This window comes from Trinickia dinghuensis (genome assembly GCF_003367175.1).
GTDB classification, from domain to species: domain Bacteria; phylum Pseudomonadota; class Gammaproteobacteria; order Burkholderiales; family Burkholderiaceae; genus Trinickia; species Trinickia dinghuensis.
In genome coordinates this window covers 1-115343 of the sequence record NZ_QRGA01000021.1, presented here as the reverse complement: position 1 = coordinate 115343, position 115343 = coordinate 1, and the positions used below count along the sequence as shown (strand labels likewise).

Annotated in this window: 103 protein-coding genes and 2 pseudogenes; 33 read left to right on the top strand and 72 right to left on the bottom strand. The window is 62.0% G+C overall.

The window, feature by feature from the left end; translation table 11 throughout:
• Positions 1-33: 33 nt before the first annotated feature.
• From DWV00_RS30120 to DWV00_RS30110, 3 genes are all read right to left on the bottom strand, one after another.
• Positions 34-1092 carry a hypothetical protein gene (locus tag DWV00_RS30120; protein WP_147298006.1) on the bottom strand — a complete coding sequence of 353 codons (1059 nt, stop codon included), beginning with the start codon at positions 1090-1092 and terminating at the stop codon, positions 34-36.
• 141 nt (positions 1093-1233) lie between these two features.
• Positions 1234-1785 (bottom strand): hypothetical protein, encoded by a 552-nt coding sequence (locus DWV00_RS30115; protein ID WP_147298005.1) that lies wholly within the window; start codon positions 1783-1785, stop codon positions 1234-1236.
• A gap of 33 nt (positions 1786-1818) precedes the next feature.
• Positions 1819-2046, bottom strand: a complete 228-nt coding sequence (locus tag DWV00_RS30110; protein ID WP_220274748.1) for a hypothetical protein — start codon at positions 2044-2046, stop codon at positions 1819-1821.
• Positions 2047-2225: 179 nt separating this feature from the next.
• On the opposite strand from DWV00_RS30110, the gene DWV00_RS30105 reads away from it, so the two are divergent.
• On the top strand, positions 2226-2570 hold the full coding sequence (locus DWV00_RS30105) for a hypothetical protein (protein WP_147298004.1): 345 nt from the start codon (positions 2226-2228) through the stop codon (positions 2568-2570).
• A 116-nt stretch (positions 2571-2686) separates the two neighbouring features.
• Here the strand turns inward: DWV00_RS30105 and DWV00_RS30100 are convergent, their stop codons facing one another.
• The 19 genes and pseudogenes from DWV00_RS30100 to speB all read right to left on the bottom strand — a co-directional run bounded on the left by DWV00_RS30100 (position 2687) and on the right by speB (position 19206).
• Positions 2687-3019: a hypothetical protein gene (locus DWV00_RS30100; protein ID WP_115537260.1), complete on the bottom strand. Its 333-nt coding sequence runs from the start codon at positions 3017-3019 to the stop codon at positions 2687-2689.
• A 21-nt stretch (positions 3020-3040) separates the two neighbouring features.
• Complete coding sequence (locus tag DWV00_RS30095) at positions 3041-3247, bottom strand: hypothetical protein (protein WP_115537259.1); 207 nt, start codon at positions 3245-3247, stop codon at positions 3041-3043.
• A 320-nt stretch (positions 3248-3567) separates the two neighbouring features.
• The gene (locus DWV00_RS30090; protein ID WP_181885635.1) at positions 3568-3978 is read right to left on the bottom strand and encodes a septation protein IspZ; all 411 of its coding nucleotides are present in this window, start codon (positions 3976-3978) and stop codon (positions 3568-3570) included.
• 76 nt (positions 3979-4054) lie between these two features.
• A complete protein-coding gene (locus tag DWV00_RS30085; protein WP_115537257.1) occupies positions 4055-4318 on the bottom strand; it encodes a hypothetical protein in 264 nt (87 codons plus the stop codon).
• Between the two features lie 17 nt (positions 4319-4335).
• Complete coding sequence (locus tag DWV00_RS30080; RefSeq protein ID WP_115537256.1) at positions 4336-4659, bottom strand: hypothetical protein; 324 nt, start codon at positions 4657-4659, stop codon at positions 4336-4338.
• A 160-nt stretch (positions 4660-4819) separates the two neighbouring features.
• On the bottom strand, positions 4820-5500 hold the full coding sequence (locus DWV00_RS30075; RefSeq protein ID WP_115537255.1) for a tyrosine-type recombinase/integrase: 681 nt from the start codon (positions 5498-5500) through the stop codon (positions 4820-4822).
• 158 nt (positions 5501-5658) lie between these two features.
• A pseudogene (locus DWV00_RS30070) lies at positions 5659-5826 on the bottom strand (tyrosine-type recombinase/integrase); the annotation flags it as partial.
• Positions 5827-6034: 208 nt separating this feature from the next.
• Positions 6035-7456 carry an eCIS core domain-containing protein gene (locus tag DWV00_RS34775; RefSeq protein ID WP_245965091.1) on the bottom strand — a complete coding sequence of 474 codons (1422 nt, stop codon included), beginning with the start codon at positions 7454-7456 and terminating at the stop codon, positions 6035-6037.
• A gap of 174 nt (positions 7457-7630) precedes the next feature.
• Complete coding sequence (locus DWV00_RS30060) at positions 7631-8356, bottom strand: amino acid ABC transporter ATP-binding protein (RefSeq protein WP_115537254.1); 726 nt, start codon at positions 8354-8356, stop codon at positions 7631-7633.
• Positions 8357-8401: 45 nt separating this feature from the next.
• Positions 8402-9058, bottom strand: a complete 657-nt coding sequence (locus DWV00_RS30055; protein WP_115537253.1) for an amino acid ABC transporter permease — start codon at positions 9056-9058, stop codon at positions 8402-8404.
• On the bottom strand, positions 9058-9804 hold the full coding sequence (locus DWV00_RS30050) for an amino acid ABC transporter permease (RefSeq protein ID WP_115537252.1): 747 nt from the start codon (positions 9802-9804) through the stop codon (positions 9058-9060). Before DWV00_RS30050 ends, DWV00_RS30055 begins: the two co-directional genes overlap by 1 nt.
• Before the next feature lie 43 nt (positions 9805-9847).
• The gene (locus tag DWV00_RS30045; protein WP_425452861.1) at positions 9848-10672 is read right to left on the bottom strand and encodes a transporter substrate-binding domain-containing protein; all 825 of its coding nucleotides are present in this window, start codon (positions 10670-10672) and stop codon (positions 9848-9850) included.
• Positions 10673-10732: 60 nt separating this feature from the next.
• The gene (locus DWV00_RS30040) at positions 10733-11803 is read right to left on the bottom strand and encodes an ABC transporter ATP-binding protein (RefSeq protein WP_115537251.1); all 1071 of its coding nucleotides are present in this window, start codon (positions 11801-11803) and stop codon (positions 10733-10735) included.
• A 52-nt stretch (positions 11804-11855) separates the two neighbouring features.
• On the bottom strand, positions 11856-12698 hold the full coding sequence (locus DWV00_RS30035) for an ABC transporter permease (protein ID WP_115537250.1): 843 nt from the start codon (positions 12696-12698) through the stop codon (positions 11856-11858).
• Entirely contained in the window at positions 12695-13573 is an 879-nt protein-coding gene (locus DWV00_RS30030) for an ABC transporter permease (protein WP_245965095.1), read from the bottom strand. Before DWV00_RS30030 ends, DWV00_RS30035 begins: the two co-directional genes overlap by 4 nt.
• A gap of 47 nt (positions 13574-13620) precedes the next feature.
• Positions 13621-14718, bottom strand: a complete 1098-nt coding sequence (locus DWV00_RS30025) for an ABC transporter substrate-binding protein (protein WP_115537249.1) — start codon at positions 14716-14718, stop codon at positions 13621-13623.
• Between the two features lie 135 nt (positions 14719-14853).
• The gene (locus DWV00_RS30020) at positions 14854-16332 is read right to left on the bottom strand and encodes an aldehyde dehydrogenase family protein (protein ID WP_115537248.1); all 1479 of its coding nucleotides are present in this window, start codon (positions 16330-16332) and stop codon (positions 14854-14856) included.
• A complete protein-coding gene (locus DWV00_RS30015) occupies positions 16329-18023 on the bottom strand; it encodes a 5-guanidino-2-oxopentanoate decarboxylase (RefSeq protein ID WP_115537247.1) in 1695 nt (564 codons plus the stop codon). The genes DWV00_RS30020 and DWV00_RS30015 overlap by 4 nt, the downstream gene beginning before the upstream one ends.
• Positions 18024-18252: 229 nt before the next feature.
• A complete protein-coding gene (gene speB / locus DWV00_RS30010) occupies positions 18253-19206 on the bottom strand; it encodes an agmatinase (protein WP_115537289.1) in 954 nt (317 codons plus the stop codon).
• A gap of 147 nt (positions 19207-19353) precedes the next feature.
• Between speB and DWV00_RS30005 the strand changes: the two genes are divergently transcribed.
• Positions 19354-20262, top strand: coding sequence for a LysR family transcriptional regulator (locus tag DWV00_RS30005; protein WP_115537246.1), 909 nt, complete (start codon positions 19354-19356; stop codon positions 20260-20262).
• Positions 20263-20301: 39 nt separating this feature from the next.
• On the opposite strand, the gene DWV00_RS30000 is transcribed toward DWV00_RS30005, so the two are convergent.
• From DWV00_RS30000 to DWV00_RS29970, 6 genes are all read right to left on the bottom strand, one after another.
• A complete protein-coding gene (locus tag DWV00_RS30000) occupies positions 20302-21177 on the bottom strand; it encodes a LysR substrate-binding domain-containing protein (RefSeq protein ID WP_115537245.1) in 876 nt (291 codons plus the stop codon).
• A gap of 247 nt (positions 21178-21424) precedes the next feature.
• The gene (locus DWV00_RS29995) at positions 21425-22216 is read right to left on the bottom strand and encodes an ABC transporter substrate-binding protein (protein WP_115537244.1); all 792 of its coding nucleotides are present in this window, start codon (positions 22214-22216) and stop codon (positions 21425-21427) included.
• 110 nt (positions 22217-22326) lie between these two features.
• Complete coding sequence (locus tag DWV00_RS29990; protein ID WP_115537243.1) at positions 22327-23481, bottom strand: pyridoxal phosphate-dependent aminotransferase; 1155 nt, start codon at positions 23479-23481, stop codon at positions 22327-22329.
• Positions 23482-23722: 241 nt separating this feature from the next.
• Complete coding sequence (locus DWV00_RS29980; RefSeq protein ID WP_115537241.1) at positions 23723-25105, bottom strand: MFS transporter; 1383 nt, start codon at positions 25103-25105, stop codon at positions 23723-23725.
• Between the two features lie 224 nt (positions 25106-25329).
• On the bottom strand, positions 25330-26541 hold the full coding sequence (locus DWV00_RS29975; protein ID WP_115537240.1) for an aminopeptidase P family protein: 1212 nt from the start codon (positions 26539-26541) through the stop codon (positions 25330-25332).
• Positions 26542-26673: 132 nt separating this feature from the next.
• On the bottom strand, positions 26674-27693 hold the full coding sequence (locus DWV00_RS29970) for a GlxA family transcriptional regulator (RefSeq protein WP_115537239.1): 1020 nt from the start codon (positions 27691-27693) through the stop codon (positions 26674-26676).
• Between the two features lie 276 nt (positions 27694-27969).
• Here DWV00_RS29970 and DWV00_RS29965 point away from each other — a divergent pair, with 276 nt between their 5' ends.
• Positions 27970-29400: an alkaline phosphatase family protein gene (locus tag DWV00_RS29965; RefSeq protein ID WP_115537238.1), complete on the top strand. Its 1431-nt coding sequence runs from the start codon at positions 27970-27972 to the stop codon at positions 29398-29400.
• A gap of 102 nt (positions 29401-29502) precedes the next feature.
• Here the strand turns inward: DWV00_RS29965 and DWV00_RS29960 are convergent, their stop codons facing one another.
• Positions 29503-30456, bottom strand: a complete 954-nt coding sequence (locus DWV00_RS29960) for an aldo/keto reductase (RefSeq protein WP_115537237.1) — start codon at positions 30454-30456, stop codon at positions 29503-29505.
• A gap of 180 nt (positions 30457-30636) precedes the next feature.
• Between DWV00_RS29960 and DWV00_RS29955 the strand changes: the two genes are divergently transcribed.
• The 7 genes from DWV00_RS29955 (at position 30637) to DWV00_RS29925 (ending at position 39935) form a co-directional block, all read left to right on the top strand.
• The gene (locus tag DWV00_RS29955) at positions 30637-31536 is read left to right on the top strand and encodes an AraC family transcriptional regulator (RefSeq protein WP_115537236.1); all 900 of its coding nucleotides are present in this window, start codon (positions 30637-30639) and stop codon (positions 31534-31536) included.
• A 357-nt stretch (positions 31537-31893) separates the two neighbouring features.
• Positions 31894-35379, top strand: a complete 3486-nt coding sequence (locus tag DWV00_RS29950; RefSeq protein WP_181885634.1) for a two-partner secretion domain-containing protein — start codon at positions 31894-31896, stop codon at positions 35377-35379.
• 189 nt (positions 35380-35568) lie between these two features.
• Positions 35569-36474: a substrate-binding domain-containing protein gene (locus DWV00_RS29945; RefSeq protein WP_181885633.1), complete on the top strand. Its 906-nt coding sequence runs from the start codon at positions 35569-35571 to the stop codon at positions 36472-36474.
• Positions 36475-36570: 96 nt separating this feature from the next.
• Complete coding sequence (locus DWV00_RS29940; protein ID WP_115537233.1) at positions 36571-38262, top strand: ShlB/FhaC/HecB family hemolysin secretion/activation protein; 1692 nt, start codon at positions 36571-36573, stop codon at positions 38260-38262.
• A gap of 41 nt (positions 38263-38303) precedes the next feature.
• Complete coding sequence (exbB, locus tag DWV00_RS29935) at positions 38304-38720, top strand: TonB-system energizer ExbB (protein WP_245965090.1); 417 nt, start codon at positions 38304-38306, stop codon at positions 38718-38720.
• A complete protein-coding gene (locus tag DWV00_RS29930; RefSeq protein WP_115537231.1) occupies positions 38710-39093 on the top strand; it encodes a biopolymer transporter ExbD in 384 nt (127 codons plus the stop codon). The genes exbB and DWV00_RS29930 overlap by 11 nt, the downstream gene beginning before the upstream one ends.
• The gene (locus DWV00_RS29925; protein ID WP_115537230.1) at positions 39090-39935 is read left to right on the top strand and encodes a TonB family protein; all 846 of its coding nucleotides are present in this window, start codon (positions 39090-39092) and stop codon (positions 39933-39935) included. The genes DWV00_RS29930 and DWV00_RS29925 overlap by 4 nt, the downstream gene beginning before the upstream one ends.
• A gap of 426 nt (positions 39936-40361) precedes the next feature.
• Here the strand turns inward: DWV00_RS29925 and DWV00_RS29920 are convergent, their stop codons facing one another.
• From DWV00_RS29920 to tssF, 5 genes are all read right to left on the bottom strand, one after another.
• A complete protein-coding gene (locus tag DWV00_RS29920; RefSeq protein ID WP_115537229.1) occupies positions 40362-40835 on the bottom strand; it encodes an SMI1/KNR4 family protein in 474 nt (157 codons plus the stop codon).
• Positions 40836-40845: 10 nt separating this feature from the next.
• Positions 40846-45108, bottom strand: coding sequence for an RHS repeat-associated core domain-containing protein (locus DWV00_RS29915; protein WP_115537228.1), 4263 nt, complete (start codon positions 45106-45108; stop codon positions 40846-40848).
• A gap of 15 nt (positions 45109-45123) precedes the next feature.
• Positions 45124-45597: a DUF1795 domain-containing protein gene (locus DWV00_RS29910; RefSeq protein WP_115537227.1), complete on the bottom strand. Its 474-nt coding sequence runs from the start codon at positions 45595-45597 to the stop codon at positions 45124-45126.
• A gap of 37 nt (positions 45598-45634) precedes the next feature.
• Complete coding sequence (locus DWV00_RS29905) at positions 45635-47752, bottom strand: type VI secretion system Vgr family protein (RefSeq protein ID WP_115537226.1); 2118 nt, start codon at positions 47750-47752, stop codon at positions 45635-45637.
• A gap of 234 nt (positions 47753-47986) precedes the next feature.
• Positions 47987-49840: a type VI secretion system baseplate subunit TssF gene (gene tssF / locus DWV00_RS29900; RefSeq protein WP_115537225.1), complete on the bottom strand. Its 1854-nt coding sequence runs from the start codon at positions 49838-49840 to the stop codon at positions 47987-47989.
• Positions 49841-50233: 393 nt separating this feature from the next.
• Here tssF and DWV00_RS29895 point away from each other — a divergent pair, with 393 nt between their 5' ends.
• The 3 genes from DWV00_RS29895 (at position 50234) to DWV00_RS29885 (ending at position 54819) form a co-directional block, all read left to right on the top strand.
• Positions 50234-51481, top strand: a complete 1248-nt coding sequence (locus tag DWV00_RS29895) for an MFS transporter (protein WP_115537224.1) — start codon at positions 50234-50236, stop codon at positions 51479-51481.
• 116 nt (positions 51482-51597) lie between these two features.
• Complete coding sequence (locus tag DWV00_RS29890; RefSeq protein WP_115537223.1) at positions 51598-54021, top strand: penicillin acylase family protein; 2424 nt, start codon at positions 51598-51600, stop codon at positions 54019-54021.
• Between the two features lie 204 nt (positions 54022-54225).
• Positions 54226-54819, top strand: a complete 594-nt coding sequence (locus DWV00_RS29885) for a P-loop nucleotide/nucleoside kinase family protein (protein WP_115537288.1) — start codon at positions 54226-54228, stop codon at positions 54817-54819.
• A 293-nt stretch (positions 54820-55112) separates the two neighbouring features.
• Here the strand turns inward: DWV00_RS29885 and DWV00_RS29880 are convergent, their stop codons facing one another.
• The 3 genes from DWV00_RS29880 to panE form a co-directional block, all read right to left on the bottom strand.
• Positions 55113-56210, bottom strand: a complete 1098-nt coding sequence (locus DWV00_RS29880; protein WP_115537287.1) for a saccharopine dehydrogenase family protein — start codon at positions 56208-56210, stop codon at positions 55113-55115.
• Between the two features lie 243 nt (positions 56211-56453).
• Positions 56454-56918, bottom strand: a complete 465-nt coding sequence (locus DWV00_RS29875) for an Lrp/AsnC family transcriptional regulator (protein WP_115537222.1) — start codon at positions 56916-56918, stop codon at positions 56454-56456.
• A gap of 46 nt (positions 56919-56964) precedes the next feature.
• Positions 56965-57897 (bottom strand): 2-dehydropantoate 2-reductase, encoded by a 933-nt coding sequence (gene panE / locus DWV00_RS29870; RefSeq protein WP_115537286.1) that lies wholly within the window; start codon positions 57895-57897, stop codon positions 56965-56967.
• Between the two features lie 265 nt (positions 57898-58162).
• On the opposite strand from panE, the gene DWV00_RS29865 reads away from it, so the two are divergent.
• On the top strand, positions 58163-58660 hold the full coding sequence (locus tag DWV00_RS29865; RefSeq protein ID WP_115537221.1) for a Spy/CpxP family protein refolding chaperone: 498 nt from the start codon (positions 58163-58165) through the stop codon (positions 58658-58660).
• A gap of 193 nt (positions 58661-58853) precedes the next feature.
• Positions 58854-59294: a PGDYG domain-containing protein gene (locus tag DWV00_RS29860; RefSeq protein ID WP_115537285.1), complete on the top strand. Its 441-nt coding sequence runs from the start codon at positions 58854-58856 to the stop codon at positions 59292-59294.
• Between the two features lie 103 nt (positions 59295-59397).
• On the opposite strand, the gene DWV00_RS29855 is transcribed toward DWV00_RS29860, so the two are convergent.
• The 7 genes from DWV00_RS29855 to DWV00_RS29825 form a co-directional block, all read right to left on the bottom strand.
• A complete protein-coding gene (locus tag DWV00_RS29855) occupies positions 59398-59763 on the bottom strand; it encodes a DUF3022 domain-containing protein (protein ID WP_115537220.1) in 366 nt (121 codons plus the stop codon).
• A 114-nt stretch (positions 59764-59877) separates the two neighbouring features.
• A complete protein-coding gene (locus tag DWV00_RS29850; protein ID WP_115537219.1) occupies positions 59878-60960 on the bottom strand; it encodes a LacI family DNA-binding transcriptional regulator in 1083 nt (360 codons plus the stop codon).
• 220 nt (positions 60961-61180) lie between these two features.
• Positions 61181-62170, bottom strand: a complete 990-nt coding sequence (locus DWV00_RS29845; RefSeq protein WP_115537218.1) for a 2-hydroxyacid dehydrogenase — start codon at positions 62168-62170, stop codon at positions 61181-61183.
• A 6-nt stretch (positions 62171-62176) separates the two neighbouring features.
• On the bottom strand, positions 62177-63463 hold the full coding sequence (locus tag DWV00_RS29840; protein WP_115537217.1) for an MFS transporter: 1287 nt from the start codon (positions 63461-63463) through the stop codon (positions 62177-62179).
• A 190-nt stretch (positions 63464-63653) separates the two neighbouring features.
• The gene (locus DWV00_RS29835; protein ID WP_115537216.1) at positions 63654-64613 is read right to left on the bottom strand and encodes a sugar kinase; all 960 of its coding nucleotides are present in this window, start codon (positions 64611-64613) and stop codon (positions 63654-63656) included.
• Between the two features lie 138 nt (positions 64614-64751).
• A complete protein-coding gene (locus DWV00_RS29830) occupies positions 64752-65543 on the bottom strand; it encodes a TIM barrel protein (protein ID WP_115537284.1) in 792 nt (263 codons plus the stop codon).
• Positions 65544-65644: 101 nt separating this feature from the next.
• Positions 65645-66547: a LysR substrate-binding domain-containing protein gene (locus DWV00_RS29825; RefSeq protein ID WP_115537215.1), complete on the bottom strand. Its 903-nt coding sequence runs from the start codon at positions 66545-66547 to the stop codon at positions 65645-65647.
• A 114-nt stretch (positions 66548-66661) separates the two neighbouring features.
• On the opposite strand from DWV00_RS29825, the gene DWV00_RS29820 reads away from it, so the two are divergent.
• The 6 genes from DWV00_RS29820 to DWV00_RS29795 all read left to right on the top strand — a co-directional run bounded on the left by DWV00_RS29820 (position 66662) and on the right by DWV00_RS29795 (position 72678).
• A complete protein-coding gene (locus DWV00_RS29820) occupies positions 66662-67750 on the top strand; it encodes a YeiH family protein (RefSeq protein ID WP_115537214.1) in 1089 nt (362 codons plus the stop codon).
• A 123-nt stretch (positions 67751-67873) separates the two neighbouring features.
• Positions 67874-68608 (top strand): glutathione S-transferase, encoded by a 735-nt coding sequence (locus DWV00_RS29815; protein WP_115537213.1) that lies wholly within the window; start codon positions 67874-67876, stop codon positions 68606-68608.
• A 127-nt stretch (positions 68609-68735) separates the two neighbouring features.
• Positions 68736-70469 carry a ClcB-like voltage-gated chloride channel protein gene (locus DWV00_RS29810; RefSeq protein ID WP_115537212.1) on the top strand — a complete coding sequence of 578 codons (1734 nt, stop codon included), beginning with the start codon at positions 68736-68738 and terminating at the stop codon, positions 70467-70469.
• Between the two features lie 160 nt (positions 70470-70629).
• Complete coding sequence (locus DWV00_RS29805; RefSeq protein ID WP_115537211.1) at positions 70630-71967, top strand: C45 family autoproteolytic acyltransferase/hydrolase; 1338 nt, start codon at positions 70630-70632, stop codon at positions 71965-71967.
• 124 nt (positions 71968-72091) lie between these two features.
• Positions 72092-72355, top strand: coding sequence for a hypothetical protein (locus DWV00_RS29800; protein WP_115537283.1), 264 nt, complete (start codon positions 72092-72094; stop codon positions 72353-72355).
• Between the two features lie 98 nt (positions 72356-72453).
• A complete protein-coding gene (locus DWV00_RS29795) occupies positions 72454-72678 on the top strand; it encodes a DUF2795 domain-containing protein (RefSeq protein ID WP_115537282.1) in 225 nt (74 codons plus the stop codon).
• A gap of 40 nt (positions 72679-72718) precedes the next feature.
• On the opposite strand, the gene DWV00_RS29790 is transcribed toward DWV00_RS29795, so the two are convergent.
• Both DWV00_RS29790 and DWV00_RS34230 read right to left on the bottom strand, forming a co-directional pair.
• A complete protein-coding gene (locus DWV00_RS29790) occupies positions 72719-73330 on the bottom strand; it encodes a TetR/AcrR family transcriptional regulator (protein ID WP_115537210.1) in 612 nt (203 codons plus the stop codon).
• Between the two features lie 62 nt (positions 73331-73392).
• A complete protein-coding gene (locus DWV00_RS34230; RefSeq protein ID WP_181885639.1) occupies positions 73393-73662 on the bottom strand; it encodes a hypothetical protein in 270 nt (89 codons plus the stop codon).
• On the opposite strand from DWV00_RS34230, the gene DWV00_RS29785 reads away from it, so the two are divergent.
• From DWV00_RS29785 to DWV00_RS29775, 3 genes are all read left to right on the top strand, one after another.
• Positions 73585-74700 carry an efflux RND transporter periplasmic adaptor subunit gene (locus DWV00_RS29785; RefSeq protein ID WP_115537281.1) on the top strand — a complete coding sequence of 372 codons (1116 nt, stop codon included), beginning with the start codon at positions 73585-73587 and terminating at the stop codon, positions 74698-74700. The genes DWV00_RS34230 and DWV00_RS29785 overlap by 78 nt on opposite strands.
• 86 nt (positions 74701-74786) lie before the next feature.
• Positions 74787-77906 (top strand): efflux RND transporter permease subunit, encoded by a 3120-nt coding sequence (locus tag DWV00_RS29780; protein WP_115537280.1) that lies wholly within the window; start codon positions 74787-74789, stop codon positions 77904-77906.
• A 2-nt stretch (positions 77907-77908) separates the two neighbouring features.
• Positions 77909-79378 carry an efflux transporter outer membrane subunit gene (locus tag DWV00_RS29775; RefSeq protein ID WP_115537209.1) on the top strand — a complete coding sequence of 490 codons (1470 nt, stop codon included), beginning with the start codon at positions 77909-77911 and terminating at the stop codon, positions 79376-79378.
• A gap of 50 nt (positions 79379-79428) precedes the next feature.
• On the opposite strand, the gene DWV00_RS29770 is transcribed toward DWV00_RS29775, so the two are convergent.
• The 4 genes from DWV00_RS29770 to DWV00_RS29755 form a co-directional block, all read right to left on the bottom strand.
• Entirely contained in the window at positions 79429-80247 is an 819-nt protein-coding gene (locus tag DWV00_RS29770; RefSeq protein ID WP_115537279.1) for an ABC transporter permease subunit, read from the bottom strand.
• Positions 80247-81173, bottom strand: a complete 927-nt coding sequence (locus tag DWV00_RS29765; RefSeq protein WP_115537208.1) for an ABC transporter permease subunit — start codon at positions 81171-81173, stop codon at positions 80247-80249. Before DWV00_RS29765 ends, DWV00_RS29770 begins: the two co-directional genes overlap by 1 nt.
• On the bottom strand, positions 81170-82333 hold the full coding sequence (locus tag DWV00_RS29760) for an ABC transporter ATP-binding protein (RefSeq protein ID WP_115537207.1): 1164 nt from the start codon (positions 82331-82333) through the stop codon (positions 81170-81172). Before DWV00_RS29760 ends, DWV00_RS29765 begins: the two co-directional genes overlap by 4 nt.
• A gap of 96 nt (positions 82334-82429) precedes the next feature.
• The gene (locus tag DWV00_RS29755) at positions 82430-83527 is read right to left on the bottom strand and encodes a polyamine ABC transporter substrate-binding protein (protein ID WP_115537206.1); all 1098 of its coding nucleotides are present in this window, start codon (positions 83525-83527) and stop codon (positions 82430-82432) included.
• A 401-nt stretch (positions 83528-83928) separates the two neighbouring features.
• Here DWV00_RS29755 and DWV00_RS29750 point away from each other — a divergent pair, with 401 nt between their 5' ends.
• Entirely contained in the window at positions 83929-84132 is a 204-nt protein-coding gene (locus DWV00_RS29750; protein WP_115537205.1) for a DUF1289 domain-containing protein, read from the top strand.
• Between the two features lie 128 nt (positions 84133-84260).
• Here the strand turns inward: DWV00_RS29750 and DWV00_RS29745 are convergent, their stop codons facing one another.
• The 5 genes from DWV00_RS29745 to DWV00_RS29725 form a co-directional block, all read right to left on the bottom strand.
• A complete protein-coding gene (locus DWV00_RS29745) occupies positions 84261-84674 on the bottom strand; it encodes a lysozyme inhibitor LprI family protein (protein WP_245965089.1) in 414 nt (137 codons plus the stop codon).
• Positions 84675-84697: 23 nt separating this feature from the next.
• A complete protein-coding gene (locus DWV00_RS29740) occupies positions 84698-85351 on the bottom strand; it encodes a LysM peptidoglycan-binding domain-containing protein (RefSeq protein ID WP_220274747.1) in 654 nt (217 codons plus the stop codon).
• A gap of 227 nt (positions 85352-85578) precedes the next feature.
• Positions 85579-87003: an aldehyde dehydrogenase family protein gene (locus DWV00_RS29735; RefSeq protein ID WP_115537202.1), complete on the bottom strand. Its 1425-nt coding sequence runs from the start codon at positions 87001-87003 to the stop codon at positions 85579-85581.
• A gap of 148 nt (positions 87004-87151) precedes the next feature.
• Positions 87152-88744, bottom strand: coding sequence for an ABC-F family ATPase (locus DWV00_RS29730; protein ID WP_115537201.1), 1593 nt, complete (start codon positions 88742-88744; stop codon positions 87152-87154).
• A 125-nt stretch (positions 88745-88869) separates the two neighbouring features.
• Positions 88870-91185, bottom strand: coding sequence for an AsmA family protein (locus tag DWV00_RS29725; RefSeq protein ID WP_115537200.1), 2316 nt, complete (start codon positions 91183-91185; stop codon positions 88870-88872).
• Positions 91186-91456: 271 nt separating this feature from the next.
• Here DWV00_RS29725 and DWV00_RS29715 point away from each other — a divergent pair, with 271 nt between their 5' ends.
• On the top strand, positions 91457-92149 hold the full coding sequence (locus DWV00_RS29715; RefSeq protein ID WP_115537198.1) for an ATP-binding cassette domain-containing protein: 693 nt from the start codon (positions 91457-91459) through the stop codon (positions 92147-92149).
• Positions 92146-92955, top strand: coding sequence for an ABC transporter permease (locus tag DWV00_RS29710; protein ID WP_115537197.1), 810 nt, complete (start codon positions 92146-92148; stop codon positions 92953-92955). The genes DWV00_RS29715 and DWV00_RS29710 overlap by 4 nt, the downstream gene beginning before the upstream one ends.
• 33 nt (positions 92956-92988) lie before the next feature.
• Here the strand turns inward: DWV00_RS29710 and DWV00_RS29705 are convergent, their stop codons facing one another.
• A complete protein-coding gene (locus tag DWV00_RS29705; RefSeq protein ID WP_115537278.1) occupies positions 92989-93549 on the bottom strand; it encodes a DUF6013 family protein in 561 nt (186 codons plus the stop codon).
• Positions 93550-93791: 242 nt separating this feature from the next.
• On the opposite strand from DWV00_RS29705, the gene serB reads away from it, so the two are divergent.
• Positions 93792-94631, top strand: a complete 840-nt coding sequence (serB, locus tag DWV00_RS29700) for a phosphoserine phosphatase SerB (RefSeq protein ID WP_115537196.1) — start codon at positions 93792-93794, stop codon at positions 94629-94631.
• Positions 94632-94634: 3 nt separating this feature from the next.
• Here serB and DWV00_RS29695 read toward each other — a convergent pair whose 3' ends face one another.
• From DWV00_RS29695 to rimO, 3 genes and pseudogenes are all read right to left on the bottom strand, one after another.
• Entirely contained in the window at positions 94635-95822 is a 1188-nt protein-coding gene (locus tag DWV00_RS29695) for a cystathionine beta-lyase (protein WP_115537195.1), read from the bottom strand.
• A 20-nt stretch (positions 95823-95842) separates the two neighbouring features.
• Positions 95843-96166, bottom strand: a pseudogene (locus DWV00_RS35150) (hypothetical protein); the annotation flags it as partial.
• Positions 96167-96513: 347 nt separating this feature from the next.
• A complete protein-coding gene (rimO, locus tag DWV00_RS29685) occupies positions 96514-97899 on the bottom strand; it encodes a 30S ribosomal protein S12 methylthiotransferase RimO (protein ID WP_115537194.1) in 1386 nt (461 codons plus the stop codon).
• Positions 97900-97914: 15 nt separating this feature from the next.
• On the opposite strand from rimO, the gene DWV00_RS29680 reads away from it, so the two are divergent.
• Positions 97915-99564 carry a recombinase family protein gene (locus tag DWV00_RS29680; protein ID WP_115537193.1) on the top strand — a complete coding sequence of 550 codons (1650 nt, stop codon included), beginning with the start codon at positions 97915-97917 and terminating at the stop codon, positions 99562-99564.
• A 146-nt stretch (positions 99565-99710) separates the two neighbouring features.
• Here the strand turns inward: DWV00_RS29680 and DWV00_RS29675 are convergent, their stop codons facing one another.
• On the bottom strand, positions 99711-101183 hold the full coding sequence (locus DWV00_RS29675; RefSeq protein WP_115537192.1) for a caspase family protein: 1473 nt from the start codon (positions 101181-101183) through the stop codon (positions 99711-99713).
• A 358-nt stretch (positions 101184-101541) separates the two neighbouring features.
• Between DWV00_RS29675 and DWV00_RS29670 the strand changes: the two genes are divergently transcribed.
• Entirely contained in the window at positions 101542-102081 is a 540-nt protein-coding gene (locus tag DWV00_RS29670; protein ID WP_115537191.1) for a KilA-N domain-containing protein, read from the top strand.
• Between the two features lie 449 nt (positions 102082-102530).
• Here the strand turns inward: DWV00_RS29670 and DWV00_RS29665 are convergent, their stop codons facing one another.
• The 6 genes from DWV00_RS29665 to DWV00_RS29640 form a co-directional block, all read right to left on the bottom strand.
• Positions 102531-103439, bottom strand: coding sequence for a hypothetical protein (locus DWV00_RS29665; RefSeq protein ID WP_147298003.1), 909 nt, complete (start codon positions 103437-103439; stop codon positions 102531-102533).
• 541 nt (positions 103440-103980) lie between these two features.
• Positions 103981-104289 carry a hypothetical protein gene (locus DWV00_RS29660; protein ID WP_115537189.1) on the bottom strand — a complete coding sequence of 103 codons (309 nt, stop codon included), beginning with the start codon at positions 104287-104289 and terminating at the stop codon, positions 103981-103983.
• Between the two features lie 2 nt (positions 104290-104291).
• Positions 104292-104810, bottom strand: coding sequence for a hypothetical protein (locus tag DWV00_RS29655; protein WP_245965087.1), 519 nt, complete (start codon positions 104808-104810; stop codon positions 104292-104294).
• A 548-nt stretch (positions 104811-105358) separates the two neighbouring features.
• Complete coding sequence (locus tag DWV00_RS29650) at positions 105359-106117, bottom strand: hypothetical protein (protein WP_115537187.1); 759 nt, start codon at positions 106115-106117, stop codon at positions 105359-105361.
• A gap of 220 nt (positions 106118-106337) precedes the next feature.
• Complete coding sequence (locus DWV00_RS29645; protein ID WP_115537186.1) at positions 106338-106946, bottom strand: hypothetical protein; 609 nt, start codon at positions 106944-106946, stop codon at positions 106338-106340.
• 91 nt (positions 106947-107037) lie between these two features.
• Positions 107038-108054 carry a Rha family transcriptional regulator gene (locus DWV00_RS29640; protein WP_245965092.1) on the bottom strand — a complete coding sequence of 339 codons (1017 nt, stop codon included), beginning with the start codon at positions 108052-108054 and terminating at the stop codon, positions 107038-107040.
• A gap of 926 nt (positions 108055-108980) precedes the next feature.
• On the opposite strand from DWV00_RS29640, the gene DWV00_RS29630 reads away from it, so the two are divergent.
• Complete coding sequence (locus DWV00_RS29630) at positions 108981-109259, top strand: hypothetical protein (RefSeq protein ID WP_115537183.1); 279 nt, start codon at positions 108981-108983, stop codon at positions 109257-109259.
• Positions 109260-109311: 52 nt separating this feature from the next.
• Here DWV00_RS29630 and DWV00_RS29625 read toward each other — a convergent pair whose 3' ends face one another.
• Both DWV00_RS29625 and DWV00_RS29620 read right to left on the bottom strand, forming a co-directional pair.
• On the bottom strand, positions 109312-109788 hold the full coding sequence (locus DWV00_RS29625; RefSeq protein WP_147298002.1) for a hypothetical protein: 477 nt from the start codon (positions 109786-109788) through the stop codon (positions 109312-109314).
• An 89-nt stretch (positions 109789-109877) separates the two neighbouring features.
• Positions 109878-110276, bottom strand: a complete 399-nt coding sequence (locus tag DWV00_RS29620) for an SOS response-associated peptidase family protein (protein WP_115537181.1) — start codon at positions 110274-110276, stop codon at positions 109878-109880.
• A gap of 2265 nt (positions 110277-112541) precedes the next feature.
• Here DWV00_RS29620 and DWV00_RS34225 point away from each other — a divergent pair.
• Both DWV00_RS34225 and DWV00_RS29615 read left to right on the top strand, forming a co-directional pair.
• A complete protein-coding gene (locus tag DWV00_RS34225; RefSeq protein ID WP_181885631.1) occupies positions 112542-112712 on the top strand; it encodes a hypothetical protein in 171 nt (56 codons plus the stop codon).
• Between the two features lie 105 nt (positions 112713-112817).
• Positions 112818-113426 carry a DUF6988 family protein gene (locus DWV00_RS29615; RefSeq protein WP_115537180.1) on the top strand — a complete coding sequence of 203 codons (609 nt, stop codon included), beginning with the start codon at positions 112818-112820 and terminating at the stop codon, positions 113424-113426.
• A gap of 82 nt (positions 113427-113508) precedes the next feature.
• Here DWV00_RS29615 and DWV00_RS29610 read toward each other — a convergent pair whose 3' ends face one another.
• From DWV00_RS29610 to DWV00_RS29595, 4 genes are all read right to left on the bottom strand, one after another.
• Positions 113509-113922 (bottom strand): PH domain-containing protein, encoded by a 414-nt coding sequence (locus DWV00_RS29610; protein WP_115537179.1) that lies wholly within the window; start codon positions 113920-113922, stop codon positions 113509-113511.
• 192 nt (positions 113923-114114) lie between these two features.
• Positions 114115-114357, bottom strand: coding sequence for a hypothetical protein (locus DWV00_RS29605; RefSeq protein WP_147298001.1), 243 nt, complete (start codon positions 114355-114357; stop codon positions 114115-114117).
• A gap of 57 nt (positions 114358-114414) precedes the next feature.
• Positions 114415-114771, bottom strand: coding sequence for a hypothetical protein (locus tag DWV00_RS29600; RefSeq protein ID WP_115537177.1), 357 nt, complete (start codon positions 114769-114771; stop codon positions 114415-114417).
• A gap of 289 nt (positions 114772-115060) precedes the next feature.
• Positions 115061-115343 (bottom strand): ATP-binding protein (locus DWV00_RS29595; RefSeq protein ID WP_181885630.1); only part of this gene is annotated, 283 nt, incomplete at its 5' end.

The following is a 115343-nucleotide window of genomic DNA, read 5'->3' as shown; positions in this document are numbered from 1 at the left end:
TCCTCGCGGCATGAAAATGGGAACAACTCCTTCTCAGGGGCCGACGCCTTCCACGCCTAGCCTGAATCGGACCTTTTGCCAACCGCCGTCGCGCTCACCGGGCAGGACCTGCACCTCTTCGACGTACCGCACGCTAGGAACCAGCGAGTACACCTTGTCGAAGATCCGATCGTGGTATGGAACGCAGGTCAACCGAATGACATCGAGCTTGAACCAGCGTTCTAACCAAGGAGAATCACCAAAATCGTCGAGATACTCTTTGATGCGAGACCCGGCTTTTGGATTCGAGGGAGACTCACCTTGGAGAAGGGACAGCATCTGCTTGATCCGCTGTGGAAGGGAGTTGACACCGGAGACCGTCGCGATGTCGCCGCCTTCAATGAGGAAATCGTTCGTGGGACCTGTCGCAGCCGTGGCCTCAAGATCGCGGGCATCCTCTCGCGGAAAGCTATCCTTCACGGCACAGGTCAGTTCCATCGATTTACCGACTCGACGCCAGGCCGGTTCGGAGGCCAACTGGCGCCCATCGCCAAGCGCATTGACTATCAAATAGCTGTCGAACGGATCACGCTTCTGAAAGCCCTCGATGAAGTCAATGAGCGTCCGAATGTCACCTTGCACAAAATGGTCAATCCGAATAGACCACTCCCGACCGGAAGTTCCCAATAGCTCGCCGAACACGACGATATCTGGACCGATCGCCACGAGGTCGGAGCCGCGGAGAAAGCCGCGTCCAGAATTCAGTTCATCAGCGATCTGGCGCTCGTGATCCGACTTCATCCCTCTTAGGGCGTCCGGGGTGTAACGAGCCTCGTCGCGATCAATTTCAACACTGTGCGAGGCGCACAACCAGATCCCATTCCGGATGTCCCTTCGAGCGCCGGCGGTCATGTCCTGGTCATAGCGGCGCCCGCCCGGCGCTGCAGCATGAATGTGGGAAGCGACACCAATGCTGTTAACTGACTCGGCGGATTCGTCGCTGGGCCCAATGGTTAAAACGCCGCACCCGCGCATCGAACAACGAAAACCCGCCCGCATCGCAAGATGCATCCGCGTCGAATCCAAAAAGTCATCTCGGTTTCTCTTTGCCACTCTCGCCACTTCCTTCGATGTGATTGGGATCCTATGATCGTCACTCCGGCAAACCGGGATTCTGCCGAGCGGGGCGACAGTTTTTCGTCGCCTCGCAGCTGTCACAGGACCACTGAATCCAAGTTTCGAGCATCGCCGTTTTCAGATCTTTGGCTTCACCCGGTGACACTGCGCCACAAATCGGCTTGAAACGACGTAGGGCGTGTTCGTCGTGCGCTTTCCCTTAATGTCCATCCGATTGTCATTTGAATCGTAGCTCTCAACCAGATCCAGGCTAACGCGGTCTATGCGAATCACATCGAGGTCAAACTTGCTGTTCGGGTAGCGTTTAAAGAACCGACTGGCTTGCGTGTCGAAGTCGGTTTCACGCAACCATTCCGAAATCCACGTCCTCGGGTTCGCGGTGCAATCACTGGAAAAGAGATAGCTATCGCTCGTGCTGCCGCACTGCTCGAGCTTTCGGGCCGGATAGTCGCCGATGCTGTCCGGTTGCAGCGTGTTGCCACTCAACGCGAAGCGACCAGCGACCTGTCTTGATGCAGGAATGGCGACATCCTTCGGCGCGTTGTGTCCCGCCCATGTCATGGTTCCGGCGCATTGAAGCAACGTCGTTTGTCGTTCAGCCTGAGCGTACCCAACCCCGCTGTTCGCCGTTGTCAATAGAGCCAAGATAATTGAGAGCGTTCGGCGCATGATGTGGTGCCAGACGAGATCCGTTTTCCGTTGTCAGCGAAGCCAACCGAAATGACGCATGGCTTCCTCGATCGCCAGGCGCCACTGAGGCGGGCAAGGCTTCACACGCTCGGCCGTCCGCGTACTTCGAAGCGGGAGCCCATTCAACTCCTTGACGTGCGCGATCCAGCAGGTCTGTGCGACGATGCCGTGCCGCTGCTTCATGAACGTCTGTATGTCCTTGTAGTTCGCCATGTCGCGCTCGCGTTGCTCGGTTTTCATTGTTCTCGCTTTCCGACTCATCACGACGGTCCGTTACTCTAGTGATCCACGCGTCTCAGGACGAAACCCGACGAAGTCGTGGGCGCCCAGTTGATCAGCGCCATGAGTCCGGTATCGGAATAGAGAGGCCGATTGACAAGCGCCGAAATGAGTCCCCCGTCCGGATGAAAAACGAGCCTATGCCCGTCAAGACTTCGGATCAGGAAGAGCGTCGGGCGGCTTCGTCCTCTGCTAACGCAACGGACTACCTCCGAGGCGTGAGGCGCATCACTGTTAGCGAAGTCGTGCGCAATGCGATCGCCCGGATAGCCACAGTCGTCCAAAACGTATTCTTGCTCTTTCTCGCCATCATGGATTACGAGAACCGCTGGAGTCTTGCCCTGCTCGTCGGCGGTCAGGAAGCGGACGTCGATGCGGGTCGCGTGCGTGAACTTGTACGAAAACTGGTCAACGACGTCGTACGATCCTTGCAAATCCGCAAGCGTATTGGGATCGGACGGGACATTGGCGCACCCCGTTATTGAACATACGGCGCCTGCCAAGACGGATAGACAGAGTACAAAGCCTTTCTTCAACGAGTTCTCCTTTAATCGCGTGACCGCGGGGCTTGACTGTCGCAGCCGCCTCGGCCGTTTCCCGGTCAGCCCATATTCGTCATGACATCAACAACAAGAGCATTGATGCGGCCTGCGGCACGCTTCAGCGCGTTCGTCATGTCAATCAGGTTCTGATCATCCGCCGCTTCACGTGCGATTGCGAGCTCTGCGATTGCTTCGGCCAATACCTGTCGGCGGTTCTCAGGGAGCGCATCGCAGGACGCGAACTCACGCTCAGCCCGCTCAGCGATCTCCCGAAGTGCTTTATCGAGCGATTGCAACTCCTCAATCCTCGTGTCGCCGTAGACTTCCTTAAAGACCTCAATGAGGTCACTGGCTACGGTTACGGCGGCAAACTGTGCAGCAGCGTTGTACATTTCGAATCCTCGTTTTCCGTCCTACTTCGTCATCGCTGCGTCAATCGCCAACCTAGCCGCAGCGGCAGATTGATCTTCGGGCGTGAGGCCCGGTATCAGCTCACCGACAGGAACAACCGTGTCACAGTCGAGCATCACCAAGCGCCGAGCTGCGCGACCTTGCGCAGTCACCACGTCCCGCAATTGTTCTTCAGCACTGGCATACATACCCTTACGCCACTTTTTCATAGTCGCGTCGTTTTCCTACGCATTCCGTATCGATTCGCCGATGCGCCTTATCTCGTCGTGCGATCTCAGACGTAAGTGTTTCTCGGTCACGACCGCTCCGTCGAACGCAAGACGACCAACTTCGTCAGTAGCGACCTTCCCGTGCGCGACTATCCATCGTGGTCTAATGTGTTCAACCAGAAAACCGAGATGGCTAGATCGAGTTTCGTCTTGACTCAGAACCTTCGCACACGAACGGCCTGTCACCCACCGTGCCCCTCATGACAGCGCGTAGCGAGGATTCGAACCGGTCGACGGGGAGCGTGTCGTTTTCCGCAGTATCAAGGAGTCGTTTCTGCACGCCGAGCGTTGGTAACGTTGCGGCTTGCCCAAACCGAAAAACCGATCAAAGCAAAGAGCGGCCCGAATGTCTTCAGCTGCAACCAAGTCCGGAATGGCACTGCATGCGCTAAGACGATATTCGTGATCGCGAGAACGACGTAGAGACCTCCGGCCCAACCGTGAAGTCTTCTCCAAAACGATTCCGGACGTCCGAGCAGACGTCCCCATGCAAGATAAAGCAAACCATTGCCACCTCGCAGCAAGCTGCCAAGCAAAAGCAGCGCGAACCAACCAAACGCGATGGTTGGATGCCAAAGTACCCACTCGCTGCCGTACAGCACCGGCCTTAGCGGCGTCACTAAGCAAATCGCCATCAACGCCGCGGACGCGCAAAGCTCACTGAGCAACACGCGCCAAAATATGCTCCATGCCATTTTTTATCCCCGAACTGTAGTGACGGTTCGCCGATTTTTGTTTTCCGTTCGATTACGAGTTCGGCTCGTTGTCCGCGTCCGCAGGTGGCTTGAGCGCGTCGGGTCCAAATTTGTCAAGGAGGATCTTATCGACGTGGCCCAACCTGACAGGAGCCGGGTTGATTGCCTTTGCCTCAGCCAAGACCCTTTCTATCTCATCGAGCGCAATCCGGATCACTGTATCCTTCTGCGCCACGCTCAGGTCAGCACGGGCTTGCTGAATCCTGAGACACTCCAGCCAGTGGCTTGCTGTGTATACCGCTTGTATCGCGTCCATGTCGCTTTCCTGGTGATTCAAGACAGCAGCAGTGTTTTGGCCAGATTCAGCACGCCGAGCACGATCATCACATAGCTCACTGCCGTCCATATCCCACGTTCGACGTTTGGCGCGCACAGCCATGCCATACGCACCCATGCAAAATAGACAACGATATAGAAGATCAACGCGGGTATATAGGCTGCCGAACGCGGGGTCTTGTGTAAAACGTTGAGGTAGAGAAGCGCAAGCACAGCGCTTTGTGGAATGCCTATCAACCACCACACTATCCACAGCCGCTCTTCGCCTCGCCACGCCTTCCTGAAAATCCTCGACACCGCCGCCAAGTGCTGACTAGCCATTGTTTTGCAGCTCCCCGTTTGCTTCAATGTACATTGGTTGTTTTCATTGCAAATGTCCCCCCGCTTCCTCGCCATCTAATCCATCTATATTGGCATCTCACCAGATATATATCTCTTTGGAGAGCCCTCGTCAAGGAAACGATATCGGCATCCAGCGTTGTCAAATTATTTTAATAAGCGCTTCTCGCAGTCGAGAATCGTCGACGTCGATGTACCGCATCGTATCGTCAATCGATTCGTGACCGAGCAACAATTGCACCTGCTCGACTGCTCCGCCGCACCCAAGCAATCGCGTCGCGAACGTACGCCTGCCACTATGGCTTGACGCCTTGAGCCCAGCCGCCTGATACAAGCCTGTCACGTACGCCTGAAGTGAATCCGCTGTCCAGTAGTCCACCGGCTGACCATCAGCCGCAATCCGAAATTTTCGGTTTAGCGCATACGGGTATCCCTTGCGGCTCAAGATCAACGGCAGGTCGGGAATAAGACCACGAAACCGGCCCTCCTCGAGCGCGGTGCCCAATCCGCGCTTGATCCGGTACGCAAGGTAGCACTCGATCGCCGCGATAACCTTACGGCCGGTGAAATACACACACCGCGGCCGACAGCCCTTTGTAATCGCCGCGCGCAATGAGACCTCTGTGTGGAGCTTCCCGGGCGGATACATCACATCGGCCACAGTGATTTGAGCAATCTCGCTGATTCGCATCCCTGCGCTTAAACCGAGTAGCAGAATCACCGCGTCTCGCTCCGGGTACCGACTTGCTACTCCCGTGACGCGGAGAAGGTGGCGGGTCTGGCCTGGCGATAGCGTCGCCGCGCGCTTGATGGTCCTGAGCATGCTGCCTCTCTGAACGGTATTGAAATCGGACTTGTTCAGAGAGAAAACCGCTAAGGTTCTTTTTTTAGCGTATCACACCGCAAAACAGGCGAACCTAGGAAAATTCCTAGTCCAAAAAGTTTCCTGTCGGCGCATGCGCACGATTCTTGTCCAAGCATTCATTTGCCTGCGCCAAAAGCGCCCGCCATCTGCTGCGCGCGCCTCACCTCGTCGCTGTGCAAGTAAATCGACGTGGTCGAGATCGATGAGTGCCGCAAGTTGTCGCGAACCGTTGTCAGTTCTGCTCCGCGCGCGAGCGCATGTGTGGCGTGAGTGTGCCGCATCCATGCCGAACACTGAGCCGCTTCCGTGGTCGGCCAACTGGTAATCCCCCGGCGGCACGGTATCGGTTCTATTTGTCGGTATCTACGCGTGTGCCACCACATGAAAACGCGCTTGCTTTAGAGGGGCGGCCGGGACGCAGATTGCCTGGCGTAGAGCGAGCTCCGACCACAAGCCCTTGCTTGTGCGTCGTCGTGATAGACAGTGAAATTCTTAACCAAGCCGCATGCTGATGGAACTTGATCCAATCTGGACCCCACCTCCCAGACCGATCGCCGTGCGTAGCACGGCTGCAGCTTCCTCTGCCTCTCGTTGCGAACCTGATGACTTACCGTCATCCCGCGCAACCGCGGCTCTGCCAATGTAGAAGCCGGCCTCCAAGTCCTCTCTTTTATACCCGTCTGCCAAGCGCTTTATCTCATCCACAAAACCGACCCCAGCATCAGTCAGCTTTCCAGCACCCTCGTTGTACATAGTGGGGTAATTGAAGTGACCGCCAATCGCTGCGATGGTCGCAAAACCCGGGGGCGGGCCTATGACTTTTATGATCACCCCGACACACATTATTAGCCCTTTTATTTCCAGCACGCCTTCGGTTACCAAAATCGGCTGGTCGCCCGCTTCCGTCACGGACGTGGAAGCACCACTGGACGCTGCGGCAGTCGCTACGGCCGCGCCTCCGCTGCGCGCCTCTACGATCGATGCATCTTCATTTGCGAGCGGGTCGGAACCATAGAGTTTCACCCACTCCTCTCTCGACTTTTTCTGCGACGTTTCACCATTTCGTACATACCACATCTTTCGGTTGACTCTGTTGTACATCCATTGCGCCCCGGACACCAACTCGTCCCACCGATATGTCAATCCGCCGCCATCTATCCATTTCGGCTGCACAGTTGTGGGCTCAGCAGGCATTTGCGACTTAATTTGCGACTTATTTGGCAATGCGGCGACCGAGCCGGCGATTTTGCGCTGCATGGCCCGCTTTCCCATGTGATCGGCCTCGCGCTCCAGCGCTTCGTCATCGTTCACCGGCACCTCGCCATGCATCTGCAATGTCGGGCGAACCCGCCCCTGCGCTTGCTGCACGACATGCCAAGCCTCGTGCGGCAAATGCCGCTCCTGTCCCGGCGCGAGGTGGATGTCGCTGCCTTGGGCATAGGCGTGCGCATTGAGTTGCGCCGGCCGCGAAGAGTTGTAGTGCACCTTCACGTGGTCCATCGACATGCCGGATAGCGATTCGATGCCGCTCTTGAGGTTGTCGGGAAGGCCCGTCCTGCCGCTCTTCGTGCTCACCGCAGCCAATTGGGCCGGCTCTGAGTCGGCTGCCATCTCGGTTACCGCCCTTTGGGCAGCTTGTGCTCTCGGTAGGCCGCCGTTAGAACCGAACGAATCCTGAATACGCCGGCGTTGGGCATTGACGCGCGGATTGTCGCGCATCATCGCCTGCATGGTCGTCAATCGTTGCCCGCGCGGGCTGCTGTCGGCCATGGCTTGCAGCGTGCCTTGGTGCGTCGCCTCGGGCCTGTTATCCGCCAGTTGCAACGCCGCGCCTAGACTTCGCGCAGTATCTACCCCGGCACCTAGATCACGCTCTCGCGCAAGCTGCTTATCCGGATATGCGTTCACGGTCATTCCCTCACGTTTCCTATCCTGGCCAAGTCATCACGCGGAACAGCCTCGCCGTAGTTCATCGGGCGACGCTTTCGATCGTACCACGCACGCCTCCCTTTTCCTGACGTACCGCGAACCGCGGTCCAGGGCCAGACGACGGGGCAGGCGTGGGAAACCGAGACCGTCGCGTCCCCTTCAATGCAAGATCTTCGCGAGAAAATCTCTCGCGCGCGCGGAGCGAGGGTTGTGAAAGAAGGCGTCCTTGCTATCGTCCTCGACGATGCGCCCGTGATCCATGAAGATGACCCGATGCGCCACCTTCTTGGCGAAGCCCATCTCATGCGTGACGCACATCATCGTCATGCCTTCCTGAGCCAGTTCGACCATGACGTCGAGCACTTCGTTGATCATCTCCGGATCGAGCGCCGAAGTCGGCTCGTCGAAGAGCATGGCGACCGGATCCATCGACAGCGCCCGGGCAATCGCCACACGCTGCTGCTGGCCGCCCGAAAGCTGTCCGGGGTACTTCCCCGCATGCGCTTGCAAACCAACGCGATGAAGCAGGCTCAGCGCCTTCTCCGTCGCCGCGTCCTTCGCTCTGCCCAGCACTTTGATTTGCGCCAACGTCAGGTTTTCGGTGATCGACATGTGCGGAAACAACTCGAAGTGTTGAAACACCATGCCGACCTTCGAGCGCAGTTTCGACAAGTTCGTATGCTTATCGCCCACCGACTCGCGGTTAATGGTGATCTCACCCTTCTGAAACGGCTCCAGCCCGTTGACGGTCTTGATCAGCGTCGACTTCCCCGACCCCGAAGGGCCGCAGACGACCACGACCTCGCCTTTCTCGACGTGGGTCGTGCAGTCGGCCAAGACCTGAAACTGGCCGTACCACTTCGAAACATTGCGGATTGAAATCATATGCAAACCTACTAGTGAAAGCGCCGGCCGGCGGCCCGGCGCCGGTCAGCGATGCCGGCCCAGCCGATGCCTGCGTTCGAGCACACGGGCATACCAGGTCAGCGGAAAACACATCGCGAAGTAAATGAGCGCGACCATCGCGAAGATCGGAAATGGGCGAAACACGGCATTCGTGATCACGGTCCCCGCCTTCGTCAACTCCGTAAAGCCGATGATCGAGGCCAGCGCCGTACTTTTTACGACCTGCACGAGAAAGCCGACCGTCGGCGGCACCGCGATCTTGAACGCCTGCGGCCAAATCACGTAGCGCAACTGCTGCGCGTAATTCATCCCCAAGCTCGCGGCAGCGCCCCACTGCCCTCGCGGCACGGCTTCGACGCATCCGCGCCAGATATCGACGAGATACGCGCTCGTGTACAGCGTCAGCGTGACGGTCGCAGCCGCCCACGGCGAGATCTCCACGCCCAGCAGCGGCAATCCGAAGAACGCGAGAAACAGCTGCATCAGCAGCGGCGTACCTTGGAACAATTCGACGTACAGCACGACGAGCCGCCGAGGCCACGCGAGCGGCGCCACGCGCATCGCCAGCAGCACGACGCCGACACCGCCCCCGCACACGAAGGCGATCGCCGAGAGCAACACCGTCCAGCGCGACGCGAGCAGCAGGTTGCGCGCAATGTCCCACATCGAAAAATCGCCCATCACCGCTGCTCCGTGGAAAGTTCGCCCTGCGCGCGTGAACGAATGCGCGCCAGCAACGACCGCGGACGGGAAGCCGAACGCGCGGCCCGACCGGTGAAGAGCCTCCTCGCGAACCGGCTCAATAGGATTCGCAGCGCGATCGCCAAAATCAGGTAGATCGCCGTGACCACGAGATAGCACTCGAACGACCGAAAATTCCTCGACTGAATGAAGTTGGCCGCGTACGTGAGATCGGGAACGGAGATCTGCGAGACGACGGCCGAACCGAGCATGACGATCAGCACCTGACTCAGCAGCGCCGGGAACACATTGGCGACCGCCTGCGGCAGCACGACGTAGCGAAAGGCCACGCGCCCAGGCAAGCCGAGCGCAAGTGCCGCCTGCACCTGCCCATGCGGAATCGATTCGATCCCGGCACGCACGATCTCGATCGCGTACGCGCCGAGATTGACCGTCATCGCCAGCACCGCGGCCTGCATTTCGTCGATGTGCACGCCGAAGCTCGGCAACCCGAAGAACACGAAAAAGAGCTGCACGAGAAACGGCGTGTTCCGTATCAGCTCGACATAGGCTGCGATGATCGAGCGCGCCCACTTCGGCCCCGCGCAGGCGACACTCGCGCCGGCCACGCCCACGATGCCGCCCAGCACCGTGGACACCGCGGTCAGCCCGAGGGTGACTTCGACGCCGTGCGCGAGCATTCCGCCGTAAAGGCCGAAACCGGTGAAATCGAAGGAGTAGCTCATCGCGACGTCATCCGTGATTCAGGTGATGGGAGATGCGCCATCGTCAAAGATCGGCCGGCAAAGGCGCGCGCAGCCATTTCTGCGAGATCGCATTCATCGAGCCGTCCTTTTTCGCTTTCGCGACGGCCTCGTCGATCTTCATTTTCAGGCGCGGCTCGTTCTTGTTCAGGCCGACGTGGTCCGGCGAACTGAAAAGTTCGAACTTCTGCTCCGGATCGTTCGCTGGATGGCGCGCGAGGATCGTCGCACCCACGTCGTTGCCGACGACCATCAGTTGCGCCTGTCCCGACAGGAACGCGGAGATCGCCCCGTTTGGGTCGTCGAATCGCTTGATGACGGCCGACGGCGGCGCCACTTTGGTGATCGACAAATCCTCGAGCGTGCCACGCGCAACCGACACCGTCTTGCCGGCCAGATCGCCCGCGTTCTTCACGCGGAGCGTCTTAGGCCCGAACACGGCCAAGTAATAAGGCGCGTACGGTTGCGAGAAATCGATGACCTTCGCGCGCTCGGGCGTCTCGCCGACCGACAGCAGCATGTCCACCTTATGGTCCGCGAGGTACGCCATCCTGTTGTCGCCCGTGACCTGCACCAACTGCACTTTGGCGCCGAGCGCCTTGCCGATCAGGCCCGCAACGTCGATGTCGTAGCCGTGCGGCGACATATCCGGCCCGATCGAGCCGAACGGCGGGTAATCCTCGAACACCCCGATCCGCACCACACCCGACTTCGCGATCGTATCGATCGCATCGGCATGCGCGGCCGGCGCAAAGGACGTCAAGCCGATCATGCCCACGGCGACGAGTGCGACGGCGGTACGTGCGAACAGGCTATGCATGGCGCGGGGGGCGCGCGTCGAATCTTTCATGGTGGTGTCTCCTCTTCCTCTATCTGCGAATGGCAGTTGAAAATGCAGTGGGTCGAATCGCTACGCCGTGCGCGCGGCAATCAGCTTGCAGGAATAGGCCGGCAGCTCCGCGGATACGACCATGCCGACGCTCAGATCCGGTGTTTCGCGCGGGGTCGTCGCGGCCGTCAATACGAACCCGTCGCAGTCGATCGTCGCTTCGATCGATGCGCCGACGTCACGGATGAAGGTCACCTTCCCCGCTATCCGGTTCGCTACCGCTCCCGCATCGGCGCGCTTGATGCAGACGTCCTCAGGGCGAATCAGCAGGCGGATGTCGCCGGCCGTTTCGGGCGCACGCGTGGAGGCAGTCACGCCGATCTGCTGTCCGCCCGGCAGAACGATCTGCCCGCCCTTTGCCACGGTCACCGGCAAAATGTTTCCAAGCCCGATGAAGTCGGCCACGAATTCATTGACCGGCTCCCGGTAAATATTCAACGGCGTCCCAACCTGAGCAATGCGCCCTCTTTCCATCACGACGATTTCATCGGCCATCGTCATGGCTTCGCGCTGATCATGCGTCACCATGATCGTCGTGATCCCGAGCCGCTGTTGCAGCAGGCGAATTTCGACTTGCATGGCTTCGCGCAGCTTCGCGTCGAGCGCGGAAAGCGGTTCGTCGAGCAGCAGCAATTTCGGCGACGATGCAATCGCGCGCGCTATCGCGACACGTTGACGTTGCCCGCCGGAAAGCTGCGTGACGGGGCGGTTCGCCATATGCGGCAATTGGATCAAATCGAGCAGTTCCGCGATGCGACGCGCTTGTGCGGTCTTATCGATCTTGCGAAGCCGCAGCGGGTAGGCGATGTTCTGCGCCACCGTCATGTGCGGAAAGAGCGCCAACGACTGAAACACCATGCCGAAGTCGCGACGGTTAGCCGGCAAGTGCGTGATATCGCGGCCGGCGAACATCACGCGGCCCGAGGTCGGCGTCTCCAACCCTGCGATCATCCGCAGCAATGTCGTCTTGCCGCAGCCCGACGGGCCGAGGAAACAGACCAATTTTCCGTCGGGCACGCGCAGGTCGACGTGATCGACTGCGTATGACGCATTGAATTGCTTCGTGACGGCCTGCAAGGTCAGATGGGTCATGATGGGTTCCTGCCGATGCGGTATAGCGCGAATGATTCGGAGCGCGAATGCGTCAGAGCGCGACGCCTTCGTCGCCGACCAGCTTTTCGAGAAGCCAAATCAGTGCGAAGTCGATCAGCACGATGAACACCGCGAACGAAAATACGGTCGGGTCGAGGGACGATACGGTGCGGCTGTACAGCCAGATCGGAAGCGTCATCGAATTGATGCCGTAGAGGAAGAACGTCACCGTGAACTCGTTGAACGAGATGATGAACGCGAACAGCATGCCGGCCAGAATGCCCGGTTTCATCAGCGGCAAGATCACATCCACCAGCGCCCTCAGTGGGCCTGCACCCATGAGACACGCGGCTTCCTCGTACTCCGGGCCGATCGACGCGACCGACGCCGCGCAGTTCTTCACCGTGAAAGGCAACGCCAAAATCACATGTGCGACGACGAGGCGCGGAACGCCGAGGTCCAGGGGCAAGACGTTGAACACGAGCAGCAGCGACAGCCCCAGCATGACGAGCGGGTAGACGAGCGGCAGCGCGACGAGCTGCTCGACGATCGCCTTGCCGCGAAAGCGGTAGCGCGACAACGCATATGCCGCTGGGACGGACACGGCCGTCGCGATCAACATCGTCGAAACCGCTACGATGAGACTCGTGCTGAACGCGCTGCCCATCGACATGACGTCGGCCGCATCGGGCGAAACGAACGTGTGCCACGCGGCGCGATACCAATGCAGTCCAAAGCTTCGAGGCGGGAACTCGAGTGTGTCCGAATTGCCGAACGACATGACGATCATCGTCAGGATCGGCATCGCGGCGAGCAGCAAAACGAATCCCGCCAGCATGCTCGTCATCCGTCCGAGGCGGCCGGGCATCGCCGCCCGAAGGCTCAGGGTGCTCATGAGCGAGGCTCCTCAGTACGTTGCAACGCTCGCACGAGACGTTGCGAAACCGCCATCACCACGAGCGTCGCCGCCATCAGCACCACGCCTGACGCGGATGCGGCGGGCCAGTTCAGCAGCGGCGCAACCTGATCGTGAACCAGCACGGCCAACATCGGCACCCTGCGTCCACCGAGCAAAAGCGGCACGGCGAACGCGCTCGCGTTGTAGGCGAAGACGAGCAGCGCCCCGGAAACGAGTCCCGGCATCGCGAGCGGCAGCATCACATGACGCAGCGTCTGCCAGCGCGTCGCGCCGAGCGTCGCGGCGGCCTCCTCGTACGAGTGCGATACCGCACGCATGGCGCTCGAGAGCGGCAGCACCGCGAGCGGAAATGCAGTCTGGATCAACCCGAGCAGCACACCGTGTTCGCGATACAGCAACATCACCGGCCGCGAGACCAGATGGGTTGCAAGCAGCAGGTGATTGAGCAAGCCGGCGGGCCCGAGTATCACCAGCCACCCATAGCCCTGCAGCAGCAAATTGACGAGCAAGGGCAGCAGCACGCCGGCCAGCAGCAGGCGCCGGGCGAGGCGCGACCGCGTGCGCGCCATCGCCAGCGCAACCGGTATCGCCAGCACCACGGCGCAGACCATGCTTTGAAATGCGAGCGAGAGCGTGAGCCAAAGCGACTTGAGGAAATAGCTGTCGAGCAGATCCGCGTAGTTCTGAAGCGTCCACGCCCGCCATTCGTTGCCTGAAATGCCGAAGCTCATGCGGATCACGGCGAGCGTCGCCGCCACGAGCACCGCGAGAAACACGAGAATCGGGGCGAGCAAGAGCCAGGGAGGAACACTCGGGAGCGCGGGAGCGGCCGGCAAGCCGCCCTCCTGCATGGCCCGAACGGTTCCGGAACGTCGAGGCGAAAGCGCGGACATGGCCATCACGCCGAGAAGATCTCGGTGTACCGCTTGATCCAGGCAGCTTGAACCGCGGCAAGCGCCTTGTCGTCGTGCAAGACGGCGTTGTGAGCGATTTGCTCCGCCGACGGCACGAAGGCGCGACTGGCGGCGGGGATCACGGCCTTGGCGTTTACGGGGCCGTTCAGCACATCGGCGGCCATGCGGCCTTGCACGCCGGCATCGAGTGAATGATTGATGAAGGCGTGAATCAGGTCGGCGTCGCCGGGGTGCGCTTTCGGAATGACCGAGAACATCAGTTGCGTCGCAAACCCTTCCTTCATTCCATAGGTGACGCCCATGTTGTATTCGGGCTTGCGAATCTGGTCCGGGAAAAATGCCGGAGAATAAATGCCGCCGAGATCGAGCGAGCCGGTACGGAACAGATCGGCGATTTGGTTAGGATTCTCGCCGAGCGTCATCACGCGATCCTTCAATTGCGCGAGCTTCTTGAAGCCCGGTTCGATGCTCTGCTGCGAGCCGCCGGCCATTTTGGCGGCGATGATCGCGAGATCGACGGCCTCCGCCCACTCCGGGGGCGGCAAGAAAATACGGCCCGCGTATTTCTGATCCCAAAGCGCCTCGTAGCTCGAAGGCGGTGTTTTCACCGTGGACGTGTTGTAGATGAGGCCGTCCGACCACAGCAGATAGCCGATGCCGAAGCCGTTCGCACCCGTTCGATACTGCTCGGGCACATCCTTCAGATTGGGCAGTTTGTCGAGATCGGGCTTCGTCAACAGGCCCGCATCCGCGAGGCCCGAAGCACCGACGCCGGCCAACGTGATGACATCATAGGTGGGCCGCTCGCCCGCCGCCTTCACTTTGGCGACCATCCCCGAGGTGCCGTCCGCGCGATCCGCAATGACCTTGGCGCCCGTCTTCGCGCTGAACGTCTGCGCGATATTGCGCAGCGCTGCCGTCCCCGTGTCGTCGGACCATGTGAGCAAACGCAGCGTCTTGCCCGCGAAGCTGCGTTCCTGCGCGCGTACGCCGCCGATAAACGGCATCGGCAAAGCAGTGGCCGCCAGTGCCGCGCCGATCGTCTTGATGGCGTTTCTCCTGCCGCGCTTGATGTCTTCCATGATCGTCTCCGGTGTCGCTTTGTGCGTGTGGGTCGATGTCGATCCGTCGATCGACGATGCTGTGCGTGAAGAAACTCTAGATGCGTCAAATACCGGCAACAATCGAAATCTCTGCATGAGCGCTATGACATAAGCTCATGCGCGCGAGATCGTCGTGAGTACCTGTTTGATTTCCTGAAATGCGGCCAACCCGAACGGGCCGAGTTCGCGCCCGACGCTGCTTTGCTTGAATCCGCCCCATGACGTCTGCGGGAATATCAATTGCGGCGCATTGATCCACACCACCCCGGCGGCTAGTCGATCCGCCACCCGCTTACCGCGTTTCGCGTCGCCCGTCACGATCGATCCGACAAGCCCGTAGTCGGTGTCGTTCGCCATGTCGATCGCCTCCTCTTCCGTGTCGAAACCGCGCACGCACAGCACCGGGCCGAAGATCTCTTCTTGCCACAGCGCGCTCGTGATGGGCGTATCCGCGAATACCGTCGGCCCGACGAAATAGCCCGGTCCTTCGGGCACGTCCCCGCTAGCCACTAGACGCGCGCCGTCCGCTTTGCCCCTTTCGATGAATCGCCGCACGCGCTCGTGTTGGGCGCGATTCGTCAGCGGCCCCATCTGCACGTCAGGGGCGAACGGATCGCCTACGACGATGCGCGTTACTCGCTCGGCAAGTCGCTCGGTCAGGGCTTTCGCGATAGGACGCTCGACGAGCACCCGCGACGTAGCCGAGCACATTTGCCCCGCGTTGAAGAAACCGCCGCCCGTGACGAGGTCGACCGCCAGATCGAGATCCGCATCCGCGAATACGACGATCGACGACTTTCCGCCAAGCTCGAGGCTCACGCCTTTGACGGAGTCGGCCGCGGTCTTCATTACCTGCTTTCCGACCGCCGTGCTGCCGGTAAACGACACCTTCGCCACCCGGGGATGCTCCGCCAGCGCCGAGCCGACCTCCGCTCCCGTTCCGGTCACGACGTTGAGCACGCCTCGCGGCAGCCCAGATTCGGCAACGATGGCGGTCAATTCGAGTTCGGGCAGCGGCGTCACCTCCGACGGCTTCAGGACGACCGTGCAGCCCGCCGCGAGCGCGGGTGCCAGCTTCCAAGCCGTGGTCACCATCGGAAAATTCCACGGAACGATCAGCGCCACGACGCCGGCGGGCTCTCGGCGTATAACGGCACGGTGATCGGCGCTCGGCAGCGCAACCTCCACTTCGCCGGTGTCGTCCAGTTGTTCGGCGAGCCCCGCGTAATACTCGAACGTCGCCGCCACATCGGCGATATCGACTTGCGCTTCCGCCAACGGTTTGCCGTTGTTCAGCGATTGGAGTGCGGCCAAGTGGTCGCGCCGCGCCTGCACGCCACGTGCGATCGCTCGAAGATAGGCGGCACGCTCGGCGCCCGAGGTGTGCCTCCAACCCTCGAATGCTCGGGTCGCGGCTTGCACGGCGCAATCCACATCGGCCGCGCTGCCTGCTTGAACGTCGGCAATCGTCTCTTCGGTCGACGGATTGACGACCGACAACCGGTCGCCCCTTTCGCCGCTGCACCAAAAACCGTCGATATAGAGCTGCGTACGCGGCGGCAGAGCAAGAACGTGTGGGTCGCGCGTATTCATGAACTCACCTTCGCGAACCAGTCCGCTTCACGAACCTCGATCACAGTGGGGGCCTGTCGCGACACCGCGTGCTGTAACGCGGCGGCCAGCGCCTTGGGATTGTCGACGCTAGTGGCGTCGCACCCGAAGCCGCGCGCCAGCGCAATGAAATCCGGCGTGAAGATGTCCACCCCGACGGGCACGATATCGCGCGCCGCCATGTATTTCCGAATCTCGCCGTAGCCGAAGTTGTTCCAGACCACCACGACGACCGGCGCCCTAGCCTCCACCGCGCTGGCCAATTCCGGCAGCGTGAACTGCAAGCCGCCATCGCCGATCAGGCACACCACCGGCCGCCGAGGGGCCGCGAGTTGCGCGCCGATGGCGGCGGGCAAGCCGTAACCCAAGGTGCCATAGCCCGTCGAGGAATTGAACCAGGAACGCGGTGCGCTCGCGTCGTGCATGAAATTGCCGACGTACACGGGGCTCGTCGAATCTCCGACGATGATCACGTTCCGCAGCGCGCCGACGATCGTGTCGATGAGCCGCTTCTGCGCATGCGCCGGCCCGTCGTAGTTCACGCAAACCGCACTGCGCACCGCCGCGACGCGCGCCGCGCCCCAAGTCGGCTCGATCACGACGGACTCGAATTTATCCAGTATGTCCGAAATGCCGCCGAGCGCCTGCTCCGCATCGCCCAAGATGCCGACGTCGGGGCGGAAATTGCGCATCAGTTGCTGCGCGTCGATATCGATGCGAACGAGGCTTCCCTCGATCGAAAAGCCCCCATCGAACACGACGTCGTAGTCAGTTTCGCCAAGCTCCGTCCCGACCGCCAAGACGACATCGGCCTCTCGGATCATCGCCCGCGTCTCGGGCAATGATTGCGTCGATCCGATCAAGAGCGGATGAGCGCACGGCAAGAGCCCCTTGGCATTGATCGTCAGCGCAACAGGGGCTTGCAGACGCTCCGCCAGCTCGCGCAATTGCGCCGCGGCGCTCAGCGCGCCGCCGCCCGCAAGAATCAGCGGGCGCCGCGCAGAGGAGAGCAGGAACGCCGCCTCGGCCAGCGCGGCGGCGCTAGCGTGCGGCTTTGCCGGAAGGGGCGCCGGACTCAACGCAATGCCGTTCGCCGACGCCACGATCACATCGAGCGGGATTTCGATATGCACGGGGCGCGGACGCGCGCTCTTGAACACGGCAAAGGCACGCGCCAGGACCTGCGGCAATTCGGCCGGGTCGTAGAGGGTATGCGAAAACGCCGTGAGTCCTGCAAACACATTGCGCTGCGAAGGCAGCTCATGCAGCCGGCCATCGCCGCTCCCGAGCTCCCGGCGCGCGTTGACGCTCGAGACGACCAACATGGGAATCGAGTCCGCGTAGGCCTGCGCCATCGCCGTCGCGATATTGGTCATCCCCGGGCCGGTGATGATGAAGCAGACACCCGGGTTTCCCGTCACCCGCGCGTACCCGTCGGCCATGAAACCCGCGCCCTGCTCGTGCCGCGGCGTGACGTGACGAATCGAAGACGCCGCGATCCCTCGATAGAGCTCGACAGTATGGACACCCGGGATGCCGAACACGTACTCGACGCCATACCCCTCGAGCAACCTCACCAGCGCCTCGCCGCAGGTTCGATGCGAGACCGGCGACGGCGCAGCCGTCGCTAAGGCCGCTTCATCGAAACAGATTGGATTCTCGGGAAAATTCATAGGTCGTGACACTCTTGATTTGGGTTCTAACCTTGAAGGCGGTCGATCCGGTGCACGCGATTCGATCGTCGATCAGCAGGCGCCGCGATGCATAAGGGCGCCTTCCTTTCGATGCATTCTCGATATCGGCACCCTAGCCGGCAATCGATTACTTCTCATGGCGCGCATGACATTCCTGCATACCCTGCGCCGTGGTCGCGCGCGATCGATCGGGGCGGCGGACGTCCGCTCAATCGCGGCGTACGACGCCCGGGAACACGCACAACATTTCATACGCGAGGTTCGCGCCCAACAGCGCAGTGGTGCCGAACGGGTCGTAGGGCGGCGCGACCTCGACCAAATCCGCGCCCACCAGGTCCAAGCCCCAGCAGCCGCGCACGATTTCGAGCGCCTGCGGCACGGTCAGCCCCGCAATCTCGGGCGTACCCGTGCCGGGCGCGTAGGCGGGATCGATGCCGTCGATGTCGAAAGTCAGATAGACGGGGCCCGCGCCGAGCTGTTCGCGCACCTCGCGCATCAACGGTTCGAGCGAGCGGTTCCAGCAAGACTCGGCCTGCACGACGCGAAAACCTTGTTCGCGGCACCAGTCGAAATCTTCGGCGGCGTAGCCCGTGCCGCGCAGCCCGATCTGCACGACGCGCTCCCCATCGATCAACCCCTCCTCCGCCGCGCGTCGAAACGGCGTACCGTGGGCGATCTTTTCGCCCATCATCGTGTCGTTGACGTCCGCGTGCGCATCGACATGGATCAAACCGACTTTGCCGTGCTTCGCGTGGATCGCACGTAGGATCGGCAACGTGATCGTGTGGTCGCCGCCGAGCGTGATCGGCTTCGCGCCGTGCGCGAGAATCGCGCCATAGGCCGCTTCGATGCGCGCAATCGAGTCATGCAAGTTGTACGGGTTGATCGCGACATCGCCGATATCGGCCACGCGCAGCGAATCGAACGGCGCAGCCCGCGTCGCCATGTTGTACGGACGCAGCAGGACCGACTCCGTGCGCACCTGACGCGGCCCAAAGCGCGCACCGGTGCGGTTGGACGTGCCCAGATCGAACGGCACGCCGACGAAGCAAACGTCGAGCCCCTTTGCGTTCGGCAGATGCGGCAGGCGCATCATCGTCGCGATGCCGCCGCTGCGCGGCATTTCGTTGCCGCCTAGGGGTTGAAAATACTCTGTCGCCATCGATTCCTCCATTTGCATTCGTTCCGCCGTATGATTAGATCGTGCCTGCAGATACGTTTATAAAGCGCCGCAAAGGAAAGTTGAATCACGAATAGTCGATGCTCACATAGGCTTTTGGCTATGTAATCCGAGGCAAAGGAGACCAACGTGCTGACAGGACTCACCGATCTCGACCTGAGGCTCATCCGTATCTTTCTCGCGGTGGCCGACGCGGGCGGCATCACCGTCGCGCAAACCACGCTGAACATCAGCCAACCAACGATCAGCGCGCAATTGGCCGCGCTCGAGACCCGGCTGGGCTATCGGCTCTGCGATCGCGGACGCAGCGGGTTCAAGCTGACCGAGAAGGGAGAACGATTCCTCGCATTGGCGAAGCGCTTGCTGGCGGCCGTCGAAGAATTCGGCGACGAAGCGCGCAACCTGGACAAGAAGCTTGTCGGCACGCTGAGGATCGGCCTGATCGGGCACACCCCGATCAGTCAGAACGCACGCATCAGCGACGCGATCGCGCAGTTCCGGCGGCGCGACGAAGCGGTGCGTTTTTCAATATCGGTTTGGTCGCCCGGCGAGTTGGAAGAACATCTGCTGAAAGGCGACATTCAGATCGCCGTCGGCTACTTTTGGCATCGCGTGCCGACGCTCGAGTACACCCCGCTGTTCGCCGAACGGCAAATCGCCTACTGCGGCCGCGCTCATCCCCTGTTCAAACGTGCCGGCGCAGTCAAGCCGCCGGCCGTTGCCGATAGCGAATGGGCTTGGCGCAGCTATCCGGTGCCGGAAGCGCAGATACCCGTCCGGCCTCGCCGCATCACGGCGCAAGCGGACAACATGGAGGCGGTATCGCTGCTGATTCTGTCGGGCTCGCATCTGGGCTACCTGCCCGAGCATTTCGCCGCCCCCTACGTCGAGCAGGGTTTGTTGGCGGCGCTAAATCCCAAGCTGCTCGCCTACACGGTCACGTTTCACATGGTTACGCAGAAGTACACCCGGCCCAGTCCGATCGTCAGCGCTTTCATCGAGGATTTAAAGCATGCGCACGGTGGTGCCGCGACCTAGACGTCTCATCGCGGCGGGCCTGGCCACCCGGGTAATCGCTCAAACGCCGCGACGCTCGCTGATCCACTGGCTGAACAACGCCACCTTCGGTTGATGCGCGACGCAATCCGGGTAGACGAAGTAGTAGCGCGCGCCTGTTTCGACGAACGTATCGAACGGCATGACGAGACGCTTGGCCGCGACATCTTCCGCGACGAGCATCGAGTCGCCGATGGCCACGCCGAAGCCCTGCATCGCGGCGTTGGTCGCCATGTCGAGCGTTTCGAAGCTCGGCCCCAGGTTCACGTCCACGTTGGTCGCACCGGCGCGATCGAGCCACATCCTCCAATCCCGATGGTCGCGCGTGGGGTGCAGCAGCGTGTGCCGAGCCAGATCCGTCGTGTCGTTCAACGGCTTCTCGTCCAGGAGCTGGGGTGTGCAAACGGGTGTAAGCCGCTCGTCGAACAGCGGCACGGCATGCACATCGGCGCCGGGCGATGAACCATAGATGATCGCGGCGTCGAACGGTTCGACCGTGAAGTCCACGTCATGCTGCCAGGTTGTCGTGATCTGAACCTGCAGGCTCGGATGCTCGGCTTGAAACTGCATGATTTTCGGGAGCATCCAGCGCATGACGCAGGTTGGCACCTTCAGCGCAAGATCGGTGCGCTGGCGCGTGAGACGAAGCGAGACCTCTTCGATGCGCGCAAAGCTTTCCTTCACCGCCGGAAGCAGCAGTTCGCCTTCGGCCGTCAGCGTCAGGCCCTTGGCGTGGCGCTTGAAAAGCGGGAACTGATAGTAGTCTTCCAGCGCCAGAATCTGCCGGCTCACCGCACCTTGCGTCAGACACAAATGCTCGGCCGCGCGAGTGAAGCTGCGGTGGCGTGCCACCGTCTCGAAGATCTGGAGCGCGTTCAATGGGGGAAGGCGTCGCATGGCGATAATAGCGTTGGCGCAATCGAAATGGATACACGCCGGCCCGCGGACAGACTACCGGATGCGCTGCACATTAAGATCGGGAATCCAGCCCGATTGTGCAATACGGAATTTCCCTTCTTCCATGCAGTTCGCTCATGACGGCGAATGCGGCACGGGCGCGGTACCTCATGTACCGCGCCCGTGCTTCTTGCAGCTTCTTGCAGCCGGGGCCGAGATGCGTCCGCGTCGGCAGCGTTCGCTCGGCCTACTTCGCCGACACGTCGATATCGCCGAAATACTTCTGCGCGAGCGTCTTGACGGTGCCGTCCGCCTGCACCTTGGCGATGGCGGCATCGAGTTGCTTCTTCAAGGCCGCGTCGCCCTTCCGAATCCCGAAAGCGACACCGCTGCCAAGAATCTTGTCGTCGCGCACGGGCTGGCCTACGAAGGCGAAGTCCTTGCCGTCCGGACGCGAGAGAAAGCCCTTCTGACCGGCGGGGGCCAGCACCAGCGTGGCATCGAGGCGGCCCGTCTGCAAATCCGAATACACTTGGTTTTGGTCCTGATACGACACGACCGTCACGCCCGCGTTTTCCCAGTGGGCCTTCGCGTAGTTTTCCTGAATTGACGCCTGCAACACGCCCACGCGTTTGCCTTTCAACGCCTCGGGCGTGGGCAGCAAGCCGCTGTCGCGTCGGGCGATCAGCTGCGTCGGCACGCGGTAGATCACCGTGGTGAAGTCAATGGCTTCACGGCGCTTTTCCGTTGCGTTCATGGCCGAATTGATCGCGTCGAACTTGCGTCCCTGCAGCGCGGGGATCAGCCCGTCGAACGAGGTTTCCACCCACTTGCACGTCAAGTGCGCCGCGCGGCACACGGCATTGCCGATGTCGACATCGAAACCTTGCAGATCGCCGCTGGGCCCCTTCGATTCGAACGGTGGATACTGCGCTTCCAGACCGAAGCGCAACACTGAATCCGCGGCGAACGCGCTGACCGACGCGGATACCGAAGCGAGCGCGCACGCGAGCACGAGTAGTTTTCCGAGCAACTTCATGGATGATCTCCTTTCGTCTGTGATGCGGTATCCCGCGCTCTGCTCTATCAAGCCGCCGGCGCAACGTCAGACGGCATGGCGATACGCCGGCGCTCGCGCACCGGCGGCAATCAGATCGTGCACAACCGGCGCGCGCCTTCGAGCAGCGTGGCGTCGTCCTTCGAAAAGCTCAGGCGTATCAGGCCCGAGTCCGTGCCGTCGGTATAGAAGGCCGATAGCGGAATCGTGGCGACGCGCGCATCGCGAATCAAGCGAAGCACGAAGTCGCTGTCGCGCTCGTCGGAGAAGCGGCGAAAGCGCGCGAGCATGAAGAAGCTGCCTTCGCTCGGCAGCAATTCGAAACGCGATTTCACGAGCGCATTCGCGAGCAGGTCGCGCTTGCGCTGGTAGAACGCGGCGAGGCCTAGATAGCTCGCGGGATCGCGCAGCGCCTCGACGAACGCGTACTGCATCGGCGTGTCGGCCGAGAACACCATGAACTGATGCACCTTGCGGATCTCCTCCATCAGTTCGGCGGGCGCGAGGCAGTACCCGACGCGCCAACCCGTGACGTGATGCGACTTGCCGAACGACGAGACGATCACGCTGCGCTCGGCGAGTTCGCGATGGCGCGCCATGCTGTGATGCCGAGCGCCGTCGAAGACCACGTGCTCGTAGACCTCGTCGGACAACACCACGATGCCCGTGTTGCGCGTCAGGGCCGAGAGCCGCTCGATGTCGGCATCGCCGAACACCGTGGCCGTGGGGTTGTGCGGCGTGTTGACGATGATCATGCGCGTCTTCGGCGTGATGCTCGCCGCCACCTCGTCCCAGTCCACGCGGAAGTGATCGGTCGACAGCTTGATGGTCACGGGCATGGCGCCCTGCAGCCGGACGATGGGGGCGTAGCTGTCGAACGAGGGTTCGAAGTAGATCACCTCGTCGCCCGGATGCACGAGCGCGCTGATCGCCGAGTACAAGCCTTCGCTCGCGCTCGCGAGCACGGTGACTTCGGTGGCCGGGTCGTAGCGGGCGCCGTAGAGCTGTTCGACTTTTTGCGCGAGGGCGTCGCGCAAGGCGCCGACGCCGGCCATCGGCGCGTACTGGTTGTGACCGTCGCGCATAGCGCGCGTCACGCCGTCGATCAGCTTCGCATCGGGATCGAAATTGGGTGCGCCCTGCGAGAGATTGAGGGCATCGTGTTGCGCGGCAAGCTGGCCGATGACCGTAAAGATCGTCGTACCGACATCAGGCAGTTTCGAGCGAATCCGCAAGGCGCTCTGCATCGGGCTTTCTCCATCCGGCGGGATCGGCGCCCTGCCCGAACGGCAGGCACGGCTTCGATCCGATAGTGGCGATTAAGCCCGATACGGACGGCGCCTACAATCGAAACTTCGTCATGCGAGGCATGAGTTTTTGTAATGACGCGTTGACGGAAGACGTACGTGCCACGATCGAGGCGATGACCCAAGCGTCTGCTCGGGCCATCGCTTCTTCCCGCGAACCCAATCGAGAGTCGATGTCTAGCTAGTTATCGGCCAACGGATGCCGTGCCGTCTCGCTGCTTGCCAACATCGCGATCAAAGCGACGCCCGCCGCACCGACGAGATACCAGGCCGGCGCGAGTTTGCTTCCCGTCACGCCGATCAGCCAGGTCGCTGCAAGCGGCGCGGTGCCGCCGAATAGTGCGTTCGCCGCGTTGAACGTAAACGCAAAGCCGCTGTAACGCACGCGTGTCGGGAAAATCTCGGAAAGAAAGCACGGTAGCGTTCCGTCGTTCATGGTCAGCAACGCGCCGAACGCAATCTGAATCAGCACGACCGTCGCGAAGCTCGCGCCTGCCAGTCCCTTGAAAAGCGGCACGGTCAGCGCCGCGAACAGGATCGATGCACCGATCAACATGGTCTTGCGGCCCACTCGATCAGACAATGCGCCCATCATGAAAATAAATCCGATATACGCCGCAAGCGAGATCGTTGCGGCAATGAACGAATCGGTCTCGCCCATGCCCATCTCGGTCGAAAGATAGGTCGGCATGTAGCTTAATACCAGATAGAAAGCCACGGCATTCAAGCATGTCACGCCAAATGCGATCAGCATTTTGCCTCTATACCGGCGCAACAGCTCCGATGCCGGCGCCTGAGCAACGTGATGCGCCCCTTCGAGGGCTCGGAACTTCGGCGTATCTTCGAGACGCACTCGGATATAGCGCCCGACGAGCCCGAACGGTGCGGCAAGCAAGAACGGCAAGCGCCAACCGAAATCGTGGAGTTGCTGCGAGGTTAATACAGCATGCATGACCGCCACGAGGATCGACCCGAACAACAGGCCTGCCGCCGTGCTGGCAGGCACGATGCTCGTATAGAAGCCGCGCTTGCCCTCTGGGGCGTATTCCGCCAAGAATGCCGACGCCCCTGCATATTCTCCCGAGGCCGAGAAGCCTTGTATCACCCGCACGCTCAGTAACAGCATCGGAGCCAAGGTGCCGACCTGAGCATAGGTCGGCAGGAACGCGATCAGAAAGGTCGAGCACGACATGATCAAGATCGACAGCGACAGCGCCTTGCGCCGCCCCACCTTGTCGCCGAAATGCCCCCAAACGACACCACCCAGCGGCCGCACGACGAACGAAATCGCGAACACGGCGTAGGCCGCAAGCAGCCCCGTTGACGCGTTGCTCTTCGGGAAAAAGACCGCTGCGATGATCGTTGCTAGATATCCATATGACGCGTAATCGAACCACTCGACAAAATTGCCGATGAAGCTTGCCATGGCGGCCCGCCGAAGCAGCCGCGGCTCGGCGCTCGCGAGCACCGGCGTGTCTTCCTCCGCATGGATGGCCGAAGCGCCACTCGTTGACCCGATATTTGCAGCGCTTGGCTGCGGCGACATCATCTTTCTGGTACTCATCTTCTGTCTCCAAAGCGGGTGGTACCGTTCTATTCGGCTTTACAGCCCAAGATAAACCGGATGGCGAGCGCAAAGCTGAGCCACCTCCGTGCGCACGCGATTTTCTATTCGCGTATCGCCGCGATGATCGAGCAGGTCGCAGATCAGTTGCGCCGTCCGAACGGATTTCTCTTTGCGGAAACTGCGTGTCGTGACGGCGGGCGTACCGATCCGAATCCCGCGATTTAGGCTTTGATGATGTTGTGCTCGGGGCCGTACGGAAATCCGGTGATGTTCGTCGCGCCGGAATCGCCGATCACGAGAATGTCGTGTTCTCGGTATCCTCCTGCCCCAGGCCGCCCCTCGGGAAGCATGATCATCGGCTCCATCGAAACCACCATATTCGGCTCCAGCACGGTGTCGATATCTTCTCGAAGCTCGAGGCCGGCCTCGCGGCCGTAGTAGTGCGACAGCACCCCAAACGAATGGCCATAGCCGAACGTGCGGTATTTCAGCAGCCCATACTCCGCGTAAATCTTGTTCAGTTCGAGCGCAATATCGCAGCAGCGCACGCCGGGTTTGATCAACTGGAGCCCAGCTTCGTGCACTTCGACATTGATTTTCCAAAGACGCAGATGCTCGTCCGAGACGTGATCGAAGAACATGGTTCGCTCGAGGGCCGTGTAGTAGCCGGCGATCATTGAAAAGCAGTTGAGACTGAGAATGTCGCCCTTGCGAACTTTGCGGGTCGTGACGGGGTTGTGCGCGCCGTCGGTATTGATGCCTGACTGAAACCACGTCCAGGTGTCCATCAGTTCGGAGTCCGGGAAACGCCGGGCGATCTCGCGCACCATGGCCTGAGTCGACGCGAGCGCGACTTCATGCTCCGGCACCCCCTCGTGGACAGCGGCCACCAGCGCCGCGCCGCCAGCGTCGCACACGTTCGCTCCGTGTTTGATCAGATCAATCTCCTCGTCCGATTTGATCATGCGCATCCGCATCGCTTGCGCACCGATATCGACGAATTCGACTGAGGGCAGCGCTGCCCTCAGCTTCGACAATACCTCCACGGGCAGGTGGTCGAATTCGACGCCGACGCGTCCCTTGTTCTCGATTTCCCCCTGAACGGCGCGAAAAAAGTTATCTCGCTGCCAATCCGTGTACACGACGTTGTAGTCGCCCACCGTCCGACGCCACGGCTGGCCACCGTCGATGTTGGCCGAGATGGACACGACCTTTTTCGGCGTCACGACGAGCCCGTATTTGCGCCCGAACGAGCAATAGAGAAAGTCAGAGTAATAGTTGACGTTGTGATACGACGTGAACAGCACGGCATTGATATGCTCGCCCGCCATGAGCTCACGCAGCTTGCGCTGGCGATTTGCGTACTCTGCGTCCGAGAAGGTGTGCTTCACCTTCTCCCCATTCTCGATTCGGATCAAATCGTCCATCTTCATACACTCGCTCCTTTGCGGAAAACGTGGTTGGCACGTACGAATGGTAGAAGTTGGGGTGATTTTCAAATTCCTGAAATGGACATTGGACTTTGAATTTTGGCCATCGCGGGTTAACCACGATCCGAGGCCCGGTCAGAGCGAGCTTTGATACCGTCGCCTGTCGGCAATGGGGGACGCATTGAAGTGCGCCTTATAGGACGTCGAGAAATGACTGACCGAAGCGAAGCCAGTACGCGCGCACACTTCCTCGAGCGGGATCGCGGTACGAAATAGAAGTTGCCGCGCACGCAACAAGCGAATCTCGAGGTATGCCTGAGCGGGTGTCTTTCCTAGCCGCTCGTTGAACCAACGCTGGAGTTGCCGTTGCGACACCTTGAGATGCGATGCAATCTCGGCCACGCTCGACGTTTCCTCGATGTTGCTCTCCATGAACTGCAGTGCTTCGTCGAGCTTCTCGTGCTCGGTGCCGATATATTGGCGCAGCGACGTGGGCTGCTGCTGCTCGTGACTGCGTCGCTCGGCGATCAGCAACTCCAACACTCGGGCGGCGAGCGTATGGCTACCCGGCGACGTCCCGAGCAAATGCACCATCAAATCGAGGGGTGCGATGCCGCCGCTACACGTATAGCGATCCCTGTCGACCTCATAAAGGCGATTCGAAACCGTCAGTTTTGGAAACTGCTCGACGAGAACATCCTGGTCCTCCCAATGAATCGTACAGCGATAGCCGTTGAGCAAACCCGATCGCGCCAGGAAGTAGCTGCCCGTGTCGATTCCTCCAAGCGCAATGCCTCTTCTCGCCTGAAGCCGGAGCCAATCCAGAATCGTACCGATTCCTCTGCGCGGAATCGGGTTCGGCCCGACAACCAAGATAGCGTCGTACTTTGACGTTTCCGCAATCGATGTATCCGGCAACACCTGGATACCGTCGCTCGAACGGACGGCGTCATTCGTAAGACCTATGACCGAGTAGTCATAAACGCGCCGTCCCACGACCATGTTCGCGATTCTGAGCGGGTCGACCGCCGCGCCGAGCGCGATGAGAGAGAAGTTCTCGAGCAATAGGAAGCCATACCTCGTCACTCGGAGATCGTGGATGGTTTCGGAGCGTTTGGCGTTGATCCGTTGCGGCTCGTTGACGACCTCGGTCATTGGACGCATTGCGCAAGTGGGTGAGGAAAGGGGTCCGAGTTCCGATCTTACCGATCTGGCGGAATTCAACCTAGACAATATTGGGCGCCGCTCTGATCATGCTGACAAACGTGATGAATACAATCCAGACCTAATCGGTTCGGCTTTCGGGGCCGCGCACGCACGGCGCCACGGAGGCGCCCTGTCTTTTTGTGCGCCGCGGACGGAATACGACACGGGACCTTCACGTACCGCGCATAGAGTTTTCGGATTCGCTCATCTTTCGGAGGTGTCTCGATGGCAAATCAGCTCGGCAACATCAAGCACGTCGTTCAGTTGATGCTCGAAAATCGCTCGTTCGACCAGATGCTCGGCTTTCTCTATGACGGCAAGCGTGCGACACCTTCGGGTTCGCCGTTCGATGGACTAACCGGCGACGAAACGAATCCCGACGATAGCGGGCGCAGCATTCCGGTCAGCAAGATCACCGCCGACATGCCGAACGCCTATTTCAAACCGGGCGCCGATCCGGGCGAAGGCTTCTACAACACGAACATGCAGCTTTTCTCGACGGCGCACCCCGCTAGCGGTGCCGAGCCGAGCAATCGCGGCTTCGTCGTGAACTTCAAATCCGCCATCGATTACGATCTGGCCCATCACTATAGCGATTCGCTGGAGGGGACTCAGCAGGCGGACATCATGCTGATGTACACGCCCGACATGCTGCCCGTCATGTCGACACTCGCGCTCAACTATGCCGTGTGCGATCGGTGGTTCGCATCGGCTCCGACGCAAACCGTGCCGAACCGCGCGTTTGCGGCTGCGGCTACCTCTCAGGGGCGGCTCGACAATCACGTCAAGTCGTTCACGTGTCCGAGTATCTTTGGGCGCCTTTCCGACCAAGAAATCGATTGGGCGATCTTCGGCTATAACCGTCCGCCGCTCACGCGCACCGACTTTCCCGATACGCTGAACGCCGACGAGAGTCACTTCGGTCAATTCGATGACTTTCAGCGCCGGGCGAAGGCGGGCACGCTGCCGGCCTACACGTTTCTGGAGCCCGACTTCAGCGCGAGCGGCAACAGCCAGCACCCGAACTACGACGTCGCAAAAGGCGAGCAGCTCATGCTTCAGGTCTATCGCGCGCTGCGGGACGGCCCTGCTTGGAACGATACGCTGCTCATCATCACCTACGACGAGCACGGCGGAAACTTCGATCACGTTATGCCGCCCGAGACGGCTGCGACGCCGGACGACACGATCGGCGAATTCGACAATTTCGACTTCACGCGGTTTGGCGTGCGCATCCCCGCCCTGCTGATATCGCCGCGCATCGCAGCGGGCACTGTGTATCGCGCCTCGGAAGGCACCATCGATCACACCAGCGTGCTCAAGACCATCGAGGAACGTTGGAGCGTTCCGACGCTAACCAAACGCGATGCCGCGGCGCCGAGCCTTGGCGATGTGCTCACGCTGAGCGTGCCGCGTACGGACGATCCATTGGCCAACGTCCTTGCCCCTCAGTCCATGGCGAGTCAGCCCAACCGGGCCGCGCCGAGCACGCTTGAACGCCTGCATGCATGGCGCGTATCGAAGCTGCCGATCCCGGATGAAAACGGTCGATACGATCACACCCAGCCGCAGTTGAATTCCAGCGCGGAGATCGGCGAGTACATCCGCGATCGCACGGCTGCTTGGGATAGTCATCTGCGCAAACGTAGGGGCTAGCGCTTAGGCCATGTGCCTGGCGAACCGCGTCGATGACCTGGGCTGCGCCCCGCGGTTCTCCCTCAACGGCTTCTATCTTCTCAACGATGATGACCCTCAGGCTCACAACACCTGTTCCCACCAGCCGCGGGTGTTCACGTTAGCTGCGTCGGCGAGCGCTTCCAGCTCCGCAATGTCATCGTCGGCGAGCGTCATGCGGGTGGCCCGGATCAAACCATCGATGTAGTTGGGCTTGGTGACGCCAATGATCGGCGTCGTTCCTTTGGCAATAGCCCATGCCATCGCGACATCGGGAGCCGCTGCACCCTGCTTCCGGCCGATCGAGGCGAGCTTGTCCGTCAGCGCCTTCAATTGAGGCAGCATGCCGTTGTAGGCCTCCGCCCGATTGCTGCCGTCCGGCAGCGGGTTCTCCGGACGGTACTTGCCGGTCAAGGCGCCCTGCTCGAGCACCATATAGGCGAAGAACGGGATGCCGTGGCTGTGGCAATAGCGGAGGATGCCGGCATCCTCGGAGCTGCGGTAGAGCAGGCTGTAGTGGTTCTGGATTGCCTCGACCCGGAACCCGGCTTCGCCGAGGATCTGGTCGGCGAGTTCGATCTCGCTCAGGTTGTGATTCGAAACGCCGACATGTTTGACCTTCCCGCTCTTCAGCAACGGGATCAGGTGCGGCGTCCATCGCGCCACATCGGCGGGATTGTGAATCCAGTAGAGGTCGACGTAGTCGGTGCCGAGGCGGGTCAGGCTCTGCTCCAGCATGTCCGCCACCGGATCGCCGCTGGTTCCCGCGGCCTGCGGCGTGAACTTCGTGGAGAGCTGGTAGTCGCTGCGGGCGTAGCGTTTTAGTACTTCCCCGAGCACGGTTTCGGAACGACCCATGCCATACACCAGGGCCGTGTCCCACAGGGTGAACCCGGCCGCATGGGCTTTGTCGGCGATCTCTTCCAGGCCAGCCCGAGTCATCTGACTGCCGAAGTAGCCGTTGCCGGTCTCGCCGGTGTCGCCCCAGGCCCAAGTGCCCAGTGCGACCGTGGGGGTCTTCAGACTATCGATTGTCATCTTTGCTCCATGCTTGTTCTGAGTTGTTCCGCGGCCGGGTTCGCCGTGAGCCGGGCGCCGCCTACACTGTGATGCGCGGCGACGTCGAACCGTGAGCCTGATGCGCCGGGATTACTGCCCAATCCTCCAGAAGCTCGGTTCGCATTGCCGCCCTCCAGCGCGCATGCGATAGTCGGATTCATGGAAACATTGACCGAAATCGCTTCCGTGATTGCCCGGCACGTCTCGAAGGATGGCTTCCAAGCCACCCCGATCGAACGCGTCACGCTTGTCCGATCCTCCACGGTGACGATGCCGATGCCGAATGTTTACCGGCCGCAACTGTGCCTCGTCGCGCAGGGGCACAAGGAGGTCACGCTGGGCGGCCGCGTGTTCAGATATGCACCGGGGCGCTATGGCGTCGTGACCTACGACCTGCCGGTGATAGGCCACGTGATCGAGGCCACGCCTGACAAACCCTATCTGTGCCTGTACATCGATTTCGATCCGATCATGCTGGGGGAGTTGGCGTCGCGCGTGCCGCCACCGCCGGAAGCGCCATCCCTGCCTATCGGCAAAACCGTGTCCGACGCAAGCGCGGCTCTGCTCGATGCAGCGCTACGGTTGCTGCGCCTGCTCGACGACCCGGCAGCGCTGCCCGTGCTCGCGCCGCTCGCGGAGCAGGAAATTCTCTATCGCCTGCTCGCCGGCCCGGACGGCGCCAGGATGCGCCACATCACCTTCAGCCAGGGCCGGGTGGCCCAAGTCGGCCGCGCCATCGCCTGGATCGGCAAGCATTTTCGGGAACGGTTCAGCATCGAGCGGCTTGCCGCGGAAGTAGGCATGAGCCCGTCGAGCCTGCACGAGCATTTTCGCGCGGTGACGGCGATGACGCCGCTGCAATTCCAGAAGCAGCTCAGGCTGCAGGACGCGCGCAGCCTGATGCTGGTCCAGGACATCGACGTCACGACTGCCGCCCTCCGCGTGGGTTACGAGAGCGCGTCGCAGTTCAGCCGCGAATATCGCCGGCACTTTGGAGAACCGCCCGCGCGCGATATAGCCCGCCTGCGCGCTTCGCCGGGGTTGGCGGTGGTCGCTTGAGTTCAGGCTGGCGACATAGGATCCAAGTTCACCTATTCGTGTAGGTCACAGTGTAAGGCCCTCCCAGCGACGCAAGCCAAACTGCCTGCGATAAGGGGCAATATATTTTCAATACAAATAGAACCCGACGCTTTCGAATTTGAATGAAGTCTATTCGATTTTCGCAATGGGGCGCAGTAACACATCGAAATATACTGACAAATATAACGATCCCATCGACCTGACTTGCGATGGGTATGCGTTCGCAATCCTCGGGTTTGCGATCCTTTCTTTTCGTAGTCGGGGTGCCGCTCCTCAGCGTCAAACGGTGCGATGCCTGGAGCCCCGGCTTTTTCTCGCGACAAGGTAACGAAAAAAATGAAACGACCGTCGTTGAACCACTGCTACCGTCTGGTCTGGAGCGACGAGCAGACCGCATGGGTGCCGGTTCCGGAATCGGCCCGAGCGCGAGGCAAGCATCACAGGCTATTGCTGGCCGCGGCATTGCTCGCGCCGGCGGTCGTGCTCGCGGCACCGACCGGCGGCGTAGTGACGAGCGGAACGGCAACGATCAGTCAGACCGGGTCGGTCACCAACATCAACCAGAGTACGCAGAAGTCGACTATCAACTGGCAAGGCTTCTCCGTCAGCGCCGGCGAGACGGTCAACTTCAACCAGCCCAACACCTCGGCCATGACTTTGAACCGGGTCATCGGCAACGAGAGAAGCGTCATCGACGGCGCACTCAACGCCAACGGCCAGGTCTTTCTGATCAACTCCAATGGCGTGCTGTTCGGCAAAGGCAGCAACGTCAGCGTCGGCGGCCTGGTGGCCAGCACACGCAACATCGACGATGCCGACTTCAATGCAGGCCACTACGTATTCCAGGGCGATGGCAACGGTTCGGTGATCAACCAGGGCACCCTCGCCGCCGGAAACGGCGGCTACGTCGCGCTGCTGGGCAACAACGTTTCCAACCAGGGCGTGATCTCGGCCACCAAGGGTACGGTTGCGCTGTCCGCGGGCAACAAAATCACGCTGAACTTCAACGGCGATTCGCTGATCAGCGTGACCCTGGACGAAGGCACGCTCGACGCAATGGTCGAGAACAAACAGGCCATCTACGCCGACGGCGGTACGGTGCTGCTGACTGCCAAGGCGGCCGACGAACTGCTGAGCGCGCAGGTCAACAACAGCGGCATCGTCCGCGCCCGGACCATCGGCGACCTCAAGGGCAGCATCACGCTCGACGCGCAAGGCGGCACCACGCACGTCGACGGCACGTTGGACGCCAGCGCACCCGTCGCCGGCGACGGCGGCTCGATCGACACCAGCGGCGAGTCCGTCAAGGTGGCGGATACGGCCAGCGTGACGACGCAGGCTGCGAACGGCAGGAGCGGCACATGGCTCATCGACCCGACGGACTTCACCGTCGCCGCGTCAGGCGGGGACATCACGGGCGCCACGCTGGCGAGCCTGCTGCGAGGCGGCAACGTCACGATCGCGTCGTCCGCGGGGTCGAAAGGCACGAGCGGCGATGTCGACGTCGATGACACCGTCGCCTGGAACAGCCCGAGCACGCTGACGCTGACGGCCGCGCACGACATCAACATCAACGGCATCGTCACGGCCCAGTACAGCGCCTACAGCAGCGCATCGCCGACGATCACGGCCGGCCTCACGCTCGATGCCGGCCACGATATCAATATCAACAATGCGGTCAACCTGACCAACGCCGCGCTGGCCATGAATTATGGCGACGACTACACCATCCTCACCAAGGCCAGCTACAGCGGGACGACGCTCGGGGCCAACGGCACGCCCGTGTCCAGAACGGATACGAGCGGTGGCGTCTACGGCAGCGTCACCTTCAATGGCGGCGTCGGTAGCGGTGACTCCCTCAGCCTCAACGGCAATGCCTATACGCTGATCTACAGCATGGGCCAGCTCGCCGCCCTGGACAACACGGATCCGGTGACCGGCAACGGCAACTTCGATCCCGTCATCGGCAATTTCGCGATTGCGCAAGATCTACAGGCAGGCGGCGTCACCTATCTGCTTCCCCCCATTTATTTCTTCAGCGGTACGTTGGCCGGCCTGGGGCACAAGATCAGCAATTTCACGATGGACAGCCCCCCGTACAACGCCGGCCTGATCGGCGACGGCGTCTCAAACGGCCCCGTCGTGATCCGCGACCTCGGCATGGAGTCCGTCGACTTCACGAACGTCGCCAATAACGGTCCGATGGGCGCACTCCTGGGCCAGGGTCAGGGCACCCTGCGCAACGACTACAGCACGGGCTCCATCAGCGCTCAAGGCGGCAACCTCGGCGGGTTGGTCGGGACCTTCAACGGCACGATCGATTCGTCGTATTCGAGCGTCGACATCACGTCCACCGGTTGGGGCATCGGCGGCGTCGGCGGACTCGCGGGGGCGGTGGTCGGCACCATCAGCCACTCCGATGCGACCGGGAACATCACCGCCACATTCACCCATAGCGGCAACGGCGCTTACGGTGTCGGCGGTCTGGCGGGTACGGTCAACGGCACCGTATCCAACGACTATGCCACCGGGAATGTCGCGGGCGAATACGCCGGCGGCACGACTGGAGCCAATTACCAGATCGAGGCGTTGGGCGGACTCGTCGGCGCTTACGGATCGGGCGTCAACGACAGCGTGACCAACTCGTACGCCACGGGATCGGTCACAGGCGGGGCCTATCTCGGAGGCTTGATCGGTGCTGTCTCGGGCTCCCTCGGTCTCGACATCGACAATGCCTATGCCACGGGTGACGTCACCTCGTTGTACAGCGCCTCGCCGTCCTTTTCGACGGCCGCCTTGGGAGGCCTGATCGGTGGCATCGGCGGTGGCGGGCTCTTTGGAACCGTGTCGGGCAACGTTTCGATCAGCAAGGTTTTCGCGACCGGAAACGTCACGGCCCAGGGCGGAGGGGACGACGTCGGCGGATTGATCGGCCAGGCCGATCTTGGCTCGGGTACCGGCAGTCTGACCAATGCCTATGCGACCGGGAACGTGTCTGTCGCGACCGTCCCCGGACTCTATACCTCCGGCGCCGGCGGGCTGATCGGCGAGGTCGAGAACTTCGGCATTTCGAACGTGCATGCCGACGGCAGTGTCAACGGATACAGCCACGTCGGCGGATTGATCGGCACCGCGTTTCAATCGTCGATCACCGATTCGTACGAAACCGGTGCCGCGACGGCCGTCGACCAAACCCATTACGGCGCGGGCGGGCTGGTCGGCTACATGAGCAACAGCACGACGTCCAACACGTACTACAACGCCGACGTCAACACTCAGGCGTTCTTCGGCAGCTGGGGTCAGGCACCGGGCAACGCCACCGGGCTGGCCGGCAGTCAAGTGTCCGATTCGCAGTATTACGCGAACGGCACGATCGACCAGGTCCTTGCTGCCCGCAATCAGGCCGCCGCAGCAGCACAAGCGGCCGCCGAGGCTGCCGCTCAAGCTGCTGCTCAAGCCGCTGCTCAGGCCGCTGCTCAAGCCGCCGCTCAAGCCGCCGCTCAAGCCGCCGCTCAGGCCGCAGCTCAGGCCGCAGCTCAAGCCGCGGCCGCTCGGACCGCCGCTCAGGCTCAGGCCGAGGCATCCAGAGAAAAGGCCTTCGAGGCAGCCGCCCATGCCGTTGGCGGCAACGAACTCGCGCAGGCGCTGAATGCGCCGCCGAAGCCCATCCTGGTTGCCGACACCGCCGTGAATTCGCCGGCTGCGATCGCCCTGGATCAGAACATCACTTTTTCCGCGCCCAAATATTCCGCCGATATCCTCGGCATCGACGCGGACGGCCAGACTTTTCAACTTGACGACGAGAAAAAAACGAAGAGATAAATCCAATCCCTCCCCAATCCGTATCCATAAACAATCCAGGCGGTGGCAATTCTTATTCATTCATCGAGGAATGACGTGAGATCACTTTTTCGTTCTATTTCCCGAGCGATCGGCTCGGCGGTTTTCTTGACGGCGTCGTTAGGCGCGCAGGCATCACCCACGTGCAGCACGGTGGGCTCGTCGGGGAGCGTGGCCTTCACGATCGCGGTTGCGGCGAACTTCTACCAGCCCCTTATCTCGCTGGCAACGAACTACGCCAATACGCAGGGCTACCAGATCACGATTTGCGAGGATTCGTCCGGCAATCTGTATAACGCGATCGTGCCGAGCAACAGCCCGCAATATGCGCTTTTCTTCTCGGCCGATACGAGCAATCCTGCGAAGATCAACACGAACTATCACGCGTTGGTCGCATCCGGGCCTGCCAACTACGCAAACGGGATTCCGGTATTTCTGCTTTCGCCGAATGCCTATTCGGCGACCGGCGGCAGCTACCGAGCCGTCAATTATATGCACACCGGGCTTCCGGCAGGATCGGGCGCCGCAGCCCAGCAATCGGACCCCAGTCTTCCGGCGATTTCCAACTATGTGAAGTTCAAACGATCGCCGTCCTATCCGGCAGTGAGTTATCTCGCCATCGGCGATCCGAGTCTGGCTCCCTATGGCCTGATCGCCGCCGATATTCTCGGAAATGATCCCACCGATTATCCGAACAACATGAATTTGTGGAACAACGGAGGAAGCGCGGTCAATGCCGGGACCAACGTGACGTCCGACTGTTCGACGCTGGTGGGCAGCGGGCAATGGATGTGCGAATACAGCAACATCGATTTGACGCTCCAGTCCATCGCCAACAACCACGTAACGGGCGGCGTCGTAGGCTATTCGCAGGTTTGTCCGGTCTGGGCCGGGACCACTTACCACCTTGATCAATACGTGATGTTTCCGAGCTACAACACCACCCAGGCCTACGTTCAGTTGACCGTCAACGACACCACCGCACAGTCGGACGCCACGGCATTTCTTTCGTGGCTGGGTATCGGCACCGCCAATTGGAATACTTGGTTGAGCAATAACTGCTATCAGTCGCTGTAGTGAGCGAAAGCCTTCTTCGCCGAAGGAGAACATGGCGGAGAAGGCGCTATCGGGCTTTCCAATAACTAGACGGGCTCCACGTATCGCTTTGCATGAATGAAAATCCCGACCTTTCGCATTCGTTTCGCCGGCCTTTGGGTTCCGGCATTGTTGTCAGCTGCCGCTCACGCGCAGTCTCTCCCACCGATCGACGCCGGCAAGGCGCTCCAGGAAACCAAGCCCGCCCTTCCGCCCGCCGAGAAACAGGCGCCCGAGCCGGTGATCGAGCAACCGGAGGAGCCGCCGCTTGCGCTTCCCGCCAATCAGACGCTGACGGTCAAGGCGTTCCGCTTCGAGGGAGCCGAGTTCATTCCGGAAACCGACCTTCAGACCGCGGTGGCATCGTACAAGGGCCGTGCGCTGTCGATGGCCGATATCGAAGCCGCGGCGGATCGCGTCACGGCGCTTTACCGCAGCCGCGGCTACCTGGTGGCCCGGGCGTACGTGCCCAGACAGGACGCGAACGGCGGCGTGCTGACCCTGCGCGTGGTGGTGGGCAAATACGGCAAGGTTTCGATACGGAACCGGTCACGGGTCCGCGATCGGCAGGTCGAGGGCGACTTCTCCGGGCTCCGCGGTAACCAGGCTGTCACGCGCGAGGCGCTCGAGCGCGCGATGCTGCTCGTGGGCGACCTGCCGGGCGCCACCCTGCCCACGGTCAGCATCTCGCCGGGCCAGGCACCGGGCACCTCGGACTTCGACGTGGCCGTCGGGCCAGGCAAGCGCTACGGCGGCTACGCAACGTTCGACAACTATGGCTCGCGCTACACCGGCGACTACCGTTTCAGCGTCGGCGCGTCGCTGTACTCGCCGTTCGGGCTGGGCGACTCACTGAACTTCACGGGCATGAGCAGCACCAACGCCGGGCTGTACGACGGCCGCCTCGCCTATTCCGCCCCGCTCGGCACCAGCGGGCTGCGCGGCGAACTGGCGATCGGCAGTACGCGCTACAAGCTCGGCGACGCATTCGCGCCGCTCGATGCCCAGGGCTATGCGAACTCGCTGGAGGCCAACTTCTCCTATCCGATCGTGCGCACGCGCTCGCAAAATTTGACGGCGACGGTCAACCTCGTCGGACGAGACATGCGCGACGAGCTCGGCTCGGTCAACCAGGTGACGACCCGGCACCTCTACGCGGGAACCTTCGGGCTGACGCACGAACGCTACGGCCAACTGTTCGGGCGCAATGCCTACCTCACGCTCACCGGAGGCCTGACCGTCGGCAGGCTCGACATTGCGGAGCCTGCGATGAAAGCCGCCAACGAGGCCGGCGCCGACACTGTGGGCGGGTACGGCCGTGCGGACTTCTCGATCCTGGGCCGGCTGGCGGTGACCGACACGCTGAGCGCGTCGGCATCGCTCAACCTGCAGCGCGCCATCCATCGCAACCTGGATAGCAGCGAGCAGCTCCTGATCTCCGGCACGCAGGGCGTGCTGGCCTACCAGGAAGCCGGCAGCGGCGACAACGGCTACCTGGCCAACGTGAATCTGCGCTACGCACTGCCCCGCTTTGCCGGCGTCGATCATTCGGTGAGCGTGTTCGCCGATTCCGCGCACGTCGGGCTGCATGACGCCAGTTACACGACGACCGACGGCGCGACTCTGCAGGACGTCGGGATCGGCTATACCGCGTCGTACCGCTGGTTGTTTGCGCGCCTGCTCGTTGCGCACGCTGTCGGCGCGATGCCGGCTTCCGTGCCGACGCACGGTCGCAATCGGTTTCTAGCGCAAGTCGCCGCTCAGTTTTGAGCGGCATGGACTCAACACAGGAGGGAATGAGGATGGGATGGTTGTCGTCGTTCATCGACTATGGCGTGATCGGGCTGCTGCTGGCGCTGAGTGTGATCGTGGTCGCGATCGCGTTCGAGCGCTGCCTGTTCTACCGTGGAGTCGATCTGAAGGCCGTGGGCGACATCAAGTCGCTGGAGCTGATACTGACGCGACGGCTTTTCGTGATTGCCTCGGTGGCTAGCAATGCGCCATACCTGGGCCTGCTGGGCACGGTGTTCGGCATCATGCTGACCTTCTACAACATGGGCCACGATGCGAATTTCGACGCGATGCGCATCATGACGGGCCTCGCGCTGGCCCTCAAGGCCACGGCGGCCGGGCTGGTGGTCGCGCTGGCAGCGGTGACGCTCTACAACACGCTGCTGCGCCGGGCGAAGGTGCTGACGCTGCAGTGGGAGATCGCGCGTGGACGATAAGCCCTTCGAATCGCTGAACATGATCCCGTTCATCGACATCATGCTGGTGCTGCTGACGATCGTGTTGACGACGTCGACGTTCATCGCCAGCGGAAAGGTACCCATCCACTTGCCGCAAGCGTCCGCGAGCGTGCCGGACAAGGCGCACAGCCGGGTCATCGAGATCGACGCGCGGGGCGGGATCTTCCTGGACGGCAGGCCGCTGGCGCAGCAAGGCCTGCGCGCGGAGATCGCCCCGTTGCCGAAGGACACGCCCTTCCTGTTGCGCGCGGACAAGGACGTGCGCTTGCAACGCTTCGTGGACATGGTCGACCTGCTCGAGCATCTAGGTTTCGCCCGCGTCGCGGTGCAAACCGTGCGGGGCGAATCGTGACGACGGTGTTGTCGGAGCAAGCGGCACGCAAAGCCGCCGCGGGCCGGCCGATGGGTTTCGCGAGCCAGGACACGGCGCGGCGAGCGCGCTTCTCGCTGAGGCATGGCATGGCGGTTTCGCTGATGCTGCATGCCATGGCGCTCGGAGCCGTCTGGGTGGTTTCGCATCGGGTACCCGCGCCCGTTTCCGCGAACAAACTGCTGATGGTCGAACTACTCGGCATGGTGGCGGACCGGCAGACCGAGGCGGCACAGGCCGGTGAACATGCGCGGCCCGCGCTGCCACCGGCTTCCCGTCCCTTGACGCCGCGCCAGCCCCGCCGCGCCGAGTTGTCCAAGGCGGCCCGGCACGTGGTTCCGCGTTCGGCAACGAACAGCCCGGTGAAGGTCGAGGAGGTCGAGGAAAAGGAAAAGCCTAAGGAAGACGATCGCCGCGCGGATACACCGCAGCCGCAGCCGCAGCCCGAGCACCAGCCTCGGATGAACGAGGCATCCAAAGCGTCCGGCGCAGCATTGGAGCAGCAGGTCAGCCGGACGATCGAGCACGAGGATGTGGATCCCGATGTGCTGCGCCGCTACCTGTTGACGCTGAGAAAAGCGATCAAGTCTAGGCTGAGCTACCCGCCCGACGCCGGCGGCGTGACGGGCACGCCGGTCGTCACCTTCAAGTTGCGGTCCGATGGCGGCATCGAGCCGGGATCGTTGTCGATCCGGCGCAGCAGCGGTTATTCCGTGCTGGACGAAGAAGCCCTGCGCGCCGTGGGCGCGGCGGCGCCTTTCGGCCCGCCGCCGAAGGCCATGACCATCGCGCTGGACATGCCATTCACCCAGGACAAGCCGTAGCCTTGCTGGTCGAGCATGCGCTGAACGCAGGTTTCAGCTCATGCTAGTCACAAGGGCAACATCACGGCCAAGCCCTGCCGTTCGAACGTATAAGCCTTCGCCAGTCTTCTTTGATTTCGATTATGTAGAATGCCGCGCTCATCAGGGCTCCGACAGAGGTCATATCGAACCCTTTGTCGACGAAGATCGAGCCCACCTTCGGTAAATCTCGTTTTCCACAATCAACGCCTGAAGGCCTTTCAATGTTTTCATGTTGCTCTCCTGTCCCGCCTTTACCATCGAGATGATGGCGGTTGCATTTGACTTAGCCCCCGCTTCTACGCCACACCTCATCAATCAGATTGCCGGCAGTACCCCACGAGAAGCTCCAGACGCAATTTTTAAATTCGCCAAGCACACCGTCTGCGCCCGTTGTGGCGAGTTAGATTAACCGAACGCCTCGTCCTCGGACACGAGCGAAGTTAAAAATTGCTCAAATGAATCAGTCAGATGACGATCTGCCTTCAGGCGGTTTTCTGCATCCGGCAGTGTTTCATCATAGGTGTCAGTCAGCCAGTAATGGACTGCACCACTATCAGCGTCAACACTGAATAAATTTCCACCGGGATCAACGGCAAATGGAATTAGCGACCGTGGGTACCCGGCCTTATCAGCGACTTGGGCATGTATGCTTTGAATGGTCGATTTTTCTCCGTCCTGCGTCGCAATCGGAAGGAATTCATGTACCCATATTGCATCCCAATCATCTGTCATTGGAAACCAGTCAAGCGTTGGCATACCACCATTGAACTTCAGGTAGTGATTTTGCATCGCTTCTGGCAGCAGGACGCCCAAATCACCCTCGAGCTTCTCTATATCGGATCGGGTAATTTCAGGCCCACACTTCGAGAATTCATTCATGTTTCCTCCGTTAACATCCACTACCCTTCGGACTTCGCCCTTTTAGCCAACCCTGCTTTTCTGCGGTACGAACAGCCTCTTGAGAATCGTATTCAACGCCGAAATGCTTACCGAATTGGTCTGCTGAGCCGGCATGCGGAAACGTATCGATGTGTGTCTGCGTCTTGACCAATTGCATCGTCGTCTCTCCCGACTCCGGATTGAAGTCGTTCAAGTGGTGCCATGTATATCCTCCTGCTTCCGCCTTCGGAATCTTCGCCTCCTTAAACGCTTGAACGAAGTCTCTCGAACGTGACCCTTGCATAGTGATTTTGACAATGTTCTGTTGACCTTCGTTCACAGGGTACAAGTCGGGACTTCCAGTAAAGTCAACTCCCTCATAGGCCCACCCCAAAGGATCAACCCATCTTGCCGGATTCGGGGCGTACCGATAAAGGTTGTTTCCGCCAGCAAGCCCAATCGGATCTTGATTGATAAACCTTCCCACGTCCGGATCGTAGTACCGAAACGTATTGTAGTGAAGCCCAACGCTCTCATCCGCATACTGCCCCGCATATCGCAGCGGCTGCTCGATCCTCTGCATCGCGCGCCCATCTGCGGTGCCTTCAACCTTGCCCCACGCTGAATACTTCCCGGACCAGGCCACATCCCCAGCCTCGTCGGTCACCTCCAACGGAGCCCCGACCAAATCGGTATGGAAGTGGTAAATCCTCGCTCGATGCTTCGCCGCTTCGATCGTCGCGGCGGCCAGCGCGCCAGCAATCGCCGCGTCCACGCGGGCCACAGGCGAATACGCGTCCTCGGGGCTATACACGTAACTGCTCACCCCCGTCTCGCGAATCTCCTGCGCCAGCCGCAATCCCTGCCACACGAAGCGCCGCGTCTCGGTGGATTGTCTTGCCGCATAGTGCTCGACGTGAGTTTCAGTTTTCGCCGTCCGTCGGCCCAACGGGTCATACTCAAAGCGCGTCTCCACCACGCCGCGATTATTCTCCGTGTGAACCGAGATCAGCCGATCCTGCCCGTCATACACAAATCGCTGCGTTTCGTTCGCGCCGCGTCGCTTCGCGGCAAGATTGCCCCAAGCGTCGTAATCGAACCGCAGGTCCTGCCACATCCTTAAACGGTTACCTACGACGTAACCCCGGCTCCTCCGCCGTACCTCGTCGATCAGATTGCCTGCGGCGTCCCACGCGAAGTCCTCGATGCTGTTGTCCGCACTACGCGTCTGACGCAACAACTGCCCCGCAGCGTCATAGCGGTACTGCGTGCTGCCCCGCAGGCCGTCACGCAACTCCGCCAGCTCGCCCGCCGCGTCGTATCGATAGCTGTGCCACAAGCGCCCGCGTTCCGGCTCAGCCACACTGCGTACGAGCGCCGCCGAGTCCCACAGCCGGCGCCCGAGCACGTCGTAACCCGTGCGACGCACGAGCTGGCCCTGTGTGCGCAGCACTTCGCGATGCAGGTCGTCGCGCTCGATATCGCTAACGATCTGCTCGCCCACGCTGATCTGATGCACATGGCCCGACCCATAGCGCAGCATGCCCAGCGTTTGTTCGTACGGCAGCGATAGCTCCGTGACATTGCCGAGTTCGTCGAGGGTATAGCACACCGTGCCATTGACACCATGCTCGGCGATCAACCGCCCCGCTTCGTCGTATTCGAACTTGATCGCGTCCGGCCCGATTCCCAGTGCAATGCCGACATCGGTCGGAATCCGCTCGATCGCAGTCAGCCGATCACCCGCGTCCCTGCTGTAACGCGTCAACTCGGTAGCGGTCTTCTGCGCGATCAGATTGCCCAACTTGTCGCGTTCGAATTGCACTGATCGAACCGGCGCCGGAGAAACGGTACCGAGCTTGCCAGTCGAGTTCGACGCATCGAGCGCGCCCGTTGTCTCGATGGCAAGCAGTTCGCCCGCTTCACCGTAACGAAAGCGGCGCACCACGCCATCCGGCCGCGTCTCCGACGCGAGCCTTCCGCCACCGTCATAACCGAACGCGTACCGGGCGCTCGTATCATTCGTGAGTTCCGTCAGCCGTCCCTCGCTGTCATACCGGTAGCGCAACCGGCGCCCAGTGGGGTCGACCGCCTCGAGCACCTGTCCGCGCGCATTGCGCAACCATCGCTGCGCACGTCCACCCATGCCTACATGCTTCTCAGGCAAACCGGCTGCGTCGTACCAAAACTTCTGTTCGCTGCCATCGGGCAGCGCGACCGACAATAGCTCGCCCGTTGGGCGCCGCGTGTAGCCAGTACGCTCGCCGAGCGCATTGATCGAAGCTTTCAGCCGACCGGCCGCATCGTATTCGTAGCGCGTCGTCTTGCCCGAACAATCGGTGTACGCAACAAGTTGGCCTAGCGGGCTCCATTCGAGCGCCTTGCGGCCACCCCGCGCATCGATGTGCGCGACCGGAAGCGAAGTGAGCGCGGCCAAGTATTCATATCGCTCACTTTGTCCAAGCGGATCGCGCGCGGTGAGCAACCTTCCCTGGCGGTCATACGTCGCCTGCCATGTCCCACCGTCAGGCAAGACCGTCTCGGCCACGCGCAGGCTATTGCCGTCATAGCGCGTGCGCGTAATACGGCCCATCGGGTCGGTCTCGACCACGATTCGGCCGGCCTCGTCGTACTCGAACGCAATCCGGCGGTCGCCGGGAAGTTGGATTGCGACGGGCATGCCGGCGTCGTTGTTTTCGATCGCATAGCGGCCGCCGTCGATATCGGTGCAAGCAACGACCTGATGCTGCGCATCGTATTGCCAACGCGCGGTCCGACCGTCAGCGTGACGTACCCAGCTCTCGCGCTTATCGACGTCGTACCCGAACGACCAGTGCTCGCCCTCGCTCGTGTGCGTTGCGATCACGCGAGGCTGCCCCGCAATTTCCGCCCACTCGTAGCTGGACGTAAAGCCCAGCGCATTGACGTGACTCGCCATCAGACCGTCAACGTACGTAAAGCGTCGCACCACGACACCGTTGGCGTCCGTGACCGATGCGAGTTGGCCGCCTCCGTCATAGCCGTACGCCACCAACACCGCGCGCTCTTCGCCATGCAGGGCGGAAATGGTGGCGAGTCGATCGTTGATCGGCTCATAGTCCAATAGAACGCTCACGCCTCCGCTCGTCACGATCTCGCATACACGCCCTTGGCTATCGCGCTCGAATTGCTGCCATTGGCCTGCTTGGTCCTCGATACGCCGGACCCAAACGATGCGATCCGACAGCGGATCGAGGTGCCCGAAATCGTAGTAGGTTTCGCTGAGGTCGTAGAGGATGTACCGCCCGTCCGGCGTGCAGGTCAAATACCGCTGCTCCGTTTCGCTAAACGCCGTGCGACCCGGTTCGAGCAAAGGGAAACCACTCTCGCGTCCTTGCGCATCCGTGTACCACAAACGTCCGCCGCGAACTTGCAGCCGTAATTCCCAAGGCAATACCCAGCCGCGCCCCAGCGTTCCCGCATAGTCGAGATCGCTTGCGTAAAACCGCCGGCAAACGACGGGTAAAGGACTCGGTACGACGTAATCCGTTTCGTTGTCCGCAAGCAGTACTTTGCGTCCGGTCGTAATATCGACAGGATTCCCGAAAAGCCCCCCCATCACCCGGCTCACCACAGGCGCAACGACGTAACGACTCGCGGCTTCACCGAGCACAAAGCCGCCGACGAACTTAGCGGCACACGGCAGCACAGCCCGTGAAAGCCCGCCGGCTTCCTTCAGCAGTCCACCCAATCCGCCCACGAGTCCCGCGAGTGCAAACGCCCAATCCACCGCCGTCCGGAGCCACGGCGGAATTTCGTCGTGAATCGGCAGATACGTGCCAGTCCCGCCGCCGATAAAGGTGTTGTGAGAACCATCGCTGATCGACGCACCGCACGTGATCTTGTCCTTCTTGCGCGCCGCGGGCTTGCTGTTGATAAACACGCCCTTCGAACCCTGCGCGACCATCGGCGTCGGGCTATGTTTGCTGCACGTAACCGCACTCGCGATCGCATAAGCGGCCGGCTTGCTGTTGATGTACGCGTTGGACGAACCTGTCGTGAGCTGTCCCGTAGTCGTCGTACACATGCTGCCTATCGCTTCGCCTAAACCTAGAATGCCCTGCGCACCGAGGCCGGCCGCGAGGCCCGCGAGCAGGCCGACGCCGAAGCCGCAGGTAAACGTCGCAAAGGCGACCGCGGCAATCAAAGCAATGCCGATCACCGCGCCGATTAGAAAGCCGGTCAAGGCGCTCGTGTGTTCGATCGGATCGGTGACGCGTGCGGCTTCGAACATGCTGGCTCTCCGTCGCTATGAGGGTTGTTCCGCTTCGTCCGTACCGATAGGCAGTTGGTAGCCGGCGAGCCACGTGTGCCAGAATGAATCGAATGCCTCGTCGAACGACGCCGGTGCCGATGCGGTAAAGATCAGGGCACGTCGCGGAGCGATGACGAACGCTGCCTGACGTTGGTACACCGTGCGCGTACCGTTGCGGTACGTTGCTTCGATACATTCGCCGTCCAATGCGGCATCGTCTGCGCCCAGTTGCGCCCGCTGACGCACGCGCAGCTTATGGCTGTTCAAATGCGCTTTCAGTTGATCGAGCTGCCGGTCGATGTAGCTGGCAAGCGTTTCGTCTTCTCTCAGCCAATCGCGCGCGACACTGAGATTCGGTTGCGTTGCGGGTTCTTTGGGCACGAACAGATTCGTGGTTCGATCCTCGAACCCAGGAGGCAGTGCGATGCTGCCTTCGCTGAATTGAACACGCGTAGTTTCGTTGCTCATGCTATCCGAGTATGAGTGTGAGACGACAATCGGCCCTTTAGCCTTCGGGATTGATGTCGGTACGAGTGGCTTTGACGACGATATGGCCATCGTCGAGATGGATCACCGAAGAGCCCTTGTAGATTTCCACTGCGTCCGCGGTCATATGGATCTTGGTTCCGCCCTCTCCGCCGACCTTGATCCAGAGTTCCTTCGCTTCCACGATATGCACGCCGGCGGGGGTTTGCTGTGTCGTGTCGCCCTTTGTGACGACGTCAAGCAGATTGCCAGTTGACACGGTAGTCGCATGGTCGCCTTTGTCCACCGTGATGACGCGATTACCCGCAACGACCTTCGTCGTCTGCGCATTCTCGACCACCGTATTCATATCCTTCTGCGCGTGCATGAAGAACTCTTGCGAGCCGTTGACATCCGAGAAGCGCAATTCATTCGAGCCCGCCCCCTTATGCGTCTGGCTCTTGATGCCCATCGTCTGCCCAGCAGTTCCGTGATACGGATTGGCGGCTTCCCCGTTGAACACGCGGCCGATGACCAGCGGCATATCGGGGTCTCCTTGAACGTGGATCACGACCACTTCTTGGCCGATACGCGGAATCGCGGACCCTCCCCACCCCTTGCCGGCCCAGGGCTGCGACACGCGCACCCACATCGAATCAGTGCCGTCCATCTTTCCGCGCCGATCCCACGGGAAATGCAGCTTCACACAGCTGCCGTCCGTGTAGATCTCTTCACCCTTCGGGCCTACGACCATGGCCGTCTGCGTGCCCTGCATCGACGGCTTCGGTGCGCGTCGCTCCGGCCGGAAGGGAATGTCCACCGGCAGACAAGTGAACGTATTGCGATAGGGCAACCGAGCGGCTTGCTGCGTGTAGTCGTTCACGGCTTCATGCCGCACGTGCAGAATCGCGAACTCCTTGCCGTTGTAGGTCGAAGAGCCATGATTCTCTAGCGTGAATCGACCCGCCGTCGTCATTCCCGATGCGTATCCGATACCGGTAAAGCGCCGCGCCTGCGCTTCTTCCGCTTCCATCGCATAGCGCACATAGCGCTCGCCGTTGTCCAAGTCGTCATAGAGCGACTGATGCTCGTAGCGCTCCGTTCCCTGGATTTGCGAGTGCTTGAGATTACGCGCCGGGGCTTCGACGAGCATCAACTGAGAGGAAGGCCGCTCGAAGTTGAAGTCCCGATACGTGACCTTGCCGACACGAAAACTGAATGCCTCGTCCCATCGCTCGATGCCGTCACGCTCGCTCGCCGCGCTGTCCGCGTGGTACTCGATTTCTCCCAGCGTAGGCAGCGGCCGAAATATCGCGTTCGTGTCGCCGATCACGAGGACATGCTTGTCCTTTTCATAGCGGAAGGTCCAAATCAGCCCCTCCTGCTCCATGAGCCGCGCACAAAAGTTGTAGTACGACTCGCCGTACATCACGATGTACTTCAGCCTCGGCCGCTTGCTGCGCACCTCGAACTCGTAGTCGGTAAATCCCTGCTCATGGAAGATCGTCGTCAGGATGTCCTGCGGCGTCTGGTTCTGAAAGATCCGGCAGTCGGTCGAGCGCGTGAGAAACCAGAACCACGGCACGACCGACATTTCATAGCGTGTCACGTTGCCCGAGCTGCCGACGCGGCCGAACGACGCCACATAACCGTCAAAGTAGCGGCGATCGTCCGGATTGCGCGAAACCGCGACGATCCGCTCCAAGCTGTAATTGCGCGAACGCGGGTCCAGCAAGATCTTCACGCGCTGGCCGACGATCTGCTGAGGCTCGATATTGTTCTGGTGCGACAACAAATCGACGTGGATTTCCGGCAATTGGTTGACGTGCTCATCCACGATCATCGCGTTGATGAGCAGCACGTCGTGGCCGAGCGGCGAATCGATCGTGGCGTAACGGTAATCCTGATTGAATTTCGGCCGGTCGCCCGCGGCGCCGTTGATTGCGCTGGCTACCGACTCCGGTGTCTTGCCCATGAGCGACATACCGGTCTGCGCCAGCTGCACCGCGCTGGACGCTCCGTTCAGGAGGCCCGCGCCCGGCATCCCGGCAAGCGCGCCAAGCTGCCCTGCCATCCCAGCGGCCTGGCCGAGATTCGACAGCCCACTCGTTGACGGCGCACCACCGCCTCCGGCAATTCCGGTAGCTGTAAAACTCATGTTTAACCTCTTGTTCTGTCTCGCGGGACGGGCCGGATGCCGATCGGCCCGCTCACTGGCAATGCGCTCTCAACCGCCTTGCAGAGGCGCCAATATACCAAATCGCAATGAAAATTAGTCGTTCAAAAAACCTGTGCATTTCGCAAGCATTTAATCCAATCTTCCCCGCTTGCGAAAAGAATCTCCGCTGCTACGAACCATCCCGTCAGGCGTGAAATCGCCGCTTTCAGGCTTTTAGACCATCGGCAAACGCCCGTCTCGCGGAGCGCATTCGCAGAGCACCGCGCCGGTCCGGGCCGATACGGCAACCAGCTGAATCGAACTATTGATCTCCGCATACGATGCAAAAAAGCGGTCCATCACGCCGATGAAAGGACTGATGCCGTCCGATTCGAACCGCTGTTCGTCGAGCGCGAGCGTGATTTCAATGCCGCGTTCGAGGCTCCCGATGCCGGCAACGGTCGTCCACAGCATCACGCTGCGCCAGCGCAGGGACGCCATGCCTTCGATATGCGCGGCTCGCCGGCCCGCATGCGCGGCGAATTGCCGGAACAGTTCCTTGAGGACTTTCAGCCCAAGCGGGTCGAGGCGAAAGACGTGCGGCGTGAGCTGCGATAGGAGCTGCCACCAGTAACCGTCCTGTGCCTTGGGCCACCGGCTCTGTGTCGGCTCCTGCAATAGCACGATCGGGCATTTGATCTCCGCGTCGAGTGCTTCGAGATCACTGTCCGATGTGCCGATTGGCATGTCTGCCGGCAGATTTCGGTTCGTGCAGGTCACTTTGATCGCCAACTGCTTCGGATCCACCTGCACAGCGTCGCCCTCGAGCTTGCGCAGCACGAGCGCCGTTTCGCGGCCGGGGTCGTCGCGCGCCGCTCGCCCGTCGCGCACCAACTCCCACGCCGGTGCGCCGTAGTACTTGCGGTGTCCTAAGCCGTGAAGCGGCTCGATGACTTCGGAATCGGATGCCCCGCCGGTATTCAGCCGTACCTCGTCGATCGACCAAACTTCCGTATCGGCGACAGCCGTCACACCGCTTGGGACCACCTGATACCAAGGACCCGAATGGCCTGGTACTTCAATACGCTCGCCGGGCTCGACGTCTCGACGGAATAGGTTGACGACCGGCGTACAGAACAGCTTCAGATTGCGGATTGTGACAGCCGAAAGACGCTGCGCGATCTGCGAATCGTGATGTACGCCGGCGATGGCCAAGTGCAGCGTGGCAGTTGTGCCGCTCCGCGTGTCGCCTTGCAGGGCCTGCCTGAGCATCGCAAAGTCGACGTCGACGAACCGGAAGCGCTCGGGAAACGCGAAATACTCCAGCAGCAAGCGCAGCGGCAACTGCCGTTCCGGCCCGCGCCCGAATACGCTATCGGCACTGTCAAAACCAGCGGCCGCCACCGGCACGGCCTCGAGCGCCTTCCACTGGCCGCGGCTGTCTACATCGACGAATGCGGCGATGGCACGAAGCAGGAGCGAATCGATCAGCGCGGCGACAACTTGCGGCGCCCCGTCGAGATAGAGACGGACGAGATCGGGAATGGCGGCAAACCCGGCCTGCCCGACCGGTGCCTCGAACGTGACGGACAGCAGGCCGAGGGCGCGGTCCGGGAGCACCACGTTTCTCGGCGCCACGGCTACCGGCTCATAGCGCACCTGTGCGATGGAAAGCGGAGCCAGCTTGACGTCGTACGCGGACCGAAAACGGTATTTCCCGTGGTGCGAAGCGAACTCCGTCCCGCCCGCAATCGTCTGCGCCTCGCGTGACGGATCGGGCACGGACTGGATCTGCGCGATCGAGCATGCGGGAAACGGCCGCAGGATTTCCGGATGCAGGCGCTCGAGCATCGCCGTCGGCACTTCCGGATAGTCGTCGTCGATGCGCGCCGCCGCTCGCGCATTGCTCAGCGCGGCGGACTGCAATAGACGCTCGACGTGCGGGTCGTCGCAGTGCTCGCCGGAGATACCCAGTTTTGCGGCCGCGCCTGGATACCGCTCGGAAAACTCGCGCATCTCGCGCCGCAACAGCGCGAGCTCGCGCTCGTAGAAGGGCAGCAAGTCCTCGGGATCCGGGTAGTCGTCCATTACGCCATCACCGATTTGGAACCGGCGCGACAATCACGGTGTGCCATATATCGAGCTTCGCGAACGATTATCGCAGTTGAACGAAAAGCTGCCGATTCTAATCACATTCTGTAAATATTTCTCATGCACGCCTCGACAAAATCGATTTCAACTATTTTTAAGCGATCCCTTACCTCGTCCTGTCAATTATAGGTATAAGAATTGCTGCTTTGCATAGTGGAGTTGGAATGCCCACACCGCCATTTATTCGATGATTTCGGCCACCCCGGTGTATCGAGCAGGTCGCCCGGATGACGCATCCGCGTGCGGATGAAACCGCAAGAACCGGCTCGCCGCGAATGCGCGAGCGTCCCACCATAAGCCTCACCGAACTCATTTGGCGAGGCTTACTCGATGCAAGTCCAAACCCCCATCAAATCGCAGGCGGCGTCGTTGCCGCCGGCCTTTCACCGGCTGACGTGGTCGAATCTCGCGGCCCAGTCGGCCGAGCAAATCGGCCTTGCCGCAACGCCGATCGTCGCCGTGTTCGCGCTGGGCGCCGGTGCCGGCCAAACCGGTTGGCTGCAAACCGCTCAGACGATGCCGTTTCTCGTCCTGTCCATCGTGCTCGGCGTGTGGGCCGATCAGACATCGCGCAAGAACCTAATGGCTCGCGCCGAAGGGGTGCGCTGCGCAGCGTTGCTCGTCGTACTGGCCGCCCTGCTTGCCGGCAAACTATCGCTGCCGCTGCTGGCCGTCTGCGGTTTCGTCGGCGCGTGCGGCACGGTCGCTTACAACGTCGCCGCGCCGTCACTGATCACGTCGTTGGTCGAGCGCAGCGCATGGGCGACCGCCAACGGACGCGTGGAACTGGCACGCAGCGTCGCCTATTCGGCGGGCCCCGCACTGGGCGGTCTGCTCGTTGGAGTGGTCGGCGCCCCAGCCGCGTTCATCGCGGCCGCCGGCCTTTCGGCAACGGCGGTTTTGCTGCTCTCAAAGATAAGCGAGCCGGTTAGAACGCCGGCCCCAAGGCGCAAGTTCATGTCGGAATTGCGCGAGGGCGCAGCCTTCGTCTCCGGCAACGCACTCCTGCGGGCGATCGTTTTGACGGCCGTATTTTTCAACGTCGGCTTTTTCGTCGTTCAAGCCGTCTATGTCCCCTACGCCAGCCAGCATCTAGCGCTGTCTGCCGCAGGCGTCGGCGCGACGCTTGCCGCCTATGGCGCAGGCATGATCGCGGGCGCGCTGGCCGCACCGAAGATCTCGTCGCATTTGCGTTTCGGCCAGGTCATCGTCGTGGGACCGTTGTGCGGCCTCGCCGCGTCGCTGACCCTATGCGCGACCCTGCTCGTTCCTTCTCCTTGGATCGCCGCCGCAGCCTACTTCCAACTTGGCTTCGGCCCGATTCTCTGGGTGATCGGCTCGACCACGCTGCGTCAAGCCATCACCCCCGAGTCGATGCTCGGACGCGTATCGGCGCTGATCAGCACCGCGACCTATGGCGCGCGCCCGCTCGGCGCGTTGATCGGCGCAACGCTAGGAGGCACGGCGGGCGCGCAAGCTTGTCTCGTCGTGGCGGTGTTCGCGTTCGCCATCCAGGCGTTCGTTATCTTGCGTTCGTCCGCGGCCCGGCTCGTCAGCATTCCGAACGTAGCGCAGTAACCAGTACCCAGCAGCAAGCCCCTGCCGATTTTGCATTGTCACTGAAACGCGGGAGAATGCCTGCCACCGAGCCTTCGACAATCAGAAACCGCGAATCAATAAAGGGCCCCTGCCGAATGACAATCGCATTGCCTAGACGACGCAACGCATTGGGTTTCACCGCCAAGTGCATTGCCGCGATCGTGACGCTTTGCGCCCTCGTCCTGTTGGCGTGCGTCATCGCAACGGCGCTCAGCTTGCCGGCGCTGGACGGCACGAAATCCGTGAACGGCTTGCAGGCGAGCGTCGATATCGCACGCGACGCGCAGGGCGTCCCGACGATATCCGGCGCCACGCGCGAAGACGTCGCCTATGCAACAGGCTTCGTGCACGCGCAGGAACGCTTCTTCCAAATGGACCTGCTGCGGCGGTCCGCGACCGGCCAGCTCGCGGCGCTGCTCGGGCCTTCCCTGCTCCGCGTCGATCGCGCGCGCCGCATCTATGGATTCGATCGTCTCGCCGATCAGGCATTTGCAAAGCTCCCGGCAGCCGATAAGAAAATCCTCGAACGCTACGCCGCGGGCGTCAATGCGGGGCTCGCGGCGCTTCGAGTCCGTCCGTTCGAATACCTCGTGCTGCGTACGAGCCCCCGGCCCTGGCGCCCCCAAGACAGCTTGCTCGTCGTCTGGTCCATGTATTTCGAGCTACAGGAGGGCGAACTGCACCGTGACTTCTCGCGCGGATGGCTGCGCGAGCATACGAGCGCGGAAGCACTCAAGACGCTATTGCCCGAATGCAGCGAGTGGGACGCACCGCTCGACGCGCCGTCCGTCGACTGCGGCGGACAGACGGTTCAAGGCGCCGCGCCCGACTGGCTCGGCGTTGCTCCGTCGCAAACGGTGGCCGAGATCCCGTTCGGCACCGAAATCGGCAGCAACAATTGGGCGATATCGGGTAAGCGAACCGCTACCGGCAGCGCGATCGTCGCCAATGACATGCACCTGAACCTGCGGCTTCCGAATATCTGGTATCGCGCCGTGCTCGAGTACCCGTCGTCGCCGTCCGGTAAGCCGCGTCGCATCGTCGGCGTGACGCTGCCGGGCGCGCCCGTCGTCGTCGCGGGGAGCAACGGCTCCGTTGCGTGGGGATTCACGAACAGCTACGGCGACTACCTCGACCTCGTGGAGCTTCAGATCGACCCCGAACATCCCGATCGGTATCGAACGCCGACGGGCTGGGCGCCGCTCCGATTTCACGATGAGGTGTTGCGGGTCAACGGCGGCGCGGCCGCGACGATGCGGGTCGCCGAGTCGAACTTCGGGCCGGTCTGGAAGGTCGGCGACAAGCACTACGCCGTCAGATGGGTGGCCCAGGATGACGGCGCAGCGAACCTGGGCCTGCTTAGGATGGAAGCGGCCACCGACGTCAGCCAGGCATTGGCCGTCGGGCAGTCGGCCGGGATCCCGGCGCAGAACCTAGTAGCGGGCGATACCGCGGGCAATATCGGCTGGACGATCGCCGGCCCAATGCCGCAGCGGCATGCGGACTGGAACGACACGTTCCCCTACTCATCGACAACGGACGACAAAGGATGGCACTCGCTGCTGCCTCCGGGCGACCATCCGTCGATCGTCAATCCGGCGTCCGGTCAGCTATGGACGGCGAACGCACGACAACTGGCTGGCCCGGACTACGCCGCGATCGGCGACGGCGGCGCCGATTTAGGCGCTCGAGCGCGTCAGATCCGCGACGATCTCGCCGCACGGCACATGATGAATGAGGCAGGCGCATACGCACCGAGCCTCGACGATCGTGCGCTGTTCATGTCGACCTGGCGAGATCGCGCGTTGCGTGTTTTGGATGAGCGCGCGGTGGCGGGTCACCCTCGGCGCGCCGAGTTCAAGCGCTTGCTGCTGGAGCGATGGAATGGTTGCGCGTGCATCGATTCCGTGGCGTATCGATTGACCCGTGCTTATCTTTACAGCCTATACGGCGAACTGTTCGGCGAAGCAGACCGGGAAATGCGTTCTCTGGATCCGTACGCCGGTTTAGCGATCGCCACGCCGCGATGGCCCGTTGTGCTGGCGCGCCTCGTGGACCAGCAGCCCGCGAACTGGCTGCCGAAGGATCGAAAGAGCTGGAGCGAACTGGAGCTAGCCGCCGTCGACGATGCGATCTCCAAGCTGGCCGCGCATTCGGTCGCGCTGAAAGATGCCACGTGGGGACAAAGGAATACGGCCGCCATCGCCCATCCATTCGTTTCCGGTATGCCGTTTCTCGCGCGATGGCTGGCGGCACCGCGAGACCCGTTGCCGGGCGATGGGAACATGCCGCGCGTCGCCGCGCCCTCCTTCGGGCAATCGGAGCGGCTGGTCGTGTCTCCGGGACACGAGGATCACGCCATCTTCAACATGCCTGGCGGAGAGAGCGGACACCCGCTGAGTTCTTACTTTTTGGCCGGCCATGAGGCGTGGGTTCACGGACAACCAACGCCGCTGCTACCCGGTCCTCCCAAGCATCTGCTCCGCTTGAACGCCGCGCCGACGAAACACGCGCGGTGAACGCTCGAACGTCGCGCGTTCAGGCTCGTCATGACTTCACGCTCAACGGGTCCCAAACGCCGGCTTCGCGTCATCAGCGTCGCGTCCTAAGCCGCGCTTGCGAGCCGGCGCAAGTTCGGCCAACGCCGTGGACTGTTAAGATGGCCGCATGGCAGCCAAGGCGCCGTGCGACGCCACCTTCTTTCTTTGCAAGGAACCCGGTTCGTGACTCACCTGGTATTCATCTGCGGCCATGCCGGCACCGGCAAGACGACTATTGCGAAACGCCTCGTCGCCCCGCTCATGCGCGAGACCGGCGGCGCCTTTTGCCTGCTCGACAAGGACACGCTTTACGGGCGCTACAGCGCGGCGGCGATGGGTGCGCTGACCGGCGATCCGAACGACCGCGACAGCCCGCTCTACCTCCAGCATCTGCGCGACCCGGAATACCAAGGCCTGATCGATACGACCCGCGAGAACTTGGAGCTGGGCGTCGGTGTCATCGTCGTCGGTCCGCTGTCGCGCGAGGTGCGGGAGCGCAAACTGTTCGATCGCCACTGGCTCGGCGTGGGCCCGGACGTCTCGATCCGCATTGTCTGGGTCTATACGTCCGAGGAGACGGCGCACGCGCGCATCGTCGCGCGCCACAACCCCAACGACGCCTACAAGCTCTCTCATTGGGACGAATATCGGCAGCGCCGTTTCGTTCCGAGCGGCGCAGCGCGAGAGGGGCTCATCATGTTCGACAACACGGCACCGACGGCGGCCGAATTCGACGCGCTCGTGCGCAACGTGTTGAAACCGGTGGCGAATAGCTGAGCGCTGAGGGTTGAGCGCTAAGCGTGAAGCGCCAAACGGAATCGACCGCGACCTCATCGCTACGGCTTGGGCGCTATCCAAGAACCGCGAGGAGGTTCGCCACGCACGCTCGCGCATGCGTGGCTTCCCTCTTCTTAGAGCGGCGTTCTCGAGGCCCTGCTGTGCCGCTTCATCGGTACGGCGGCGCGCGATATCGCACCGCCTCTCTCAGGTCGCCACGCTCCGGCATCGCGCCGGGCGGGCATTCGTCTTCCCTATTCAAAACAGCCGCTGCTTTTAAGCCGCCGCCTTGATTAAGCCGTGACCATCGTGTCGAGGGTCGCGCCTTCGTACAGCTTGCCGAAGCGATTCGCGAGGAAATCGCGCAGCGAAACCTGCTCTTGCCGCACGAATCCGCTTTGCGGCAGCTTGCCTTCGCGGAACAAGTCGAGCACGGCGCACATCGCGCCGGCAGTCGTAATTTGAATCGCGCTCATCGGCACGCCGCAGACCGTCTTCGCGAAGATCTTGCGCGTGAAGACGTCTTGCACGAGCTGTCCGTCGCGCATGCCCGTCACGGTAACGAAGATCAGCACGACGTCTTGCGAAGTGGACGGCACGGCGCGGCGCATGATCGTCTTGAGCGTGTCGCGATCGCTGGCCAGGCGCAAATCCTCGAGCAGGAACTTGACCAGATCCCGATGGCCCGGATAACGCACCGACTTGTAATCGAGCGATTCGACGCGGTTCGCCAACGTTTCGCAGAGCGTGCCCAGGCCGCCCGACGTGTTGAACGCTTCGTACTCGGTGCCGTCGAGCGAGAAATGCTCGAGCCCTTCGAGCGGCTGAACCCACTGCGTGCGTGTCTCGCGAATCGCTTCGCAAGGTTGGCAGTACTCGTTGATGAGCCCGTCGACGCTCCAGGTCAGGTTGTACTTCAAAGCGTTCGTCGGGAATTCCGGCAGCGCGCCCACGCGCATCTTCACTTCGCGGATTTCCGAAAAGCGGTTCGCCAGTTCGTGCGCGGCGATGCCGATGAACCCAGGTGCCAAGCCGCACTGCGGCATGAAGGCGTGCGAGGCGCCGTCGGCGAGCGAACGGATCGCGTGCGTGGCACGCACGTCTTCTGTCAGATCGAAGTAATGGACGCCGGCCGCCTTGGCCGCCGCGGCGACGTTCACGGCGAGGTAGTACGGCAGCGCATTGACCAGCGCGTCGAAACCTTGAACCGCAGCCCGAATCGCATTCGAATCGGCCGAGTCGACTCGCTCGGTCGCAATCCCCTCGCGGGCCAGCTTCTCGAGTGCGTGGGTATCGCGATCGAACGCCACGACTTCGTAGTCGCCGGTCTCACGCAGCATATGGGCGATGGTGTGGCCGATCAGCCCTGCACCGACGATGGCTACTTTCATGCGCTTCTCCTTCGTTTCATGTTTCGAGTTTTTGTGATCGCTATGCGCGCCGTGCCGCGCAATAAAGCGCGCGTCGTCGCGTTCGAAACAGTGTAGAAAGAGGTGAAAACGGAAAATAGACGCAAAGTGCTGCGTTTCGACGTGAGTTTTCGACGAAATGTCGATCAAACGCTACGTTTCGTCGAAAAACGGTCTTTACTCAGCCTAGGAGCCGGCCGCATGGGCCTTTATCCCTGCAAAAACTCAACCGCCGGAAGCAGCGCGGTCGATCTTGCGGGCAAGGATAATGGAGGTGGTCGTGCGCTCGACGCCCTCGAGCTGGCCGATCTGGTCGAGCAGTTCGTTGAGCCGGTCGGGCGAGGCCGCGCGCAGCCAGGCCACGTAGTCGTACTCGCCGCTAACTGCGCACAGCAACTGCACCTCGGGCATCTTCTCGAGCCGCTTGAGCGCGCTCGGGCCGAATTTCGGCGCGAGGATGATGCCGACATAAGCATTGATGCTCGCATCGAGAACGTCTTGACCGAGCCGCACGCCATAGCCGGCGATAACCTGCATTCGCTCCAGCCGCTCGATGCGGGCCAATACCGTCGTGCGCGCGACATCCAGCCGGCGAGCCAAGTTCGCGACGCTCTCGCGCGCGTTCTCCTGCAAGAGCGTCAGGAGGTTGCGGTCGAGGTCGTCGAGCTGGTCGAGGCGCGGAGGTCTCATCGGTATGTTCGAATCGGTTGGCGTGGACGAAAGCTAAGGTCGCCGATTATCGCCCATGCCGGGCTTCATAGGCTTTCACGTGGGCGTAGGCTGCCTCGAGCATCGTCGGCCCCGAGCCGGCCGGCCGCTCGGCTTTGCGGCGGGCCAGCAGATCGCCGAGCACATGATCGCCCTCGGTGCGCAGCCCGTTCTCGATATCGCGCAGCATCGACGCCGTCAGCGACGAACCCTGCGCGAACAGCATCGCCCGCGAACGCTCGGCGAACTGCGCGCGCATGGCATGTCCGTTTGCCGCGGCGACGGCACCGCATTCGTCGAACAGCGCCCGCAGCGCCGCTTCGCCGCCCGGCGCGGCGAGAATGTTGCCGATGCTCGCCCGGAACAGACACGTGCCGCCGGCCAACGTCGCGAGAAATACCCATTTCTCCCACATCTGCTGGACGATGACATCTACCGCATCGACGTCGAAACCGCCCGTGCGCAACGCCGCCGCGATCGCGTCGACACGTGCGCTCTTCGCGCCGTCGAGTTCGCCGAACACGATTGCATGCATCTCAGTCATCTGGACAATCGCGCGCGAAGCATCGAGCGTCGCCGCGATCAGCGCTACGCCGCCCAGCACGCTCGCGTTGCCGAACCGCGCGCGCAGCACGTCGAGATGCCGCATCCCGTTGAGCATCGGCAGGATCGCCGTCGAAGGGCCGACGGCCGGCGCGAACGAATCCATCGCGCTTTCGAGATCGTAAGCCTTGCAGCTGAGCAGCACGAGATCGTACGGTCCGTCAATTTGCGACGTCAGCACCGTCTTGACGTCCGACAGCTTCGCATCGCCCTTCGGGCTCTTGATGACGAGGCCGTTCGCGGCCAACGCCTTGGCCCGTGCCTCGCGCACGAGAAACGTGACGTCCTGTCCGGCCAACGCCATCCGCCCGCCGAAATATCCGCCGACCGCGCCGGCACCCACGACCAGAATCCGCATCATGACTCCTAGGATTTGCTCACTTCGCTTAACCATTACGCATGCGAGGTTGCCACTGTAATACACTCGGCAAAACCGCGCGCAGGGCCGCGCGAGCACAACAGATCGGTTTCAGATGTAAGCGTATGTCTCACTATGGGAAGATGGCGCCATTGCCTGGTTAAACTAGCGCCGGGTCAATGAACATGCGCCAAGCATGCAGGGTCCAACGAGCCGGCGCCATTGCGTCGGTTTCGACTTCGTCCACACGACTGCAGGAGGTTCGATGAAACGAACAATCGTCATTCTCGCGTGCGCACTCGCCACGAGCGGCGCATTCGCGCAAGCGTCGGCGCCGGAAGCGGCTTCGAGCATGCCGGCCGCCAGCGCGCCGGCCGAAGCTCACGCGGCCAAGCGCGAAGCACGCGTCGAAGAGCGGATCGCGTATTTGCATTCGCAGTTGAAGATCACGGCGGCGCAAGAGCCGCAATGGAAGACGTTCGCCGAGGTGATGCGCACGAACGCCCAGAACATGGGCCGGCTCTTCCGCCAGCGCACGCAGGCCGAGCAAACGCAATCGGCGGTCGACAACATGCGGCAGTACGCCGAGATCGCCCAAGCGCACGCCGACGACATGAAGCAGCTCGTCGACGCGTTCGATCCGCTCTACAACAGCTTCTCGCCCGAGCAAAAGAAGGTGGCCGACACGACGTTCCGGCAGACGGGCGAGCATCACGAGCGCAAGGGCCGCGGCGGCAAGGCCGCCGCTCCCGCGAAGGACTGATCGCCCTCGCCGCTCGGCATATTGTCCTGCCGAGCTAAGCTGAAAGAAGCCGAGCTCAGCCGAGCTCAGCCGAGTCAGGCGGAGTTGGGTTCAGTTTGTCGAACGACCGTCAGCAGAACGAAAGGCGTGCGCGTCGCGCGGTTTCCCGCTACGCTCACGCCTTTCTGACGTTTGGCTTTCCCACATGATCGACATGATCGAATTGAAAGACATCGACCTGCGCGACGATCCCGCCGCGGGACGCTATGTGAAAGACGAAGTGGTCGTCGTCGAATTTGCGCAGGTAAGCGGCGAATTGATGAGCCTGGAAGGCGCGAATCGCTACGGGCTCGGCGATGCACTCATCACCGGCACGGGCGGCGCACGCTGGGTCGTCGAGCGCGCGCGGTTCGACGAAAAATACGTACCGGCCGAAAGCGCACTTGAACATGGCACAGCGGGCCGTTATCGGAATCGGCCCGCCGTCGTGCTCGCCAAGCGCATGGACGCACCGTTCTCCATGGCGCGCCGCGCGGCCGGGGACATTCTGACCGGCACCGCCGGCGATTGGGTGCTGCAGTACGCGCCCGGCGATTACGGCGTCGTGCGCGCCGATCGATTTGCGCAGGTTTATCGGGCAGCGGAGCCGGCCTGAGCGATCATGTCTTAGCTGCGGCGAAGCACTGAAGCACTGAAGCAATCCAGCATCGCAGCGTTGAAGTACCGGTGCTTCCAACCCAGCCTCCCCCTAACGTGCCCTACGCGAATTCGTCGCCGAGTTCGATCGTCACCTCACGCGGCACGGGTATCCCTTCCGCGTATTGCTCCTCCAAAGAACCGATTTCCGCCTCGACATAAGCGCGCAGCACCGCATAACCGCGTGCCCGCAAGCGCAGCGGCAGCGCGCGATAGCGCGCGAATGCGGGCGCCGCGAACTTGACGGTCAAAGTCATGCGGCGCGCGGTCGATCCGAATCGCATCGCCACCCACTGCACGTCGAAGTAAGGCGTGCCGTCGTCGCCCGCACGCTCCACGAACACCGTCTGTTCGGGAAACAGATCGCTGACCACTTGGGCAAGCGCTTCGATGTCGGCGCTCGGGCATTCGAATCGGTAAAGTTCCATCGTGAGGCTCAATGCGGTATCGTGCGGGGCCGCGTTTTGTTTTGTTTCGGAGCGCTTGGCTCGGCTTAGCTTCGTGCATGCGATCGGCGTTGGCCGCGCGCCAATCGGATCAGATCAGTTTTCGTTCTGCCGGACAGTCGAGCGGCGGATGACGAGTTCACCGGGCAGCATCGCTTCCCGGGCCGGCACCACCGCGCCTTCGATGCGCTCGTGCAAGAACTCCACGGCGCGATAGCCGATCTCGAACGTGGGCTGGCGAATCGCCGTCACGCCGATCAACTCCGCCCATTCGGAATCGTCGATCGACAACAGCGCCACGCGTTCCTGCCAGCGCGACCCGTAGCGGGCGTGCAAGTGCAATGCCAGCGACAGCGCCACGGGGCCGTTCGCCGCAAAGTATGCCACGCGCCGTCCACCAGCCTTCGATGCCGCTTCCAAGTGCCGGTCCACCGCCTCGTGCGCTTGGGCAACCGCTTCGTCGTCGCTCAAATCGAGGACCATCGTTTCGCCTCGCAGCGGCGCGGCACCGGGATCGCGCTCACGCTGCGCTTGTTCGAGCGTGCTTCTGAACGCGGCCTCGCGCAGACGCCGGGAACTGATGCGCTCGTACGGCTGAACGACGAAGCGAATATCCTCGAATCCCTCATCGAGCAGATGGCGCATGCCGAGCGCGACAGCGTTGCCGTTGTCGAGCCCGACCATATCGGCCAAGAGCCCATCGATCGTACGGTCGACGAGCACGGCCGGCGTGCCGCCCTCGCCCACGGGCCGCAGCGTCTCTTCCTTGACCCCGAGCGCGTTGACGATGACCCCTTCGACGCGATAGGTCGTCATCAACTGCAAGTAGCGCCGCTCCATCTCGACTTCGCCCGCCGCGTTGCAAACGAGCGGCATCAAGCCGAGCACATGGCACGCCTCCTCGGCACCGCGCAGTACGCCGACGGTATAGGGGTTCGTGATATCGGCAACGAGCAGCCCGACGAGCCGGTTGCGCCCGCGCTTCAAACCGCGAGCCATTTGATTGGGCCGGTAGTCGAGCCGCTTGATCGCCGCTTCGATGCGCGCGCGCAGATCCGACGACAAGACGTTCGTCTCGCCGTTCAGGTAGCGCGAAACGCTGGTCTTGCCGGTGCCGGCCTCGCGTGCGACGTCGCTGATCGTCGCGCGGCGCGTGACGCCCACGGGCCCGATGCTCATTGCTCGGCGGCGCGCGGCGCGCGCATGTCGAAAGAATCGAGAACCAAAGAAGACCTCCTCATCAAAGGTCTATGCCCGGCGGTCCAGCTGCGGGACGGTGCATAGACAAAAGCGCGCCGGAGCGCGCTTTGCAATTCGTACGGTGGCGGCATCATAGCGCACGGCCGCGAGCCGTACCACCCGTGCAACTACACAGCGCGGGCCTAGCGCCGCGCCGTATTCAACGTGCGAGCACTTCGGGATTCGCGACGTTGCGCGTCAGACGCCCGGCGAGCGCATCGACGAGGTTATCGGCGGCGCAGCGCGCCATCGCGTGGCGCGTCTCGTGGGTGGCCGAACCGATGTGCGGCAAGGCCACCACGTTGCGCATCGCGAGCAGCGGCGAATCGGCGGCAAGCGGTTCATGCTCGAACACGTCGAGGCCTGCACCCGCGATCGTGCCGTCGGCCAGCGCGGCGATCAGCGCGGCTTCGTCGACGATCGCGCCGCGCGAGGCGTTGATGAGGATCGCGCGGCGTTTCATCGCATGCAGTTCGCGCGCGCCGATCATCCGCTGCGTCTGCGGCGTGAGCGGCACCTGCAGACAGACGAAATCCGATTGCGCGAGCAGCTCGGCAAGTTCGACGCGCCGCGCACCGTAGGCGAGTTCGGCTTGCTCGTTCGGATGCCGGTTCGTGTAGAGCACGCGCATGCCGAAGCCGAGCGCGGCGCGGCGCGCGAGCGCCCCGCCGATGCGCCCGAGCCCGACGATGCCGATCGTCTTGCCGTTCACATCGACGCCGTATTGCTCGGGGCCGATGCTCCCCCGCCACTGCCCCGCCTTGACCCAATCGGCCAGTTCGACCACGCGCCGCGCCGTCGACAGCACCAGCGCGAACACGGTGTCCGCCGTGGATTCCGTGAGGACGTCGGGCGTGTGCGCGAGCACGATGCCGCGGCGGGTCAGATCGGGCACGTCGAAGTTGTCGAGGCCCACCGAAATCGTCGAGATCGCCTTGAGCCGAGGCGCGCGTTCGATCATGGTCGGCGTCACCTTGATGCTGGCGCCGATGGCGCCGTCGGCATCGACGAGCGCCGCGCCGAGCGCATCGGACAGCGCCTCGCGCGACTGGCCGGGCGCGGGCTCCAAGACGACGACTTGCGCATGCCGGCGCAGATCGTCGAGAACGTCGGGCGGCAGGCTTTTATAGACGACGATTTTCGGTGTCATTCGATTTCACTTTCCGTGGGCATGGGCGCGCGCGCCGAGCAGCGCATCGCCGGCCGGCTGCGCTTTGACGGCCAGCGTCAGCAGGACGGCCGCCACGAGCGCGGCGCTCATGAAGGCATAGGAAGCGGCGGGCGAGCCGGTCGTGCCGTTCAGATAGCCGACGACATAGGAGCCGACGAACGAGCCGAGCGCCCCCATGCTGTTGATGAGCGCCATCGCCCCGCCGGCGACGTTCTTGGGCAGCAGTTCGGGAACGATGGCGAAGAACGGCCCATACGGTGCGTACATCGCGGCGCCGGCCACGACGAGCAATGCGTAGGAGCCCCAAAAATGCGTCGAACCGAGCGCATACGAGCCGGCGAACGCCGCCGCGCCGACGAGCAGGAACGGCCAGACGAACGCTTTGCGCGCATCGAGCTTGTCCGAGGCCCACGAGGCCGCGAGCATCGCGATCGTCGCCATCAGATAGGGCAGCGCCGAGAGCCAGCCCGTCTCGACCATCCCGACCGACGAGCCGTTCTTGATGATCGACGGCAGCCACAGCACAAAGCCGTACACGCCGATGCTCCAGCAGAAGTACTGTGCGGACAGCTTGATGACCGCGGGCGAGCGGAACGCTTCGGCGTAATTGCGCACGGGTTTGATGGCCGCTTGTTCGGCCGCGAGCGTTTGAGCGAGCGCGCGCTTCTCTTCGCCCGTGAGCCACTCGACGTCGTTCGGTTTATCGCGCACCAAGAACCACCAGCAGACGGCCCAGACGATTGCGGGTGCCCCTTCCGCGACGAACATCTCACGCCAGCCGAACGCATGCACGAGATAGCCCGAAACGACCGACATCCACAGCACCGTGACGGGATTGCCGAGGATCAAGAAGGTGTTGGCGCGTGACCGCTCGGTCTTCGTGAACCAGTTGCTGATGAAGATCAGCATCGCCGGCATGACGGCAGCCTCGACCACACCGAGCAGGAACCGCAAGGCGATCAGCCAAGCGACATTGCTGACGATGCCCGTGAGCGCCGCGCAGCCGCCCCAGAGCACGAGGCTCACGAACACGAGCTTTCGCACGCTGCGCCGTTCCGCATAGATGGCGCCGGGGATCTGGAAGAAGAAGTAGCCGAGAAAAAACAGCGCGCCGATCAGCGAGGCGAGCGCCGGACTGATCCCGAGGTCCTTGTTGATGCCGGCTGCCGACGCGAATCCGAAGTTCGCTCGATCGAGATAGGCAAGGCTGTAGGTGATGAAGACGATCGGCATGATCGTCCACCACCGGCGCGGCGCAATCGATTTAAGCATGGGGTGTCTCCTCCCTGTGCTGCGTTTCAAGGGGAACGGCGCCATCGGGCACCGCGTCGTATCTTGCGTCTAGCGTCTGACGTGCAGACTAGCTTCTCGTTTCTCGCTTCTTTCGCGTCTCTCGCGCATGGCATGGCGTGCAGTGTAGGCAAATCCGGCGCCGCCTGCGTTCGGGTGCGCGACCGCCCGCTCAGGCGGGAGCGGTCATGCGTTCGAGCTTGTCGAGTTCCGCGCGCGTGGGCAATCCTTCCGAATCGCCGATGACCTGAATCGCCAAGGCGCCGATCCGGTTCCCGCGCGCAACGGCTGTCGGCAGGTCGCGTCCTTCGAGCAGCGCACTGACGACGCCGACCGCGAATCCATCGCCGGCGCCGACGGTATCGACGACACGGGTCACCGGCTGGGCGGCCACGTAGCCGGATTGGTCCGCCGTCCGGAAATAAGCACCCTGCGCGCCGAGTTTCACGACGACGCCGCGCACGCCCAAATCGAGATAAAACTTGGCGACGTCCTCGGGGGTTTCATAGCCCGTGAGCACGAGCCCTTCTCCAAGCCCCGGCAGCACCCAATCGGACAGCGCGGCGAGCGCATTGAGCGTCGCGGCCATCGTCTCGCGCGACGGCCACAGCGTCGGACGCAAGTTCGGGTCGAACGAGATCGTCTTGCCGGCGGCGCGCATCGACTCCGCGAGCCGGAACGCCAGATCCCGCGACGAGGCGGAAATCGCGGGCGCCACGCCCGTCAGATGCAGATGGCGGGCCGAGCCCACGTACTCGGGATCGTAATCGTCGACCGAAAGGTGGCTCGCGGCCGACCCTTTGCGGAAATACTCGACGCTCGGGTCGCGGCCGTCCGTCTCCTTCGACTTCAGCTGGAAGCCTGTCGGATAGCGCGTATCGACGCTGACATGGCTGGCATCGATACCCTCTTTCTCGAGCGTATCGAGCACATAGCGGCCGAACGCGTCGGTGCCCACCCGGCTCACGTAGCCCGTGCGAAAGCCTAGCCTCGACAGACCGATCGCGACGTTCAGATCGGCGCCGGCAATGCGTTTCGTGAAATGGCCGACCGACGCGAGCGGGCCCGCTTCGTCGGCGACGAAAAGCGCCATGGCCTCACCGTAGGTCAATACGTCGAGCGGGGAAGACATCGATGACTCCTTGTTCACGTTCTCTCTCAATTGAAACCCGAAACCGCGCGGCGCGCGCTTCCCTTCCTCAACTGTTCAGGGCGTCCTATCCCTTCCTAGCCATTCCTAGCCCTTCGCAACGATCGGGCGCATCCGGTTTCATGCCGCGGCCAACCAGGCCACCTTGCGCCGCGCGTCCTCGGCCGGCGCCCGCTCGTCGAGCGGAAACTCGATGCCGCGCGGCGCGGTGCGCGGCAGGATATCGAGAACGGACCGAAACAGGGAGTCGTCCGGCGCGGGCGCGACGGGAAACCGCCGCGCGCCCAGCCCCTCGGACGATTTGCAATGGACATATTCGACGTGCGGCGCAAGCGCGGCGGCCGCATCGAGCGGCGCTTGGCCGGACCAGTGCCAGTTTCCGGTGTCGAAGGTCATACCGAGCGCACCCGATGCGCCCTCTCGCTCGAGCGCGGCGAACAGCGCGACGAAGCGCGCAATCTTACCGTCCTGCTCGTGCTGGCCGTTTTCGACGACGAGTCGCGCGCGACGGCCCGCACCGACCCGAACGATCGTCGCCGCGTCGGCTTGCTCCGCGAACGTGCCCAACTGCAGCTTCACCCACCGCGCGCCGAGCGCGTCGGCCTCGGCGTAGGCCCCCGCCAGCGCCGGGGCGTCCAGCGTCCCGTCGTCTCGATAAAGCCCGGCCGGGGTCGAGTACACGGCCCACATCCCGCGTGCAGCCACGGCGGCCCCCAGCGTATGCAGCGCCTCGCAAGAGGCCTCGGCCTCGTGCGAAAAAAGCTCGCGCCGCACTTCGAAACCGGCGGCTCCGGCGTCGGCGACGGTATCGAGCCAGGCCGCGTGGCCGAGACGGCGTACCGATTGCGCGCCGAATGCGCTCGCGACGATGACGATCTCCGGCGCAGACGCACTATTTTTCACGTTCAACATCGATGGAACCGGTTCCAAAAGAATTTCAAAAAAATCGAGCGGCGGGCTCGACTGCATTTATCTTGCACTCGGCGGCCCGCCGCGCGCCATCATGGTAATCCCTACGCGGCGGCCGGTACGGCCGTGCAGAGTTCAAGAAAGCCGGTGGCGACGCGCGAAGGCGCCCCTTCGTGCGGGACGAGAATGGAGAAATGGCGCGTCAGCGCCTTCGGCATGATCGATAGCTGCGCAAGCGCGCCGTCTTCATGGCGCATCGACATCGCGGAAACGAAACCCACGCCCATGCCGGCGCGCACGGCCTCCTTCACGCCCTCCACGCCCGCCACGGCCAATGCGACCTGCGGCGCGACGCCTGCCGCCTCGAACGACTGCTCGACGAACTGCCGCACGCCCGATCCCTCCTCTCGCATGACGAGCGGATAAGCCGCTACGTCGGCCAGTGCCGGTTTTACGCCCGGTCGAGCAACGCGTTCAGCCAGCGGATGGCCGCGTGGAACGATGGCGACGATCTCGTCCTCGCGCCAAACCCGGACTCCCGTGCCTTCCGGCAAGTCGGCGCCGACCGGCCCTTCGATCATGGCGACGTCGAGCGACGACAGCGACGCGACGATTTCCCCGGTATTGCCGCCGGCCGTTTGAACCTCGACCTCGGGATACCGGCGCTGGAACTCCGCGATCAGGTACGGCAGCAGGTAGCTCGCGATCGTCGTGCTCGCGCCGATCCGCAGCGTGCCGCGCGCGACACCACGCAACGCATTGCGATAAGCCTGCGCCTGGCGGAACGTATCGCGCAGCTTGAGTGCGTACTCGGCGAGCTGAGCGCCGCTCGGCGTGAGCCGAACGCCCCGTCCGTCGCGCCGGTAGAGCGGCTCGCCGAACTCGTCCTGCAACTGCCGCAGTTGCCCCGACACGGCCGGCTGCGACAGATGCAGCGCATCGGCCGCGCGGCTGATGTTCAGACGCTCGGCGACCGCCGCGAACGTTATCAGTTGATCAGGTGACATATGGGGAAAAGTATCGGCTACACCGATATATTACTTCACAAATGACGATTTTTCATAAGCTTATATGTAATTTAGGATTAGGCCATCTAAACCATGCCCACAGAGGCACCCAAGATGTCCCACACGTCTACGCTCTCCGCGCCATCACAGTCACAGACCGCCTCCCACGGTCAGCTCAACGGTGTTCTGTTCGTCGCGCTGTTCGCCGCGGCGGTCACCCGGCTGGCCGCCCTGCCCGCAATCGCCGGCCTCGGCATCAGTCCGCTCATCGTCGGCATCGTCGCCGGCGCCTTCTACGGCAATACACTGCGCGCCGGCATGCCCGCGCACTGGGCCGCCGGCGTCAATTTCTCCGCGCGCAAGCTGCTGCGTATCGCGGTGGCGTTTTTCGGGCTGCGCGTGAGCCTGCAGGAAATCGCCCAGGTGGGGCTGCCGGGGCTGACGGAGTCCGTGCTCGTCGTCGTCAGCACGCTGCTGCTCGGCACCTGGCTGGGCATGAAGCTGATGAAGCTCGATCGCGACACGGCAATCCTGAACGCGGCGGGCAGCGCGATTTGCGGCGCCGCGGCCGTGCTCGCGTTCGAATCGACGCTGCAGTCCAAGCCTGAAAAGAGCGCTGTTGCCGTGGGCAGCGTCGTTCTGTTCGGCACGCTGTCGATGTTCCTGTACCCGCTCATGTACCGCGCCGGCTGGATTCACCTCGACACGCTCGGCGTCGGCCTGTTCTTCGGCGGCACGATCCACGAGGTCGCGCAAGTCGTGGGCGCCGCCAGCAACGTCAGCCCCGAGGCCACCCATATCGCGACGATCGTGAAGATGACGCGCGTCATGCTGCTCGTGCCCGTGCTGCTCACGCTCGGCTTCTGGCTCGCGCGCCAAGCGCGCCGCGACGCAACCGGCGCCACGGGCCACGCCCACGCCCACGCGCCGCGCAAGCTGGCCGTGCCCTGGTTCGCGCTGGGATTCCTGGCTTGCGTGATCGTCAATTCGCTGCACGTGCTCCCGAGCACCGCGACGCAAACCCTGAATGCGATCGATACCTTCGCGCTGACGATGGCGATGACGGCGCTCGGCATCGAAACGCAAGTCTCGCAGGTGCGCAAGGCCGGCCCGCGCGCCTTGGCGACGGGCTTCCTCCTCTATCTTTGGCTCATCGTCGGCGGCTTGGCGATCACCTGGGGCGTCGAGCACGTATTCGCGTAAGAACGTGCGCCAGCTGCGGTAGCAGAACGCAGCGCAACCGCGTGCCGCCCACCTCCGTTGTCGCCCCCCCACGCCTGGGGCGATCATGGAGGGGCGGCACTTCGCCGCTTTTAGGAGGTGCAGATGGCTTACGAACTCTATTACTGGGACGGACTGCAAGGCCGTGGGGAATTCGTCCGGCTTGCGCTGGAAGAAGCAGGGGCGCCCTACGTGGACATTGCACGGGGCAGCGAGGACGACGGCCAGGGCCAGTCGGCCATGATGGCCCTCTTGGGCAGCAAGACCGAGGCGCAGATTCCGTTCGCGCCGCCGTTTCTGAAGGACGGCGACCTGATCGTGCCGCAAACCGCCAACATTCTGCTCTACCTCGGCCCCAAGCTCGGCCTCGCGCCGGAGTCGGACCTGCGCTACACCGTGCACGGCCTGCAGTTGACGATCGCGGACATGGTGACGGAGGCGCACGACACCCATCATCCGATCGCCAGCGGCCAGTACTACGAAGAGCAAAAAGCGCCCGCCCAAGCGCGCGCGGCCGATTTCCTCGCGCACCGGCTGCCGAAGTTCATGCGCTACTTCGAACGCGTCCTCGCTCAAAACCCGCAAGGCGATGGTCATCTCGCCGGCGATTCCCTGACCTACGCCGATCTGTCGATGTTCCAGCTGATCGAGGGGCTTCATTACGCGTTCCCGCGTGCGACGGCCCGGTTCGGCTCGCACTACCCGCGTCTGGCGCGCTTGCGCAAAGCCGTCGCGGCGCGGCCGAACATCGCCGCCTATCTGGCGTCGGAACGCCGCCTGCCGTTCAACGAAACAGGCATCTTCCGGCATTACCCCGAACTCGACGCGAAGGCGCATTGAGCCATGCCGCGACACCGGTTTGTCCGCGCCGGACGCCGAGCGCACGGGCGCGTTCGCGTGCCCCGAGCCGATGCTATGCTTGCGCTCGCCCCCAAATTTAATCGAACCCCGAGCTGACGCTTTTCCCGTGCTTTCATTTCTGCTTCGACTGCGCACGCGCGCACAATCGCTGTTTCGTCTGTCCGACGCCCATACGATGCTCGTCTGGGCCGTCGTCGTCGGCGTGCTCGGCGCCTTCGCGACGGTCGCTTTCCGGCATGCGATCGACGTCTTCCAATGGCTGTTCACCGGCCGCACCGGCAGCTTCGTCGCGATGGCGCACGCCCTGCCCTGGACGGTCCGTATTTGGCTACCGGCGCTAGGCGGTCTGCTGGCCGGCGGCTTTCTGATCCTCGCCCGCCGCAGCGCCGATAAGCACGCCACGTCCGATTACATGGAAGCGATCGCGATCGGCGACGGCGTCGTCCCCATTTGGCAGAGCGCCTGGCGCAGCGTCTCGTCGCTGTTCACGATCGGCTTCGGCGGGTCGATCGGCCGCGAAGGGCCGATGGTGCAGCTCGCCGCGCTGGCAGGCTCGATCGTCGGCCGCATCGTCCACTTCGATCCGCCGCGCCTGCGGCTGCTCGTCGCCTGCGGCGCCGCCGCGGGGATTACCTCGGCCTATAGCGCGCCCATCGCCGGCGCGTTTTTCGTCACCGAGATCGTGCTCGGCTCGATCGCCATGGAAAACTTCGGGCCGCTCCTGGTGTCGTCCGTGGTCGCCAACATCGTCATGCGCGAGTTTTCGGGCTACAAACCGCCGTACGAGATGCCCGTGTTTCCGACGATCGCCGGCCCCGAAGTGCTGCTGTTCGTCGCGCTCGGCCTGCTCTGCGGCGCCGTGGCCCCGCAGTTCCTGCATCTGATCGAGACGTCGCGGGCGCAGTTCAAGCGGCTGCCGCTCCCGCTGCCCGTGAGGCTCGCGCTCGGCGGGCTCGTCGTGGGCGTCGTCTCCGTCTGGGTGCCCGACGTCTGGGGCAACGGCTACAGCGTCGTCAATTCGATCCTGCACTCGCAGTGGACATGGATCGCGCTCGTCGTCGTGCTGGTCTGCAAGATCATCGCGACCGCGGCCACGGTGGGCTCGGGCGCCGTCGGCGGGGTCTTCACGCCGACGCTGTTCGTCGGCGCGACGTTCGGCTCGCTGTTCGGCCTCGTCGTGCACGGCTGGTGGCCGCACGGCACCTCGGGCGCGTTCGCCTACGCGATGGTCGGCATGGGCGCGTTCATGGCCGGCGCCACGCAGGCGCCGCTGATGGCGATCCTCATGATCTTCGAGATGACGCTGAGCTATCAGGTGGTCTTGCCGCTGATGCTCTCGTGCGTCGTCGCCTATTTCGTTTCGCGGGCGATCAACAAGACATCGATGTACGAAATCACGCTGCGCCGCAATGCCGACGAGCAGGAACGGATGCGGCTGCGCGCGGCCCAGGTGCGCGAACTCGTCAAGCCGGCCGATACGGTCGTGCGGCTTGGCGCCAGCGTGCGCGAAATGACGCGCGTTTTTCTCGAATACCCGGTGAAGTACCTGTACGTCACCGACGAGACCGGCCATTTCCGCGGCGTGGTGGCCTTGAAGGACATCACCCAGGACTTGCTCGAGCGGCGCGACACCTCGAGCCGCACCGCCGCGGACTACCTGCAGCCCGAGTTCGCGATGCTCACGCCCGATATGCCGATCGGCGTCGCCTTGCAGCGCTTCCTGGCGTTCCAGGGCGAGCGCCTGCCCGTCGTCGAATGCGCCGAGGAGCCCGTGCTCGTCGGCGCCGTCTACAAGACGACGCTGCTCGACGCCTACCGTAGGATGAATCCCTCTATCTGACGTTCTCGCCTTCGCAACGGCCACGCGACCGGCGCTTGCCGCAATGGCAAAGCGCCGCATATTTTCTACAATGAAAAGCAGGCCGCCGAGCCCGCCGTGCGCCGCCTCCCGGGTGCGCCGAGCGTAGCCCTTTCGATCGCGGAGTCGATCAGGAGCGAAAATGAGCGAACCGTCCCTCGACGCCGTGCGTCGCGATCACGCGGGCTGGATTTTCTTGCACATCGAAGGCGAGCCCTACGATCGCGGCGAACAGCACGGCCAGTTGCTCGCCGCCGAAATCAAGAACGCGATTCGTACCGCGAAGTACCTCGCGCACTGGGATACGGGGGAAGACTTCGAGACCTTCACGAGGGCTGCCGTCTCGCAGTTCTCGCCGAAGCTCGACACCGAGTTCGCCGACGAAATCCAGGGCATCGCCGACGGCGCGAAAGTCCCCTTCGACGAATTGCTGGCCTGGAACGGCTACATGGATCTGCTGCAAAGCTGGTGGCCGGCTCAGGCGGCGGCGCGCGAGCCCCGGATCGGCGCGAAGCCTTGGAAAGGCCGGCGCGGGCACCACTGCAGCGCGTTCATCGCGACCGGCGGCTCGACGCGCGACGGGCGCATCGTCATGGCGCACAACTCCTGGGATCGCTACGCCGCGGGCGACGCATTCAACGTCGTGTTCGACATCGTGCCCGATCGCGGCCACCGCATCCTGATGCAGGGGCTGCCGGGCTGCATTTCGAGCTTGACCGATTTCTGGCTGACCTCGGCCGGACTCATGGTCACCGAAACGACGATCTCCAACTTCGCCGGCTACAACAGCGCGGGCGCCCCCGAGTTCTACCGCTCGCGGCGCGCGACCCAGTACGCGAACAGCATCGGCGACTGGTGCGAGATGTTCGCGCTGTCGAACAACGGCGGCTATGCGAACAGTTGGCTGCTCGGCGACACCAAGACGGGCGAGATCGCGCGCTACGAGCTCGGACTGCACTATTCGGGATTCGAAAGCACGAAGGACGGCTTTTACAGCGGCTACAACACCGCGACGGATTTGAAGATTCGCAACCAGGAATGCGTCGACGAAGGCGAGGATTACACCGACGTGCGCAAAAACGGTGCACGCCGGTTGCGGTTCATGCAGTTGGCCGAGATGCACCACGGCAAGATCGACTTGGAGTTGGCCAAGCAGATGATCGCGGACCACCACGACGTCTATCTCGACCGCGGCGACAATCCGTCCTCGCGGACGATCTGCGGGCATCTGGAACTCGACGACCAGCGCTTCGGCGGGTCGGATCAAGGCCCGTTCAATCCTTGGGGCGCGAACGACGGCAAAGTCGTCGACAGCGAAATGGCGCGCGATCTGGCGTTTTGGGCGCGCTGGGGCCATCCATGCGGAAAGCCGTTCGACGCGCAGGCGTTCATGAAGCGCCATCCGCAATGGAATTGGCTCAACGGTTACATGCGCGACCGGCCCTCGTGGCCGTGGACGCGCTTTGAGGTGCTGCGTTAGCGCCACGAATCGAGCGGGGCCCGGGCACGCGGCATGCTTCGAAGTGAGTCGGCAAGAGTCGTCGAATTCGATCGATGTCTCCGAACTCCTCGGCGGCATGCCCAATCAAGAAGGAGGTCGAGCGATGAAAGTCTCGACACTGACAACTATGGCATTGCTCTCGGCTTCGTGCTTTGCGGCACCGATGCATACCGGTCGATTCGACAGCGCCACCGCGCGCGCCGAGTTGGCGATCGCACGCGCGAATGCAGCCCCCGTCGCCCCGCCGGCCCCGAACGTGACGGCGGACCCGGCCGCGGCACGCGGACGCTGGCTTCGCATCACGCTGCCCAAGGCTCACGAACTGGCGAGGCATTTCGCCGCGCACGAACGGCAGGCCCGCACGTGAGCGCGCCCGGCAAGCATCGGCCGCAAGCGGCCGCCGGCGCGCAAGCAGGCGTGCAATCGAACGCGCCATCGAACGTGCAAACGCGTTCGGCGCCCGATATGTCGTCGGTCCCGATGGAGGCGATCGATCTGCAGATCGCCGACGTGCTGCACGCCGTACGCTATCCGGCGAACAAGGATTGCATCGTCGATGCGGCACGCGACGCGGGCGCGAGCAACGAGCTGCTCGCGATTCTCGATGGGCTGCCCGAGCAGGACTACTCGGGCGTCGACGACGTGACCCGCTTCATCGGCAGCAATTACGGCCCTGGACTCGGGCTGTAACGGCACTGGTGCAATGCAGTGCAATCCGGTGCGGCGAACTTCACCGGCCGCAGACCGCCTTCGAAAAGAAGTTGGCCAGCACCGATTCGGCCAGATCGGCGGTAACGTGCTGCGGATCGGAAATGCGAAGCGCTTGAACGCCGTCCAATAGGCTGATGAGGCCTAGCGCCAAGACTTCGGCTGGCATCTGCAGCGGCGTGCCGACACGCTCGGAAAACAGGCGCGAGTACCCCGTGAAGAACTCGTGCTTCTCATGCATGAACGCGCTGAAGCGCACGCGGAACTTCGCGTCGCGCGTGGCGAGCAGCTTGGCCTCCGCCCATAGAAGGAAGCAATCGTTCTGGCGGAAGCACTGGCTGTAGAACGCCATGCAGCGTGCTTCCGTCTCTTCGCGCGTGGTGCCCTCCTCGATGATCGAGTGCAAGTCCACCTGCATCCGCTCGTGATCGCGCCGCAGCAGTTCGATCAGAAGCTCGGCCTTGCTCCGGAAGTTCGAGTAGAACGCCCCTCGCGTGTAGCCGGCCGCTTCCGCGATGTCTTCGACACTCGCGGCCACGAAGCCCTTCTTCATGAAAATCGTCAGCGCGGCATCCAGCAGGCGCTCGCGCGTCTGCTCTTTGCTCTCCTCGCGGGTCAACCGTTTTCGTTTCATGACGTGAAGTTTAGCACTAGCGTTCACTTTCATCCGTCTTTGCATTCAAATACACACCTGTATTAGAATCCAATACCGTAGTTCGATACAAGAGCGTCGCCAATACGATTGCGCGCCGCGCGTTTTGCCATGCCGGCCACCCATGCTTGCTCGGCCTGCCATACCTCTTCTGCTTTGGGGTCATCGTGATTCATCCCGGTCTTGACGCGCCCAACACGGCGCGTGTGCAGGTCAAAGGCTTTCCCTCGCTCGTCTTGGGTTCGGCGGTTCGGCGATACGGCGTTGCCGCCGCCGTTTGCGGCGTACTGGCGCTTGCCGGGTGCCATCAGCATGCGCCCGCCGCCGTGGCAGCGCGGCCCATCGTCGCCGTCGCCGTTCATCCCGACGGCATTCCACCCGAGGCTTCGTTGCCCGGCGATATCGAAGCGCGCTACACCACCCCGCTCTCGTTCCGCGTCGGCGGCAAGATCGTCGAGCGCGACGTGCGTCTGGGCGACACCGTCAAAGCCGGGCAGGTGCTCGCCCGCCTCGATCCGTCCGACTTGCAAAAGAACCTGGCCAACGCGCAAGCACAGCTCGATGCCGCGCAGCACCGCCTCGTCTACGCGCAACAGCAGCTCGATCGCGACAGCGCGCAGGCGAACGAGAAGCTGATCGCACCCGCGCAGCTCGAGCAGACGCAGGACGCGTACGCGTCGGCTGCTGCTCAGCGCGATGCTGCGCAAGCGCAGCTCGCGTTGACGCGCGATCAGCTTTCCTATGCGGCGCTCGTGGCCGACCACGCCGGCTCGATCACGTCGGAACAAGCCGATACCGGCCAGAATGTCAGCGCCGGTCAAGCCGTGTACGGGCTGGCTTGGTCGGGCGATATCGACGTCGTCTGCGATGCGCCCGAAAGCGCCCTTGCATCGCTGGCCGTCGGCACCGCCGCCGACGTGACATTGCCGGCCTTGCCCGGCAAGCGCTTCACCGCGCGCGTGCGCGAGATTTCGCCGGCCGCCGATCCGCAAAGCCGCACCTATCGCGTCAAGCTGACGCTCGCCGCGCCCGACGCCCAAGTGCGCCTCGGCATGACGGCGCAGATCGCGTTCGCGTCGGCGCAGGCTCGCACCGGCCAGCATCCGTTCACGCTCCCCGTGACGTCGCTGTTTCACGACGGCAATTCGCCGGCCGTTTGGGTCGTACGCGCGGGCAGCGACACGCTCGAGCTGCGGCGCGTGTCCGTCGGGCGCTATGACGAGCGAACATTCTCCGTGACACAAGGCTTGCAAGACGGCGACCGCGTCGTCTACCAAGGCGTGCATACGGTGAGCGCCGGCGAACATGTGCGCGTCGTGGCGCCGCTGCACCCAGAGGATTTCGCATCATGAGCGGCGCCGATCACAACAATGCGGGCGCGTCGTCCGCCGCTTCGCATGCGCTGAGCGCGGCTGATTCACCCGCCTCCGCGTCCGCTGTGACGAGCACGCACGACGAGGGGCGCTTCAATCTATCGGCATGGGCGCTGCGGCACCAGGCGCTCGTCGTCTTCCTGATCGTGCTGGCCACGCTCGCGGGCATCTTGGCCTATACGCGTCTCGCGCAATCGGAGGATCCGCCCTTCACGTTCCGCGTCATGGTGATCCGCACGCTTTGGCCCGGCGCCACCGCGCGGCAGGTGCAGGATCAGGTGACCGACCGCATCGAGCGCAAACTGCAGGAGATGCCGTACATCGATTTCCAGCGCAGCTATTCGCGGCCCGGCGAATCGATGATTTTCTTTTCGATGAAGGATTCGGCGCCCGTCAAGGACGTGCCGCAAACCTGGTATCAAGTCCGCAAAAAGGTTGGCGACATCACGCAGACGCTGCCGCCCGGGGTCGTCGGACCGTTCTTCAACGACGAGTTCGGCGACGTCTACACCAACATCTACACGCTCGCCGGCGATGGCTTCTCGCCGGCGCAGCTCCACGACTACGCCGACGAATTGCGCACGGTCCTGCTACGGGTGCCCGGCGTGGCCAAGGTCGACTACTTCGGCGATCCCGATCAGCACATCTTCGTCGAAATCACGAACGCGCAGCTCACGCGTCTGAACATCTCGCCGCAGCAGTTGGCTCAAGCGATCGCCTCGCAAAACGCCGTGGCCTCCTCGGGCACCGTCACGACGCACGACGATCGCGTATTCGTCCGTCCCAGCGGTCAATTGGGCGACGTACGCGCGCTGGCCGACACGTTGATCCCGATCGGACGCCGCAGCGTGCGGCTCGGCGACATCGCCACGATCAAGCGCGGCTACGACGATCCGCCCGTCACCGAGATGCGCGACCACGGGCACGCCGTGCTCGGGATCGGCGTGACCATGCAGCCGGGCGGCGACGTCATTCGGCTCGGCAAGGCGCTCGATGCAGCGGCGGTGCAACTGCGCGCCCATCTGCCCGCCGGCCTCACGTTCGAGCAGGTGTCGAGCATGCCGAATGCGGTGTCGCACTCGGTCGACGATTTCCTCGAAGCCGTCGGCGAAGCCGTCGCGATCGTGCTGATCGTCAGCCTCGTTTCGCTCGGATTGCGCACGGGGATGGTCGTGGTCATCTCGATCCCGATCGTGCTCGCCGTCACCGCGCTCGTCATGTATCTGTTCGACATCGGTCTGCACAAGGTCTCGCTCGGCACGCTCGTGCTCGCGCTAGGGCTGCTCGTCGACGATGCGATCATCGCCGTCGAAATGATGGCCGTGAAGCTCGAGCAAGGGTGGAAGCGCACGCGTGCCGCCGCGTTCGCCTATACGAGCACGGCTTTTCCGATGCTCACGGGCACGCTCGTCACCGTCTCGGGCTTCCTGCCGATCGCGCTCGCCAAGTCGAGCACGGGGGAGTACACGCGTTCGATCTTCGAGGTGTCGGCCATCGCCCTTATCGCATCGTGGATCGCGGCCGTCGTGCTGATTCCGCTGCTCGGCTACCACTTGCTGCCCGAACGCAAGCGTGCCGCCGGCGAAGCGCACGACCATGAACACGATATCTACGACACGCGCTTCTACCGCCGGCTGTCCGGCTGGATCAGCTGGTGTGTCGAGCGCCGCTTCGTCGTGCTCGGCATCACGGTCGTGCTGTTCGTCGCCGCGCTCGCCGCGTTCTCGCTCGTGCCGCAGCAGTTCTTCCCGAGTTCGGACCGGCCCGAGCTGCTCATAGATATGCGGCTGCCCGAAGGCGCCTCGTTCGAGGCGACGCTCAGACAAGCGAAACGGCTCGAGCAGACGCTCGGCGGGCGCCCGGAAATCGACCATTTCGTCGACTATGTCGGCACCGGCGCGCCGCGCTTTTACCTGCCGCTCGATCAGCAACTGCAGCAGCCGAATTTCGCGCAGTTCGTCGTCACGGCCAAATCGATCGAAGATCGAGACAAGCTTTCGCGCTGGCTCGATACGCGGCTCGAAAGCGACTTCTCCGGTGTGCGCACGCGGTTGTCGCGGCTCGAGAACGGCCCGCCCGTCGGCTATCCCGTACAGTTTCGCGTGAGCGGCGACGATATCGCCACGGTGCGCGCCATCTCCGAAAAAGTCGCGGCGACGATGCGAGCCGATAGCCGCACGCGCGGCGTGCAGTTCGACTGGGACGAGCCGGCCGAACGCTCGATGACGTTCGAGGTCGATCAAGACAAAGCGCGCCAGCTCGGCGTGACCTCGGAGGACGTCTCGAACTTCCTGGCGATGACGCTTTCGGGCTACACCGTCACGCAATTTCGCGAGCGCGACAAGCTCATTAGCGTCGATCTGCGCGCACCCAAGCAAGAACGCGTGGATCCGGCGCGATTGCTTGGCTTGGCGATGCCGACGCCAAACGGGCCGGTACCGCTCGGCTCGCTCGGTCACATGCGCAACACGCTCGAATACGGCGTGATCTGGGAGCGCGATCGCCAGCCGACGATCACGGTGCAAGCCGACGTGCGCGGCAATGCCCAGGGCATCGACGTCACGCACGGCATCGATCAGGCACTCGCACCGATCCGTGCTTCGCTGCCGCTCGGCTATCGAATCGAAGTGGGCGGCTCCGTCGAGGAAAGCGCGAAGGGTCAGGCATCGATCAATGCGCAGATGCCGCTGATGGCGATCGCCGTGCTGACGCTGCTGATGATTCAGTTGCAAAGCTTCGCGCGCGTGCTGATGGTCGTGCTGACCGCCCCGCTCGGATTGATCGGCGTCGTCGCGACGCTGCTCATCTTCGGCAAGCCGTTCGGCTTCGTCGCCATGCTCGGCGTGATCGCGATGTTCGGCATCATCATGCGCAACTCGGTCATTCTCGTCGATCAGATCGAGCAGGACATCGCGGCCGGCCATCGGCGGTTCGATGCGATCGTCGGCGCGACCGTACGCCGCTTCCGGCCGATCACGCTAACGGCCGCGGCCGCCGTGCTCGCGCTGATCCCGCTGCTGCGCTCGAACTTCTTCGGGCCGATGGCAACGGCGCTGATGGGCGGCATCACGAGCGCGACCGTGCTCACGCTCTTCTATTTGCCCGCGCTTTACGCCACCTCGTTCAGAGTGCGGCTCGATGAACGCGACCCGCCGCCTGACGCCGAAGCGCATACGGGGAACTGAACATGAACGTCTTGCGTATCCCCTCGGAACACCGCAGGCTCACCCTCGCGCTCGCAACGACAGCGGCGCTGGCAATGACGCTCGCCGCCTGCTCGCTCGGACCGAACGGCGAGCCGCCGGCCATGCCTTCGCCCGCCCATTACGGACAAACCGCATTGCCCGAGCAAACGGCGGCGGCCGGCGGCGTCGCTCAACGCTTCGATGTGGGCGCTCAGCCAGTGCCGCAGTGGTGGCATCTCTATCGCTCGGCGCAGCTCGACGCGCTCGTCGACGAAGGCCTCAAGCACAGCCCGACGCTCGCGGCAACCGAAAAATCGCTGGCCGGCGCCCGCGAGCAATTGCGCGCGCAGATCGGTGCGTCGCTACTGCCGACCCTCGACGCGAGCGGCCAAGCAACGCGCGAGCGTGCGCTCGGGATTCCCGAGGCAGGACCGCCCACCGTGCGCTACAACGTCTTCGTCGGGCAACTCGAGGCGCACTACACGTTCGACTTGTTCGGCGCGGTCCGCTATGCCAACGCGGCGGTCCACGCCCGCGTCGACGTGCAGGCGTTCGAACTCGATGCCGCGCGCCGCGCTTTGGCGGCCAATATCGTGACGACCGCGATCAATGCGGCAGCGCTCGACGATGAAGTCGGCGCAACCCGGCGGCTAATCGTGCTGGCGCGGCAGACGGCGCAAGAAGATGCCCGGCGCTACGCGCTCGGCGCCGTGTCGCATGCGCAAGCACTTGCGTCGCAACAGAATGCGTTCGATCTCGAGGCGAGCTTGCCGGCATTGCGTCAGCAGCGTCAGGCGGCACGCCATGCATTGGCGGTACTGATCGGCCGATCGCCCGACGCCGTGCCGGACATTCCGCCGCTAGCGAGCTTGACGCTGCCCGAACATGTCCCGGTCGTCGTCCCTTCTTCGCTGTTGCACACGCGCCCCGACATCGCCGCGGCCGAAGCCTCGCTCAAAGCCGCCGCGGCCGAGGTTGGCGTGGCGACCGCGCAGCTGTTCCCGAGCCTGTCGCTGACGGCCTCGATGGGGCAAGGCGGCTTCAGTTGGCCGGTCGCCCTTTCGGGGGCCGGCGCATTGTGGAGTATCGGCGGGTCGTTGACGCAGCCGCTGTTCCACGGCGGCGCTCTGCTGGCGCAGCGGCGTGCGGCGATCGATTTCTACGACGCGGCTGCGGATCAGTACAAGGCCACGGTGTTGTCGGCCTTCCAGAACGTGGCCGATACGCTTGCCGCGCTCGAATCCGATGCGCAAGCCTCGGCAGCAGCGAACGCCTCGGCCGACGCGGCGCGGCAGGCGTTCGACGAAACGGCTGCGCGAGGCAAGCTGGGGGCGGTAGCGGATTCGGCCGTACGGGCAAGCGAGCAGCAGTACTGGAACGAGCAGTTGAGCGCCATCCGCTCGGCCGGACGCAGGCTGAGCGACACGGCGGTGCTCTATCAAGCGATGGGAACGCCGCAACAGGCCCAGTGAGGTTCAAAACGCGGGCTGGTGGAGCGGTTACGCTCCGCCGCCCTATCGGCTCAGGCGAGGCCTGCCAACCTACGCTTCTCTGCGCGCAGCATGAAGTAGTTGATGCCGATGACGCCCACCGTCACGACGCCGATGAACAACGTGGCGAGCGCGTTCATCTCCGGATTCAACCCGAGCCGCACGCGCGAGAATACGACGAGCGGCAGCGTGGTCGACCCAGGCCCCGACAAGAACGCCGACAGCACGAGGTCATCGATCGACAGGGTGAACGAGAGCAGCCACCCGGCCATCAACGCCTGCGAGATCAACGGCAAGGTGATCGCGAAGAACACCTTGAACGGCGTCGCGCCGAGATCGAGCGCGGCCTCCTCCAACGAGGGATTCAGTTCGCGCACGCGCGATTGCACGATGATGGCGACATACGACATGCACAGCATGACGTGGCCGATCCAGATCGTCACGAACCCGCGCCGCTCGGGCCACCCGATCCACTTGCCCATCTCGATGAACAGCAGCAGCAGCGAGATGCCCTGAATCACTTCCGGAATCACGAGCGGCGCGTTGATCATGCCGCTGAACAGCGTGGCGCCGCGAAACCGCCCCATCCGCGCGAGCACGAAGCCCGCCCACGTGCCGATGAACACCGACGCGAATGCCGTGAGCAAGGCGATGCGCAGCGAGAGCCAGAACGCCGTGATGAGTTCGTCGTCCTGCGCGAGCGCCGCGTACCAGCGCGTGGAAAAATGCGTCCAGACCGTCACGAGCTGAGACTCGTTGAACGAATAGACGACGAGGCTCAGAATCGGAATGTAGAGAAACGCGAAACCGACGCCGAGCGCCGTCACCTGCAATGTACGGTTCGGTTTGATCATCGCCGCGTTTCGAGTTGTTTCGCCTGGAAGTGCTGGAACATCGCCATCGGCACGAGCAGCAGCAAGACCATCGCACAGGTCACCGCGGACGCCATCGGCCAGTCGGCGTTGTTGAAGAACTCGTTCCACATGACGCGACCGATCATCAGCGTGTCCGCGCCGCCAAGCAGTTCGGGGATCACGTACTCGCCCACCGCCGGAATGAACACGAGCAGGCAGCCTGCGATGATGCCGTTTTTCGAGAGCGGCAGCGTGATCTGCAGGAACGCCTTCCACGGCTTGGCGCCGAGATCGTACGCCGCCTCGAGCAGCGTCATGTCCATCTTCACGAGGTGCGCGTAAAGCGGCATCACGAGAAACGGCAGGTACGAATAAACCATGCCGATATAGACGGCCGTATTCGTGCGATAGAGTTCGATCGGCGTGTGAATGAGCCCGATCGTCATCAAGAAGTTGTTCAGCAGGCCGTTGTTCTTGAGGATGCCGATCCACGCGTAGACGCGAATCAGGAACGACGTCCAGAACGGCAGCATCACGGCCATCATCAAAAGGTTGCGCGAGTTCGGGTTCGAGCGCGCGATGTAGTACGCCATCGGATAGCCGAGCAGCAGGCAGAGCAGCGTCGTGACGGCCGCAACGAGCACCGAGTTGACGTAGGTGGCGAAGTACAGGCTATCCGTGAACAGAAACGCGTAATGCGCGATGTTCAACGAAATCTGGACGACACCGTCCTTGACGGCGACGAGCTCCGTGTACGGCGGAATGCCGAGCTGCAGCTCCGCGAAGCTGATCTTGACGACCAGCAGGAACGGCACGAAGAAGAACATCAGCAGCCAGATGAACGGCCCGGCGACGACGGCAGTGCCGCCGGTCAGCCGAAAGCGCCGCGCCGGCCACGTGGAGAGGGCGAGCAGCGTTTTCATGCCGTCAGCACCACCCCGGCCGATGCGCTCCAGCGCACATAGATTTCGTCGCCCCAGGTCGGCGAATCGATTTCCGTCAGCGCGAGGCTCGAGACGTTCGCCACCACGGTCTTCCCTGAATCGAGCTCGACGTGGTACAGCGAGTAGCCGCCCATGTAGGCGATATTGGCGATCGTGCCGCGCCCCCAGTTATAGGCGCCTTCGGGCGGCTTGCGCGTGAGCGCGATCCGTTCGGGACGCACCGAGATCGTCACGGACATGCCGAGCGGCCCCGTGATGCCGTGATTGACGTAGAGACGGCAAGGCAGCTCGGTGGTTTCAACGAAGATGTGATCGGGTTCGTCTTCCACGACGCGGCCGTCGAATAGATTCGTCGAGCCGATGAACTCGGCCGAGAAGCGCGAATTCGGATATTCGTACACCTGATGCGGCGTGCCGAGCTGAACGATTTCACCTTCGCTCATCACCGCGAGGCGATCGGCCATCGTCATCGCCTCTTCCTGATCATGCGTGACCATGATGCACGTCACCCCGACGCCATCGAGAATGTTCACGAGTTCGATCTGCGTGCGCTGCCGAATCTGCTTGTCGAGCGCCGACATCGGTTCGTCGAGCAGCAGCAGCTTGGGCCGCTTGACCAGCGAACGCGCGAGCGCCACGCGCTGCTGCTGGCCGCCCGAGAGCTGGTGCGGTTTGCGCTTCGCGTACCGCCCCATCTGCACGAGGTCGAGCGCATTGTTCACGCGCTCCTTGAGTTCGGCCTTTTGCACGCCTTCCTGCTTGAGACCGAATGCGACGTTCGCCTCGACCGTCATATGGGGGAACAGCGCATACGACTGGAACATCATGTTGACGGGGCGCTTGAACGGCGGCATCGCAGCGAGGTCTTCCCCGTCGATCAAGATCTTGCCCGCGCTGACCGATTCGAGGCCGGCCAGCATTCTCAGCAGCGTCGACTTTCCGCAACCCGAACTGCCCAGCAGCGCGAACAGTTCCCCCTTCGCCACCGACAAACTGACGTTCTTGACCGCGACCGTTTCCCCGAACTTCTTGACGACGTCGACGATCTGCACAAAGTTGTCGGCCGATACGTTGTCGGCCGAAGTTGAACCTGCGGGGCGCGCGCCGGCGGACGGCTGCGAGCTCGACTGATCGCTCATGATGTGCTGCTTGACTCCACTCGTTTGACGTACAAAGCCCCCGGCGATGGCACCGGGGGCTTCATGACTACCTGCTTGCCGCGCACCGCGACGAAATCATCGGCCCGTCTTGAATTCGGTCCACAGCCGCGTTTGCAGACGCTGAATCTCAGGCGGCAGCGGCTTCAGCAAGAACAGCGTCTTGAGGACATCGGGCGACGGATAGATGGCCGGATCGTTGGCGATCTTGGGATCGACGTACTTCCTCGCCTCGGCGTTGGCCGTCGGATAGTAGACGGCATCGGTGATCGCGGCGTTGACTTGCGGCGTCTCGATGTAGTTGATCCACTGGAGCGCCGCGTCCTTGTGCGAAGCATCCTTCGGAATCGCCATCACGTCGAACCAAATCGGTGCACCGCCCTTCGGGATGTAGTACTCGATCTTGTACGGCTTCTTCGCTTCGATCGCACGGTGCTTGGCGATCACGACGTCACCCGACCAGCCATAGGCGAAGCAGATGTCGCCGCCGGCCAAATCGTTGATGTAGCCCGATGAGTTGAACTCCGTGATGTACGGCCGGATCTTCTTCATCATCGCGAGCGCGGCCTGATAGTCGGCCGGGTTCGTGCTCATCGGATCCTTGCCCATATAGTGAAGCGCCGCGGCGAAGAACTGATCGGGCGCGTCGAGCACCGACACGCCGCAGGCCTTCAGCTTCGAAATGTTTTCGGGCTTGAACAGGATGTCCCAGTTGTCGAGCGGCACGTTCTTGCCGAGGATCTGCTGGACCTTCGTCACGTTGTAGCCGAGCCCCGTGGTGCCGTAGGCCCAAGGCACGGCGTACTTGTTGCCCGGATCGGCGCCGGCGACGAGCCCCATCAACTGGGGATCGAGATACTTCAGGTTCGGCATCTTCGCTTTGTCGAGCGGCGAGAAGATGCCGGCGGCGATTTGCTTGCCCGCGTAGTTGCTCGTCGGCACGACGATGTCGTAGCCCGAATTGCCCGTCAACAGCTTGGCTTGCAGCGTATCGTCGCTGTCGTAGTTGTCGTAACGGACCTTGATGCCCGATTGCTTCTCGAAGTTCGGAATCGTGTCCTTGGCGATGTAGTCGGACCAGTTATAAACGTTGAGTGCCGTATCCTTGGCCGACGCTACCCACGGCGTCGCGCACAATACTAGTGCAGCAAGCCCGCCCATCACCTGTTTTTTCATTCCGTTCTCCGATTCGGGCCGGTTTGCCCGGCCTCGACCCCGCCCATGCCGCGATGCAACGCCCGCGGCTCCTCTGAAAAACCCGAAAGCTACCATCATTCATTGACGCGCGGCACAAAAATGCGAGCCGCTCGGACCGGCTGTCGCGCAAACGGCACAACCGTGCGCCTGCCCTCGCCGCGCAAACTTGGCGGACAGCGCGCGCCTTTCCGAATCGGGCGCAATTTTATCGGGTTATGGGCCCTTGTCCACTCGAAAAAATGCTCTTTTCGCCTTTCGGATAGCCTTCAGCACGAGCCGCCCCAGCCCCGCTCGTCGGCCCCGCTTGCCGAAGGGCTTTGGCCCAGGGTGCGCGGCCTCGGCTAACATACGGGCAGCCCCTGCACATGAGAACGGTTTCAATGGCTTCCAACCTCCACGCGCTGCCCGACAGCCCCTGCATCGGCGTCTGCTCGACGCTGTTCGACGAAATCTGCAAAGGCTGCGGCCGTACGGCCACCGAAGTCTCCAATTGGGTCTTCTTGAGCGACGCCGAGAAACGGGTCGTCTGGGAGCGCATCGAGCGCGAAGGCACGGCGATGCGGTTTAAGAACGACAAGCTTTGAGCGGCCATTTCTGGGAATGAAAAACGCCGGATGCTGCTGGCTCGACTTCTCATCCGCCGGGTTGCAGGCGGCGGACTCGTGAGCCAACGCCGAAACGACGTCAAGGGTTCAGGTTCTATCCGGCAGACCTACCGCGTCGGCAATGCCGAGATTTCATCGCGCAACTGCTCTGCCCGCCTGTTGTTGAGTTCCGCCAAACAAGCGAGACGGTCGATTTCGTGACTGTTGCCGGCGGCGCCTCCAACGAGCGACGAGGAGAAGTCACATTGAACCTGGCGATACTTCTCAAATTCCTTGTTCGAACGTCCGAGTCTCGCTTTTGCTTGATTTACGTATCGGTCGTCCTCGTCCCATCCGGCGAGGGCGCGGGCCGCATTTGTTTCCGCGTCTCGCAACAATTCTTGGCTTTCTCCCGCCCTCTTCGCGATGCAAGCGAGCATTCTCGCTTGCGAGGAGGTGCTGCATTCCTCGCGCAGAGCGCGTTCGGTCAAAGCAGGGATGGTCGAAGCCGCCAGAACCAATCTTGGCAAAAGAATGGCCATGACCAGGCCCAAACCGATAGGCGTCATTGCCCGCACAGTGTAGTCCTCCGATTGCGCACCAACTCGAGTGCAAGGTCGAGCTTCTTGGCATAGTTGGGGTCGCCCCCTCCGTTATAGCGCTGGGCAATCGACGTCGCGGATATGGGCCGCCAGCCCACGATGACACGTTGAACCGATGCCTTTTGATACTTCAAAGAATGTCCGGGCCGGAGGGTATTGGCCGTCGGATTGAGCTTTTTCAAAATGTCCACGGTAGTTCCCTGCGTCTTCGCGACCCTGTCGAAACTGTCTCCCGGATTGATACTCACTTCGTAGATGCGCTTGTCGGCACCGACCACGCTTCCATGCTCGAACTTTGCCATCCGCATGAGCAAATAGGCGATGCCCGCCCGAATGTTATGGGCTGGAATGGCTCTCACCGAGCCCGGCGTCAGAAGCCCTTTCCAGCTAGGCGGCAGAATTCGGTCGCCGCCCTCCCGGCCCGAAAGCAATGACATCAACCCCGGATCGCCTGGCACCCCTATTTGTATCGGCTTACGCTCCCACTCAGGATCGTCCGCGCCAGTCTCGACCCACAACATTGCCTTGATAAGCAGCCAAGCCTGTCGCTCGAGACGAGCGCTACCACTCTGCGACTGCGTTTTGCCCGTTGATGACGACAGGGTTCGGTCGGACAAACATGCTTGCTGATCAATGAATCGGGGAGACGAGATACGACGAAGAATCGGACGAGTCCGACGCCCTTTCGCGAAGATTTTCGAGTTGGACGGGGCGAGGAGGCAGGTCAGCCGACAGTCTTCGTGTTTGTATCCGAAAGAGCATCAACACGGATCTGCCGACTGTATTGCCGAAATTGGCGAGCGGGTCGAGTCAAGCCTAAGCGCGGCTCTTAGCTCGCCCGCTTCTAAGGCTGTAACTGCATCGATTTGTACTCGAGGTACTCTTCTAGCCCGTACGTACCGTTTTCGCGGCCATACCCCGATTGCTTATACCCGCCGAACGGCGCTTGCGCGTTCCAGGCGCCACCATTGATGTCGATTTGCCCCGTACGGATGCGGCGTGCAACGCCCATCGCCCGCTCGTCCGTACCCGCCCAAACCGCACCGCCCAAACCGTAGAGCGAATCGTTGGCGATGCGCACGGCTTCTTCTTCATCCTTGTAGGTGATGATCGACAGCACCGGCCCGAAGATTTCCTCTTGAGCGATTGTCGCTTTCGGATGCACGCGGCCCAAGACGGTCGGCTTGACGAAGAACCCTTTCGCCAACCCCTCGGGCATTTGCGCGCCCCCCGTCACGAGTTCCGCGCCTTCCGCCATGCCGCGCTCGATGTACTCGCGCACGCGCTTGAGCTGCACGGCGGACGCGAGCGGCCCGAGGCGCGTGCCCTCGCTGCGCGGGTCGCCAACCGAGTAGGTTTCGGCCGCGGCCTTCGCAAGCTGGCTCACTTCCTCGTAACGCGATTCCGGGACGATGAGGCGGGTGTGCGCCGAACACGTTTGGCCCGAATTCAGGTAGCAAGCGGCAACCGTGCCTTTCACCGCGGCCGCGAAATCGGCGTCATCGAGCACGACCGAGGCGGATTTCCCGCCCAGTTCGAGCGCCACACGCTTCACGCTCGCCGCCGCAAGTTCGGCAACCCGCTTCCCAGCGCGCGTGGAGCCCGTGAACGAGACCATGTCGACGAAGGGATGGCTCGCGATAATCTCGCCGACCACCGGCCCATAGCCGCTGACGAGATTGAACACGCCGGCCGGCAGCCCCGCTTCATGAATCGCCTCGGCCAGGATGAACGCATTGAGCGGCGCGACTTCCGAAGGCTTGAGCACGACGGTGCAGCCCGCGGCCAGTGCGGCGGCGACTTTCAGCGTGATTTGGTTGAGCGGATAGTTCCAGGGGGTGATAGCCGCCACGACGCCTACCGGCTCCCTCACCACGAGCGAGTTGCCGACGCGCGCCTCGAACTCGAATTCGCGCGCAAGCTTGGCGTAGACGTTCCAGTTGTAGACGGGGCTTCCGACTTGAATCGCGCGGGCGAGCTTGAGCGGCATCCCCACTTCGCCGCAGATCGCCGCGGCCAACTCGTCGGTGCGTGCCTTCAGGGCCACCGCGATTTTTTGGAGGTAGTCGGCACGAGAAGCCGCGGGCGTCGCGGCCCAGTTGTCGAAGGCAAGCTTTGCGGCCTCGACGGCCGCCTCGGCGTCGGCCGCCGTGCCTTCGGGGATCCGGCCCATCACCGCTTCGGTGCCGGAATCGATGACGTCGATGGTGCCCGTGCCCGAAGGCGCGAGCCATTTTCCGCCGATGTAAAGATGTTCGTAGATCTTCATTTTGCGAGCGCTCACCTTGTGGGTTTCGACTCGCACATTTTACTCAGCGGCCCTAGGTACGTTGCGTCAAACTCGCACTAGGAAGCTAGGGCCGGAGCAGCCGACGATCGGTTTGCACCGGCCCTAGCGGAAGAACTGCGATGCCGCCTTACTGCACGCCCTGGCTCGCGAGGAAATCCTCGTAATTCCCGCCGAAGTCGTACAGCGTGCCGTCCGTGCGCACTTCGATGATGCGATTGGCCAAGCCGCTCACGAACTCGCGGTCGTGAGACACGAAAATCAGCGTGCCGTCGTACTTGTCGAGCGCGATCTGCAGCGACTCGATCGATTCCATGTCCATGTGGTTCGTCGGCTCGTCCATCAGCAGCACGTTGTGGCGGCCCAGCATGAGCTTGCCCCAGATCATGCGGCCCTTCTCGCCGCCGGAGAGCACCTTCACCGATTTCCTGATGTCGTCGGCGTTGAACAGCAGACGGCCCAGCGTGCCGCGCACCATTTGATCGTCATCGCCTTCCTTGCGGTAGTCGTCGATCCAGTCGGTCAGCGTGACATCGCTCGGGAATTCTTCATACGTGTCCTGCGGCATGTAGCCGACGTTCGCGTTCTCGGCCCACTTGATCGAGCCGCCGTCGAGCGTCAGGTTGCCTTGCAGCGAGCGCAGCAGCGTCGTCTTGCCCGCGCCGTTCTCGCCGATGATCGCAATGCGTTCGCCCGGCTGCACGCTCAGATCGAAATTCTGGAAGATCGTGCGCTCGTAACGCTTCGTAATGCGCTCGGCCACCACCGCAATATTGTGCAGCTTCTTTTCGTACTCGAAGCGGATGAACGGATTCTGGCGCGACGACGGCTTGAATTCCTCGATCTTGATCTTGTCGATCTGCTTCAGGCGGCTCGTGGCCTGACGGGCCTTCGACTTGTTCGCCGAGAAACGGCGCACGAAGTCCTGCAGATCGGAGATGCGCTCCTTCGCCTTCGCATTGGCCGCGGCCTGGCGCTCGCGGGCCTGCGTCGACGCCAGCATGTAGTCGTCGTAGTTGCCCGGATAGACCTTCAGCGTGCCGTAATCCATGTCCGCCATGTGCGTGCAGACCTGGTTCAGGAAGTGCCGGTCGTGGGAGATGATGATCATCGTCGAGTTGTACTCGTTGAGGATGTTCTCCAGCCAGCGGATCGAATTGATGTCGAGGTTGTTCGTCGGCTCGTCGAGCAGCAGCACGTCGGGGTTCGAGAACAGCGCCTGCGCCAGCAGCACGCGCAGCTTCCAGCCCGGCGCGACGTTGCTCATGGGCCCGTTGTGGTCTTCGATGGCGATGCCGATGCCGAGCAGCAGCTCGCCCGCGCGAGCCTCGGCCGTATAGCCGCCGTATTCGGCGAACTTCGCCTCGAGCTCGGCGGCATGCATGTAGTCGTCGTCGGTCGCTTCCGCGTTCGCGTAGATCGCGTCGCGCTCGGTCATCGCGGCCCACATTTCCGTGTGGCCCATCATGACGACGTCGAGCACGCGCATGTCTTCGTAGGCGAACTGATCCTGGCGCAGCTTGCCGAGGCGAACGTTCGGCTCGAGCATGACGGTGCCCGAGCTCTGCTCGAGATCGCTGCCGAGGATCTTCATGAACGTCGACTTGCCGCAGCCATTCGCGCCGATGAGACCGTAGCGGTTGCCCTCGCCGAACTTGACCGAGATGTTCTCGAACAAGGGCTTCGGCCCGAATTGCATGGTGATATTGGCGGTAGACAGCACGGCGCGTCCCTTCGAATGGTGATCGGCGAAAAACTCGATATTTTAGCAAGCTTTCGCCAACCTCACCCGCGGCCGGCCTGCAAACCCGCTACATCCGCCTCCGAAGCCCGCCACGCAAAATGGTGTCAATGCGCCGGATGGGCCGCGGGCGGCGGTGCATGCGGCGCCGTGCGCATCTGGCCGATCAGCGAACTGCACGGCGTCACTTTCTCGTTGCTCGGCGCGATCAGCGGAATCAGCGCAGCGAATGGGTTGATCAGTCCGAGGCCGATGGCGGCGCCGGCGCGCAGCGCGATGGCTGTCTTGCTCACGCCGACATCGGGATGCTTGAAGGTGCCCTTGACATACAACGGCGAGCGCAGCGTGAAGATGCGGAACCCTTTGGTGTGCGGATGGATCGTCAAATCCATCGTCTCGTCGCGTAGATTGATCTTGCCGTCCATGCCGATGAGCGCGTCGGTCGTATCGAGCGCGAACGTACGCGTATCGAGCACGCCGTCGGTCGCGGCGAAATCGGCCGCCATGCAGTTGATGTCGATGTCGCGCGTGCCGAACAGCTTTTCGTAGACGACGTTCGCGACGTTCAGCCCCGCCGCCTCCATGATGAACAGGCTCACCTTGCCTTGCGTGATCAGCACCTTGGCCTCGCCGTTGAGCGTACCCGCCAGCGCGGCCGGCGAGTTGCCCGTCGCCGACAGGCTCGCGTCGCCGTTCACCTCGCCCAGCGCCGACTGCATCGTCTTTTGCGTAGGGAACAGCTGCTTGAGCTTCAAGTGACGCGCCGCCAGCTTCATGCGCGCCTGCAGCGGCGCTTTCGAACCGTCGAGGTAGAAATTCGACGACAGCGTCCCGCCGGCCACGCCGAAGTTCAAAGGATCGAACGAGAGCACACCGTCTTTCAAGATCACGTGCGTATCGACGTCCGTGATCGGCAGCGCCGGATTCTTGACGATGCGCCGGCCTTTGAACGTGACGTCGGCATCCATGGCCTTCCAGCGGTCGGTGTGAAACGGCTCCACGGGCAACGCGCGGTCGGCCGGCTGCTTCACGGTCTCGCCTCGCTTGGCCTTGTTTGCGTTCGAGTCGGCACCGATGACCGGCGCGAGGTCGGAAAACTGCAGCAGGTTCGACGAGACATGCCCGGTCAGCGACGGCCGCGGCTGGCGCGTTTGGTAGGTCAACGTCCCTTCCAGATCGCTGCCGCCGACTCGGCCGGTAAAGTCCTTGTAAGTGAAGACGCTTGCTCCGGTCTGCAAGTGTCCGATGAGGTGTCCGTCGGTCGCGTAAGGCGGTGTTTGCGGCAGCGTCACGCCGAGAATCGAATACAAGTGCGAGAGATCCTCGCCTTGCAGCCAAAGCCGCAAATCGAGCGAGGACAAATGCATGGGGTCGGTCAGCGTGCCGACGAGCGCAATACGCGTGTCGCCGATCTTCACGTCGGCCTGCATCGGAAACGGACGGCTTGCATCGCGCAGCGCCAAGATCCCCCCTAGCTTCCCGGTGCCCGAGATATCGGCCTTGCGATAGCGGCCTTTCGCTTGCCAGGCGAGCGAATAGACGAGCGACGAACGGCCTCCCGCGCTGGCGCTCGACGCCGCGGACGCGGACGCCCCCGGTGATGCGGCCGATGAGCCCTGCGCCTGCGACGACGCCGATGCGGCGGATGAAGCAGACGCAGCGGACGCCCCAGACGACGGCGCCGGGCTCGAGGCCGCGATTTCCGCCGAAGCCGCTTGCGCGCCCGATGCCGTTTTCACCTGCGCTTCGAGCCGTTGCTCCCCGCGCTTGCCGATCACGTGCTCAGCCGAGCCGCGCGATGCGGTCTCCTGCTGCTTCATGACTTCGCCGATCGGCAACGGCTGGCCGAGCGTATCGACGTCGATGTGGAAATCGGCTTGCTCGATCTCATCGGACAACGCGATATGGGCTTTCGCGAGGCTGAGATCCGCCAAGCGCAACGTCCAGCGAGACGGGCCGTTCGATTTCGGCAGATTGAAGGTCCAGTTCGCGCGCCCGTCCTTGAGCCGTTCGAGGTCGATCGACGGGTTGACGAGATCGATCGACGGAATCGCGATGACATGCGCGAGCAACGGCAGCACTTCGACGTCGAAGCTGATCTCGTCGAGCCTGGCGAACGTCATCGAGTGGGTCCAGGGCGGATTGCCGATCGTGATGTCGTAAGCGGAGAAGCGCGGCCACGGCACCCACGCGCGCCAGCCCTGCTCGCCCGCCGGATGCTGCCAGCCGACACGCAAGTCCCCGTTGATCGCGAACGGCCGTCCGATGGCTTGCGATACCTTGTCGTCGACCCAGGGCCTCGCTCGATTCCAATCGAACGTCACCACGAAGATGGCGAGTGCGGCGCAAAGCACCAGCAGAACGACGACGATCCATGCAAGGATCTTGCCGACGGTACGACCTACGGTGGCGGGTTGCGTCATGCGTTTTGTCTCGAGTCTCGATCGTTCATTCGTTTTGCGCGGCGCGACATGGCGCCACGGCGTGCGGCAAGCGCAGCGTCGCTTGCCGGGCAGCCGGTACCCGTTTCCAGCAATCGCCGTGCCGCGTGCCGTGCCGCGCCGCGATCGCCTATCATGGCGAGTCGTACAGCGCGCCGCGGGCGCTTTCATGCTGTGTTCGATTCAGCGCGAGTAGGATGGCCCGGCCGCGCTGCTTCATCGCTTCATCGCACTCTCGAAAACATTCTGCCAGATGACCGCCCCTTTCCTGCTCGAAGCCCGCGCGCTCGTCAGGCGCGATGCGCGCACGGCGACGACGCTCCTGGACGCAGCCGACTTCGCGCTGGCCGCGGGCGAGCGCGTGCTGATCACGGGCCCCTCGGGTTCCGGCAAGAGCGTGTTCATGCGCGCGCTCGCGCTGCTCGACCCGATCGATTCGGGACATGTCCTTTGGCACGGGCGGGACATCGACCGTCACGCGATCCCGCGCTATCGGCGCAGCGTCGCCTATGTGCGCCAGCGTCCCGCACTCGTCGATGGAACGGTCGAGGACAACTTGCGCTACCCCTACTCGCTGCAGGCCTACCGCGACGCACGCTTCGACCGCGACCGCGCCGAGCAGCTCTCGAGAGCGGCCGGCAGAGGCCAGGACTTCCTCGCCAAGCGAGCCGGCGATCTCTCCGGCGGAGAGGCGCAAGTGGCTTCGCTGATCCGCGTGCTGCAGCTCGCGCCCGAAGTGCTGCTGCTCGACGAGCCCACCGCCTCGCTCGATCCGGAATCCACGCGCGCGATCGAAACACTCGTTGCTGACTGGTTCGACGCCGATCGCTCGGCAAGGGCCTCGCTCTGGGTCTCGCACGATCCGGCGCAAGTCGAGCGCATCGGTGGACGTCGGATGACGATGCATGCCGGCCGCCTGACCGCCTACAAGGAGGTCATCGAGTGAATCCGGTTCTGCACGACTTGAGCCTCGTCGACGTCGCGATCGCCGCGCTGCTGATCGTCGTCAACGGTGCGATTTCCATTGCCCTGTCGCTTGGCCTCGGCCGCCAGCTTGCGTTGGCCGCCGTGCGCACCGTCGTCCAGCTGCTGCTGGTCGGCTACGTGCTCGGCTGGGTATTCTCCGTCGATCGCTGGTACGTCGTGCTCGCGTTGATGGTGCTGATGACGATCATCGCCGGGTTCGCCGGTGCCGCCCGCGGCGCGCATACCTATGCCGGGCAGCGCGTCGACAGTCTCGTATCGATCTGGATCAGCGCGTGGCTCATCGCCGCCGTGGGACTGTTCGCGGTCATGCGGATTCATCCCTGGTACGAGCCGCAATACGCGATTCCGATTCTGGGCATGATTCTCGGCAACACGCTCACGGGAGTCGCGCTCGCCATCGAGCGCATGACGGAAGAACTGACGGCGCGGCGCGACCGCGTGGAAATGGCGCTCGCGCTCGGTGCAACGCGCTGGGAGGCCGCGCGCGGCCCGGCGCGTCAAGCCGCGCGCGCCGGCATGATCCCGACGCTCAATCAAATGGCCGTCGTCGGCGTGGTCAGCCTCCCGGGCATGATGACCGGGCAAGTGCTCGCCGGCCAATCGCCGCTGCAGGCCGTGCGCTATCAGATCGTCATCATGTTCCTGATCGCCGCGTCGTCGGCGCTGGGGACGGTCGGTGCGATCTTGCTCACGTATCGGCGCCTGTTCAGCGCCGATCACATATTCCTCGCGGCGCGGCTCGTCGAACGCACGGCCCGGCGATGACCCGGGCAGCCCGACGCGCGACGCGCGGGAGCGCTATCGCTGCGCCGAAATGGTCACCTGCGAGCCGTCGCTGAGGCTGACCGTCTTCGCGCTGCCGCTCGTCGGCATCGTGAAGCGCACCACCTGGCTCAGCGTCGCGACGCTGGGACATTGCAGCGTCTTGCCGTGCACCTTCGTGGCCTTCTCGCCGTTCGGCGTGCTCGCCAGCACGCTCATCTGCACGGTCGCGGTACCGTCCTCGGCGACGGTCGGCGCGAGCCGGATCCGCATTTCGCGTTGCACGGCACCGTTCGCATTGAGCGACAACGATCCATAGCCGGGACATTGGTCGGACACACTGACGGAGCCGCCGGGCGGCGTTGTCTTCCAGGTGTAGTCGTCGGTTTGTCCCGACTGGATCGTACGCGTGTCCTGCGCGTTGCCGTACGTTTTCGATGCGACCTTGACCGTGTACTTGATCGGGCCGTCGGCCGGGGTCTTCGACGTGACGGTGATCGGCGGCGCCGCCTGTGCAAGTAAGGCGAAACCGCCGGCCGCGCATGCGGCAATGGAAACCAAAACGGCTACAGGTCTCAGACGAACCTTCATGTTCACCTCCTGGCTAACCGGACGCAGTGCCTCGCAGCGCAAGGCCGAATGTTCGATAACGCATTGTCAGTCTAATCCCAAGTCGAGAGAAAGACTGCATCCGCTGCGGTATCGGCCCGTCCGGAGATGCCCCGCTTGCGCCCGGCGTCGTTATCGGCTTGCAAGCAAAGGCTGGGTTTCGACCGGCTACAATAGCCGGATTTTCCGTCCTGCCGCCGAGACCGGCGGCACTCCTTGGCGCATCCTCCATGAATCTCGTCGTACAAAGCCCCGAGCCGTTTGCGGCCGCCCACGTCAAGCCGCTCGTCGCACTCGCACGCGGCACGCAAATGCATTCGATCGATCCTTGCGCGCTGCGTATCGACAATGCCGATCCCGCGCAGCGTCCCGACATCGACGCCTACTGCGGGACCCACGCGCTCGATTATGCCTACGTGCCCGCCGGCCGCACGCTGCGCGAGTTCGGGCTTGTGGCGATGGACATGGATTCGACGTTGATCACGATCGAGTGCATCGACGAAATCGCCGATTTTTGCGGGCTCAAGGCCGAGGTATCGGCGATCACGGAAGCGTCGATGCGCGGCGAGATCAAGAACTTCAACGAAAGCCTGACCGCGCGCGTCGCACTGCTCAAAGGGCTCGACGCGAGCGCGCTCGAGCACGTCTTCGCCGAGCGGCTCACGCTTTCGCCCGGCGCCGAGACGATGCTCGCCGCGGTCAAAGCAGCCGGCTTGCGCACGCTGCTCGTCTCGGGTGGGTTCACGTTCTTCACCGAGCGGCTGAAGGCGCAACTCGGGCTCGATTTCGCCTATGCCAACACGCTCGAAATCGTCGACGGAAAGCTGACGGGCAAGGTAGTGGGCGAAATCGTGAACGCGAGCGTCAAGGCGCGAACCGTGCGCGAGACCTGCGCCAAACTCGGCATCGCCACGTCGCAGACGATCGTGATGGGCGACGGCTCCAACGATCTGGAAATGATGGCCGAAGCCGGGCTATCGGTCGCGTTTCGGGCGAAACCCGTGGTTCGGGCCGCGGCCAATGTCGCGTTCAACTTCGTCGGTCTAGACGGGCTGCTGCGCTTGTTCTGAGCCTCAACCAAACGCAATTCGCATGGCCCGCTCGATGTCGGCCCGCAGATCGGCCTCCTCCTCGAGCCCGACGTAAAAGCGCACCAGCGTACCGCGGTGCGGCCACTGCGATGCGGAGCGCATCGACGCGATGTCGTAGGGCATCGCCAGACTATGCGCGCCGCCCCAGCTCCAGCCGATGGCAAAGAGTTCGAGCGCTTCGACGAAGGCATCGATTTGCGCCGCGCTGTAGCGCTCGTCGAACACGACCGAGAACAGCCCGCCCGCCCCTGAAAAGTCGCGCATGAATTCGGCATGTCCAGGGCAGTCGGGCAAGGCGGGATGCAGCACGGCCGAAATCTCGGGACGCGCCTTGAGCCAGTGGGCCAGCGCGAGCGCGCTGCGATCGTGGGCTTCGAAGCGGGCCTTCATGCTCGGCAGGCTGCGCAGCACGAGCGAGCAATCGTCGACCGAAACGCCGATTCCCATCCGCATGCGCGCGAGCTTGAGCGCGTGATGAAGCGCATCGTCGTTGGTGATCGTCGCGCCCATGAGCACATCGCTGCCGCCCGACTGGTACTTCGTCAGCGCCTGCACCGAGATGTCGACGCCATGCTCGAGCGGGCGAAAAGCGAGCCCGGCCGAATACGTGTTGTCGATCGCCGTGACCACCTTGCGCGCGCGGGCGGCGGCCGCGATCGCAGGGACGTCGGGCACCTCCATCGTCACCGAGCCCGGTGCCTCGATCCAGATCAGGCGAGTGTTCGGCCGAATCAACTCCGCGATTCCCGCTCCGATCATCGGATCGTAGTACCGCACCGACACGCCGAAGTCGTGCGCGAGCCAATCGCCGTGCTCGCGATTCGGCGAATAGACGTTGTCGGGAATCAGCACGTCGTCGTCCGCTTTCACGATGCCGAAGTACACGTTCGAAATCGCGGATAGCCCGGAAGGCTGCAAGAGCGCGTGCTTGCCACCCTCGAGTTGCGCAAGGCGCTGCGTCAGCGCCGCGGAAGTGGGCGTCGCGTGCAGGCCATAGCGCCATTGCGCGTCGCTGCGCCAATCGGCGTCGCGAACGGACGCCAAATTGGGAAACACCACCGTGGACGCGCGCATCACGGGCGTCGCGAACGATTCGAAGCCGGGAGCGAGATCGAGATCGGGATGGACGATACGGGTCTGGCGAGCGCGGGACGAAGCGGAATCGGTCATGGTCACTGGGTTGGTGAGGGGCTGGCAAGCGGATGGAGAACGAACGGCTGCGGGTCGGAATCGTCGGGGTTCATGCGGTCGCCTGCGAGCGTTCCGTCGGCGGCGAAGCGCCCGACCCAATTACCCGAGATCGTACTCCCGTCGTCCGAGTCTTCGATCTCGAGCACGTCGCCTTCACGATCGCCGGCCACGAGCACGACCTCGCCCGTATCGGCGAACTGGTATTCGCCGTGAACGCCCGTGGGATCGTCGGTCTTCTTCCCGAGACGCAATACGATGTGCCGCGCGCCGAGCGTGCCGGCGTAACGCGGAAAATTCGCGAACTCGGGATTCGGCGCGAGCGGCGCCGGTGTACGCGGGACCGTTGCATCAGCCGCGTCGGTGGATTGCCGAGCGATCGAACCGGCCGCATCGGAGGCTCGCTGCGCCACCGAGCCGGCGGCATCGGACGCATCTTGCCCGATCGCGGCGGCCGCGTCCGAGCGTTGCTGCGCCACCTGTCCCGCCGCATCGTCGGATTGCCGAGCGATGGCCGCGGCCGGCTGCGTCGCCGTCTGGGCCCACGCCGGATGAAGCGAAAGGACAGCCGCGACGGCCACCACCGCGGATCGCACCGCCGCAAGCCCTCGCGCGGCAACGCGATGCACACGCCCCATTCGTCGATCTAACCTCACCCTCACCGCCTCCAGCCTCAGACCTCTCCCCACAGATCGTGCCCATCGGCACCCGTGATCCTGACGGACACGAAATCGCCGGCCTTGTAGCGCTTCGACGCTTTCGTCGCCGGCGCGACATACACCACGCCGTCGATCTCGGGCGCGTCGGCCGCCGTGCGGCCGATCCCGCCGTCGGCGTTGACTTCGTCGACGAGCACTTTGAGCGTCTTGCCGACCTTGTGCTTCAATCGCCGCGAGGAGACCTCCTCCGCGACTTCCATGAAGCGCGCGCGACGCTCCTCGCGCACCTCGTCGGGCAACGCGCCGTCGAGTTCGTTCGCGCCGGCGCCTTCGACAGGCGAGTAGGCAAAACAACCGACGCGATCGAGTTCCGCCGCCCGAATGAATTCGAGCAGCGTTTCGAATTGCGCTTCGGTCTCGCCCGGGAAGCCGGCGATGAACGTGCTGCGGATCGTGAGATCGGGACACATGCGGCGCCAGGCCGCCACGCGCTCGAGCGTGCGCTCGGCATTGGCCGGCCGCTTCATGCGCTTGAGCACCTCGGGATCGGCGTGCTGGAACGGTACATCGAGATACGGCAGCACGTGGCCCTTGAGCGGGCCTTCGGCCATCATCGGAATGATTTCGTCGACGTGCGGGTACGGATAGACGTAGTGCAGCCGGACCCAGGCGCCGTATTGGGCCGCGAGTTCGCCGAGCGCGCTCACGAGGTCGGTCATGCGCGTCTTGAGCGGCCGGCCGTTCCAGAAACCCGTGCGGTATTTGACGTCGACGCCGTAGGCACTCGTGTCTTGCGAGATGACGAGCAATTCCTTGACGCCGGACTTGAACAGATTCTCCGCCTCGAGCATGACTTCGGCGACGGGCCGGGAAACGAGATCCCCGCGCATCGACGGGATGATGCAAAACGTGCAGCGGTGATTGCAGCCTTCTGAAATCTTCAGATAGGCGTAGTGGCGCGGCGTGAGCTTGATGCCGGCCGGCGGCACGAGATCGGTGAACGGATCGTGCGGCTTCGGCAGGTGGTTATGCACGGCCTGCATCACTTCACCGACGGCGTGCGGCCCCGTGACCGCGAGCACCTTCGGGTGCACCTCTTCGATGAGGCCCTCGCCGCTCGCGCTTTTCTTCGCGCCCAGACAGCCCGTGACGATGACCTTGCCGTTTTCGGTCAGCGCTTCGCCGATCGCGTCAAGGCTCTCCTGCACGGCTTCGTCGATGAAGCCGCAAGTGTTGACGACAACCAGATCGGCACCGTCGTACGTGCCCGAGATCTCGTAGCCCTCGGCGCGCAACTGCGTGATGATCTGCTCGGAATCGACGAGCGCCTTGGGGCACCCGAGAGATACTATACCTATACGCGGGGAGTCTGACTTAGTAACGCTTTGCGGCTTGGACATGAGGTGCTTTGGAAAATGACAGCAAAGTCGAGAGTTTACAGCTATTTACGGTTCTCGGACCCAAAACAGGCAGCGGGGAGCAGTGCCGACCGTCAGACCGAATACGCCCGGAGATGGGCAGCAGAACACGAGATGCGGCTTGACGAAACGCTCTCCCTGCGAGACGAAGGCCTATCCGCCTATCACCAGAAGCATGTCACGCAAGGAGCCCTCGGCGTGTTTCTGCGCGCCGTCGAGGAGGGTGCGGTCCCTCCCGGATCGGTGCTCGTAGTAGAGGGACTCGATCGCCTAAGTCGGGCCGAGCCAATTTTCGCGCAGGGGCAACTGGCCGCGATCATCGGCGCAGGAATTAGGGTCATAACAGCGGCAGACGGCAGAGAGTACTCGCGCGACACCCTTAAGCAAGACCCGATGGGGCTCGTCTATAGCCTGCTGACCATGATCCGGGCTCACGAAGAATCCGACACCAAAAGCAAGCGAGTAAAGGCCGCGATTCGGCGGCAATGCCAAGGCTGGGTTGCGGGCACGTGGCGCGGGGTCGTGCGCAATGGCAAGGATCCGCACTGGACGCACCTCGTCGATGGCCGCTTCGAACTTTCCCCAGATCGAGCCACAGCAGTGCGGCTCATGATCGACATGTTCAAGCAGGGGCACGGCGCAGTCCGAACGGTGCGAGAACTGACTAACCGCGGGCTCACCATGAGCGACGCAGGGAATAGCACTAAGCAGATTTACAAAATCATTCGCAACCGTGCGCTGCTTGGGGAGAAGACGCTCGCCGTAGACGGCGAAGAATATCGGCTTGAAGGCTACTACCCTGCTCTCCTATCGACTGATGAATTCGCCGAACTGCAATATCTGGCTGATCAACGCGGCCAACGTAAGGGAAAAGGCGAAATCCCGGGCATTGTTACGGGGCTCGGGATCACACGCTGCGGCTACTGCGGCACCGCGATCGTCGGGCAAAACCTGATGAACCGAAAACGAAAAGAGGACGGCCGGCCGCAAGACGGCCATAGACGCCTAATCTGCGTAGGATATTCCCACAATGAAGGTTGCCCCGTTGGGGGAAGTTGTAGCGTTGTGCCAATTGAGCGGGCACTTATGACTTACTGCTCCGACCAGATGAATCTCAGCCGATTGGTTGAGGGGGATCGCGGAGCTAGCGCGTACGCTGCACGTCTGGCGCAAGCGAGGAGCCAAGCGGCAGAAACCGAGCGCCAGATCGAACGGATTACTGACGCTCTGTTTGCGGAGGCGGATGCCGCGCCGGCCGCATTTGTTCGCAAAGCGCGTGAACTGGAGGAGCGTCTCAAGGTCGAGCGGGAGGCAATAGATCGGTTGGAGCATGAACTTGCCGTGTCGAGCGCGGCAACGCCTGCCATCGCGCAGGCTTGGGCAGAACTTGTCGAGGGCGTAGATTCGCTAGACTACGACGCACGAATGAAGGCTCGGCAACTCGTCGTCGACACATTTAGCAAAATTGTCATTTATCACCGCGGCTTCATGCCAGCGGAAGAAGACCACAAAAGCATCGGAATCTTGCTCCTTTCGAAGCACGGCAACACGCGGATGCTAAGTGTTGACCGGCGCACCGGCTCGTGGACCGCTTCGGCTGACGTAGACCTGCCTGACTCGTTGCCAATCCCTGATAGCGCTACGTGATTGCGCCGTCAACAGCGCACTAACAACGCGCCTCGGCCGCATTCAGGAAGAAGCACTGCTGCCGATGTGGAAATGCCACGCCGGCAAACACCTTGTTTCAGGCATCATTGCCTAGTTCAGCCTCCCGCCTGCAGCTTCCGACCTTGTTACTGGTGTTCCTCAGTTGAGCCGTCTCCAACCGCATCGACTCCGAGACGCGCGGCGACCGCTGCCTCGACATAGCTTTGCAGTTCGGGCATGAATGCGTCCACCACCCCTGCCCCACCGTCAAATCTAGCGAGGCTGAAGTCAGCCGACGTCCACTCGGTTCCCTTCGAATATCGATAGGCCCCCCAGGTCTCTTCGGAATATTCAATGAAGCGGTAAAAGGTCTGCAACGTTCGCTTCGACACCAAGAATGTTAGCCATCCGCAATACTGAGTTAAATTCGGAAGCGACGGAACAAGGGTTATCCTAAACGCTTGAAATGGCAGTTTTGACACTTTCGTTCTAACTCCACTTATAACTTTTCGCGTCCGCGTGGTCTTCTTTGCGTCCTGCCCAATGAGGCCAAGAATGTTGTTCATTGGGTGATCTACTTCATATGTCTCTGTCGTAAGCACTGGCACCGCGAAGAAATCCTCATCATTTTTCGCCAACCACTCGCCCAATGCCTCCTGCGATGGCACCGCATCGAATTTATCGAAGTATTCCTTCTCCATAGTGAAGAGTTGGCCTAGTTCGGAATTAAGAACCGTACGATCAAGTTCGCTTTTCAAATCGTTCAGGGCCGCAATTGCGGTCTCCACTGTGACATAATCGACAGCCTGACTGCGAGCGACTTCAGCAAGACTCGATTTCATAACAATCGCAGTGGGGGGCTGCTCAATCTGAGTGGCCTCAAAATTAACTAACCGTTTGCCTAAGCGTTGACGGACTTCTTCTGCGAAATTACCAAATACCTCTGTGTAGTCGCCCTGCATCACAAAGAGAGGCTTCTGACGGGGCGTGCTCAAAAAAGCGTCCGACACGCCATCCATCACATCCTTGTATCGGATCGATTCCAGGGTGGAACAGGCTATCGTCTGGACGAATGCGCGGGTAAAATCGCTAATTGTTTCCGTCGCCCAGGAGCGCTGATCACTTTGCGAGCTGAAATAAAAATAGCACTTCGCAAAAACGCTTTGAGTTTCCGCCATCATGGCTTCGATCTGCGAAGCTCCATCCTTAACGTAAGGAATTCCCGAATAACAAGCGTCAACAACCTTGACAGTCAAGGCTGGCGAGAGACTTCTCAGTAATCGATCAAGCTCACTATTTTCCAGCGTAGTCTGTGCCGGACGCTCACGGGAGTAGTCGCGGAACATAAACCGAAAATCTTCGTCGACAAATTCACCGTGTCCTGTGAAATAAAAGAATAATTCACCAATATCCTCTTGCTGAAATCTCCCAATGGTATCTGCTATTCGCGCCTTCATTGTTTGTGCGTCATCAGAGGGAATATTGATCACATCATCGAACTTCCCGGCGCCGCGTAGCAACTCTTGCATGATGGAAACATCGTTCACGCAAGCCGGAAGTTTGAGCTTCTCTTCAACATAGTCCGTCACACCGACAAGTACGGCGAGATTCTTGGTCATATATTTGGCCCCCTAGTTGCGCGTATGAAATTGACACCGTCGCGCAAATATACATCCTTACGCTCTCTCGGGCACATCGCGGCCCCACGAAGCGCCACGCAGAATCGCTCCTTTCCGTGCGCTACTTGCTTTGATAGATCGGGATCAACCTTTGCGACGGCATCCGCTTTCATTTTCGTCACGCGGCTGACGTCCGTTTCGGCCGAGCGCTTTCCAACGGAAGATAAATGGTCAAGCGCTTACCTTTTTCCGGGCGCCCTACTGTTTGAGCGTTTGCCCAATCCTGCGCGCTCGCTACGATCGCCGCTTACTGGGCTGGCGACAGGTCCACTACGGCCTAGGTCTCCGCTCGCGATCGATGACGCGCGCGCGTGACAACGCAATCCGCCGCGACGAGAACGGTCGCTATTCCGTCAACGACCTGCACCGCGCTGGTGGTGGTATGGACAAGCATCGCCCGACGTACTGGCTCGCGAATCAAAAAACAAAGGATCTCTGCAAGGAAATTGAAATAGACGGAATTCCGTCTATCCAGTCAAAACAAGGGCTTGGGACGTTCGTCGCGAGAGAGCTGGTCTACGCCTACGCAATGTGGATCAGCACGGCGTTCCACCTCAAGACAATCCGCTCGTTTGACGCCGTAGTGACTGGCGAGACATGGCATCGCCAGTTAGCAGCGTTATCGCCGGCATGTCAGCAGCGAATTCACTTGAAGCGGCCGCCTGATGGCAACAATCGAACGCGCTGCAGTCACCCCGGACGCAGCCTAAACCTAAGGAGTCGCATGGTCGCCATGTCCTGCCAGCGTCAACACCTTGAAGACTTGTCCTTTGTATCAATCATCGCGCACGAAACCGCTCGAATTCGTGCAGGGGTTGTTATGGTGCTCGAAACCTAGGCGCCCACGAGTTTTGAACACCACCGACTATCATGCAGCGTATTCGTGCATGATGGCCTTCTCGCGTGCTGCCGGACAAAGTAGGCGACACGCGAAGGTGAGAACATCCCGGAAAGGATCGAGCTATGTACGGCCGGGCGAGCACCGCACCCGGCCCAAGGGGCTCCCTTTGCAAGGCTAACCAAGCATAGCACTTGCGGCTTCGCGCGGCTCACAAGCAACCCGTGCGCCGTCGATAATCGCGCAAGACCAAAGACCCGGGGATTGCGTACTGCGTACCGCCGTGGACACATTGATGACCGTCTTGGCGTAGCACGCCGCTTGCTGATTCGCCCGAACTGAATCATGAAAAAGCCGCTGTTTTATGCAAAATAGGGGCCTGATCAATGTGTTACTAACGGCGATCGGCGCACCGGTCGCAGCGGTTTCGAATACGTCGGGATTGCCAGTCAGACCTGCTTGGCATTATTCCGAAACTCTGTTTCTTTTTCGTAATATGCCGCCAACCACTCGTCACCGAGGTGCCGCTCACGAACAATACCGAGAACCGCCTCTGTCTGTTCATCTGACGGCGCTTTCAACAAGTCCACGCCTTGGGACACCAAGTGTTCCCTAAGATCTATATTTTCAGCATTGGCATAGTTGATGAACGGTTTGTCCCGGATCAATCTTACCGGAGAACCGAGCGGTGTGCCGAGTAAAGGGGCAGTGGCAGTCCAGCTAGTAGGACCATTGATTTGAAGGATGATCTGGCTGGTCTGTTCGCCTGAACCAACGACAGTGCACCACCCAAACCTCCAGTCTGCTGGCGAAACCTGAGGATCTTGCTGAGCAAGGCGTAACTGGAATGCGTTCACCATATCGTAGTTAATGTGAACTAATATACCATGCCAGATAGTGTTGAATGATGGATAAGCAAAGGAGGTGACTCCCCCACCCAAAGCACCCTGCCATTGAGGAGGCGGTCGATTGGAGAAGACCTGCACCAACGGCTCGGCGAAGTTGCTCACTACGTCCAGGAACGGTTCGGGGTTGACGAGCAATCCTTTTTTAGCGCTCCCGCGAGACGACTCCAGCGTGCCCGCCTGCTGAAGTCCCACGGGCCAGATCGCATCAGACAGTTGAAGCCGCCCAGTTACATGTTCCATCATTGGCGATACGCCAGTAGCTCTGATTCCCTCATTCAATATGCCCTGGTGAAGGAATGAACGCTTTTGCAAGGTACCGTTGCCGATTTCTTTAAAGCTGGCGCCGGATAGCGCCTCGGAATGTAATTTTAATCTCGCGGCCGACTCTGCAGATGATTTTATGAGTTGCCTGCTCTGAGCTTCAATCTTTTTATCCGTGCTGCTTGACACGGAAGAACCACTTGACGATCTCGCCGCGGTCGGGTGTATTAGCCGTTGTGTCCCCATTGCGACAGGCTGTGCCGGTCGCACAATGGGCGTCGACCGAACAGCTGGATGGAGAGCGCCTCGTGCCACCCGTGCTGCCCCTTGCGCGGTCATCCGTTCCAAGACTTCTTTCGTCACGCCCATTGTGATCCCCTATCTTTTCTGAATTAGAGATGTTCGCCTTATTCCCCTCAATCAGCTTACATTAAAAAAATGAAAATTGTATGTCCGACCCGTTTTGAACGTGGGAAAGTCAAAGCGACTCACTTGCCATCGACGATACCCGTCATTTCGCTTACGGGGCTTAGTGAATCGTTGTGGTGAGGTTTACTCGGATGATATTGCTCCACACCCTCGGGACGGTAAAGACGACCCGCTTACAGTATGTACACTCGAAGGCCGCCGGATCTGCTAAGTGGCTTGAATTGCCAAGCACGGAGTTTTACCTGGCGGCGCTTGCACAAAACTATCCGAAAATCGGGCAGCTTGCACGCCCATATTCCAATCACTCACCAGGAGGGCGATTTGGCGTCCAGTTGACAGGCTCGGCGGTGGTAAATTGAAGCCGCCCCCTCAGTTCAGGATGAACGCCGGCCTGCATCAGTATGGCTATGCCCCCGAGCTTGCGCGCATCCTCATCCGTAATCGGGCGCGCTTCGTTCGGCTCCGCATCCGGGGGAATCGTCATCCCGCCCGAGCGAGCCATTTCCCGGTCGATCACCGCTTGCACGTCTTTACGGAAGACGGTGCACATCTTGACCTGCTCCGTCTCCTCATCGTAGAAGACGATGGTGGCACGTGGTGGCTTTTTCACTTTCAATACCCTCTGCAAGCTTGATAGTTTTCGAAAGCACGGGACGTACAGAGTGAATAGGTGCGCAGATCGCCGCCGTACATCGCTTTCGCGAAATCACACTGCTCCATGTCTAGCTCGTACGTCGCATGGCATTCCGCCTCATCTTCTTCGCTGACGCCGCGCGCGGCGACATCCTGCACCTTCTCAAGCGGGGATCCGTCGCCGTACTCAAACGCTTGCGCATCGCCGAGCGGCGACGACGACGGATCGGCATCGGGCGCAGCAGCCTCGCTCTGAGGACTACCCACAACGCTCTGGATGTAGTTGATCAAGTCGTCCGCGCTAACGTCGTCGTAGCGTTGCAGCCAAGAGTACGACTTGGGAGCCGACGCGGCGTCGTTCAACATTGCAGCCGCACCGCTGCCACCGCCGGCCATTTCCGCAAACGACTGGCGGGAGGACTCTATCGCGCCGCTACGGGCAGCCGACTGAGGAGTGCCGCCTCCCCCTCCGAATCCCGCCGTGGCGCGCTCAAGCATGACCATTACCTTACCGCTTTTCACCGCCGATCGAAGCAATGCGCTCGTATCGCTCGGATTTACGCCGGGCGGGTTGTATCCCGTGTGAAGTCCGAGTTGTTGGAGATAACCGCGCTCTCGATCGATAGAGCGTGTCCGCGGCCAGCGCCGCAAGAATGCTTCGGCGTCCCGCTGCTGCGTCGCCGTCGGTATCGCTGAGGCGGACCGCTCGGACAGAACGGCTTGTTCACCGAAGCCCAAGTCGATTTTGATCGAGGCCATCGATCAAGCTCCTCCATGTGTGAGGGAATCGGGAGCCATCGTAACATCTCTCGTGCGAGACAAATCTGTATGCCCCGCTCAAAACCAGGCGTCGACGTGTGCCCCCAGCGCCCAGGTTGTGCGCCCCTTCACAGCTCGTCGACGGGGAAGCATTCGGCGTCTCCAACGTGCTCGCCGCTACCTGAAGCGACTCGTGCCGCCTACCATCTCCCGCACACTCCTTTCATGGTTTGCCCATCGCCAAGCCTAGTAGCTCGGCTCGCCCTCTCGCTGCGCGGAAGCGCCCCTCAATCGCGCGGTTCAATGGCTTCTGCATCAGCCTCGGCGACGAGCCGACGGGCCTCCGCGAGACGGATAGCACGCACGCGTGCATCGATCGATTCAGAGTCATTATCCCCGCGGAACTGGACGCCCTCACGCTGATGGACAACGATGACGCACGGCCGAGGCCCGGGCGAGCCATAGTAGGCGCCCAATTCGATCCGCGTCCGGTTTGCTTCGTGTTCCATTTCCATCTTGTGTGCTCGATCCATCGCGCGAGAAATCGTCTCCGCGCCGCGGGCCGCCTCGCCGATCCCCTTCTGGTTGACCTTCTTCAGTGCGTCGTACATGGCAGTGCGCAGCGCAGTCATTTCCTTCTCGTGCCTCTGCATCAGCAGCTTCTGCCGCTCGGCAACCTGTTGCTCGATCCAAGCCAGTTCGTCCGCATGGTTCGCGAACACCGGACGCTCAACAGCAAGAGTGGCAGAGGAAGCCCGCGCAGGAGACTCGGGGCGATTCATTTCCGGCTTTGTGTACACGTCGGCGCTCCGGGCCTCGCCACGTACAGCACTTTCTGTAACATTGGGATCACTGACGGCAGCATGACGATTCGCCGTCGGCGCCACGTCGAGGCACTTTTGCCAACGTTCTTCCTTGGCCTTTCGGACAACCAGATTGCGTGAACAATCAAGAGCATTCGCGATTTGGCCGTATCCGACCTTCTCTTCGGTTTCGTACCGCTTTCGGGCGGCTGCCCATTGCTCGGGGGTAATCTTTGCGACCATGTCCGCTCCTGTTTGATAACCCATCGTTGCGTCACGACGATAGATGTACACACAGGCTGTACACATAGATCCACGCATGTACACGCCGCCGCGATCCGCTCGGCGCGCCGCGGACTTAGTAAAAATGCCAAGGTCGTGAAAATGGTGCGCGCGCACCGGGAACTTAGGGCGAGACGCCGGGATGGGTGAGTTTCTGCAATCTCGCGGCGCTGCCAGTGCCCTAGACGGAGTTGCCTGAGTCGTGTTCGGCCGCCATCTTGTCCTCCCACTCCCACTCGGTGATCAGGTCGAAGGGGCGCCACTCGCGCACTAGTTTCCCTGCTTCGCCCACGCCCCAAGTAGTGGTTCCCCACAGCGTAACGCCATACGGGAACTGCTTCGCGAGATCGACTTTGTCGCGCTGGAGCAAATCGCGATGATCAGCAAGCCACTCCCACATACAAGCGTGGGCCGCGCCGAGCCGAGGAGATGCTCCTTTGCATACCTCCATCCCACTTGCGACCATCCACAAGCAGCCCGATTGGTCGTTCAACTCGTCGTGCCAGTCTTCGTGGATGCCGAGCAACTCGATCCGTTCTTGCAGCGTTGATACGAGGTCGAACATCGGCAAAAACAAGCAGAGTGGTTCAAGGAAGGCTTGAACTCGCTTCGATTGCTCTTCCGCGATGCTCATCGCAGTCGTCAACAGAAGCGCGCTCGCGCCGCTCTCTTCGTGAGGGCTGCACAACCGCCGACGTACATCGTCATTGTCGATTCGCGCCTGCTCTGCGGCCATCTTGGTCCCGGCAATGATGCTCTTGATAGCGCTAGTCAGCTTGTCCTTGGTCATCAGATTTCCTTTGTACTGAAACAGATTCGATGTGCATCAACCGCTATGCCTTAGCGAAGATTTCACGCGATGAACGGCGCACTTGCGGCAATTAACGCATGGCGTTCTCGAACTCCACTGCCTCGCACGCGTCACGCTCACGCCGAGCTGCGTTACGCTCCTCCTGCTCGCGACGGCGGCGCTCGAACGCGTCCATGTACGCGTCGGCGTGTTTCGGATTGTCTTCGACGGGCCAGCGCGGCCTGTATCCGCTTTTGAGCAACCGTTTGTAGGCCGGCGCGATGGCACGCATAACGTCTGCGAAGCGGTCCTCGTAGAACACGCAATGCGTCTCGATGCCGCCCGTGCGCGGCACCGGTTCATCGAATCCGTACTGCTCCCCGACTGGCGTGAAACGCCAGAAGTTGCGCAGCACCTTTGAACGCCGGCCGTCGGGGCCTTCCTTCATGCTCGGGCGCTGGGCCTGGACGACGATGCCGGCCTCTTTGCACAGCTCGAAGAACCGCTTCGCGCTCAAGCTGCTTCCGCGCATACCGAGCATGTGCGTGGCGGACGCCTTACCAGCGAGTGTCGTGGTCGGGCGCGGAAGAGCGGCGGTCGAAATGCCCTGCTCCCTGAAAATCGTGCCCATCTTCTCTACGTAGAGGTCATGGTCGTAGTTGAACCGCGCCTTCGCGATGTCAAGAGCGGCGACATTCAGATGAAGATCCGCGACGCGCGTATCGCGCACCGCCAGCTCTGGCTTCGGCTCAGTGGCCGCGGTCTTATGCTTTTCGAGCGCACGAAGGTGCTCACGCATCAGCAGGAAGGCGCTTACCAGGCGCACTTGGCCGTCCTTCGACTTGCGGCCGCCAATGAACGGCATTGCGATCAATGCGCCGCGCTCAGTCAGTTCGATCATGCGGCGAGGCTTTCCCTGCTCATCTCGATATTCAGCCGGCTTGAAATCAAGCTGGCTGAGAGTGCCGTCACTGATCAGTTCGTCAAGGGAGGCCAGAATGTTTCCATGACGACGCCCGAACTCGCGATGGATAGCTACGCTGTCAGTCACGGCCTCGCCGTCACGGACGCGAACCAATTCGTCTGTGCGCGACTGAAGCGGCTTCATCAAGTCCCCGCGATCCATCCTCACCACGTTACCGTGGGCACTCCCATCGTTCACCAAAATCTTGATCCGTTCGTCTGGACGATGTGACGCAAGCGGTCACATGCATCCGGGTGGAATCCGGCCACGTATGCGTTCGCGCGCAGCGGGGCCACTTGCGAAGTTGCCCTTCCTACTTCATCCCGCCAGCGCTGGAGCAACGTCGTCCAACACCGTTAGCCGCCCATCAGTCGCTCGCAAAAGCCACGCATCCACGTCGACGAGCCGATACCGCCATTCCGTTTGCCCCGGAGCCAGCGGCACGTGAGCCGCAAAGCATCCGATCTGTTCCAGCCGGCGAATCGCCTTCGGCCCCAAGCCAAGCCGGCGCGACAGAGCCGTGATTCCTACCATTGTTGTGCTCACTTCGTTAATCTCCGCCTCTAGCGTTGGCCGAAGTATCGCGTGAGCCTCGAAATCGCCGCAATCCCCACTCAACAAGGCTTTCCCGGCACAAAAACCATCGATTCACGAAGTACTCGAATGGAAAGTGCGAGACCGATTTCACATATCGACCGTGGCATTGTATTTTTGGATTGGCCCGACTTATCGATAGGACTCCCACATGTCCCTTGTACTGCAAGTAGTTTTGCCTGCAGAGTTTCATTGGTCCGTTTCGGAACCGTGCGTTAACACACAACGGATTTCGCCCATCGAGGAAGTGCCACGAGAGCGCCCGCCGTCCCCCTTCATGTCAATAGGAGCCGACTAATTCTTGCAGGCCTCTTCGCGCCTTCCTCGGCCGCGGATCGACGTCGGATAGCTCGCGAAGGTGATCGCACGCCGGCGACCGAGCGGTGACGGTTCAAGCATGCGTTGATGGCGTGACGATATGCCGGCGTCAAAATGCCGGCTGTTACCATGGCGCAAACAGACAACGGGGAACCTATATGCGAGCGCTATACATAGCCGCGGCTGTATCCGTCGTCGCCGGATGCACGACGATCTCAGACGTCACGCCGGCCGGCGACGGCAACTACACCGTGACGACGCAGGTACGCGGCGGGATGACACCCTGGGGAGAAATCAAAGCGTCGAGCTTGAAGCGCGCCGACGAATACTGCCGGCAGCAAGGCAAGCAGATGCACCAGGTCGACATGCAGACGCACGGCGTCCGCGGGTGGACGCCGCAGGAAGCCGATCTGACGTTCTCTTGCGTAGCTGGGTGACTGCGATGATGGAATGACGCGAAGTCGGCTCCGTGGGCACCGGCGCGATTCCCTAGAACTTGGTGTCGTACTTCTTGATCCGCGCTTGAATCTTCGCGAGCAGCGCCAACGCAAATCGCCCCATCATAGCGGGCGTGTCGTAGCTGCCAGGCATGAAGGTCCAGCCGTAATTCGCTTCTGGGTCCCACGTCGCATTGTAGTTTGCATCGAAAAGAACCGCCCAAAACTCACGCGCTTCAACATCGCCAGTCGCCGTTTTCTCCACCATGAAAAATCGATAGCGGCCGACCAGTTGCTCGTCTTTGAATGCGTGATCAAAGAGAGCTTCGACTTGCCCGAGTGCAGTTTCAAGTCCGAAATTCCGTAGAGCACCAGTGTTCGACGGAACGACGTCAATCAGTTTACCAGCGGCTTCCCGGGTTACATCGGCCAAAGTCAGCCTGAAGGTATCGGCTACCGTCGAGAGGGCTACAGCGGAAACGGCGATTCGCCGCGTGGCGCCCATTTCCGCATCGTTGAGTGCTGGCATGTTGGTCTCCTTTAGATTGGTGCCGACACCCTACCCTGTCCGCATGGCCGCGCAACTGTGATCAATGACAGGTGCTGGGCGCTATCGTGTTAGACGGGACTCGGCGCGACCGCAGCCTTTCCCCGCGGCGGCAACGGATCAGCAACAGCAGTCATCTCGTCGGCGTGAGGCACGCCGAAGAACGTCCGAGCGCGCTCCGAATCTTGACACTTAAGCCATTCGCCGTACTGCGCGGGCGACAGGACGATGACGCATCGCTTCTCGTCGCCCGGCCTGTGGAAACGACTCATAAGCGGATGCTGATCCGCGCTGACCGTGAGCATTGTGAACGACAGCGCGGTGCCCTCCGGTTCGTTCCACGCGCGCCATAGCCCCGCGATCGCAAACGGCTGGCCGTCGGCCATGCTGATGCGCCAGCGCACGGCATTCCCGCTCTCGTAGTTCGGCTCGTAGAACCCGACGCACTCTACCGGTAAGGTAGATGCCATGGACGCGTAGCGTCCAAGGCCCACTGTATGGAGATATCCATCACGTGGACGCCTAAATGGCAACACCGGAACATGTCCGTCAGATGCCCATGTGTGTCGATATCGAGCATGGGGCGGTCCGGCGGAGTTCGGCCACGAAGGGTCTTCGCACTCTATTGGCAAACGTCTGCTGACGAGCGACGAGCCGCCATTTTGCAAAGCGACGGCGAGTTGATTCGAAAAATGAGATGCAAGGCTGAGTCGATGATGATTTTCATTTGAGGCGATCTGCTCGTGCGCTTCGGTAGAAGGCGGCCCCGTGTCATCACGGCCAGCACTGTAATCGCCGTTTTTATGGCAGATCTATATGATAGAGGACACTATCGGATATAGAACGAAATGATCTCCTCGCGCAGAGCGAGTCCTTGCAAATCAAGTATCAATTTCCTATGATGAAGACATCCAAATGTCGGGCTACTCCTGTCGCAATCTGGCGGGAGGCGAGCGCCGTCTCAAGCGATCAAACGCAACATCCCGACCGCATCTAAAGCACATTATTGTACACAAGTTTTAGCTCATGCAAATAGAGGTATTAAAGGAACGGAGACAGCTTGTGAATAGGGAGCGGAATATCGACGAAGCGGTTCGTCGCGAAATATACGCAGCGGCCGAGCGGATACGTGTTTCGGAGTCGAGGAGCGCGAAACCGGACATAACAGGTTGCTGCTACATCACAAAGAACACAGTCCGCACGTGCTTCAATGACTTTGATCAGGACATGTGCCAGAAAGCAGCGGCCGATTGCGGGGGTTTTCCGGAGTTCGTCCCTGGCGGGCAATGCACAAATTCGGATTGAGATCATTGCGGTCGCATTGACGCACTGCTCTGCAGCCGTGTCAGGGAAGAAAAAATGACCATCGAATCGAGAGCGGCGTTTGGTATCGCTAAATCTACCGCATTGTGCGAACACGTCAAAAGTCTGGCCCCAGTGACGGTGGCGGTGATGCTCGTATTCCAGACACTTACGCCATTGGCATGCCGCGCTGATTCGGTGTTCACAATTAACATCGCGGCGCGAGATCCAGCGACTGACACCCATACATACATCACGCCCCAAGATAAGGTCACAATCCAGTTCTCAGGTGTATGGGATGTATGGGGCACGAACTTCCGGCGAACATCAGGCGCCGCTGGGCAAGGCGTACGGGCAAACAACCGTCGCTGCGATGGCGAAGGAGGATGGATCTGTAACAACATGAGTTGGGGGAGTACTTCCAAGAAGTATCCGCTTCCCGGCGCGAACGAAGGCGCAGTAGTCATCCTTCTTAATGGTCATCCATCGAAAGTTGTTCTCGAAAGCGATAGATCGTCAAGCAAGCCGAATCCATCGACAAAAACGTACGATTACACAGTCTCGTTTACTGGCAAATCAGGCAACCTTGGATTTGCTCCCAACGACGATAATGTTGGGGACAATCAAGGTTCCATGCGCGCTGTGGTTACCATCGTCGGACCAACGGGAGTTGCCTCCCATACACAACCGGCAAAAACCGTGAGCTGCGTAGCACCGCCCTATAACGGTGGTCCGTGTCTGACAGCAGGGTTACGAAATCCCACGGATCCTGGTTGTCGTATCACCTGTAGCAATGGCGCAAAGCCGCTTTGCCGTCAGTCCGCATGTGATGCGGCGGGATGGTACAACAGCCTCTGCTGGTGCACCCCCCCAGGTCCTCCAAGTATCTCTGCAGCTCCGAGATAGCGAACCTGCCCCTGGTATCGCGCCGCTTTTGACATAACATCTGGCCTCGACACACAGAGAATCGCTCTTGGATCAACAACCAGTTCATCGAAAATGTATGGCCTGATTCTTCGTGAGCATGAACGGGAGTGAACGCGAGTCTGCGCCCGCCAGATACGTCGACCGCGCAGCGTCCGGCCGCTTTGACGCACGCCGGTGACGTTCACAGAAACTAGCTGAGGGGCGGGAGCAGATCGAGTGCGGCAAGTCGATCAGGCCATGCGGTGCCCGCTTCCCGACGATCAGCCGCCACCAGCACGTCGGTCAGTGTCCGACGGCACGACGGTCAACGACTGCCCGCGCGGCCACCCTCTCCCGCAACGCCACCGCGACGGCTACCCTGACGACCTATGAGCCGTCAACGGAGAGCGAGCATAGCCACCGACAAGCAACTGATCCCCGGTGCCTTCTACTAAGTCATCCCCGAGGTCGATCCCGACGCCGAAGATCGAGATGAATGGGAACCGGGCCAGGAATGGCAAGACGAGATGCAGCCCGCGCGCTTCAACGGCTGGAACGCCGCAGGCGAGATGCTGTGGAATTTCATGGGCTTCGACGGCTCGTCGAACTGGCCCGTGCTGTGGATCGGGGCCGCACTCGAAGCCACGCAGAGCCCATTGGCCATAACAGCAGTCGAGGCACTATCGAAACCTCAGTAGGCGGGCATGTGATTATTGCAGTCGTGGGCGTGCGGACAAGCCCTTCGAACGGCACAATGGACCGCAAGCAACTTGTTAATCGCGCAAAGGAGACCAGTAGACGTCATGACTCGCCTTGAGGAAGAATTCGCCCGATCCATTGCACTATCAGACTGGTTTCACGACGCACTCAGCGAAGAGGGGCAGGTACATGCCGATCGCAGGCGACTGATCGCTCTCGCTTTCGCTGCGCTCTGTTTGGAACACCGCGCGGCGTTCCTGCTGCTGGTCGGGCAAGGCGCAAACGCGGGTGCTATGACGTTGACGCGAGCGATTCTTGAAGCTCACATCCGCACGCTATGGGCCTATGAGATTGCAACTGACGAGAAGATTGAGCGTTTCTTTGCGGGTCAATACGATCCCAAGGTGGAATCAACACTGCAGGCCCTCAAGCGAAAGGGCGCGGAGCACGGCGCTCTTTTTGAAGTGCTTAGAACCCACCATACTACCCTAAGCGATTACGCGCATGGCGGCCCCCGCCATATGTCACGCTGGATTCGACAGGGCGAGATTGGCCCGAACTACAGCGAAGGGCAGATGATCGAGGCGCTGCATTTTGTGGACATCATTGGCGTCATGTCAGCGACTGCACGAGAGGCGCTGCTAGATAAACAGACTCAACATTTATCGGGGCGTCTCCACGAAATGCTTGCAAGGCTCGACCCGAACGGCTGATTCTCAGTTTGGACTGCTGCCTGTTCATTTGGCGGTTGCCGACTGCGGCCCGCGCGTGCCGATCGCGGGCCTTCGGCTTTGCCTACGCGCCGACCGTTTCCTGCAGCTCGAAAAAGCGTTTACGGAATTCCATCGGCGCGGAAATGCCCGGAATCGGCGCTTGCGGATTTCCGGCGCCCGCTACCACGACCGACCCGAAATTGAAAATACGGCCGATAATGCCCTGGTCAACGCGCATGCTTTCGACCTTCTTAAGATTAAGCTCGATGGTCTTCCGGCGGATAAAACCGAACTTCGCGATTACACGCTTGTTGGTAATGGCCAGCTCGGTTGACTTGTAGCGGATGAAAACAGCTAGCAAGATAACCAGGCCAACAACGAACCATGAAGTCAGAATTCCGATGATGATCTGCGGCGACATGTGCCACAAGCTCAATTTCGCTTGATAGGTGACTTCCTCACCCGGAATGAGATTGCGCTCTACGTAACCTGCCATTTGCTACCCCGTTAGTCAGTTGGTCGAGTTTTCGATCGAATTATGTTGCGCTTCGATTCAGCCAACGATGTTACATCATTTACTTTCGAAATCGAAGACTGCCGCACGCCTGCATCGCTGCGCGGGGGCACCGCCCGCCACTGCCAGCGGCACACCCGAACACCTGCGAGGCCTATGCGGACCATGCGCCACTCAGGCGACGGCCAGCGAGACGTCGATCAAAGCCGCCAACGAGCCATCAGGTGCCGGCAACGACGTGTATCCCGAGGGGAAATTCGGCATCGTCGGCAACACGCGCAGCAGGTCCCGCCAGCGCATGAACTCGCCGAATTCAGCAGCCGTCAGGCTCGTGTCTCGGCGGCCGACATGCAGTTCGGCGAAGTGGCGATGCTGATACCAGTCGGTTGCATCGAGCGCGGTTACTTGATCGGGCATAGAAAACTCCATCGAGAATTGAATGCGGCGACGTTGCCGCATGTTGTCGCTCTCACTTCACGACTTGCGGTAGGCGATTTCTTGCTCACGAATCAGCCAGTGAAGTGCGTCCTGCACGCGCGGGGGCGACCAAAGCGCCGCGAACTTGCTCGGCACGAAGCGCACGATGATCGGGTCGGCCCGGCGCACTTCGTTCGGCTCGTTGACGATGCCGTTGGCGTGCCCGAGCGCGGTAGCTATGCGATAACGCACAGGCTCACGGTCGGCCTTTGAGCTCACGCGCCAGGCTCCCTCAAGCATGCCCGCGCCTTCGAGCACGCGGTGCGCAGCCGCGGCCGTCAGCGGCACGCCGTTCGCGGCGAGCGCCTCAGTCAGCGAAATCGTCACTTCGTTCGTCACTGCTTTCTGCTCCAAGCGCAGCCCCCTCTAAACGGCGTACGTGCCGCTCGCTGACCGTCGCCGGCGCGATGCCCCGACGACAGTGTGCGAGCCACAATGCGCGGCACCTTGGTCAATTCGATTTCAAAGTCGACCCGATTCATTGCTGCGCCTCCGCGATGGAGGCAACGGCAGAGCCGAGAGGAGCGGACCCCTTCTTCAGCGCCTGTCACCTTCCGGCATAAAGGAGCCGGGTATTTCCGGCATATAGACGCCAGTAGAAGTGGGTAGAAACGAGCATCTTTGCAGTTCAAGAATGTGCCGTTTAGGTGGCGTTTGCAAGGTTCAAGTGATGCTCCGGAAGGAGCCGCGGGCTTCGATAGGAGTGACCGTCGAGCACCAGGCAATAAGCGTTATGGCGCAGCCGGTCGAGCGTGGCCGAGGCGAGCAAACGGTTAGACGGAAACGCTTGATCCCATTCGGTCAGATCGAGGTTGCTCGTGACGATGGTGGACGCCGCCTCATAACGCTCGGCGATCAGTTCATGCAGATCCTCGTCGGCGGGCGGACGTAGCGGCTTGAGTCCGAAGTCATCGATGATCAGCAAT

Bases quoted from the DNA above. Each gene is read 5' to 3' on its own strand.
- DWV00_RS30115 (WP_147298005.1), bottom strand. From the start codon at position 1,785: ATGCGCCGAACGCTCTCAATTATCTTGGCTCTATTGACAACGGCGAAC.
- DWV00_RS30110 (WP_220274748.1), bottom strand. From the start codon at position 2,046: ATGAAAACCGAGCAACGCGAGCGCGACATGGCGAACTACAAGGACATA.
- DWV00_RS30105 (WP_147298004.1), top strand. From the start codon at position 2,226: ATGCCCGTCAAGACTTCGGATCAGGAAGAGCGTCGGGCGGCTTCGTCC.
- DWV00_RS30100 (WP_115537260.1), bottom strand. From the start codon at position 3,019: ATGTACAACGCTGCTGCACAGTTTGCCGCCGTAACCGTAGCCAGTGAC.
- DWV00_RS30095 (WP_115537259.1), bottom strand. From the start codon at position 3,247: ATGAAAAAGTGGCGTAAGGGTATGTATGCCAGTGCTGAAGAACAATTG.
- DWV00_RS30085 (WP_115537257.1), bottom strand. From the start codon at position 4,318: ATGGACGCGATACAAGCGGTATACACAGCAAGCCACTGGCTGGAGTGT.
- DWV00_RS30080 (WP_115537256.1), bottom strand. From the start codon at position 4,659: ATGGCTAGTCAGCACTTGGCGGCGGTGTCGAGGATTTTCAGGAAGGCG.
- DWV00_RS30075 (WP_115537255.1), bottom strand. From the start codon at position 5,500: ATGCTCAGGACCATCAAGCGCGCGGCGACGCTATCGCCAGGCCAGACC.
- DWV00_RS34775 (WP_245965091.1), bottom strand. From the start codon at position 7,456: ATGACCGTGAACGCATATCCGGATAAGCAGCTTGCGCGAGAGCGTGAT.
- DWV00_RS30060 (WP_115537254.1), bottom strand. From the start codon at position 8,356: ATGATTTCAATCCGCAATGTTTCGAAGTGGTACGGCCAGTTTCAGGTC.
- DWV00_RS30055 (WP_115537253.1), bottom strand. From the start codon at position 9,058: ATGGGCGATTTTTCGATGTGGGACATTGCGCGCAACCTGCTGCTCGCG.
- DWV00_RS30050 (WP_115537252.1), bottom strand. From the start codon at position 9,804: ATGAGCTACTCCTTCGATTTCACCGGTTTCGGCCTTTACGGCGGAATG.
- DWV00_RS30045 (WP_425452861.1), bottom strand. From the start codon at position 10,672: ATGAAAGATTCGACGCGCGCCCCCCGCGCCATGCATAGCCTGTTCGCA.
- DWV00_RS30040 (WP_115537251.1), bottom strand. From the start codon at position 11,803: ATGACCCATCTGACCTTGCAGGCCGTCACGAAGCAATTCAATGCGTCA.
- DWV00_RS30035 (WP_115537250.1), bottom strand. From the start codon at position 12,698: ATGAGCACCCTGAGCCTTCGGGCGGCGATGCCCGGCCGCCTCGGACGG.
- DWV00_RS30030 (WP_245965095.1), bottom strand. From the start codon at position 13,573: ATGCAGGAGGGCGGCTTGCCGGCCGCTCCCGCGCTCCCGAGTGTTCCT.
- DWV00_RS30025 (WP_115537249.1), bottom strand. From the start codon at position 14,718: ATGGAAGACATCAAGCGCGGCAGGAGAAACGCCATCAAGACGATCGGC.
- DWV00_RS30020 (WP_115537248.1), bottom strand. From the start codon at position 16,332: ATGAATACGCGCGACCCACACGTTCTTGCTCTGCCGCCGCGTACGCAG.
- DWV00_RS30015 (WP_115537247.1), bottom strand. From the start codon at position 18,023: ATGAATTTTCCCGAGAATCCAATCTGTTTCGATGAAGCGGCCTTAGCG.
- speB (WP_115537289.1), bottom strand. From the start codon at position 19,206: ATGGCGACAGAGTATTTTCAACCCCTAGGCGGCAACGAAATGCCGCGC.
- DWV00_RS30000 (WP_115537245.1), bottom strand. From the start codon at position 21,177: ATGCGACGCCTTCCCCCATTGAACGCGCTCCAGATCTTCGAGACGGTG.
- DWV00_RS29995 (WP_115537244.1), bottom strand. From the start codon at position 22,216: ATGAAGTTGCTCGGAAAACTACTCGTGCTCGCGTGCGCGCTCGCTTCG.
- DWV00_RS29990 (WP_115537243.1), bottom strand. From the start codon at position 23,481: ATGCAGAGCGCCTTGCGGATTCGCTCGAAACTGCCTGATGTCGGTACG.
- DWV00_RS29980 (WP_115537241.1), bottom strand. From the start codon at position 25,105: ATGAGTACCAGAAAGATGATGTCGCCGCAGCCAAGCGCTGCAAATATC.
- DWV00_RS29975 (WP_115537240.1), bottom strand. From the start codon at position 26,541: ATGAAGATGGACGATTTGATCCGAATCGAGAATGGGGAGAAGGTGAAG.
- DWV00_RS29970 (WP_115537239.1), bottom strand. From the start codon at position 27,693: ATGACCGAGGTCGTCAACGAGCCGCAACGGATCAACGCCAAACGCTCC.
- DWV00_RS29965 (WP_115537238.1), top strand. From the start codon at position 27,970: ATGGCAAATCAGCTCGGCAACATCAAGCACGTCGTTCAGTTGATGCTC.
- DWV00_RS29960 (WP_115537237.1), bottom strand. From the start codon at position 30,456: ATGACAATCGATAGTCTGAAGACCCCCACGGTCGCACTGGGCACTTGG.
- DWV00_RS29955 (WP_115537236.1), top strand. From the start codon at position 30,637: ATGGAAACATTGACCGAAATCGCTTCCGTGATTGCCCGGCACGTCTCG.
- DWV00_RS29950 (WP_181885634.1), top strand. From the start codon at position 31,894: ATGAAACGACCGTCGTTGAACCACTGCTACCGTCTGGTCTGGAGCGAC.
- DWV00_RS29940 (WP_115537233.1), top strand. From the start codon at position 36,571: ATGAAAATCCCGACCTTTCGCATTCGTTTCGCCGGCCTTTGGGTTCCG.
- DWV00_RS29920 (WP_115537229.1), bottom strand. From the start codon at position 40,835: ATGAATGAATTCTCGAAGTGTGGGCCTGAAATTACCCGATCCGATATA.
- DWV00_RS29915 (WP_115537228.1), bottom strand. From the start codon at position 45,108: ATGTTCGAAGCCGCACGCGTCACCGATCCGATCGAACACACGAGCGCC.
- DWV00_RS29910 (WP_115537227.1), bottom strand. From the start codon at position 45,597: ATGAGCAACGAAACTACGCGTGTTCAATTCAGCGAAGGCAGCATCGCA.
- DWV00_RS29905 (WP_115537226.1), bottom strand. From the start codon at position 47,752: ATGAGTTTTACAGCTACCGGAATTGCCGGAGGCGGTGGTGCGCCGTCA.
- tssF (WP_115537225.1), bottom strand. From the start codon at position 49,840: ATGGACGACTACCCGGATCCCGAGGACTTGCTGCCCTTCTACGAGCGC.
- DWV00_RS29895 (WP_115537224.1), top strand. From the start codon at position 50,234: ATGCAAGTCCAAACCCCCATCAAATCGCAGGCGGCGTCGTTGCCGCCG.
- DWV00_RS29890 (WP_115537223.1), top strand. From the start codon at position 51,598: ATGACAATCGCATTGCCTAGACGACGCAACGCATTGGGTTTCACCGCC.
- DWV00_RS29880 (WP_115537287.1), bottom strand. From the start codon at position 56,210: ATGAAAGTAGCCATCGTCGGTGCAGGGCTGATCGGCCACACCATCGCC.
- DWV00_RS29875 (WP_115537222.1), bottom strand. From the start codon at position 56,918: ATGAGACCTCCGCGCCTCGACCAGCTCGACGACCTCGACCGCAACCTC.
- panE (WP_115537286.1), bottom strand. From the start codon at position 57,897: ATGCGGATTCTGGTCGTGGGTGCCGGCGCGGTCGGCGGATATTTCGGC.
- DWV00_RS29865 (WP_115537221.1), top strand. From the start codon at position 58,163: ATGAAACGAACAATCGTCATTCTCGCGTGCGCACTCGCCACGAGCGGC.
- DWV00_RS29860 (WP_115537285.1), top strand. From the start codon at position 58,854: ATGATCGAATTGAAAGACATCGACCTGCGCGACGATCCCGCCGCGGGA.
- DWV00_RS29855 (WP_115537220.1), bottom strand. From the start codon at position 59,763: ATGGAACTTTACCGATTCGAATGCCCGAGCGCCGACATCGAAGCGCTT.
- DWV00_RS29850 (WP_115537219.1), bottom strand. From the start codon at position 60,960: ATGAGCATCGGGCCCGTGGGCGTCACGCGCCGCGCGACGATCAGCGAC.
- DWV00_RS29845 (WP_115537218.1), bottom strand. From the start codon at position 62,170: ATGACACCGAAAATCGTCGTCTATAAAAGCCTGCCGCCCGACGTTCTC.
- DWV00_RS29840 (WP_115537217.1), bottom strand. From the start codon at position 63,463: ATGCTTAAATCGATTGCGCCGCGCCGGTGGTGGACGATCATGCCGATC.
- DWV00_RS29835 (WP_115537216.1), bottom strand. From the start codon at position 64,613: ATGTCTTCCCCGCTCGACGTATTGACCTACGGTGAGGCCATGGCGCTT.
- DWV00_RS29830 (WP_115537284.1), bottom strand. From the start codon at position 65,543: ATGTTGAACGTGAAAAATAGTGCGTCTGCGCCGGAGATCGTCATCGTC.
- DWV00_RS29825 (WP_115537215.1), bottom strand. From the start codon at position 66,547: ATGTCACCTGATCAACTGATAACGTTCGCGGCGGTCGCCGAGCGTCTG.
- DWV00_RS29820 (WP_115537214.1), top strand. From the start codon at position 66,662: ATGTCCCACACGTCTACGCTCTCCGCGCCATCACAGTCACAGACCGCC.
- DWV00_RS29815 (WP_115537213.1), top strand. From the start codon at position 67,874: ATGGCTTACGAACTCTATTACTGGGACGGACTGCAAGGCCGTGGGGAA.
- DWV00_RS29805 (WP_115537211.1), top strand. From the start codon at position 70,630: ATGAGCGAACCGTCCCTCGACGCCGTGCGTCGCGATCACGCGGGCTGG.
- DWV00_RS29800 (WP_115537283.1), top strand. From the start codon at position 72,092: ATGAAAGTCTCGACACTGACAACTATGGCATTGCTCTCGGCTTCGTGC.
- DWV00_RS29795 (WP_115537282.1), top strand. From the start codon at position 72,454: ATGTCGTCGGTCCCGATGGAGGCGATCGATCTGCAGATCGCCGACGTG.
- DWV00_RS29790 (WP_115537210.1), bottom strand. From the start codon at position 73,330: ATGAAACGAAAACGGTTGACCCGCGAGGAGAGCAAAGAGCAGACGCGC.
- DWV00_RS34230 (WP_181885639.1), bottom strand. From the start codon at position 73,662: ATGCTGATGGCACCCGGCAAGCGCCAGTACGCCGCAAACGGCGGCGGC.
- DWV00_RS29775 (WP_115537209.1), top strand. From the start codon at position 77,909: ATGAACGTCTTGCGTATCCCCTCGGAACACCGCAGGCTCACCCTCGCG.
- DWV00_RS29765 (WP_115537208.1), bottom strand. From the start codon at position 81,173: ATGAAAACGCTGCTCGCCCTCTCCACGTGGCCGGCGCGGCGCTTTCGG.
- DWV00_RS29760 (WP_115537207.1), bottom strand. From the start codon at position 82,333: ATGAGCGATCAGTCGAGCTCGCAGCCGTCCGCCGGCGCGCGCCCCGCA.
- DWV00_RS29755 (WP_115537206.1), bottom strand. From the start codon at position 83,527: ATGAAAAAACAGGTGATGGGCGGGCTTGCTGCACTAGTATTGTGCGCG.
- DWV00_RS29750 (WP_115537205.1), top strand. From the start codon at position 83,929: ATGGCTTCCAACCTCCACGCGCTGCCCGACAGCCCCTGCATCGGCGTC.
- DWV00_RS29745 (WP_245965089.1), bottom strand. From the start codon at position 84,674: ATGGCCATTCTTTTGCCAAGATTGGTTCTGGCGGCTTCGACCATCCCT.
- DWV00_RS29735 (WP_115537202.1), bottom strand. From the start codon at position 87,003: ATGAAGATCTACGAACATCTTTACATCGGCGGAAAATGGCTCGCGCCT.
- DWV00_RS29725 (WP_115537200.1), bottom strand. From the start codon at position 91,185: ATGACGCAACCCGCCACCGTAGGTCGTACCGTCGGCAAGATCCTTGCA.
- DWV00_RS29715 (WP_115537198.1), top strand. From the start codon at position 91,457: ATGACCGCCCCTTTCCTGCTCGAAGCCCGCGCGCTCGTCAGGCGCGAT.
- serB (WP_115537196.1), top strand. From the start codon at position 93,792: ATGAATCTCGTCGTACAAAGCCCCGAGCCGTTTGCGGCCGCCCACGTC.
- DWV00_RS29695 (WP_115537195.1), bottom strand. From the start codon at position 95,822: ATGACCGATTCCGCTTCGTCCCGCGCTCGCCAGACCCGTATCGTCCAT.
- rimO (WP_115537194.1), bottom strand. From the start codon at position 97,899: ATGTCCAAGCCGCAAAGCGTTACTAAGTCAGACTCCCCGCGTATAGGT.
- DWV00_RS29680 (WP_115537193.1), top strand. From the start codon at position 97,915: ATGACAGCAAAGTCGAGAGTTTACAGCTATTTACGGTTCTCGGACCCA.
- DWV00_RS29675 (WP_115537192.1), bottom strand. From the start codon at position 101,183: ATGACCAAGAATCTCGCCGTACTTGTCGGTGTGACGGACTATGTTGAA.
- DWV00_RS29670 (WP_115537191.1), top strand. From the start codon at position 101,542: ATGACGCGCGCGCGTGACAACGCAATCCGCCGCGACGAGAACGGTCGC.
- DWV00_RS29655 (WP_245965087.1), bottom strand. From the start codon at position 104,810: ATGCTTGAGCGCGCCACGGCGGGATTCGGAGGGGGAGGCGGCACTCCT.
- DWV00_RS29650 (WP_115537187.1), bottom strand. From the start codon at position 106,117: ATGGTCGCAAAGATTACCCCCGAGCAATGGGCAGCCGCCCGAAAGCGG.
- DWV00_RS29645 (WP_115537186.1), bottom strand. From the start codon at position 106,946: ATGACCAAGGACAAGCTGACTAGCGCTATCAAGAGCATCATTGCCGGG.
- DWV00_RS29640 (WP_245965092.1), bottom strand. From the start codon at position 108,054: ATGAAGCCGCTTCAGTCGCGCACAGACGAATTGGTTCGCGTCCGTGAC.
- DWV00_RS29630 (WP_115537183.1), top strand. From the start codon at position 108,981: ATGCGAGCGCTATACATAGCCGCGGCTGTATCCGTCGTCGCCGGATGC.
- DWV00_RS29625 (WP_147298002.1), bottom strand. From the start codon at position 109,788: ATGCCAGCACTCAACGATGCGGAAATGGGCGCCACGCGGCGAATCGCC.
- DWV00_RS29620 (WP_115537181.1), bottom strand. From the start codon at position 110,276: ATGGCATCTACCTTACCGGTAGAGTGCGTCGGGTTCTACGAGCCGAAC.
- DWV00_RS34225 (WP_181885631.1), top strand. From the start codon at position 112,542: ATGCAGCCCGCGCGCTTCAACGGCTGGAACGCCGCAGGCGAGATGCTG.
- DWV00_RS29615 (WP_115537180.1), top strand. From the start codon at position 112,818: ATGACTCGCCTTGAGGAAGAATTCGCCCGATCCATTGCACTATCAGAC.
- DWV00_RS29610 (WP_115537179.1), bottom strand. From the start codon at position 113,922: ATGGCAGGTTACGTAGAGCGCAATCTCATTCCGGGTGAGGAAGTCACC.
- DWV00_RS29605 (WP_147298001.1), bottom strand. From the start codon at position 114,357: ATGCCCGATCAAGTAACCGCGCTCGATGCAACCGACTGGTATCAGCAT.